Source organism: Bacteroides propionicigenes (genome assembly GCF_018390535.1).
GTDB classification, from domain to species: Bacteria; Bacteroidota; Bacteroidia; order Bacteroidales; family Bacteroidaceae; genus Bacteroides; species Bacteroides propionicigenes.
Genome location: NZ_JAHBBW010000001.1, coordinates 230687 through 346029 on the forward strand (window position 1 = coordinate 230687; position 115343 = coordinate 346029).

The following is a 115343-nucleotide window of genomic DNA, read 5'->3' on the forward strand; positions in this document are numbered from 1 at the left end:
CGGGACAGGTGGTTGTTCATATTCCCGATAAAGGCCATGTCGAACATTCTGTTATACAGACAATTCTTTTTCCATTCCCTTACATTTTGTCCGATGGACAATCGTTCGACGTTTTTTTTGCCCTTTATACCCCAGACACATACTGCCGTCGTTTCCTGTTGTAACGGCCGGAGATCTTTGCCTCCATTCCCTTTGTATGCTTGGGCGTATCATTTCATGGAATCTCCACTATCGCCACGGCCTGTTTTTACGCAGCAAAGGTACGGCGAACGAACAGCGTGTCAAGTACCGCTTCGCTACTCCGGATAAAATTTGACGCAAACTTTCCGCAATCGCAGATTGCGGCATTTCATAAAATTTTAACCTCCGTTCCTTGCCTGCTGTTCTTGCTTTCGCCGTTGGGAATTGCACGTAAAAATCAACCCTTTGGGCGAAGTCGGAAGGCTTCAAGAAAAGGGAAATAAAAAAACAGAACAATGACAGCAATAGAACAGATTATCGCCATAGCTGAACAATTAGGCTGGCAAGTTAAAACCGATACCGACAAACCGAACCTCGTGGTGTTCGATTTTCAGCAATACACACCTCACGGGCAGGATTTCAGTTTCTCGGTTGAGATGAAAGGCAATGACACCGACAGCTTGTTACAGGAAGTTGAAACATATTACGAAGACTTCGACCCCGACTATGAAGCCTACCTGTGGATTGGTACGGACGGGCATGGCAAGAACGGCGCACCTTACCGAATCAAAGACATCGTGAGCGATATGGAGCAGGCGGAAGCCATGATAGAAAAACTTTATGAAACATTAAAAACAACCATGCAATGAGAACGAAAACCCTCTACACACGAGACGCCGAAAAGGCAGGAATAAGCCGTTTCCCAAACTTTCACCGCACGGGGAACATAACCGGCATGAAGCAGCTTTACTACGGAAAAAACGCCCTATTGGTACGTTGCGGGAGTCAGATTTACAACGTATCGAGCGAACCCGAAATTTACTACAACATGGCTCATTAAATGGTATTCATTATGAAAAGAGCAAGTTACAAGAAAGATTTTCAGAGTTGGAAAGGCATAATGGCTCTAAAACTGCTCTGCTGCAATATAGTTGCAGGCCGTTTTGATTGGAAGAAATACTGTACGCCACAGTCTTATTGCGGTCAGGAAATTTGCGTTGTACCGCTGCATTGCTCCTACGGACAGATAGGCTATACCGTGCACTTCCCTTATTCCGATATACCGGAAGTGGAATACGATTGGGAAATGAACAAATTAACTATCGACAAAGAGAATTGGGAAAGCTATTTAACGTGAGTATAATTCAAAATATAGCCAGTTGCCCGTCTTTGAAAAACATACATCAATGGCGGGCTTCTTTCAAAAACAGTATGCTGTTATGGTAGAAAGGGAGTTGGAAATAAAGTTATATTAAAGGAAGTGGGGCATGGAATATTCAATATCTTTATCTTCAACCATATATTTTTCCTGAAATTGAGCAATTTCTTTGCAAAAATCATCTGTCATACAATAAATCTCCGTAATTTTGGTCTCTGAAAACATCATGGTAATTGCTTAAATGTTAATTGAATACTATAAATTCAATACTTTTATTGCTATGTGCCTAATTTATTTACAGAATTAGAATTGAAAGAATATGACACAGACTTTTTATACCCAATGGCAATCTTCTGTCCTTGCAGACGCAGAAACTTATGTTTCAAAGGAATACAGTAATTTCCAAACGGCATTGCTACGTGAAATATCCAAATATGCAGAAGCCGTGGATGCGGCGGTCGTATCCGAGAATAAGGGGCATTATTATACAAGTTGCTTTATTGAACGTAATGGTAAGTTTGTATATATAAACCATTCTGCGGATGTGCGGATGGATGATGGGATAAAGATAGAACTCGGTTCGTTCATGATACGGACTGCCCGGCACGCAAAGGATTATACCGGCGGAAACAATCAATATTGCGATATGCTGCAGTTACAGTCAATGATTGACAAACTGCTGTCGTAATGATAACATATAGTCTGTAGCGGAATGAAAACCGGTAGGGACTATAAGGATGTGGAGCGCCTTCAGTATGAAATCGCTCCACATTCTTCATATTACGCTGCCGTTACCGACGCAGACCGCCGCCATATTCCGCCTCTTGTAGCTCCTCCCTGTATTCTTCAAGCTCGTTCAGCTTCTCGTTCACGGCTTGCAGGTTGGCCTCCAGCGTCATGTTGTGGTCATAAGGGTAATGATGTTGTACGGCCATCCCTGCATTGGTGGCCGTACCCACGTCCAGCGTATCCTTGTCCCTGTTGTACCTTGCATACAGAATATCTCCGTTTGGCATTTCGAATACCGGCATTCTCTGATGTGTCAGTTCAGCAAACTGTTCCGCCGCCATATCTTTGGCCACCTCTTTCACATCATCGCTGGCACGGTCTGTGCCGTAACGTGTGATATGGTCCCGCACCTCCTGTTCCGTGTATTTCAGCATGATGTCGTATGTGCCTCCGACACTTCCGTTGTACACCACGGCAAAGTCCTTATCTTCAATCAGCAGGTCATCGCCCCGGTTCTGGAGGGGAGAAGCGTATGTATGCTGCTCGTCCATGCCGTTGCCGTCGTAATACTCCTTGGCGAGCGCAAGCAGACCCTTGTAGTCGCCTTTGTCCTTCAATTCGTCCAGTTGCTTCGTGTCGTCAGCGGTTTGGAGATAGGCCACCGAAGCATAAAAAATACGTTCCTTGGCAGAGCGTTTGTCCTCTTGCTCTTCGGTAACATTTTGTTCCAACTCCTGCGCAATCTTATCCACCTTTTGAGTAACGATTGACGAAGCTCTTTTCACGTCCAGAAGCGTTGTCTTGATAAACTGTGGGGATTCTTTCAACTCATCGAGCCACCCTTTGAGGTATGCGCAACTGTCTTCCTTTATATGCTTGGTCATGCCGTAGCGTTGTGCGACCAACGCGCTGCCCAGTTCGGCCACCAGTTCCTCGCGGGCATACTCTTTCGAACCGAAAGAGGTAGGTTGGAGTCGGTCAAGCACACCTTCGGCACCCGTGGAATGGACCATCTCATGGAACAGCGTTCCGTAGAAAGATTCCCCGTCTCTGAACTGCTCCTTTTCGGGTACGACAATCTCGTTCTTTGTGATTGAGTAGTATGCTTCGTTTTGGTGCGTCGGTTTGATGGGACAAATCCAAAGGTTGTCCTTTATCATCGCATCGACAGGCCCAAAACTGAAATGTTCGCCGTTTTCGACCCTTTTCCCGTTCTCTCTTTCCAACTGCTCCCATAACTCCGGTCGAGCCTCCTGCAGGTTGGTCTGGGCGACATTGAACACCCGGAACACCTGCATTTTCGGATAGACATTGTATTGCGCCTTCTCTTCGTCGGAGAGTTTCTTGTAGTCGTCGTACTTGATTTTCTCCTTTGTTTCCTTATGTATGCAGGTGAATGTGGTCAGCATGACGGGAAACGATTTCTCGCCGCGCAGTACAGATACACGGGGTAATTCCTGCCCGTCCTTGCCGGGCTTGTTGAGCCGCTGCACGCAGTCAAAGGTGCAGAAGCGCGGAATCTTGTACCCCTCATTCTCACAATGCAACAGTAACATAAGGGCGTTCATACCGTTGTACTCCCGCCCGGAAAGGTTACGCGGCCATTGCAGTGCCCCCTCGGTAAACCACGGCTTATGCCAGTCCTTGTGGATGCTTTCGATTTTCTCGATCATCATCTCGGCAAAGAGGTCCAGCGCCTTGTCCTCGCTGCTCGGCCCCTCCGTATTTCGCTTTCTATAACCGGCCATGACTGCTACTGATTGAAGTTATCCGATTCGGGAATATATTGCGCCAGTTCTTCCACCCGGCAGGAGATGTCCGGCTTCCCGTTATGTACCGAGACCGTCATTTCGCCCTTGGCTTCTACCTTGACGCCCGGTTGCAGCCACTCTTCACGTTGCCTGTCGAAGCAGAAGAAACGCACCCACTGGTACTCGAAATTCTCATCGACCTTTTCGGTGCTGAATGCAGAGAACATCGTGTAGGACTTATCCTTTTTGTCCTTCCGTTCCTCGATGTTCTTGCCCACCTTGCCCCGGAACGACAGTTCGCCCTTGATGGAATCCGCGATGTCCGCCGCCGGGCCGATACGGTCGGCAAAGAGGTTGAAATAGAGCTTTTCGCCCCGGCGTTTCAGGAACAGCGTCCCCGCAACCTCGACACGCAATCCGTTTCGATAGCCGGATACCTTCTTCTGACCGCCCTCCTTGCTGACACTGATCTCGACCGTTTCGTTCCGACCGTCCTTGCCTTGGAGCACGACGCGGAGCGGAAAGGTCAGGAATGTTTTCTCTTCTTTGGTCGTGCGCATCGAAGCGTCGCGGCCGATGGTGCCGCACGCCGTAATATTGCATTTAATCATTTTATTTTGTCTTTTAGTGATACATAGTCCACCGGACAAAGCGGGGTGTCTTGAAGTTGAACAGGTTGAAAGCGTTTCCTAATCGGGAGCACGTATTCTCATGTAGACAATCCAGCCGGCAATACCCAGTTGGACGCCCACGATAACGAGTGTTGCTACCCAACCGAATAGCCGGGAACAGAACAGGATATGCAGGGCGCAGACGGACACCCCGGACAAGTACCCGCAAAGTCGTATCATCACGCGTTTTATCATGACTTTTTGGGATTATCTTTTCAGGTTTTCCGATTGTGCCCGTTGTTCGGACATTCCCCGTTCAAAGTTCTGCGACGCCGCCTCCGAGAGGATGACCGTGTTCAGCACGCCGGTCACACGCAGCCGTTTGGCTTCCTCCGAAAGAGAACTGTCGTTCAGCGTCACCGACAGGCGGCTTAACTCGGCAGAGGCCAGTTCCCGTGATACCTGAACGCTGCCGTTGTCCGCCTGCAGGACAGCTCGCCCGTTTTCCCCGACTGTGAGGTCACAGTTTTTCATGCCCGGCAGCAACGCTTTGAGGTCGATACGCCGGCTGTCCATCGCCTCGGAAATGGCTGCCTTTTGTTCCTCCTTGTTCTTGCTGTCGATTTGCGTCGCCAGTAACATCAGGGAGGTAAAGGCGGTCATGGCCATTTCCACGACAGGATCACTGCACCCCGACAATCCCACGCCGCTATCCTCCGAGGAGAGCAGTTTTTTCATCCACGCATCGGGCGAAAGGCTTTTGCCGGTGGCATTCTCTTCTGTTCCCTTATATCGGGCGAGCAGGTCGTTGCCGTTATGTAGTACCTGCTGTTTGATGTGGCCCTTTTGTGCGATTTCAGCCAGATACGCTGCCGGATCGACGTCCCGCTGCGTGCCGTCCGCATAAATCTGCCGGACACCGAAGTGCAGGTGCTTCCCGGTCGTCCGTGTCCCCGTGTTACCGGAACGGCCGAGCTTCTGGCCTGCCTGTACCGTATCGCCTGCCTTTACGGAAACTTCGCCGAGGTGCATGTAGGTACACTGTACCTTGCTGCCGTCCGGACGGGTGTATTCCACGGTCAGCGATTTGTTACCGGGTGCATGGCCTTTGTCTTTGACAGCGACGACCTTGCCGTCTTTTTCCGTGGCCAGGACCGTATCGCCGTCGCACCGGATGTCGATACCCGTGTGCATACGTTCCTTGCCGTCTGCCGGATCTTGCCGCATACCGAATGGCGAGGTGACGAAAAGAAACTCTTTCCGCTCCACCGGAAACGAATAGTCCACTGTATTTCCGACCTCACGGAGCGGGTTCTCTTCCACGCCGAACCGCTTTCCCTGCGTCTCCATTTCCTGCATGACCTGCCGGTCGTACTTTTGCAGCCCGTTCTGTTCGATGATACGTTGCAGGCTGTCGGCATAATGCCCGCCCGTGGCATAGCCCGCCTTTTCGAGGCCCTGTGTCCAGCCCTTGTAGTCATCGGGCGAGAGCGAGAAACAGCGGGCATAGCGGCTGTTCTCTTTCAGGAAGCGTGAGTGGTGCTCATACGAATCGCCCACGCTGTCGTAGCTGCAAAACTTCTCGTTCGGCTTGTCATCGGAATACAGACCGTACCGGCCACCTTCGGCAATCCATTCGGGCGTGGCCTTGATGCCGAAATGGTTGTTCTCATTCACGGCCAAACGGCTCTGCCCGTTGGAACTTTCCAGTATGCCCTGTGCCAGCGTCACGGAGGCCGGAATGCCGTACCTCCGCATCTGTGCCATCGCATAATCTGCGTATTGTTCCGTATATTCTTGATTCTTGTTTGCCATATCTTTACCTCCTCATGGTTGGACGTTGTTCGTTCTCGTTCTGTTCGTCAGTTGCCTCTGCAGGCTCGTTTTGCTGCGCCTTGGACATACCGTCACAATCCATCACGTATGCCCGCAGCGCATGGATTTGCTGCCTTGTTTCCTCATTGCTGTGTTCAAATACCAATATGATTTTGTCCGCATCATACGGAATGCGTTCTTTGGCCGGAGGCATGTCCAGCTCGTTCGCTATGGTCTCCGCATCATACATGGAAGCGTAATACTTGTTCTCATGTTTGAAAAGGACGACCGCTTCCGGTTGTTCCTCTTTGATTTTCTTGTATTTGTCATACAGTTGTTCCGGTATATCTTTTATGGGCAACTCTTTCAAGGATGAAGCAGTTTTGGGGGATTCCTCATTGGCTTGCTTGGGGTGCTTGTCCTTATCCTGCTGTAGGGTATCCTCTTCTCCTTGTTTCTTTCCGGCAGTCTCTTCCTGCGTCTGTCCTTTACGCAGCACATCGGCAAAAAGCGTGGCCGCCAGATGGCGTTTATATTCTGCACGGTCCTCAGCCAGCCACATGCGCTGCCACTGTTGCCGCGTGACGCTCCGGGGCTGCAGTTTCTTCCCGTCGATGGTCGCCACGCACAGAGTTCCTTCTTGTTTGGTCTTGAATACGGACACACGCTGAATCCGGTTCAGGTCGATGTCCTGCGCCCCGCTGCTGAACAGGTCCACTTTCAGGTCTGGCTGTGTTTCCGCCAGTACATAATACTTGTGCGCCAGTTCCATGCGTACCTTGTCGATGTTGTCCATCGCCTGTTTGAGCGTGGAGAAAAAACGGTTCACGTCCTCCTTGTCTGGATAGATACTGTACCCGTTCTGATGTTCGGGCTTCAGATACAGCGCCCAGCGGTTCTTGTCGTCCTGGATCATCTGTATCTGGTCGAAACCGATTTCGTCCGCCCGTTTGACCGCAGGCGTCACGTCCAGTGTGGAAAGCATCTCCAGTGCCCAGTTCTTCAGTCGGGCCAGTGATACCTGTTTCTTGGCGAAATAGGCATCATCGGGCCTGTACCCCCATGCGCCGTCGGGATTGAAGAAACGCACGTTTTCAATACCTTCCCTTCGCAAAGCCCTGCCGATACGGGCCTTGTTCATGCCCGGCACTTCGTTGTCCACCTCCGGCGACGCACCGGCAGGGAGTATCACATCCGCCGATTTCGAGGACGGATCGATGACGATGACAATGGTCTTGTCCTCCTTGTTCGGGTGTTTCCGGATTTCATCGGCCACGTAGAAATGCTTGGGTAACTGCTCCTGCATATCCGAAGTCTGCCGGCGGTTACGCATCGTGGCATATTCGATTTTCTCGCCCCGTTCCGCCTTGTGGATTACTTCGAGGGCGTTGTTCACGTCGCTTTCGAGGGCATCCATCAGGTTGGGGTTCTCTTTAAGTTCCCGGTTCCAGTAGTCTACCAATTCAAGGCTTTTGTCGGACAGACGGGCAGGCAGTCCCAGTTCCAGCATTTTGATGCCCGAAGCCACCTCCACGATCAGCCGTTCCTGTTTGAGGGCATCTTCCGAAGGACCCATGCCGTTTTTCATCACCATGCCTTCACGGGCCAGCCGTTGTTGGTGCCCCGTGGCGCTCACGATTTGCCGCAAGGCTTCCTGAACGTAGTCGTTATAATGCTCGAAGTTCCGTTGGCGCGGCATATAGACCGCATCGCGGTCCGTCTCGTAATGGGGCATTCCGCTGCCGTCCGAACGCACGGGCACGAGATTGTCCCGCATTTTCAGCAGGAAGTCGTTGAAGCGGATATGCAGTCTCCGTTCATCGGTTTCGGAGTAGCCACGCTCCACGGCACTACCGTCTTTCTGCAATACCGCATCGTAAGTCTCCTTATCCACGTAGGGCAGTGTCGTCTGGTCGATGTTGAAAAGTGTGCGGATCTCCCTGTTATGTATGCCCTTGTACTGTTTCTGCACCTCCTCGTCCAGTTTCAGATAAGCGTCCCGGCTGATGATGTCCTCCGGATTGTTGCGGTGGACGTACTTGTTCCAGTTGTAGAACAGGAACGGAACGCCTTGCTCGTGCTCGCGTACCGATGTGCCGCGTGCCTTGGCATCGCTGTAAAGGGTGAACAGGTTGGTCTTGCACCCGTTCCGGTCCGAATGCAAGGCCATGAACAGGCCGTTGAACGGGCTGACGGCAACACCTTTCGGATAAAATTTCGGAAAGCCCTTGCCCGTAGCGTTGAGCCAGTGTCCCCCGGCATTCGACGCTTCGTTCAAAGCCGTGGAGAGCAGCTCTATCTGACGCTCCTCGGCATTCTTTTCTATTTGCGATTTTTCTTTCATATTCCCATATTTTTTCGGTTACAGGATTATTGAATGCCCCGTGTCCGCACGATGGTTTCCTGCTGTCCGTTGTCATAGTTCTGCGAAGCCATCTGGCGGAGCTTGTCGCTTTGGGCGAGCACGGCATTGGCCAGCGTGTTCAGCGGCAAGGCTCCTGCACGGTAAGCGTCGGCCATAGCGGGGGTGAGCTGCACCGTACAGGGCACACGGTCTATCGTGGCAACCAGCGTGCAGCCTTGTAGTGCCGGGTTCACGATACGCGGATTCAGCGGCTCGTCGGGATAGCGTCTGTACTGTACCTCTCTACCGGTCGTGGCTGCATTTCTGTTTCCCTCCGTCCGTTCTTTTCCCAGCACCTCGTGTCCCGCCTTGTTCAGCAGGTTCGCGCCACCCAAGCCGATAAGCAGCATCTTCAACATCGGATTCTTGACGAACATACCTGCCACTATACTCGCTATCGGCAGCAGGTTGTCTTTCAGGCCCAGCGATTGTGTCCTACCTGTAAACACGCCCAGCAGGATGTCGGGCAGCATGGCCAGTATATAGCCCAGATTACCCGCGACATCGCCTATGCCGTCCAGTCCGAGCGAGCGGACCAGCTCGTCCCAGCCGTTCTCGTTGGTCTGTATGGTCTGTGTTCCCTGACCTGCCTGTTCCTGCCGCATCCCTTCCCCCGCAGAGACGGCGGAAGTCGACACTTCCTTTTCCTCTTTTTCCCTTTGTTTGGGTTTCGATTCCGTCTGTTCCTCCGTTTCGGCTTTCCGTCTTTCCATATCTTGCAGGTAGGCTTCCTCTTGTCCGGGAGCGACAACCATCGGCACGTCTTTATACCGTTCCACCCGTTTCCGTTCCTCCTCGGCGGTTTCTTCCCGCCACGGCATATTTCTATTGTCTGTTTTCCACCAGTCCATAAAATCGAATGTTACAATCGGTATCTTCTTTTGCAACTTTCCGTTGGCTGCGGCAAGAGCCGTGTTTTCTTTGCCCGGTATGCTTGCCGCCTCTTTGCGGAAGCTGTCGAACACGTTGCTGTCGCTGCCGAACACGCCCTTGCTGATACACTCCTCTGCAGAGAGCGGCTGCGTTTCCTCCTTCCCGAAATGGTCGGCAACGGCTGAGATTGCCGTATCCGCACCGATGAACCGTGCAACGGCCGTCCACGAACCCGTACCGCCCAACATGACCGTATCGGCCGAAGCCCCCAACACCCAGCCCGCACCTTTCTCCAACTTGCTCGGCCGGTAGGCAACCTCTCCGCGTTTTTCTATCTCTTCGGCCAGCGGCGAGCGCCCCAAAGCCTGTGGCAATCCCAGCAGGCTCGATTCTGCCGCCTTACGGATGATGTAGTCCGCCGAGGATTTGGGCATACGTTCCTTGACCAGTTGGTCTATCATCAGTTGCTCTACACGATAGTCCACGAAGGCATAGGCGAGGTCGCAGCCCAATTCCTGCGACAGTTTATCGTAACGCTCGCGTCCGACTTCCTTCACAACGACATCGCGCCACTGTCCGGCCATGTAGGCGAGGTCGTGCTGCATCTCCTCCGACGAGAGAATCCTGTCCTTGCACATCCCGATGTAGTCCTCGGTCGTCTTGGAGTTCCACTCTCCCGTAACCTTGAGAGTCTGGTACGGGTCGGCGAGCGGTTGCCCCGCTGACGCCATCATGCCGAGTATGCCGCCCAGGGAGGTCGAATACGCTTTCATTTCCTCGCCCTGTTTTTCGGTCAGGTAGGATTGCGTCTGCGTCATGACGGGGACAAGATGATGGCGGAAATAACTGCCCATCAGGGCCTCCAACTCCGCAAACCTTCTGCTATGTTTGATTCCGTCCATATAATCAATGTCTTTCTATATCATGTTTATTTGTTTCAACAGTTGTTCCTTCGTCTGCTCGATAGCGTTATGGTACACCTCCATTTGCTTGGGGAAAAACTCTTCGAGCCACGTGTCCTTTTCGATATTGTCGTGAATGAAACGTATCGCCTGTTCCCGCTCGATTTCTACCGAGGCTTCCCCTTCCTCCCGGTTGTTGAACCATGCCTTCGTCCACCAGCGGACTCCGGCACGGTCGGGATAGACGGAGACGATTCTCGGTATGTCGAAGCTCTGGATGTCGATGTCCAGTTCCGCCAACAGATCAATGAGTCCGCTGCCCGCTACGGCTTCGTCATGAAGTTTTTTTTTACCTCGCCGCCTGTTGCGGAAAGGTACACATCATGCCGCAGGGCAAGGTAGTTCAGGAAATCCGCTATCAGCAGGTTCTGTACCTTGCAGGCCAGCGGCATGGCTTTGCGCCCCAGTCCCAGCGGGTTGTACATGCTCGGCATCTTCTCATAGAAATACTCCTTCGCAGCTCCCATTGTAAAGATGTGGCGCAGCGACTGCTCCGTATGTGCGGGCACCGTGTACGCTCCCCGCTGTAAATCCTCCATGTAAAGTGGCAGAAAGCGGAGCATCAGCTCTTCTATTTCCCTTTGATCCTTCTCGTAGTCGTTTTTTACTCTTGTTTCCGCATCGTAAAAAGACGCCGCACCATTGCCGTCGGCTTCCTGCAAAGCCTTGATGTTGCCGTACAACATGGTCAGGAACTCTATTGGGTTCAGTTCCTCGCCCTTGAATTTGACTTCTATATGCAGCAGTTCGCCGCTCAAAGCCACCGTTTGTCCGGCTTTCACCCGCTGTCCGAATTGGGCGAATACATTCGACAGATGACCGTATGTCACCTCGTACCCGCCGTAACGGACCGTCTGGCAAATGCCATGTACCGGGTCGTTGCCCACACCTGACACGATGCCGCTGGCCACGGCTGACAGCATGTAACACCTCACGTTGAAGTCTATTCCGTGATGAAAGAACTTTTCTCCCGTTGCCGGGTGTACCTGTTCGCCGTAGCCGAGCGACATCTCCACATCTTTCCCCTGCGGCTCCTCGAACGGCATACAATAGCCGCTGTCGGAGTGCAGAATCATTTCTTCCGTATATTTCATTGTGATATATATTTTCGTGTTTCTATCTTCTCATTCCTCCGCTTTGCGTTTGTTCCTCCGGAGAGAGTGTCGGCGTCTGTGTCCTCGATACCGTTTCCGAGGGAACCGTGCGGACAACGCCCGCATTGTTGCCGATAAGCATCATGCCCAGAAACAGACCGGCGATTTTACCCAGCCAGCCGAAACGTCCGAACACGAGGTACGCTGCTGCGATAAGTCCTGCAATGTTCAATCCCGACACATTGCCCCCTCCGAGGTTTCGCAAAAAGCCGCTGAGCATGTTGAACAACCCACCGCCGGAGGCTTCCCGCAGGAAGTTCGATACCCCGTTCAGTTTCGAGTCCGCGCCTCCCACAGCCTCACCTATGGCAGAGACCGTCTCTCCGGCTTTGTCTTTCAGTTCCTTCATGTCTTCGGTCGTACCTGCAAGGGCATCCGTGGCGGATTTGCCGACTACGGCCTCACTGACGATCCGTGCGACACTTTTGTCGGTGGTCAGTTTTTCCCAACCCACATAACCGACGGCAGCTCCGGCGGTAGCCGTTTTGACCGCCTGCCCGGCTCCCCGAAGGGTCTGCGAGGGATGCAGTACCGCATGACCGGCACTTTTCCCCGTCGCATTGGCGGCCTTGCCCATGCCTTTCATGGCCTTTCCGCCGTATTTCAATATCGTATCCCAAGCTCCCATATTTTTATTCTTTTTTTTAGGGTCTTACATTTCTTCCAATTTGCCGCCAGCGTCTTTGGGCGGCTTTCACGATGTCGTACTTGTCCGCGACAGGGCGTGCGCCCTCGTCGATTTCCCGCCAGATGTCGCCCATCGTGGTGTATTTCACTGCCTTGGTCAGTCGCTGCAGCGTCCGGTTCATCGACCGGAGTTTCGGACGTATGCCGAACACGATCTCCATACGTTCCCTTTCCGTCATCTTGTTGTCCGAGAGGCAGGCCGTGCGTATATCGTTCACGATTTCCACGCTGTTCAATATCATCTCCCGGTAAATCTGGTTGCGCCGCGTGGAGAGGGCGACGGCCAATGCACCCGTCGAATGTCTGCTCAATTGTTTGGTGAAGTCGCCCATGTTGTCTGTAAGCTGCGATATTTCATGGTAAAAACCGTAAATCTGAGCCGCATAGCAGACAATCGAGCGGAACGAGTTCAGGTAATTGTTGAACTCCCGTTGCAAGTCCGTCGTGCCTTCCACTTCTTCCTTCGTCCACACATGCCCTGTAGTTTGCATCAGCATGACCTTCTCTTGGTTTTTCAGTTCCTTCTCGGCCTTGTTGGTATAAACCAGAATCATTCCCGCAAGGGTCGCATCGTTCTGCGCCTGTACCTTCGAGATACCGGCGCACAGCAACAGAATCCATATCGAGATTATCCGCTTCATCGTTCTTCGTTTTTTATTATCCTTTTTTCAACGGGCGATGGCTGCCGCCCTGCGCCAGCGGGACATGGCCAGACGGGCCACCTCGCCGTTGCTGCGGTCTATCATACCCGCCGTTATGTTGTTCCACACGTCGTTCAGGGTATAATAGCGCAGGCTCAAATAGAGCAGATGCAGTTTCCGGCTGAATGCCGCGAGCTGGTCGTTCAAAGCCCACAGGGTTTTGCTCCGTTCCGCCCCCGTGAGCATGTTTTCCGTGCCGCCTTTGGCCACGGCGTCGTTCAGCAACGTGAACACGGAAACCAGCTCCGTCGCCGTCTCGATATAGAGGTTGTTCATGTTCATGCTGGCGACGATGCCCTGCGGGTTGTCCCCGATGGCTTTGCCCAGTTTTCCCAGCGTGAGGAAAATCCGCACGCCGTCGTTATAGAGGTGGGTACAGGCTTTCAGCGACGAAGCATAACCGTTCGCCGTCTTGAGGTAACTGTTGTACTGCTTTTCCCACTCATGTATGCGGTTGAACTCCGCTGCGATACTGTTCTGCATCAGGGCGGTCTGTGTCTGCCCTTTGATTTGTTTGTCTATCTGGCCGTTTATCAGTTCGTTTCCCTCGGCCAAGGCTGCCCATTCCAACGGGTTCGAAGCGGCAACCTGCGCCTTGGCCAATTGCGGAAGCAGACCGGCAAGCACAAAGACCACCCATATGCTAATGATTCGTAATCTCATAGATTCCCTTTTTTCGTTTATTGATTTCCACACGTTCACGGATAATCGCCACGATGTCGTTTCCGCGCCGGATACCGATAAGGTCGAGCTTCGGGCTGTTCCGGTCCGTCGAAAGGATAACGACCGTTTTCAGACCGCAAAGCTGTTGCAGGAGGCTCTGGTGTTCCTGAAAGTCCACGATACGGTACAGTTCCATGTAGTCCACCCTGCGGCAGAAAAGTCCCCGCTCGCAGACAAGCTGTTCGTTGCCGACCCGGTAACATATCCGGCGCAGGCAAATGAAACGATACAGCAGCACGAGGAACAGAAACAAGGCAATGACCGTCGCCATACCGCCAAGCGGCATACCTTCCATGCCGCCGTACACCAGTCCCGCCATGCACATGAATATCAATGGCAGTTCGTCGATGACGAATTGCCCGGCGTGCGGGCGCAGGATAATGTTCCGGACATCTTGTATGGTATATGGCATGGTCATCGGCGAAAGTGTATCTGTCGTTCCTGCCCGGCGTTTTCTTCTTTTTCCGACTCCTGCCCGACAGTCTCTTCACGTTTCTGTTCAGCCAAAAGCTGTTCGTTCCAGCTCGTATGGCGATAATCCGGACTTTCCCAGGTAATGGAGACATCATGCTCCCTGTCAATACCAAGGAACTCCCGTAGTTTCTCTCGATATTCCCGGTAGCACTTGTTCGTGGTATCTATCTGGTCCTGCACGTCTTCCGGGGCACACAACCCGCTCGAACGCATCGACTCCGCTTCTTCCGATTCGGCGTCGAACCGTATGCAGATTTCTTGCAAACCACCCTTGGGCAATAGGTAAAATTCTCCGTCTGTCAAATCCCCGCCGTCCGGTATGGAATCGAGATAGGGTTTCCTCTCCGGCGTTTCCTCTATGGCAAAACGTACTGAGCGGCATATCTCCTTTTGCAAATCCCATGTGAGATTCGACCCTTTCCGGGTATTATCGAAACAGATATGTTGCCGGGCAGGGATGGTAAGATCAAGTATCTCTCTCATCTGTTTCCCGATAGGCTTGCCGCCCGTTGAGATAAAGACCGCCTTTCTCAAATCCTTGTTCTTCGCCTGATGGAGTTGGTAATAGGCCATCGCGTCATAGGTACTCCCGAACCAGTAGATATGTTTGGCCTCGGCAAGAGGTGTTCCGGCAGGACTTGCAATCCACAACCCTTCGCTCTCATTGCTTTCCTCGCTCTTGCCTTTATAGCTATCGCATCCGTCCATTCTCATACGTTCCCGTTCCTCGAAACCCACGACCGTACCGCCCTCTTTGGGCAAGGTCAGTGGAAAAGCGAGACAGGTGTATGCCGCACCGTCTGCGCCGTGTTTTGTTGCCAGGCAGAAATGACGGTGGAAAGCATTCTGCGTGCTGAGGTCGATACCCCGGTTCTTGAAATAGGGATAGAATATCTCCTGCATCTCATGGTCTTGAGGGTTGAATCTGTGCAGGTCGTAGTCTGTTATATCGAATGGTCGTAGGTCTTGCTTGACCGGTACGGTTTGCACCTCGTATTCTTCGAAGGGGATGTTCAGCAGGCGGCTGCACACGAGGTTTACCAGCCGGTTCAGGTCTATTCCCTCATAATATTCCGCGAATAACGCCGGGTGCTCCTTGATGAACGAAACGACGTTGTATTCCTTCTGCCGGGGTGGTTGGCAACAGCATTTTCCCTGTTGCGTTATGACGAACTTGTCACCCCGGATACGCTTTTCCTCACTGTCCGTGCGGATAAACGAGGAGAGGCGTAGTCCGAAGCGTCGGTTCTGGCGATACCCGGCATCAAGCAGTACATCCCGGATATCGAGTCTTTGCAAAAAATCATTATGTGTCAATTTCTTGTCATTCATTGTCTTCTCTTTTCTTTTGTTGTTTCATGTAGGGGGTACTGCGTTGTCATCGGTGGAAACGTGCTTGCCGTTCCTGTTCGGGTTCTTCTCTTCTGGCCGGCTCTTCGTGAACTGATTCTTGCAGCCTGATCTTTGCCAAGAGCTGTTCGTTCCAGTCCTTATAGCCTTTTTCAGCGGGCTCGTACACAATAAGGTCGGTGCTGTCCTCGCCGGGAGCGGGAAGATTACGGATCGCATCCTCTATGGCCATGATATTTTGTCTCATGCCCTCCAGTGTTTCCTCACTGGCCGAACCCTCGGCAAGGGCTATCTCGTACTCGTCTTGGCACACCATGCTCATCTCCTGCAAATATCCGTCGCCGATTGTCCGATAGTCGAGCGTACCATCTTCCCGATAGATTTCTTTGGGACGTAAAAGCGTGCCGATTATCCTGTGAAAGTCGAAGGGTTCGAGTTTTATTTCGTAGTTCTGGTTCTCCTCGCCACTGATACGGACCAGCAGTTTGTCGTCTTTCGTCACGTTGCTGGTGAATGTCTTGCCCGCCTGGGTGAGCGCGAAGTTGATGGCGAAGATCTGTCCGGCACGGTCCTGGTCGAAGCAGAGATGGTGGTAAGCGCGTGGAGTGGCCTTTATCATGGCTTTGAACTGCTGTTGGCTCGGTGCCCCGCCGGTAGAAACGAACACTCCCTTTCGCAGTTCCTTGTCCCATTTCTGGTTAAGCTGGTAATAAGCCATCGCGTCGTAGGCACTCTCGAACCAATAGATACGCTTAGCTTCCGCAAGTGGGGTTTGGGCAGGGCTGGCAATCCACAGCCCCTCGCTCGAATTGCTGCCCTCGGCCTTGCCTTTGTAGCTGCCGCTTCCGTCCATTCTTGCACGTCCCCGTTCCTCGAAGCCCACGACCGTGCCGTCGCCTTTGGGCAAGGTCAGCGGAAAAGCGAGATTGGTGTATGCCGCACCGTCCTCACGGTGTTTCGTCGCCAGACAGAAGTGGCGGTGGAAGGCGTACTGGGTGTAGAGGTCGATACCCCGGCTCTTGAAATAAGGATAGAACTTCTTCTGTGTCTCCCGGTCCTGCGGGTTGAACTTGTACAGGTCGTAGTTCGCGATGTCGAACGGGCGGATGTCCCGCTTGGGCTGTATAATCCGCGTTGTCCGGTCCTCGATGGGATGGTTCAGCAGCCGGTTGCACACGAGGTTCACCAGTCGGTCGGGAGACATGCCCGCACGGTATTCAGCGAAAAACTGCGGGTGCGCCTTGATGAACGAGATGATGTTATAGACTTTCTGCTGCTGTGCTTGGAAGCAGCACTTTCCCTGTTGCGTCACGATGAACTTGTCGCCACGGATACGCCGTCCCTCGCTGTCCAGACGGACATACGAGGGATAGCGCAGGCCGTCGCGCCGGTTCAGGTGGTAGCCCGCGTCAATCAGCACGTCCTGAATGTTCAGCCTTTGCAGGAAGTCGTCGTAGGTAAGGTCTCCTTCTCTCATAATTGTCTTTATCTCCCTCTTCTCATATCGTTAATATCCTGATTCATCTGTGCCTCGAAATTGCGTATAGCCACGTCCCTCGGCGTATCGACACCGGGCTTGAAATACGGACGCGGCTCGCCTCCGAAACGCTCACCGTAGAACTCCGGACCGTGATGATGATGCCGCAGGCCGTGGACGACACCCGCCGTGACGACCGTTCCTGCCGCAAGGGCGGCGAAAATCTTCACGCCGAGACCGCGCTGTGCTTCCGGCCGCATCTTCATGTCCACCTCGCTGAATATTTTCGAAAAGATTTTCATGCGGTGGTAGTCATCGACCGCAAGGAATTTGTCGTAATCCTTCTGGCTGATCTCGTGGCTGATGACCTGCCCGTCGATGACGGCCGTCATCTTGTACTTGCCCTCTATGGGGGACGGGTGTACGGCTATCTCGCCGACCTCGACCTCCCTGCCGTGCCGTTCTTCTCGGTACCAGCCCTTGCGCTCGTCAAGGACGGAAATATCCCGTCCATCGACGGAAGCAGCCGCACCATACGGCATCTCCTGCCGGAGCTGGTTTTCCAGTGGGGAGAGGATTTCCTGCTCCTGTTGCTGACGCTGCGTCAGTTCCTCCTGTACTTCGGGGTGCAGACCAAGGGCGATACGTTGTTTGCTGTCGAGGTCCGCCATCGTTACCTTGTCGGCAAAATCCGCCCCGATAACCCCGTTCAGGACTTCCAGCCGCTTCTCGACCGGTTGTTCCTCGATGGAGTTGGAGGTCAGGACGGCCGTTTCTTCTTCCGTCAGGTCATAGACCAGATCGGCGGTCACCTTTTCGGACTGTACGGTCAGTGTCCGTGCCTCCTTATCGACGATAAGGCCGTGGGAGGCAAGACATTCCTGCCATTTCTCGTTGGAAAAATAGACAGGAGAGCTTATCAGTTCCTTGTAGGTACGGGCCGGTTCCGTGCTGCGCGGACGGCTGACCAGCGGCGTGATGACCGTCTGCAGGTTTTGCAGGACGTCGGCCTGTTGTGCCGGTTGCACCGGTTGTCCGGCCTTGTATTTGTAATAGAAGCCGTAGCCGCCCGACTGCAATTCGCCCGGCTTCATGCGTCCGTCCCACCGTTCAGGGACAACGGGCGGTCCCGGATAGAACAGTTGGCCGCCGACCCGCCGCAGATGGAAGCCCCACTGGTGGCGTGGCGTCCAGCCGAGAAACGGGGGCGGCATACCCAACCGTCCCACATGCCCGTATTCGCCGATACCGATACGGTAGCCGTGCAGCCCCATAGCGACACGACCGTTGGCATTGCGGGCATGGACGAAGTTCTTGGGCATATAAAAGTCTTTCCCTACAATGCTCGTGAACACGTTGTAGGCTTTCTTGTTGGCCGAGTTTGTTCCCCAGTCCGTCAGGGCCAACATCTGACGCTCGGTAAGGTCGTAGGTCAGCAGCGGCGAATCGTGGCCCTGCACCACGAGCCGGTAGCCCGTGCCGTCGCTGACCACGTGGGCCTGCATACCGTTACGCCTCAATATGTCCTGCATTTCGGGTTGCAGGTCCATCATTCGGGGGTTGGTATTCTTTCGTATCGCCATAATCCGTTGTTAAAAAGGGTTTCCGTTATGCATCTCCGTTCTCCATCGCCGCCTCCAGTTGCTCGTCCTTGTAGTGGACGAACTCGGCGGCGGATTCGTTGCCCGCCATAAGGCTGTGCTCCTTGCAATAGCGGGCATATTCCTCCTGCCATTCGGGCGAGAAATGATTCACATAGTCGAGCCAGCCGTATTCGCCGCGCTCCATCTTCTCGATAAGTACCTCTTCGGAATAATATTGGTGTTCTGCCATATTCGCTGGATGTTAAGATATTATTTGTGAACTCCCGCCGCACGGTTACGCTCGGCGCTTTTCTTCTGTTCGTTCCACAGTTCTTCGGTATATTCCTCTTCGGGAACATAGTCGAGGTTGCCGTCATCGTCCATCACCCAGCAGCCGTACACGCCGAAAGTGTACTTGTCCCACTCGCGTTTGGGCTGTTCTTTCCATTTCTGGCTGTCGCCCGAACAGAAGCGGATGCCGGTCTTGTCATGCAGGTCGATGCCCACCGTGACGGGTTCATCGTCCACGACCAGTGTCAGCGGTTCGCCGTTCTGCATACTGTTTACCTCCATTGTACCGAGGTGCATTATGTCGGCCAGCACTTGCAGGTTGCGCCCGATAATCGGCGTGGGGATATACATCACCTGCTTCGTTTCCTCGTCTATCTGCACGAATGCCTTGCTGTGCCGTCCGTCTGCCGTCTCCACATCGGCAAGAATCGCCTTGCCTGCGAGCAGTTGTTTCTGTTGCGCCTCGTCGTAGCGTTCCAGTGGCGAGGATTCCAGGACGGGATAAAATACCACGTCCGACAGACCGTCATCTCTACGGACAAGGGCGAAGCGGCTGCGGCTTTCGATTAGTTCTCCCTTCTCGTCACGGACACGGACCGGAAGCACGGGAGAGTGTCTGCCGTCGCAAATCTCATCGAGGACACGCATCGGCAAGTCCTCGATCATCTCCTGTGTAAGCCCGAATCGGGCCAGTGTCGGATAGGGCAATTCAATTAGTTCAAATCGTACTACATTCATATTTAATTTTGTATTTTGAATTACACTTTGCAAAGATAGATTCTTTTCATTCCCTTGTATATAATAGAATAATATTAGTGTATTAAGAGAGTTTATTTTTATGTTCAGAGTATGATTTTGCGCATAAATTCATACTCTGAATGCTTTTTTTGTTGTACTTTGGTCGAAAAAGGCCGTGGAAACGGGACATCTTGGGCAGGGCTGGTTATATTTGCCGCATGAGAAAGAAACTACTGGTTTTGATGGCGGGTGCTGCAAGTATCGCAGGCCCCGTTCAAGCACAATTCAATACGGTCTCGACCGTGCCGTCCCGATACAGGGTTGAAGTCGTTTCTGCCGGTAGGGATAATGTGGCGACCTTGCCCGGAAACATGCTTTCCGTCCAAGACTCCTTACCGTCGGCAGGAGACGCCGCCCCGGCATTGCCCGCCGACACCTGCAAACACGTATGGATAGAGCGTTACCTTAGCGTAAGCTATCCGCTGCACCGGATGAAAATCAACTCGCTTTATGGGTATCGGAAAGATCCTTTTACCGGAAAAAAGAAGTTTCACAACGGAATCGACCTCCACGCACGGGGCGACGAGGTGATGGCCATGATGGCGGGAGTGGTAGTGAAAGTCGGGCAGGACAAATCCTCCGGCAAGTATGTGACCTTACGGCATGGAGACTACACGGTCAGCTATTGCCACCTGTCGCGTATCCTTACCCGGAAAGGGGCTGCTATCGGGCCGAGGGATGTCGTCGGTATTACCGGTTCTACAGGACGCAGCACCAGCGAACACCTGCATATTTCCTGCAAGCTCGATGGAAAAAGTGTCGATCCGTTAATGGTACTGGATTACATCAAGTCCATACGCGAAGAGTGCGTGGCGGCACTGGCCGAATCCAGAGAGGCCCCCGCATTAAGTCCTGCGGGTGGAAAACACAGATGATTCCGTTTATTTTTGTTAATCATTTCACGGGAATGGTAAAAAAATGCCTTTATGCTTACCTTTGCAAGGCAAAATTAAGGTATGAAAGGATTCGTTGCTGTTCTATCGTTGGTGCTGCTGGCCTTGGTATGCAATTCCGGGGCGCTGCATGTTCCGGCGGCCGGTGTGGCGGCTGCGCAGGAATGTTGTGTCCGAAATACGGACAACGCCTCTTTTCAGCAATTCCATGACAGAGACTCTATCCGGCAAAAAAAGGACAGCGACATAACAGGCATAATCGGGGAAATCCCCGATGTGGCTTGCCGTGCCGGCGCATCGGTAAAGGGGATGCATCTTCGGTACATATCTGTGGAAACGGCCCATTTTCTCCGAATTTTACAGCGGTATCTCATTTGCCGCATGAACAACCTGACCTATTGTTGTACCCTCGTGCATGACTCTTCCCGTAGCCCGAACTGGGATAATGCCTGCGAGCATTATATCTTCGGGATGAGACGGATTCTGATTTAGCGGTTTGTTTTTTTATCGTTTATACTGACGGTTACACTTGGCTGAAAAGCGGGGTGTGGCTGTTCGTCGTGAGTATATCTTATTATTGAACAATCAGCAAAAATAAAATTTTCAATCCGTATGAATCAAAACATTTCTGCTGCCGAAACCCTGTTTTCCGCAGCGCATCCCGATATAAAGAAGATTACCAATATTTCGGCTCTTATTCTTTCCCTCCTTTTTTGTGCGGTGGGACTGTGCCTTCTGTTTTTCTCGTCGAAAGTGGAAGATTCCTCTTCCGCGTCAGGTCCTGTCCTGCTGGTCGGCGGAATCGCCTTTCTGGTGGCCGGAGGTATTCGCCTGATGATAAGAAAAAGGAGTCTGATATACGTTCCGACCGGCAGTTTGGTGAAAAAAGGTTCTTGTTTCTTCGATGCGGGCGACCTCTCTGTATTGGGGCGGTTGCTGGAGGAGAAGACTTTTGACGGCAAGGCAGAGGTACTGCCGAAGAAGGACGGCGGTGTGCGGATGGACTACATGGTTTCGCAGGACGGTAACTTCGCTGCCGTCCAGTTGCTGAAGTATGTTCCTTACGCTTACGAACCGGCATCTTCCGTACTCCATTATACGGGAGAAGAGGCCAGCGCTTTCGTGAATGCTTTGCGGGTCGGCCGATTCTGATTCTGGAAGGGAAACGGTAACAGTTTCCGCAATTTGGCTCGTCCGGCAGCCGGTTCTATAAAAGAACGGTTGCCGGATTTGTTTTTATTGTGGACTGGGGTTTGTTTCTTTGGAAGGCTTTCATTTGCACGACAAATGTCCGGTTCATACATGACGCCATGCTCTGGAAAAGACCCGGTTGTACGGCAGGTTTTCTTGTACTCTGTATCGTTCCGACCATTTTTTATATGTTGAAGGTTAAAGTAATGAGTTATTATATATACCGATTGTTTGGTATTGGCACGGCTGGTAAAAGCTTGTAATTTTGTACCCGTTTTTCATTTCTTTTAAAAACTATAAAAAAATAACGGGTAATTGTGCGTATATCTGTTCTCGGACTGATACTTATGTTCCTGTTTCCGATAACTCTATTTGCCCAACAGAGGGTGGATGTGACCGGAAAGACCCTTGTCGTTTCCAACAATGGAGAAGGACAAGAGGTGTTGCCCTATACCAATATCTTGGTACTCGAAGCCGGGGATTCCACCCTTGTAAAAGGGGTGATGAGTGATGCCGGCGGGAATTTCCGTCTTAGCTTCCATGCAAAGAAAGAATCGCCTTACCTGCTGAAAGTTTCTTATATAGGTATGAAGCCGGAGTTTCGTGCATTAAATACAGGCAAGACGAAAATCCATGTCGGAAACATTGTCTTGACAGAAGGTCTTGAACTGTCCGAAGTGGTGGTCACGGCTCCCATAAAGGAGGTGGAACTGGTGGGCGACACTACCGTCATCAATGCCGATGCCTACCGGATTCCCGAAGGCTCGAACTTGGAAGAGCTGGTAAAAAAGATACCGGGCTTGGAATATGACAGGCAAAACAAAACCTTGGTTTATAATGGGCTTCCCATTGCGGAAATCAATGTTAACGGGGAAGCGTTCTTTGCAGGAAACCATGCGCTGGCTTTGGAAAATCTGCCCGCCGATTTGGTAAGCAGGATAAAAGTGTATGACAAGCGTAGCGAAATGGAGAAATTCATGGGGATAAAAACAGGGGAAGAAAACTATGTGCTCGACCTGCAAACCAAGAAGGAGTTCAACGGTACACTGATGACTTCCGTAGCCGCAGGCAAGGGTAACAACAAGAAAAAAGAAGCGGAACTAATCAGCAATTTCTTCAAAACCGGCGGGGAAAACCTGTCGGTAATCGCCAAAAGCGGCAACCGCAACATGACATCCGCAAACAAAGACAACCGCCAAGACAATGTAGCGGTGAACTTCCTGAAAAAGTTCGGAAAGAAGATACACCTTAACGGGAATGTCATGTACAGCAATGCTATCAATGGGAACGAGGGGACATCTTACTACGAGCAATACCTGAAAACGGGGAACCGCTACCGCTATGCGACCAGCGACCGCCACAACACCAACCGCATGGCAAGCACCATGCTAAGCATGAAATGGAATATCGATAAGATGACCTTGCTGAACCTTTCAGGCAGCTTTAGTGCGATGAAAGGGACAAACGGGAGTGACAGCCGGCAGGCGACCTACAATGAAAATCCAGAATTGGATATCACAGCACCGTTCAATGGGGAAGAAAACGGCCAAACGGAAAACGATATCCGGGTGAATGGCATCCGCATGAACTCCCGTTCAACAAGCGCCAACCGGCAGTATTTCCTGAACGCCGACCTCACCCGACGGCTGAACGAGAAAGGCAGCAGTTTGGGGCTAACCATGCAATACTCGGAGGGGAGAGGAAAGAACGAGGCGTTTTCCGTGTCCTCCACCACCTATTACCAATTGCAGGATGAGTGGGGTAACGATTCCGTCCTCTACCGTAATCAATATTATGACAGCCCAAACAGAAACCGCAAATTCAGCTTGGGACTGATACTGACACAGCCACTACACAAGAGCCTGCGGGCACAACTTTCGTATAAATTCAGACGGGAAAACCAAAACAACGACCGCAATACCTACGACCTGTCCCGCTTTTTCGACGGTACGGACGATGAACCCTTGTACACCCTGCCGGAAGGCTACGAGGCAGCCTATACCGACAGCCTGAGCAACAGAAGCCGAAGCCACACGACAGCGCATGAAGTGGCCCTCCACCTTAACTATACGGACAGAACTTGGGAAATCAACGCTGGCCTGTCCGTCGTTCCCGAACGGCAGAGTCTCGACCAGAAGACCGGGCGGATGCAAGCCGACACGCTGAGAACCTCCGTGAACTACTACCCGGCTGTTACCGTCTTGTGGCACAAAAAGAAAACACGGGTGCAACTAAGTTACGAGGGAGACACGAAACAGCCGGGACTGACCGAACTGCTGACACTGACCGACAACAGCGATCCGCTGAACATTACACGGGGAAATCCCAGCCTGCGCCCTTCGTACAACCAAAGGGTGCGCTTAGAAGCACGAGACACGAAGATAGGTTTGAACGGAGACATGACTTGGGCGAACACGGTGAACAGTGTGACACGGGCTGTGACGTACAATACCCAAACAGGCGGTATAGAAAGCTATCCCGTGAATGTGAACGGGAATTGGAACGCAAGAGCCACCGTGCGATACCAGAAGCGCATCAAACGCCGATTTTCCGTTACCGCACGTACCGGCGCTTCGTTCAGCCAGAACGTAAGCCTTATCAACGAGGGACAGCAGGAGATGCCGGAGCGCAGTACGACCCACAACACGACACTGAATGCCAACCTGCGTTTTGGCTACCAGCCCCAATGGGGAGGTTTCGACCTGACGGGTGACTGGCGTTTCCGCCACTCCACCAACCTTTTGCGCGAAACCGGCGATTACACCCGCGACTACCGCTTGGGGGTGAACGCCTACGCCGACCTGCCCGGCGGCATTCAGTTGCGGAGCGATGTCGATTATTCTTTCCGCAACGGGACGAACATCACCCCCGGCGAAGATGACCAGGTAGTGTGGAACGCCTCCCTTTCTTGGCGTTTCCTCAAACAGAAGAAGGCGGAACTGTCATTCTACTGGGCGGACATCCTTAGCCAGAAAAAGAACTTTACCCGCAGCGTCTCTTCCTCCGGATTGTCGGAGAGACACACGCAGCAGATAGGTAGTTGGTTCATGCTCTCCTTCAAGTACCGTTTTAACAAACAATTATAAAGCAGGAGCGAAGTTTATATTTTTTTAGTTAATGAGTGGTGATTTGCTTCTAATTATATACCAATTTTTAGGTATTGTGCTCTGAGTAAACTCGTTATAATTTTGCACCCCGAAATAATAATAACGAAATAATAAAATCACAGAAAGATGAAAAGAAACAATTTGCATGTCGGTTTGATGGCATTCGCAATGCTGCTGATAGGGGCATCGTGCAGCGATGACGACAACACCCTCTCATACAGCACGGGTGCCGTGCAGAATACCGAATTGAAAACCATTCTTGTTCAAAGAGGCTACACATTCAACGAGGACGGCAATCTGTTGCTTGATGATTTGGCTAACAATACGACGACGCTTGACCTCTCCGGAACGCAGATTTCCACAGACGCACTGGCAGAACTTTCCATGTTCCCTAACTTGACTGATGTGGATCTGTCGGACAATGGTTACGGCCCGGCGTTCGACTTTGCCAAATTGCCGGAACAAATCACCGGAATAGACCTGACGGGTAATGAAATCTACGACTATGATAATCTTGTGAGTGTCGTAGTGGAAGAAAACGGTGATGAAACTGTGACTAACCTGCACGAAATTACCAAACTTTACCTTCCGGAAACCGCTAAAGAGAATATCGAAGATCTCGTGCGTTTCTACCGCCAAAACAAGGAAGCCATCACCGCCGGCACCATTGATATGAAGATGACTGATGTCGACGGCAATCTGCAAACTTATACCACCCTGCGCGACGTGCCCGACGCAAACCTGCTCACTTATTTGCAGACAAATTTTGCCGATCTGTTTAACGGCGACCAAATAGACCTTAGCAAACATTTGGGACTCGACCAGAAAACAAAGGAACTGCTTGTTGCTCCTGCTGATAATGTTACCAACTTTGAGGGTATTCAGTTTCTGGTGGAGAATCCTTATTGGGAAGGTGCTAAAATCAGCCTTTATTCTGCCGGAGAAGAAAGTATAGCTTCTATGCCCAATATAAAAGTAGGGAAATTCATAACCCAAGTCATCCTGCAAAATATAGAAGTGGAAGATATCGACTTATCCAATGCTACAGATTTGCGAAGTGCTTGGGTCCAAAATAACCCGGCATTGCAGAAGTTAGATTTGAGTTATTCCACTATTTGGGGTCAAGGAGATAAAGAAACGGAAGGCAATGGTACGTATGGCAGTAGTCTGATGGTTCTGGGATGTCCTATACTGAAAGAAATCAAATTGCCCGAAAAAAATGAATTGAAAGCCTACAGAATTGATATTGAATGCTTGGACGCATTGGAAACATTTGACATGTCGAATGTCAAGATGGTAGCAGAACTCAGTATAGGTGATTTGAATAAAGACTTTAATCTGGTTTATCCGGAACTGACCATTTTCTATAGTGAAGATGGATATGCCGGTACTTATTTCGCTTGTTCAGAGAACACTTTCTATAGAGAATCAACCCAAGCATTCCTGAAAGCAAATTATACAGACATTGACCCAGACGATACGGTCAGAAGGTTAGGTTATACTTCTTCTTTATCGTATGATAAAAACAAAGGATGCCGTTGGAGGACTTTATTGAACAAACAAAAATAAAGTGTAATTATTTTTTTATTAAACTTTAATTATAAAAACGATGCGAAAATTTTTCTTAGGAGCTGCCCTTGTTGCAGCAAGTTTCGGAATGGCACAGTCTGCTGACGCTGCCACAGTGATGGATGTAGATGGTGTAAGTACCGTATTGGCAATCAGCGATTACGAAGGTACTTATAACGGTACAATGGATCAAATCAAAATGAGAGGAGAAGATTATGAGCCACGTGCTGCATCTTATACTCTTGAAAATGGTATTTTGAGTTGCGATTTTCCGCAGATCGGAAGTATGCCGGGGAATATCACTATCGAGTTGGAAGTAGAAGTAGATGAAGAAACCGGTGAAATTACAGCTTTCAAAGGTGATAAAGCAGGAACTTTGACCATTTTAGGCATGGATTTAGTAACATTGAAGTTAGATTCTTTGACTGATGCCAAAGTTACAGGCAACACTATCGAGTTTACTCTGGCAGTATCCGGTAAGTTCTTAGGTGCAGATTTCCCTGCATCCGTACACTTTGTTGGAACAAAATAATTCGTCATTATTTTGTCAAGCAACGAAATTAAATTCAGAAAGAGTAAGGAGAAAGCTGTCAAACGGCTTTCTCTTAGCTCTTTTTTTGTGTGTTACTAAGAAAAAATTATCACAATATATTCACCTCACCCAATGGGGAAGACACCATTATCCTGTCAGCAAGGCTGCTATGCCGCTAAAAACACTTCCGGTATGCAACCGACGGCGAGGAAACAAAATTATCCAAACCGCCTGAACCGCTTCTGAAGCCTACATGCGGTACACATCAAAGACAGACTTTGCCATCGGAAAAAGCCTGCCTTTAATCATGTAAAAACCATGACTTTACATACCCTTTGCGGAATACACGCAGGCAAGGGTAATGAACAGGAAACAATTATGGATTACAAAACAAGTAAATTATATAAGCAAAATGAAAAAGTTATACTTTTTATTCAGCCTTCTTATGGCAACAGTAATCGGATTAAGTTCGTGTGAAAGTGACGATTCACTTACCAATGAGCCACCTGCACAGGAATATATTGATAAGGCGAAGGAAATCCTTGTAGGAGACCTCGTGCTCTCAACCCGTGCTACAATGAGCGGTGTGGACAAGACGCTGTTGGAAAGCGGTTGCCCCACCAAATTCAACTTTTCTTGGCGGGAAGACGGCACGATGGTGCTCGACCTGAGCGACTTCACCGTGGGCGCCATGCCCTTCGCCATCACCTTCCGCTGTGCAACGAAGTTTATGCAACTCAACAGTTGGGAAAAGGATGAATACCCCGGCAGCGGTTGGGTGAAGTTCGTGGGAACGGACGGAAATGTCACCACGAGCGGCGATGACGCTGCGGACAACCAGGAAGGGAGCGGCGCCCGTGTAGATGGTTTCCTGAACGTGGACACCAAGCAAGTGGAGTTCATCGTGGACTACAACATGATGAACGTGCGCACCGAAACCTTCCTGCAAGAAATCGACAAGAGCCGTATCGACCGCTTTGAAGAAGAATTTGCCCAGTACGAAAAAGACTTGGAAGAAGCCAAGAAAGAACAGGGCAAGGCTTGACCTTTCGATTGCAGGAAAGAAGGAAAGACCGTAAGACACACGGCTTTCCCTCTTTTTTGTGTAGAATAACATGTTTTGATGATAGACAGATGAAAAGAATAACAGCCATCTTATTTTGTGTCTTACTGGCATGTATGAATGCCCAGGCACAACGTAAAGTAAAGCTCAAAGTTCTGGAGAAAGGGACGGAACAGCCGGTCATCGCGGCCACTGTGGTCTATGCCGATAACGAAGCGTTGCAAAACCTGCAGGGGAGCGTCACGAATGTGGACGGGCTGGCGGAACTGAAAATCCCCTCCAAGAAAACGTATTATTACAAAATATCCTATGTCGGTTTTGTTCCGGCAACAGGAAAGATAGAAGCGACCGAAACCGAGAAGACCGTCTATCTGGAAGAGGATCATTTGGGACTGAACGAGGTAGTCGTCACCGGTTCGCGTACAGCGCGACCCATCAAGATGTCGCCCGTTACGACGCAAGTCTTGGGCGGCAAGCAGTTGGTCGAAGCCGGATACAGCAACCTGCAACAGGCATTGCAGCAGGAAACTCCCGGTCTGAATATCCAGAAGGTGGGCTTCGGAAACGAAATCTCCATGCAGGGGCTCGACGCCCGCCACGTGCTGTTCCTGATGGACGGCGAGCGCATGACGGGCGACATGGCCGGGAATCTCGACTACGAGCGTTTCAACCTGCACGCCATCGACCGTATCGAGATTGTAAAAGGAGCCAGCAGTACGCTGTACGGCTCGCGTGCCGCCGGTGCGGTAATCAACCTTATCACGAAGAAAACGACCAAACCGCTTTCCATCGACGCAGGTGTGCGCTACGGACAGATGAACGAGCGCAATTACAAGAATCCGCAACCGAAGGATTTTTTGTATATGTTCGAGAAGAATGCCGACCGCCCCAACCTGCAAGGCTGGGTATCTGCCGGATTCAAGGCGGGGAAAGTAACCTCGCAGACCGACGCATGGTACAGTTCCTCGGATGCGTTCTACATGTATCAGGCGGAGAATGACAAGAAGGTCTACACGCAGGAGGCCAATCCCTTCCTTCCGCACGACATCACCGTGGTCAACTCGTCCTCACGTCCGCCGATGGGCATCGAGGGCAAGGAGCATATCACGGTTTCCCAAAAACTGTATTACGACCCGACCGATGACCTCTCGGTCTTGGTTTACGGGAGCACCTTCTTCATGAACACGTATGACCTGATACAGGACATGACTTTCAGCCAGGCGCGTGACTGGACGGCGGGAGCCAAGCTGACCTACCACGTGAAGGACTGGTTCAGCGTTACGGGTAGCCTTCATGCCGACTTTTACGACCGCTTCAAGCGGCACGAGCGCATCGACACGCGCAACAAGGACTACGAGAGTAGCATCTGGCAGCCGCGCCTGACCATCACGAGCAACTACTTCGACGGGCACAGCCTGATCTTCGGTGTGGAACATACGTCGGACGAACTGACCTCCGACCGTTTCTCCGGCAATGCCAACCACGATCTGAAAACCCGCGCCTTGAAAGAAACGGAGTATTTCTTGCAGGACGAGTGGACCATCAACCCCAAGTGGATGGTATCTGCCGGACTGCGTACCAACTTCTCGAAGGCGTTCGGTTTCATGGGGATGCCCAAGATTGCCGCCAAGTATTCGCCCAACGAACGGTGGAGCATCCGCGCCAACTATTCGATGGGATACCGTTCTCCGAGTATCAAGGAACTCTTCTTCAACTGGGACCATTTGGGCATGTTCATGATCCGCGGAAACGAGAACATGCAACCGGAAAAGAACAATTATTTCTCGCTGGGAGCCGAGTACAGCAACGACCGCCTGTTCCTGTCCGGTACGGCCTACGGCAACTATTTCCGTGATAAAATCGAGGGCGTATGGCGCATCTACGACATGCAGTACAACTTCGAGTACACCAATTTGAGCAAGCAACGCCTTCTGGGGCTGGAAGCCTTGCTGCGCTGGCACGTGCTGGACTGCCTGACGCTGAACGGGACGTACAGCTTCGTGAACGTGAGCAAGAACGAGGGCATACAGGTGAACACCACCTCTCCCCATGCCGCCACGGCCAGTCTGGACTACAAGTTCACGAAGAAGAACTACCGGTTGAACGCCGTGTTCAGCGCCTCGTACATGGGACGCAAGAAGTTCGACGTGCAGGACCGCGTGTTCGTGGAAGAGGACAACAAGAGCTATGACGCCTACTTCCGTTGCGACCTGCCGCAATACGTGCTGTGCAACCTGTCGGTGTCGCAGACCTTCTACAATAAGGTAAAACTGACGCTCGGTGTGGACAACATCTTCAACTACGTGCCGAAAACCCTCGGTTCGGGCATCACGATGTTCAACGTGCCCGCCACGCCGGGAACACGCGGATGGGTGCAGTTGGAATTTATGCTGGACGATGTGATTAACTCTTTAAGGAAAAAGAAATGATTAAATATACGACAATGAAACGTATGGGATTATTCAAAACGGTAAGCCTCCTGCTGGGCTGTCTCACGATGTTCTCCTGCGTGGACTATGACGACATACAGCCCTTTACGGGCAAGACGCTGCCCCGCAAGTCGGGCTATTCCACAGGGGTGACGAACGACTGGATATACTTCAACCTCCGCACGGGAGAGTCATTCAACACTTACACCGTGAACAAGGACATCAAGGAAGGCGAACAAATCAACCGCACGGACTGGGATCTGGCTTTCTGCGGCTATACCATGCGTACCAATTCGGGTACGAGCGGCATCGGTCAGGGCGGTGCCGCCGACTTGGGCTATGGCGGTTACGATGACTGGACGAGCGTTTCACAACTGCCTTCCGACTTGGAATGGGTCGTTGACACGGACGACGTGCGCGTCACCATGTCGCAGAACGACTGGAACCATTACCTTGTGGAAAACAATCTGGACTTCGATGCCAACCCGTGGTTCGACCCCAACAACGGTCCTGCCACGACCGAGACCAATGCCAACCCGCTGCTGTCGCAGGCCATGAGCTTCTCCGGGCCTCCCCCCACATACACCCCTTCGTTCCACACGTATGTGGTGCGTACCGCCGACGGAGAGAGGTACTTCAAGATACAGATTATCAGTTGGTACGATGCCAACGTGGAAATCGGTGATGAAGGCGGGAGAATCAGTTACTATTGCGACGAATTGAAATGACGGAAAGTATGATGGGACAATTCGTGCGCTTTATGCGCTTCTGCAACCGGCGGTGGGTGAAATGGCCGACAGTTATCGTCTTCCTGACGGCGATAACGGTCGCCCACTTCGTCATGGCAGACAAGTACGGGGACAGCCCCAATGCTCCCACTTGGGAGTTTACAATTACGCTGCACGCCGCCATGCTGGTTGCTGCGGCAATTATTATAGTATTCTACAAGAAACGTATCAAACGTAAATTAATGGAATATGGAAAAGACTAACGTAACGACCACTGAAACAACAAATGTAACACCTCCTGCCGCCAAACGGCGCTATTGGTGGAAAGCCATCGCTTCTTTCCTCATGGTATTGTTTACCATGCCTTTGGGGCACGGGCTGATGATTATCATGGAGCATCTGATGAGCGAGACCGTTCTGCACTATTCGGCCTTTGTCATGGGCGCGGTAGGTATGGCGATGGTGATTGTCGGCGTATTCGCCAAAGGAGATACGCGCCAAACACTCTGGGGATTCTTCGGCGGTCTGCTCTTCTGGACAGGCTGGGTGGAATTTCTCTTCATGTATTTTGCCAACCGTTTCGGCACGCAGCCGGAACTCGACCCTGTGACGGGTGAAATCGTAACCCGTCCCGAATATCTCATACTGCCCGCCTCGTTCGGTTTTTGGATGATGATTATGGTAATGTACCTGTTCAGTACAAAGAACGGATGCAACTTCATCAACTGGTGGCAACGGTTGCTCTTCCGTGGTAAGAAGAACGACATCGCCGCCCGCCCCATGACGCGCCACACGAGTATCGTCACATTCATGGAACTGATGATGTTGCTGTGGACTTCCTACCTGTTGCTGATGTTCTGCTACGATGATGTATTCCTGGGCGAGAATCATCCGGTGACACTGTTGGTGGGGGTCGGATGCTTTATCGGCTCGTTCTTTATCTTCGCCAAACAGTTGCGCCTTTCTGCGTGGGGGGCCAACATCCGTATGGCAATCGCTACCGTTATCGTGTTCTGGACACCGATTGAGATCCTTGGCCGTATGGATTTGTTGAGCGAGATATGGGTAGACCCTATGGGGCATAAGACGGAAATGATTATCATACTGGCAGCGTTCCTTGTACTGGCTGTTTACCTGTGGTATATGGGTGCGAAGAAAAAGAATGCCGTTTCCCAATAAAGAAAACCGGATATGGCAGCAACAAAAGAGAGAAAAAGGCACTGGCTTAAAGCGTTTGTCTCCATCGCTGTGACATTGGTTGCCATGCCGCTGACACACATCCTGGCACGTGCGCTGAAAGACGGTACGGCGGGGGTGGAACAGTTCTATGCCGGTATGGGAATGGGGCTGTTCGGTTTGCTGATGGTCATTATCGGTGTATTCATAAAAGGCGACGTCAAACAAACGCTGTTGGGTTTGTTCGGCGGTATGTTTTACTGGATGGGCGCCATCGACTTCCTGTTTATGTACTATGCCAACCGTTTCGGCACGCAGGCGCAGCTCGACCCGGTAACGGGCGAGATTGTCAGCCGGCCGGAATACCTGATACTTCCGTCCACATTCGGGTTCTGGGCCATGACGATGATGCTGTACCTGTTCTGCACTGCCAACGGCTGCAATTTCCTGAACTGGTGGCAGCGCTTGTTCTTCGGCAAGCACAAGAAGGAAATCGCCGCACGCCCCATGACACGCCATACCAGCATTGTCGCTTTTATGGAAGTCATTACCATGCTGTGGACGTGCTACTTGGTGCTGATGTTCTGCTACGATGAGCGTTTTTTTGGTGACCATCATCCGGTGACATTGCTTGTCGGGATGCTGGGCTTCATCGGTTCGCTGTTCATGTTCGCCAAGCTGTTGCGTTATGCTTCGTGGGGCATGAGCCTGCGTTTCGGTTTCGCCACCGTAATTATCTTCTGGATCGCGGTAGAGGTCTTCGACCGGATTCACCTGCTGAACGGGCTATGGGCAAATCCACAAGGACATGTGCAGGAAATCGCGTTGATTCTGGTTTCGTTTGCAGTAACCGGGCTTTATCTCGCTTGTGACAGACGAAAGAAAACTGCGGATGTAAAACGACAATAAAAGATAAATCATGAAACGGATAACTTGGAGGAAACATCATAAATGGTTCGGGTTGCTGTTCTGCTTCTTCATGCTCATGTTCTGTTGGAGCGGTATTGTGCTGAATCATCGTGAAGCGGTGGCCGACATCAACGTCAGCCGGAAGTGGCTGCCTGCGGGTTATCGTTTCGAAGCATGGAACGGCGGGCTGCTGAGGGGAACGCTGCGCTATACGGACAAGGATTCCGTGGCTCATATACTGGCCTATGGTGCAGCCGGGGTATGGCGCACGGACACTGCCGCCTCGGCTTTTGCGGACTTCAACGAAGGACTTTCCCAAGGGGCGGACTACCGTAGCATGAAAGGCATAGTGCAAACACCCGACGGTACGCTGTATGCCGCCGGCCAGTTCGGCCTGTACCGCCACGACGGAACGGCTTGGATAGAAATCCCCCTGCCTTTGGACGAGGGAGAACGTCTTTCGGACATCACCGTCCGGGGCGACACGCTGGTAGTTGCCGGACGTTCGTACCTCTATCTCTCCACGTCTTCTCACGCCGGATTTCGGAAAATACAGGTGAAAGTTCCCGACGGTTACGAGCCGAAGGTGACGCTTTTCCGCACGGTGTGGATGTTGCATAGCGGGGAGTTGTTCGGCACGGCAGGCAAGCTGGTTGTGGATGCGGTGGCTGTTGTGCTGGTTCTCCTGTGCCTCACGGGGCTTGCCTACTGGCTGCTGCCCAAGGACATGCGCCGCCGCCACCGCCACGGGCGGCACACGGAAGGCGAAGCCCGATGGACACGCCTCTCCCTGCTGTGGCACGACAAGCTGGGACGCACCACTATCATACTGACCCTCTTGGTGGCCGTTACGGGCTGGTGTCTCCGTCCACCCGTCATGATACCGTTGGCTCTGACTAAGACACCCGCTCTGCCCGGCACTTCCTTAGACAGCCCTAATCCTTGGCACGACAAGCTGCGCATGGTGCGCTATGACGATATGTGCGGTGACTGGCTGCTCTCCACTTCCGAAGGTTTTTATTCGCTGGCTTCACCGGATGCCGTTCCCGTGAAGGTGGAGGAAGCTCCCCCGGTCAGTGTCATGGGGCTGAATGTCTGGCAAAAGGATAAGCAGGGGAACTGGCTGGCCGGTTCGTTCAGCGGCCTGTTCGTTTGGGACAGACAGCAGGGCTGGGTAACGGACTACTTCACGGGAGAAGAAGCCGAAGATACAGCCGGTCCTCCTTTCGGCAAGTTTGCCGTTTCGGGTTACAGTGCGGATTTCAAGGGAAAGGAATGCGTGGTGGAATATTACGAGGGAACGGATGCACTTGTCCAGCCCGGCGAACTCTCCACACAACCCATGTCGCTTTGGAACTTCGCTTTGGAAGTACACAGCGGACGGGTGTTCATAGGCAGCGTGGCTACTTACGTGTTTGTCTTCCTCGTGGGAGGAGGATGCGTATGGTGTCTGTGGACAGGATATAGGGTGAGAAAAGGAAACAAGTAATAAAACTTGTTTTTAAGAAAGTCTCTTGGAGATTGAGCACACCCGATTCTACACAAAATGCGATGGCATACGGCAGAACGCCCTGTTTATTTTCATGCAGGACCGGAGAGATAAAACGGCATTTGAAAGAAACGGATTGCCAGTTGAAAATTTGGGAGGCTTTGTTCAAGATTCCATTGGTTGGAATGACCGCATACGGAGACATCGCCTCTTTGCGCATAAAAAGTGAGGTTGTGCCGGTTTGAAGTGAACAACCTCACTTTTTATAATTTGGGGCAGCGATTGTTTAACATCCTCCGCAACATCCGCCTCTTCTGTGTTTCTTGTGATGACGATGATAATCGCAGCAACGACCTTCATGATCACAATCTACGCAACTTCTGCATTCTTCATTCTTGCGACAACCTCTGCATTCCGAGCAGTCCGTATCGCATTTACACTTGCGGCAGGTACAGTCCTCGCAACAACATTCTATTTTCACTGTTTCCTTTTCTTTTTTGTCCTTTTGTGCAAACAGGGTCACACAGCAGGCTGAAAAAACGAGGACACAAGTCAATACGATTTTCTTCATAAATTATAATGTTTTAATGTAATGACTAAAAATACTTGTCCCTATTATTCTTGGTTTTTCGGGAAAATTAAAATTACGTTTCCAAAAATAGAGATATAATTCAATAATCACAAATCACTTATAATAAATGATGTGAAAAATGAGATTCCATTCAAAATATGAATTAAGAGAAATCTTTCCGCAAGTACACCATGTCGGTAAGCAGCTTTCCATCCTCATAAATCGGATGATCGTAATTATCCGTGAAGAAATTTTTCAGTCGGTGTGAGATACGAAAGCCGCAATGTTCGTAGAAAGAGAGTGTAGATGGCGTATCTCCCGTACCGACAAGCATGACGGAACATCTGCCCTGATAGTATCCAAAGAGATAATCAACCAGCCGTTTTCCGTATCCTTTGCGTTGGGAGGAGGGACAAACGGCTATGTTTTTTATTTCGTAAATACCCTCTCCTTCACACGTCACTACAGAGATAGCCTTCAGACCGTCATCATAGAGGGCAAACATCTCACCTCGTTCCAGATATTTGTCTATCATGCTTTCTTGTTCATCTGCCAACAACAGCAAATCCAAGAATTGTTTCTTGTTAGAAGTAATAAGTTTTATTTCCATGTCATATATTCTTTTTCCAATGTTCCAAAACCGTTTCCAAGTGTTCAAGTCCCCTTTCTACCACCCCTTGATAAAAAGGATAAGGCTTTTTCCCGATGATGTTCAAACGAATTTCAACAATAGTCATTCTTTCATTTCGTCAGTTCCTTGATTTTGTTCACGATGCAGCCACCCCACACGTGCGCCTTTATCAGAAGCAGAGGCGGCCGGGTAACGGTTTTTCCATAGAAGATGGCCGCCACCACCTTGCCGCCGCACCTTTCTATCTCCTCCTTGTAGTCGGCCATACTCTGTCCGCTTGTCAGCACGTCGTCCACGATGATAATCTGTTTCCCTTCGATATTCCCCGTGATACGGTAGTTCCTTTCGAGGATACGGTTTTCGCCGCCTTTCGCCTCGTGCAAGCTGTCGCGTGACTCGAACACATCGACATCATATAAGCCCGAACTTAGGTCCGGCCGGTGGGTTGTGATGTACCAGTCGAGCCGTTTGAATCGCCGGGCATACTTGAACTCGTCGCTGCACGGCATAAACAGGATGTGGTAAGGGGCATCGGCCAAATTCAAGACGGACATGCACGCCTTAAAAAACTCGATACCGTGATTTTCGCCCTCTTTGAACTGGTAGAGGGAACAGCAGAACGCCCGCTGTTCATCGTCGATCAGGTCGGCGTACCGTGAAGGATAGTAATACCCATAGAAAGCGACTTTTATTCCGTGCGATTTGAACGGCTTGAGCGGCTGATGGTCCTCGAAAAAGTCCGAACGGGCGAAACAGAACATGAGGCAGGCTTCCCGATGGCCCGCCAGTACCGCCAGACGGCAATAACGGTCGCGCTCTTTGGCGGTAGCGGCGTGCTGCTGCGAACGCAGCAGCTGCAGTCTTCCGTCGCCAGAAACCGGCAAGATACGACAGCAGGACTGCAAGGCCGCACAAAACCATGAACCAGAGCTTTGCTTCCATATTCATTGGGATAAGGTTATTCCGACATACCTGTACAACCGGCAGTTTTCTCTGCCACGGGAGCTTTGCACCTGCCGTTCACCTGTTTCAATGTCTTCTCGAAATATCTTGTTTTCATGTATTTATGCAATTTATTACTGTGTAATATATAAGCAAAGGAATGAATTACATTTTGTCTGCTGACATTCCTAATATTTTTTCCATATTGGGACGAAAGAAATTGCCCCACTCTTCCAGTTTCTCAATGATAGGCAAAAGGGTTTCACCTATCGGAGTAATCGAGTATTCGGAATGTGGGGGAAGTTCCGCAAATATTTTCTTCTCTATGATTCCATACATTTCCAATTTCTTTAATTGCTGATTTATAACACGAGCATTGGCTTCAGGAAACAATTTGTGTAATTTGCTCGGACATTTAGCCCCATCGCTTAGCTCAAAAATGATACAACTTTTCCATGTCCCACTAATAACTTCCATTGCAATTCTGATTCCGTAATCAATGTCAAAAGGTATTTTCGATACCCGATTCTAATTTATATTCCACCTCCCAGTGCATGATAAAGTTTGATAATACTCTGTATGCGGTCAAAGCTGGTTTGCAACCGGTTTGTCTCTGCTTCAAGGAGTGACTGTTGGGTAGTTAATATTTCCAGATAGGTGGTACCGGAATGGCGCATCAACAGTTCCGTCTTTCGCACAGCTTCACGCAAGGTTTCAACCTGATGGGTGTTTATTTCAAATTGCGATTTTGCCGTCTGCCATGCGGTTAAGGCATCATTCACCTCTTTCCCCGCGTTCAGTAATGACTGTTGGTATAACAATCTGGCTTCTTCCTGACGGGTTTGAGCAATTTTCAAATTAGCGATATTTGTTCCACGGTTGAATAACGGCTGTGTCAGCGAAGCGATTGCATTGAACAGCCACTGTCCGGGATTGGTGATTACCCCGCCTCCATTGTTGGTCCAGCCCAATGTACCCGAAAGAGTGATATTGGGGTAGAAGGCCGAGCGGGCTACATTGGTGGCGTAGAACGCTTGAGCCAGTTCCATTTCAGCCCGACGAACATCAGGACGATTGGATAATAACAGCAAAGGAACTCCGACAGAGATTGTATCGGGGAAAGACGCTTCTGCCAAATCGCTCCGCTCAATCGAGTGCGACGGCATGGCAAGTATCGCCGACAAGGCGTTTTCTGTCTCAGAGATACTTTTGCATATAGCCAGTTGCGATGATTCCAGCTGCATCACGTTTGCCCTTGCCTGCAACACACCGGCATCATTCGCCTTGCCCACCTTTTTCAACGCTTCAAGTGTGCGCACGGTAGCCTGCCAGTTTTCCAAAGTCCGATGATTTATCACCTTTTGCGCATCAAGCAGGGCGAGGGTATAGTAACTGTCCGCTATCGTAGCGACAAGCTGTGTCTGTACGGCCTGCCGGTAGTCACGACTTCCTTGCAATGCGGCAACCGCACCACGCTTTGCTGCCGTAAGTTTGCCGAATAATTCAAGCTCCCAACTTGCGGACGCTCCCACATTGTACGCCTTTGCCGTAGCTCCGTCATATTTGTTTCCGCTGCCTTCCGCACTGATTCCCAATGAAGGGAGGTACGACAGTCTGGCTGTCATCAGGGCGGCTTCTGCCGCTTCCACTCGCAGGCGTGCCACATTGAGGTCGGTATTCTGCCGGAGTCCTGTCTCAATCAAAAACTGAAGTTTACGGTCGGTAAACATCTCCCGCCATGACATGGATGCAAGCGTTGTTGTATCAATGCCAGCCGGGATATTCCGGTACAGCTTCTCTGTCGGAATGTCAGCCCGATGATACCGGCTGTATGTGCCACAGCCGGTAAGCATCAAGGTTGATATGGTAAATAAGATGATCTTCTTCATTTAATTACGTTTAATCCGTTCTTGAATATATTGAAATGTGATGAACAGTGACGGTACGAGGAACAGCAGTGCCAGCGTACCTACTATCATACCTCCGATTACGCCCGTGGCGAGCGAGCGGCTGCCGTTGGCACCCACACCATGAGCCATCATCAGCGGAACGAGTCCGAACACCATAGACAATACGGTCATCAGGATGGGGCGCAGGCGAACCTTTGCCGCACTGTATGCCGCCTGCGCGAGGGTCATGCCTTCCGACCGCCGCTTGCCGGCATATTCGGTCAGCAGAATGGCTGTCTTGGCAAGCAGCCCGATAATCATAATCAGTCCGGTCTGCATGTAGATGTTGTTCTCCAGCCCGAACAGTCCCGCGAACAGGAAGCTGCCCATCAAACCGCAAGGCACGGACAGCAACACGGCAAACGGGATGAACACGCTTTCATAGAGGGCACACAGTATGAGGTATATCAAGACCATGCACAGCACGAATATCCACACGGCATTGTTCGTCGTATTGCTTTCTTCGCGCGACAACCCTCCCAACTCGTAGGTGTAACCTGACGGGAGAACGTGGTCGGCAGTTTCCCTTATGGCCTTCAATACCTGTCCCGAACTGTATCCTGTTGCCGGCGACCCGCTGATGGAAATGGCATTGAACATATTGAAGCGGGTCAGGTCCGACGGACCGTTGGTCTTGGTAAGACGGACAAAATGGCTCAACGGCGACATGGAGCCGTCGGAAGTACGGACATACATGCCGTCCAACGATTCGGTGTCCATGCGATATTCGGCAGGAGCCTGCATGGTGACATGGTACAGTTTTGAGAAGCGGTTGAAATTCGATACATATTCTCCCGAAAAATATCCCGAGAGTGTTGACAGGACATCGGAAGGAGACACACCGGACTGTTCGCATTTGGCAGCATCTATATCCACCCAGTATTGCGGATAATCAGCCGCGAACGATGAATAGACCTCACCGATCTCCGGTCTGCCCGACAACGCTTCCACAAACCGGTCGGTCACTTGGCTGAAGGCGGTTATGTCTCCGGCGTTTTTGTCCTGCAAGTACAGTTCAAAACCGTTGCCCATCCCATATCCGGCAATCATCGGGGGCGACATGGCGAATACGGTGGCATCGGGAATATCGGCGGTGGCGGCATAAATACGGCCTATTACATCGTTCACCGACTGCCCTTCCCCTTTGCGCTCGTCCCAATCCGTGAGAGTGAGAAAAGACATGGCCTGCGAAGGTCCCGAGCCACTGAAAGAAAAGCCTGCCACAGTACCGTTGTATTCAATCTCTGCGATACTGTCAAGACGGCTGTTTATACGTTTTAGGGTTTTGCCGGTCTGCGCCATGGATGTACCGGGTTTCGTGTTCATGCTGACCATGACCGTGCCTGTATCTTCTTCAGGAATAAGTCCGGTCTTGGTCGTATTGACAAAAAGCACCAACAGCCCGAACGATACCGCGATAGTGCCCCACAGCAGCCACCTGCGATGAATGACATATAGCACACCGCGCACATAACGACGGCTCAAACGGTCAAAAACCGCATTGAATGCCTTGCGGAAGCGTGCCGCGAAGTTGTTCTTCGTGTTCCCGTGCTCGTCAATGTAAGGCTTCAGCAGCAGGGCGCACAATGCCGGAGAAAGGGTGAAGGCATTGATGGCCGAAATGCCCACGGCAACCGCCATCGTGATACCGAACTGCGTATAGAACGCCCCTGAAGTACCGCCCATCATGCCCACAGGGAAGAACACCGCCATGAAAATAAGGGTGGAGGTCAGAATGGCCGACGACACGCCCTTCATGGCATCATCGGCGGCAAGCACCGGAGACTGATACCCCTCGTCGAACTTCGCCTGCACGGCTTCCACCACCACGATGGCATCGTCCACCACCGTGCCTATGGCAAGCACAAGGGCGAAAAGCGTAAGCAGGTTGATGGAAAAGCCTATCAGTGACATTACGGCAAACGTTCCGATGATGGACACGAAGATAGAAATCGTGGGAATCAGCGTGGACTTGATGTCCTGTAAGAACACATACACCACCACGATGACTAAAAGTATCGCCTCGATAAGCGTCCTGATGACAGAATGGATGGAGGCATTCAGGAACTTGTTGGTGTCGGTAAGCACCACAAACTCTGCCCCTTCGGGCAAATCGCGGCTGAGGTCATCGAGTACCTCGTGTATCTCATTGATGGTGCTTGATGCGTTCGAACCGGATTTCTGGTTTATCATCATCATGGCTGCCGGATGTCCGTTCACTTCGGATGAATAATTGTAATACTCATCGCCCAGCTCTATATCCGCGACCTCTTTCAATCGCAATACATCGCCGCCGGGCAGGGACTTGACCACCAGTTCGCCGAACTCTTCCGCAGTCGAGAGCCTGCCCCGGTATTTCATCGTGTACTCGTTTGCCCCGTCGGAGTTCTGTCCGAAAGAACCGGTGGCGGCCTCAATGTTCTGCCGTGCCAATACCGCCGAAATATCATCCGGGATAAGCCCGTACCCCGCCATCTTGTCCGGTTTGAGCCACAAACGCATACTGTAGTTCGAGCCGAACAGCTGTGCCTTTCCGACACCGCCTATACGTTTCACCCGTGGCTCGACATTGATTTTCATGTAATTGTTCAGGAAAGTCTGGTCGAAACGGTCGTCGGGTGAGTAAAGCGCGAAAGTCATCAGCTCGGCATTCTGCTGTTTCTCTGTCGTGACGCCGCTTTTGGTGGCTTCCGCCGGAAGCTGGCTTAACGCGCCATTCACACGGTTCTGCACGTTCACCGCCGCCATGTCCGCGTTGGCACCCTGCTTGAAATAGATGTTGATGGAAGCATCGCCCGTGTTGGATGCGGTAGAGGTCATGTAGATCATGTCCTCCACTCCGTTAATGGCTTCCTCAAGCGGGACGATTACCGCTTTCTGCACGGTTTCGGCATTCGCACCGGGATAGGTACAGAACACGTTGACAGTAGGCGGTGCAATGTCGGGATATTGCTCCACCGGGAGCACTTTGATGGCGATGAGTCCCATCAAGACAATCACCACGGAAATAACGCCCGAGAATACCGGGCGGTCTATGAAAAATCGTAGATTCATGGGGTTACGTTTTTAGGTGTAACAATCATTCCTTCCTTTACAAGTCCTACCCCTTCGGTGATGATGGTGTCGCCCACGGACACACCTTGCTTCACCACGAAGTGGTTACCATCGTTCAGACGGTCCACGGTCAGGTAGGCTGCTTCGGCCTTTCCGTTTCTGAGGCGGTAGGCGATAATCTTGTCCTGCAATTCCACGGTGGCGGTCTTGGGCAGCAGGATGGCATCCGCATCCACTCCTTGCAGGACGATATTGCCGATGGTGCCGCTCAGCAGCTCACGGTCGGGGTTGGGGAAGCGGGCTTTGATTTGCACCGCCCCGGTGGTGGCATTGACCACGCCACTGACAGTCTCTATGCGTCCCTTCCGTCCGTAGAACGTGCCGTCATTCAGTTGCAGGCCGACTTCCGGCATTTGGGAAATCATCTTGTCTATGGAACCGTATTGTGTCCTGAACTGACGCAGCTTGTTTTCGGAGACGGAGAAATAGGCGTACATTTCCGCATTGTCGGAAACTACCGTGAAGGGCTGCGTCATGCCGGGACTGACAAGTGCGCCGATGCGGAAAGGAAGCGTGCCTACCACTCCGTTGCTGGGACTTTTTATCTCGGTATAGGAGAGATTGTTGCGGGCATCCGTTTCCTGAGCCTTTGCCTGTTCGAGTTCGGCAAGTGCTACCGCCAGCCCGTTGCGGGCAAGAGAGAGTTCGTAATCGGATATGACTTTCTCATCAAACAAGGCTTGCTTGCCTTGCAGCTCGATCCGTGCCGTTTCCACTTTTGCCTGTGCTGCGCTGACGTTTGCCTGTGCGGTGCGCAAGGCTGCCTGATAGGGCACTTGGTCGATGACGGCAAGCACTTGTCCCGTCTTAACCTGCTCCCCTTCTTTCACACACAGGCGGGTGATACGGCCCGACACTTGGGGTACTATGTCCACATCCTGCCGCCCACGGATGGAGGCGGAATAACTTTCTTGAAATTCAACTGCCCGGGAAGAAACCACCATGACGGGCAATGTCTGTCTCATTTCCTGTTCCCTCTGTTCTTGTTTGCAGGCTGTCAATAATGCAGCCAGCAGGCTTGTTACCGTGATGCCGGCTATCCATGTTCTTCTATTCATCATCTGTTCTTATTGTTTTTCCATTCCTTATTCAATACCGCATAAATGCAGGTGTCCTCATACCGTGGTGTTCCATCGGGATGGCACACAAACGATATGAATTCCTTCATGCATCCTTCATATCTCATTCCGAGACGTTCGCACAATCTTTTCGACCGCAGGTTGTCATCCTCCACAAAGCCGTAGATGCGACGTGCGCCTGCTTCACGGAAAAGGTAATCCAGAAATTCCGTTGCCGCTTCATGCGCCAATCCCTTGCCCTCGAAGCGTTGGTTGAAATGCCAGCCCACGTTGAATGTGTCGGCTTCTTCACGCAATGCAAAAACATCACCGATTATGAAATCGTCTTCCTTCAGGCACACGGCATAGCGCAGCAACTCCTTTGGAGTATTGGATATATAAGCCAGTGCAGACTCTTCAGAGCACAAGCGTTCGCTCACGAAGCAGTTGACACGCGGATGGGAGAGGTATTCCAGCAAACCAACGGCATCCTTCTCCTGAAAATCTCTGATGATAAGGTGTTCTGTTTCAATAATCATAAGTCGCCAATTTTGGCTGCAAAGATATTCCATACCCAATTTGCCGACAACCGGCATGCAGTCGAAACGGAAAAAAACATTTATAAAACAGCTAAAATGGCTTCTGAAATGTCATTGTAAATGCTCTTTTCAAAGATGCACATCTTTGGGCAGTTAAGCCATGCTTCTTGATGCGTCACCTTCCTACAGATTACCAAAATCATACCCTGTTTTGGCAATCTACGTTCATTATGCAAGCATCGAATACAGTATAAATGATAGAACCATCTGTCTCGACACTCCTTTTATCTGTTTCAACTGCTGTTTTGTCTGTTTCATCCGGTTTCGACCTATCAAATGAAAAAGCAAAGTCGTACCTTTGCAACATGAAGTAACTTTGCAACCAAATATGATCAAAGAAAATGTAAAAATAATGAACTGGCGGAACGGCTTCCTGCTATCGCTCGTTTCCTATATCCTCTACCTTATTATATGGTTAATTCTTGATGACGAAACCGCCAACCAATTACCGGGAATGGCGACAGTCGATTATGTCGTCGATTTTTTGTTGTGTATGCTCTTTACCTACATATCCTTGGGGTTCTCTTACCTTGTTTTTAAGATTTTGCCGTTCAGAACATCTTATGTGTGGGTGATTGTCTATGCTTCCTGTCTTTTGACGCTGAATAACCTCGTTGCGTTCGGCATGACATCTCTGTTCAATCTTTTGTGGGATGAAACCGGCAACGGGCTTCTTGACGAACTGATCAACATGAAGGGGGCTTACACTTTTGCCATGATAGCCACTTTCATATCAAGCGTTTATGCCAACACATTCTTCCTCCAGTCATACATCAGGGCGCGCGATGAGAAGCAGGCTCTTGAAATGGCACTGATGAAGGAGAAGGAGATTGCCTTACAGTCGCAACTCAACTCGCTGAAGCTGCAAATTAATCCGCACTTCATGTTCAACAACTTCAACAACCTGCTGGAATTGATAGAGGAAGATACCAAACTTGCCGGCAAGTTCCTGAGTAACCTGTCGAAAGTGTACCGGTACATCATCACCAATCTGGACCGGAATCTGATTCCCGTCAGAGATGAGATAAAGTTCCTTGAATCATACTTGTATCTGATGCAGGTGCGCCACGTCGGAGGGGTCGTCACGAACATCAGCCTCGAACTGAAAGAATGCAAAGGATACCTTCCCCCGGCCGTGTTGCAACTTCTTGTGGAGAATGCAATAAAGCATAACGGTTTTTCGATGGAAAATCCGTTGTTTATTGACATCACGTTGTCTGACGACTATATCACAGTGCGCAACCTTAAATCTTCCTTGCTCTCAAAAATGGAATCGACCGGCTTGGGTCATAAAAACATAATAGAGCGTTATTCGTTGCTCTGCGATAAAAAAGTCAAGATAGAAAATGCCGAGAACTTCTATTCGGTGAGTTTGCCCATCATAAAAAAACAGTCCCTATGAAGATACTGATTCTTGAAGACGAACAGCGCAATGCCATGCGTCTCATTAGATTGCTGAACGACATTGATACGACGTTTATAATTGAAGGACCACTTACAAATATCAAAGAGGCGGTCGATTTTTTCCAATCAGGCAAAACAACAGACCTCATCCTTGCGGATATCCGCCTTACTGACGGCCTGAGTTTTGAAGCGCTTAAATATGCTCCGGCAACCGTTCCAATCATATTCACCACCGCATACGATGAATATGCGGTACAGGCTTTCAAGTTCAATAGCTTTGACTATCTTCTGAAGCCTTTGGATGCCGATGAACTTGAAGCTGCCATAGATAAAGCTACCAAAGCTGGCAAGAATTATGCTGACGAAAATCTCCGGCAGCTTTTCGATTCGTTGCAGAAGAACCAGTTCCGCTATCGGGAACGTTTCCTGTTGCCCTATCGTGACGGGTATAAGACCGTACGTGTTTCGGACATCAACCATATCGAAACCGAAAACAAGACGGTATACCTTCGTCTTAATAATGGAACTTCAGAAGTTGTCAATATGTCAATGGACGAACTCGAACAGCAACTCAATCCTGATTGCTTCTTCCGTGCCAACCGCCAATACATAATTAACATAGAATACGTATTGTTTCTTTCTAATTATTTCGGAGGGAAACTTATTGTCCGCTTAAAAGGGTATCCGAACACAAAAATAACCGTTAGTAAAGAGAAGGCTCAACGGCTAAAAGAGTGGATTGACAAATAGTCTCTGCCATGCTATGATAACATTTCTGTACTCACTTTCAGTTAGAAAAAACTGAATATCTCGCTACTCCATGAGGAACGCGCGGATATTCTTTATAATCGCTTGTTCCAGTTCGTATTCGGAATGTTCTTTCGAAAGGCCCACAAGGTCGAATGTATATTCGTCTTTCAGGGCAAGTATGGCCTGGTTCTTTATCTTCTCCGGCAAGGTCATGTCGAAGTTGCTCTGACCGAGCAGATAATTTTCGTAGGTCTTTGCTTCTATCTTGTTGATAAGTACATCTTTCGTCCAGCCGTATTTCTTGGTTGACAAGATGTAGAATTGCCGTTGTTGCATCTCTTTGCACTTGGTCAGAATGACGATGTGCTTCGACCAGCTAATTTCTCCAACTAACGGTTGGAGAATTTCATTCGACCGGTATTCGGTATAAAAACGGGCCATGTCCCACATGTTGGAAACACCGAATCCCTTTATACCCAGAAACTCCTTTTGTATGTACCGCGAAAGGTTCTCCATGACGGATTTTCCCCAGCCCAAGGCCGCTTGTTGTTCGGTAATCCGCCTGCCGATTTCCCAATACAGGGCGATCATCTCTTTGTTTACGGCCTTCAATGCCTCGTATTGGGGCGACCGGATGCGGGAGGTTATCTCGTTTCTGAAATCGAGATATTCGGGAGATAAGATGGGAGTATTCTTTTCAGTCATAGGTTATTCATTATAATCGGTTACAGGGGTAAGTTTTTCTTTTGATTATGCACAGGATTCCCTTGTCTTATCCCATCTTCTCCGGATTTCCGGTCTGTCGGCAGCATTCCCCGTTGTACGACGCTTTCTCCCTTTTCTATACCCGTTCCGTCCTTTCTCCCTTGTACGCATTTTCCTCCCTCTTTTAGCTGTCGGTTTCCGTGCCCAGCCTTGCAGCGACCTGCGGGGTATTATTTTTCCGCGAAGGTAACGGGCCGTTCCAATCTTGCCAATGCCGGCTGCGCCGCGAGTGAGGCGCAAAAATCTTCCTCTCCGTTGTCGAGCGTATTTTTTCGCTTCAGCCTTGTCCGATTGTCCCTGCCACCTTCAAGAGGCAGAAAAATAATCCCGGAGGCCGCAAACAGGCCGAATAAAGGGAAACAAACAAGGTTAAATTATGAGTTACAGCAAATTAAAATCACTGGTGGCAAACGTGGAAGCCATTGCAACGGCAATGAAAGTCCGTATCGACGACCGACAAGCCACTGACGAAGAGAAAGAGGTATTATCCCGATATTCCGGTTTCGGGGGGATTAAAGATGTATTGAATATAGGAACGGAGCATACCGTCAGCGATGATGTGGCCGAGCCTATCCGCAAGCTGCAGGACTTGATAGGCGCATATCCCTATTATGACGACGCCATGCGGCAAGCCGTCATCAACAGTATAAAATCCTCCGTCCTGACTGCTTTTTACACACCGAAATTCCTCGTGGACGCAGTAACCCGGCAGATACACGCTACATTCAAGGATAACTGCCTGCAAATGAGTACCTTTCTTGAACCCAGTGCGGGAATTGGCGGCTTTCTGCCCGTCTCCATGCCCGGCACTCGCAGCTACGCTTTTGAAAAAGATTGTCTTACGGGGCTTATCCTGTCGCTTCTGTATGACGAGGCGACCACGGTAACGGCAGGCTTCGAGACGATAGCCGACCAGCATCTGGAGCATGAGAGCTTCGATGTTATCGCCTCGAATATCCCGTTCGGCAATTTCCGGGTGTTCGATGCGGAAATGTGGAAGAAAGGCGGCATGTACGAACAGTCAGCCAAGACCATACACAACTACTTTTTTGTCAAGGCAATGGAACTGTTGAACGAGGGCGGACTGCTGGCGTTCGTTGCGCCGAGAGGAATTGCCGACACGCCGGGCAACAAGTTCGTGCGCGAGTACCTCGTCAATCATGCCGACCTCATAACGGCCTTACGGCTACCCGATACCCTTTTCATGCAGACGAGCGGCATAGAGGTAGGGAGCGACCTTTTGATATTCCAAAAGCACAGCCGCAAGGCGACGCTCTCGTTACGGGAGAAGATGTTTTTGCAGGTCTCCAAGGAAAAGGTCGACACGGCAGGAACGATGACCGACTATGCGAACAAAATCTTTACCCTCCCCAAGACCGCCCTTGCCACGGACAGTCGCATTGCGCTGAACCAGTTCGGTAAGTACGTCCGCAAATACCAGTGGTTAGGCGATGGAAACGCCATGTCCCAATACCTTTCCGCACTGCTCAAATACGATTTCGACCGCTATTTTCGCAAGGCTCTTTTTGCCAATCACGGCCAGGACAACACCCCCGTGCAGATGTCTCTTTTCGGCGAGCCGCAGACGGTCAAAGGCATACGTGCCTACACGGAGGACATGGAAACATGGATGAAGAACGGCGCAATGGTCGTTTTCGAGGGGCAGGTAGGTACGCTTCGGTTTCGTAAGTCGAGCCGTTACACGGAGACAGCCGTTGATTTCGTACCCGTGGACGAGGGCAAGGTAAATACGGACAGGGCCGCCGACTATTTCCCCATACGCAAGGTGTATTTCGAGCTGTCCGGCAGGGAACGGGAAGAACAAAAGGAGTGCTCGGAACTGCGTAAACAACTCAACACCCTATACGACGCTTTTATTGCCAAATGGGGATTTTTCCACGACAACGACAACAAGGAGTTTATCTTGCTCGACAGCCTCGGTACGGAGGTGTTCACGATAGAAATGCAGGTCGGCAGGGACATCTTCAAAGCCGACGTTATGCGTGAACCTGTAGCTTTCAAGAAGATAGACACCGCCGTAACGCTGTCCCCCGTGGAAGCCTTGGCAAGCAGCCTGAACTTTTACGGCAAGGTCGATATGGGCTACATGGCACAAGCCACGAACAAGGAGGAAGAAGAAATCATCGAAGCCCTGCAAGGGGAAATTTTCTACAATCCGGCCAATGGGGAATGGGAGCACAAAGGAAAGTTCCTCTCCGGAAACATCATCGCCAAGCAGGAAGAGACGCTTTCCTTTCTCCCGAATCTCGCAGGCAAGGAGAAAGAATGGGCCGAAGCGTCCGCAAAGGCACTGGAGAACACCATACCCGAACCGATACCCTATGAAGAACTCGACATCAACATGGGCGAGCGGTGGATAGATACGAAGCTGTACGCCGATTTCGCCTCCGACCTATTCGGAGTGGGTGCGGACGTGATGTATTTCGACGTGAACGATACCTACTTGATTCGGCTGCAGGGATATTCGCCCGTGGCATACAATACCTATTCCGTGCGCAATTACAACGGCGAGGACTTGTTTGTACACGCCCTGCACGATACCGTACCTGAGATAACGAAAGAGGAATACCGGAACGGCAGCAAAATACGTGTGCCGGACGAGGAAGCCATGCAGGAGGCCGCCGCCAAGATACAGGAAATTAGAGACCGTTTCAACCGGTGGCTTGACGATGAGCCTTTGGAAGTCCGGGACGAACTGGTAAGGACATACAACGAGCGCTTCAATTGTTACGTGCGTCCGCACTACGACGGCTCGGCGCAGACGTTCCCCGGCCTCTCTTTCGAGCTGTTCCCGTACAAAGAACTTTATCCCTCACAGAAAGACGCTATCTGGATGATTAAGCAGAACGGCGGCGGTATCTGCTGGCACGAGGTCGGCACGGGCAAGACGATGATTATGTGCGTGGCCGCATACGAAATGAAACGTCTCGGACTGGTGCAGAAACCCCTCATTATCGGGCTGAAAGCCAATGTACACGAGATTGCCGATACATTCCGAAAGGCATACCCCACGGCCAAGGTGCTCTATCCGGGCAAGGAAGATTTCACCCCCGCCAACCGCAAGGAAGTGTTTTCAAAAATCAAGAACAACAACTGGGATTGCATTATCCTGACACACGACCAGTTTAGCAAGATTCCGCAATCCGAAGAAACCATGTACGACATATTCTCGGAAGAACTGGCCGATGTGGAGCGCAGCCTCGAAGTGCTGGAGCAATCCACTATGCGTTACCGGAGCGGCAGGATGCAGAAAGGACTGGAAACCCGGAAACAGAACCTTGAAGCCAAGCTCGCCGAACTGCAGATGAAGATAGACCTCCGGAAAGACGATACCATCGATTTCCGTTCGATGGGCATAGACCACATTTTTGTAGACGAATGCCACTGCTATAAAAATTTGATGTTCCAGACACGCCACACGAGAGTAGCGGGCATCGGCAATGCGCAAGGCTCGCAAAGGGCGATGAACCTTTTGTTTGCCATTCGGGACATTCAACGCCGCACGGGAAAGGACTTGGGGGCTACGTTCCTGTCGGGTACGGTGGTCGTCAATGCGCTGACCGAACTGTACGTGATGTTCAAATATCTGCGTCCAAGGGAACTCAAACGGCAACAAGTAAGCTGTTTCGACGCTTGGGCGGCTATCTTCACGAAAAAGGCCGCCGACTACGAGCTGAACGTAACGGGTACGATAAAGCGCAAAGAGCGTTTCCGCACTTACATCAAAGTGCCGGAACTGGCGATGTTCCTGCGGGAGATTACCGACTATCGTACAGCCGATATGATAAACCTCGATGTGCCGGACAAAAACGTGCGTTTCCTTTCCCATGCACCCACTATCCAACAGGAGGAAATGATCGGGCGGCTCGTCGCCTTTGCGCACAGCGGACAATGGGAAGATTTGGGGTTGGATATTCCGCAGCCGGACAATCTCGACAAGGCAAAAATGCTTGTTGCTACCAACGTGGCCCGTAAGATGTCTCTTGATATGCGTCTGTTGGGCGATAAGTTTACTGATGACCCGAACAACAAGGCTTCGATTTGCGCAAGAACTATTTATGATTATTATGTAAGTTCAAATGCCAATCGTGGTACACAGTTCGTCTTCAGCGACCTTGCCACTTACAAGCCGAACGAGTGGAACATCTATAGCGACATCAAGGACAAGCTGGTGGCAATGGGGATTCCTGCCGATGAAATCCAGTTTATCCAGTACGCCAAGACCGAACGGGCGAGAAAGAAACTTTTTGCGGACATGAACAGTGGCAGGGTACGGGTGTTGTTCGGCTCTACCTCGATGTTGGGAACGGGAGTAAACGCCCAAGAAAGGGCCGTTGCGGTGCATCATCTGGAGATACCTTGGCGCCCCGCCGACATGGAGCAGCGCAACGGTCGTGCGGTACGCAAAGGCAACACCGTTAAGCTCTGGGGAAACAATACCGTGGACGTGGTGATTTACGGAACGGAAAAGACGCTCGACGCTTACAAATTTAACCTGTTGAAAACCAAGCAAATGTTCATCAACCAAATTAACAACGGTACGATTGCTGTGCGCCGTATCGACGAGGACGCTATGGACGAGGATAACGGCATGAATTTCGCCGAGTTCGTGGCTCTCCTGTCGGGAAATACCGACCTGTTGGAGAAAACGAAGCTCGACAACAAGATTATGCAGCTCGAAAAGGAACAGGCCATTTTCAAGAAAGACCGTATCAGGGCCGAGCGTAAGATTGCGGCCAACCGGGAAGACATGACAAAGGCCGAGAGTGCGGCGGCACGCATGACGCAGGACTGGGAATATATCACCTCTTACACCGGAGACCGGACGACCCGGCTGTTGAACCTCGCACAAGCCACGGCGGAAGAGACCGGACGGGAGCTGCACCGCATTTCCAAGACCTACCGCAACGGGGCAATCGGTACGATAGGCACGTATGCCGGATTGAACCTGTCGGTGTACAGCGAGTATGACATGGGCGGTACATTCTACCGCAACACGTTCCTCGTCGAGGGCGTAAGCGGACTGAAATACCGTTGTGGCATATCGGGAGCATTGCCTCTGGGCTTCGTGGAATCCTCCCGATACCCGCAAGCCGCCCTCGCCAAGCTGCCCGGCATGATTGAGGAACAACGGCAGAAGATAGCCAAGCTGGAGAGCGAGATACCCGCTTTGCAGGGAATCATCGCCCGCAAGTGGAGCAAGGCGGACGAGTTGGCAAGGCTCAAACAGGAGTGCAACGCTTTACAGCATCGGATCGACGAAAGCATGAAAGAGGCGGAACGCACGCAGTCCGCCCTTTCCGAACACGAGGCCACCGACAAAGCGGCATGACCATAATTCATAGATTTAACCTTTTCCCTCTGTTCGGTTACAACACCGGACAGGGGATTTTTTCACCTTCCGGTCTGCCACGGCCATACCCGGTTGTAACGGAATCTTCCCCTTGTACCTCCAGCCACTCCTTTTATACCACACACCTTGTCTTTTATAGGCAGGCTTTCGCTTCCCCCCCCTTTGTAGATTGAGATGCTATCACGAACCGACGACCGTAAAGCCCGACACTTTTTTCCGCAAAGTTGATTGCATCTCAAAACTTTGCCTCAAGGCCCATCTTCGATTTTCCTGATGAAAAATCTTCCTTCTCATTCCATTCCAAGAGTATTTTTCATGGAATCCTTGCTGCAAACCCCGTGATGCAAAGACGAGGCAGAAAAAAGAATCGAACTTTCCGGTAATCGCTCGAACCGGAGGGAAATAAAAAAAACTTAAAAACAAATTGAAACATGAAAAAAAATTCGCTTTTTGACAACTGGTTCGTTTACAACTATCAGAGATTGCGTAACATATTCGGACGTTACCTGCACGAGGACGCCTTTCACGACGCCTATTTGGCGATGAAACGGGAAGTCGTGATTTCGGAAATACCTGTCGAGAGCTTCGAGCCTTATTTTTTCGGCGTGTACAAAAAGTGCAGACTGAAATGTATTCACAAGGATAGTTGTTACTGTTTCCCCGACAACGAACATTTCTTTTTGCTCATGCAGGAAGAAGAAACACCGTCCGTCGAGGTGCTGGCAGCTTCCGACAAGCTGGTGTATGACATACTGCTGTTTGTGAAGAAGAAATATCCCCAAACGGACTACGAGCTTTTCAGACTGAAAGAGTACGAGGCGAAATGTTCATACAGACACCTTTCCGCCTATGCAGGCATTTCCGCAAGTGCGATACACCGGAGAATAAGCGATATAACCGACACTATCCGCAATCACGAAGGATTTTCCAAAAGGTACGCCCACGTAAGCATGTAATTTGTATAACCCGTAAATAATTCAAGAAAATGAAATTTGTAATTTACAACGTCGAGAATTGCCGGACAAGAGAAAACCGTGTAGGTAAAAGAAGCATAAGGTTCAACAGCGTTACCGGCAACATGTATCTATCCACCAAATTGGCAAAAGAAATGAATATCACAATGAACGACCGACTGGAGTTTGGCTGTGATGAAAACAACCCGAAAGAGTGGTTTCTGCACAAAACCACTGACAAGCGAGGTTTTCCGCTGCAGTTCAACAGGGGAGGAACACGTTTGAGGAATAAGTACATCTGTAAGACCATTTTGGATATAGCGAAGGTCAAGGAGAGCGCAACATTCTTGGTATCGAAAGACCCGGTAAAGACCGAGCTGGGGCCATTTTACAGAATAATACTTTCTTGCCCCATTCTCCCGAAGAACAAGCCCAAACTATAAGCCGATAACCTCTGTGGTCTGTCCGATGGGCGAAAGCCCTCCGGACGGATTGCGGGGCAACCGATACCTTTTATAGTACGATTACTCCTTTTTTACCTTCAGGCTGTTTCCCTATTATACGCCGGCTTTCCCAACCCCGTGAACCAGTGGAAAGTCTGTGCCGTAACAAGTCGTCAGGGAAAGGTACGGGAGGCCGTTCAAAACCGGCGGCAGCCCGGATCGTGCCGTTCCATGCCGGAGCTTCGACCTGTCGAAACAACACGGTATTCCACAGCCCGACCGGTCTTTATGCCGCTGGTTTCGGACTTTCCGCCTCTGTTCCGTATCTTTCCCTTGTGACCTGCCACGTCAAGGGCAAACGGTGATACTTCTTATTCGCTCCGCGCTTTCATTCCGCCCGGTCGAAATTCAGGCGTGGAGCGGATAAGGAGAATCCCTTTCATGTTTGCCCCGGCAGACCCTTGCCTGACCCGCCCAAGCCGGACCCTTTTCTACTTCGCTTCCCCTGCATTTATACAGGCAAAGCCGTACTCCCTTTTTACCATCATATTTACCGGTCTGTTCCGGTCTCCTCTCTGCCGGTATCGTCCGGTTTGCCAGATGCAAAGGTCGGCTGCCATGCTTGATCCGGCGGCTTGAAGTGCATTCCCCGCAAATTCTTCCTTTCCATGAAAGCGTAATTGGCCGGGAAACCCACCGTATGAAGCCCTGTCGGCAGCCGTGTTCCGCATCTGTAAAATCCCGGAACGGTTCAGACAGAGAGAAGAATCGAAAAAAGGGTAAAAAAGCAGATGTTTCACGGCATAAAAGACAAGTGATGGACAAGAAAAATTGTAAAACAGGCAAACGCATGAAAAGGCAGGTTGAAAAAATCCTGATGGTTATCAATGTCAAATGGGAAATCATAGATATTCTTCAAATAACCAATCGGCGTTTTATGTACAATCCGCAAACGGGAACTTTAATTTTAGGAGACGAAATCTACGGTAAAACCATTTGCAGTTCCCATTCACAAGAGTTCCATGCGTCAAGAGCAGAAGGCTGTTTCGATGATTATTTGCGCGGGTGGATTGGCACATCGAAAAGCTACCCTCACGGGATTATCCATTTTGCCCCCGCCGTCATCATGGAACAGTTCGACAGAGGGTTTGACGCATTACAAATGTTCGCCGGACTTGAAGGCGTAAACGGAGATACTATCGTCAGAGGGTTTTGTACTTTGCCAGAACAAAGGATGGGCGATTTGCTGCATTCCTCCCTTTGAGATACCGGTTCTGACAAAATAAGCTATGATAAGGTATCGTGCCTATGACAACATCGTCGGTGAAGGGCACGATACCCGTTTGTAAATTACCGCAACTCCGTTGGCGGTTTCCTTTTATACCTCTCTCTTTTCCTCTGCTCTTATACTTGGGCGAAGCCCTCTTCCCTTTATATCAATTATATGTATAACCTCTACGGTCTCCTCTCTGCCGTCACCGTCCGATTTTTCAGATGCAAAGGTAGGCTGCCGCGCTTGATCCGGCGGCTTGAAGTGTATTTCTTGCAAATTCTTCCTTCTACGAAGAGTAATTGGCAAGAAAAGCCGTCGTATGAAGCTGTACCGGCAGCCGGGTACCGCATCTATAAAATCCCGGAACGGTTCAGGCAGAGAAAGGAACCGAAAAGAGGGAAAAAATAAACAGTTAGGTAACGGCAGGACCAACCACCTTGCCACAAACAATTTTCTATTATGTTACATGTTCACACTATCGGACGCATCGGCAAAGATTGCCAAGTAATTTCAGGAGCACACGGCTCATTCATGGCTATGGACATAGCCGTTGACGATTATTCAAAGGGGCAAAACATCACCACTTGGATAAGGGTACGCAGCAACAAGGACAACCATATCCGCTTGTCCGAATATCTGACGAAAGGGAGACTCATACTTGTTGACGGCACGCTGTCATCTTCCCTGTGGAAAGACAAGAACGGCGAGAGCCAGATACAGCTCTCCATCACGGCAGAGAGTATTGCCTTTATCAATACCGGAAGGCGGGAAGGCGCGGCAGCCGGAGAGGACAATGCAGTAAGCGGAGCAGACGGCGCACCCGTTCCTCCTGCAGATTTCCCGCAGGACGAAAAGGAGGATTTGCCTTTCTGATAAGAGAGTAAACCTTTGAAAATAAGCGAATACTAAATGTAGTATATCCTATATGTAGTAGATTAGTAAGCCACTCGTCTGCGAATGTAGGATATACTACTCTTAGTCAAACTTTATTTTAGTATAGTAGTAAATACTAAAATACTACACTGCTAAAACAATAGTTTTTAGTGAATTAGTATATACTAATTTTAGTATTTACGAAAAATAGTATTAACTTTGCAAGTGGAATAAAAGAGTGAAACGATGACAAAAATAATTGCGGTCTTGAACCATAAGGGAGGGGTCGGAAAGACGACCACCACCATCAATCTGGCTGCGGCCCTGCAGCAAAAGAAAAAGCGCGTGCTGGCTATCGACATGGACGGTCAGGCGAACCTTACGGAATCCTTCGGCCTCTCCATTGAGGAAGAACAGACGGTGTACGGGGCGATGAAAGGCAAATACCCCTTGCCATTAGTTGAAACGGCAGGAGGTGTAACCGTCGTACCGTCCTGCCTCGACCTCTCGGCTGCCGAGGCAGAACTCATCAACGAGCCGGGACGGGAACTGATATTGAACGGCCTGATTGGCAAGTTGCTCGAAAACCGGAAATTCGATTATATCCTTATCGACTGTCCGCCCTCGTTGGGGTTGCTGACGCTGAACGCCCTTACCGCCGCAGACTACCTGATTATCCCGGTACAGGCACAATTCCTCGCCATGCGCGGCATGGCCAAGATCATGAATGTGATTGCCACCGTCCAGGAACGCCTGAATCCGAAACTCGCTATTGGTGGCATTGTAATTACCCAGTTCGACAAACGCAAGACACTGAACAAAAGTGTGGCCGAACTCGTCAAGGATTCATTCTGCGAAAAGGTGTTCAAGACCGTTATACGGGATAACGTATCTTTGGCCGAAGCTCCCATAAAGGGCAAGAACATCTTCGAGTATAGCAGGAACAGCAACGGAGCCAAGGACTACATGGCACTGGCGCAAGAGGTACTGAAATTAAAATAATCCCGATATGAGCAAGAGCGATTTACTGAAAGACAGCATGAAAGGCGGACTGGACGGGTTGCTGTCACCTACGAAAAAGACTACCGGCGGAAAACAGCCGGTAGCAGCCCCCACGGAAAAAGAAACGGCGGTTCATTGCAACTTCGTCATCAACAAAAGCATTCATACCCGTATGAAATTCCTCGCCATCAAGAAGAACATGTCGCTGAAAGACATCGTGAACGAGGCAATGAAAGAGTATCTGGAGAAGAACGAACAATAAACACAGGCATGGCTACCGCGTCTGCCCACCCCGGAGACGGCAGCCATGCGTCCTTTTTTATCCGCCCGCTGTTTCCATAGGGCGCATTCCTCCTTTATAGTCTTACCATCTTTCTCTTTTTTACCTGCCCGCAAGTACAGGCACATGGCCCGTTTTATCCCTATTCTAACCCTGACGGGCATATCCCTTTTCTACCGATTCCCTTACCGCTTTCCCGGCTTCATTCTCTGCCGTCACCGTTGTGTTTTATCAGATGCAAAGGTCCGCTGTCGCGCTTGATACGGCGGCTTGAAGTGTATTTCCTGCAAATTCTTCCTTTCTGCGAAAGAGTAATTGGCAGGAAAAGCCGTCGTATGAAGCTGTACCGACAGCCGTGTACCGCATCCGTAAAACCTCAAAGCGGTTCAGGCAGAGAAAGGAACCGAAAGGAGGGAAAGAAAAAAACAACGTAAAATTGACAGCGATATGGATAAAATCAAATTGGTAGTTTACAACGAGTACGCACTGGGTTATATCATGCCCGAACAACCCGGCAAAGTTTGTACGTTGGTGGATAGGATAACGCTCGGCGCACCGTTTCGGACAATGAATGAACCCTATTTCATCGGGAAAAGAGATACCGTCAGACTGGCGGGCAGAAAGGACTTTGACACGTTTCGGATAGTGTTCGACGGGTACGACAATCCGGAAATATACGAGTATGACACCGCACAATAAAGACAATAGTAATCAAACAATCTAATGTAATAACAAATTAAAATTTATGAATTATGGAAACAGCGAACATTCAATCAGTAGTAGAGAACAACATCGTATCAGTTGCATTGATGAATATTCAACCGAGCAACTATAACCCACGCAAGCACTTTGACGAGGCGAGCCTTGCCGAACTGGCCGAGAGTATTCGTCAGCAGGGAGTATTGCAACCTATCGGCGTGCGCCCCATTGTGGACACCGACCGCTTCGAGATTATTTTCGGAGAGCGCAGGTATCGTGCCGCCCTTATGGCAGAACTGACCGAAATTCCGGCTGTCATCTTGCATGTTTCGGACGAGACCGCCGCCGAAATGGCCGTGACGGAGAACCTGCAGCGCAAGGACGTTACCCCCATAGAGGAAGCCAACGCCTACCAAAAGCTCATGGAAAGCGGTCGCTACGATGTGCAGTCATTGGCCGTGCAGTTCGGCAAAAACGAGAACTATATCCGTACCCGTCTGAAATTCGTATCATTGATACCCGAAATCGCCGAACTTCTGGAAAAGGACGAAATCACAATCAGTGTAGCGAGTGAGATTTGCCGATACGGTACGGATATTCAGAAAGAGGTGTACTATAAACACTTGAAAGACAGCGACAGCATGTTGTACGACTGTTGGCGAGGACTGAAAGCCGCCGAGGTGGCAAAGTTTATCGAACGGGATTTCACGACAGACCTTAGCCGTTACGCATTCGACAAGACCCTATGCGCCTCATGCCCCCACAATACCAACAACATGATGTTGTTCTGCGAGGGTGGTTGCGGAAATTGCGCCAATCGGAGTTGTCTGGCCGAAATGAACGCTTCCTATCTCGTGGAGAAAGCCTTGCAGTTTGTGGAACAATACCCCTCCGTATCATTGGGCTACCAAGATTTCAACAATAACATGCTTGCGGTGGAACGCCTTACCGCTATGGGGTACGAGGTCGAGCACCTCAATACCTATGCCACGGCATACCCCGAAACGCCGGTAGCACCCGAAAAGGAAGAATACGACACTACCGAGGAATACGAGGCGGCATACAAGGAGTACGAGCAGGATTTCAGCAACTATATGGAAAAATGCAAGTCAATTCATGAACGAATCGATACGGGCGAACTCACGTTTTATATCTGCATCGGGCAGAAAGAAATTACGCTGTGTTACATGGCAAGTGCTGCCGCCAATGCGGACATGGCTACCGAAAAACAACTTTCCCCGGTGGAAAAATTGGAACAGCAGGACAAACGTAACAAGGAAATAGCCGTCGAGAAAACCGTTGCAGACGCTAAGAAACAGATTTTGGACGTTGATACGTCTGAAAGCAAATTCACGCAGGACGAGGAAAAGATGATATATTTCTTCCTGCTGTCGTCTCTCCGCAGGGAACACTTCGGGGTATTCGGTATCGGGGAGAAAAAAGCCTACCAACACCTTGAGGACGAAGAAAAAATGAACATCATCGCCAACCTCACGGCCAAGCAGAAAGCCGTTATCCGCAGGGATTTCTTGATAGACAACTTCAAAGGCGCATACGGCAATAACGCTGCTGCGACCCTCTTGCTCGATTTTGCCCGTAAGCACATGCCCGACACGCTCGCCGAAATTGAAAGTGGATATAATGAGGTGTATGAGAAACGCCATAAACGTATCGAGGAACGCAAAGCCGCCTTGTTGGCAAAGGAACGGCAGACAAAGCCCGAAGAAGCCGCCGAGGCAGAAAATACACAACCCACGGCAGAGGTACAACCCGAAGAACATACGCAACCCGAAGAGGTCGCAGCTTGACCATAATTCAATAGTAGGACGGAGAAATCCGTCCTACTGTCTAACCAATCAAAAGAGGTAATGATGAAATGTAAGGACTGCAAACATTACAACGGTGCGACAATGCCCGGAGCGGGATTGTGCAATGCCACGCAGGCACGTACTTTTGCCACGACGGTCTGTTTCAATGGACTGTTCACCCCGAAAAAACGGCAAGACGAACCGGATAGCAAGACCGGGAAGAAATAGCGCAACGCTACAGAGAGAGAGCCGCAGGAGCGGCTGTCTTTTTTAGCACTGCCGTTGGCAGATCTCCCTTTTTATCCCTTCGTTTTCCTTTTGTACGGAAATCCCTTCGCCAACGGCTCTGCCCGTCGGGACATGCTTTTTCCGGTGCAAAGGTATTGCCTTGGAGGAACATTCAAGTACCGCTACGCTATTTGAACACAATTTTTCAGCAGCTTTCCCGATTTTCAATCGTCCATATTTCGCGGACGCTCAATACCGCAACTATAAAATTCTGCCCAAATTCCTTGCCTGTTTCTCCCTGAAAGGCAATCTTTAATGCACGTAAAAATCAAATCCCGACAGGAGAAGCCTGAAGGCTTCCGAAAGGAGGGAAAAAATAAACAGATTGTTCAACTGATTAATGTTAAGATTTTATGGAAATTCAATTTGCTATCGTGCGTTCCGAAAACAGAGAGTATTTGTGCTACAAAGCAGGTGAAGCGTATGTAGATGCCAGCAACCCTATGATTGCTTTTACCGCAGGTGAAGATGAATTTGAAATCGTAGAGCCGGACAGCTCTTTCAGACAGAAAGAATACGAGTTCAGAGGCGAACGGTATTACCTCGTACCACGGTTTTATCGCAATGGCTGGTTGGCTCTTATCTTGGTAATGGTGGAAGATGAAGACGAATATATCGTACTTTCCGTCAATTTGGAGGAAATGGATGCGCTCGGTTTGCCGGACCGTACCTTTATCGACGTGAACAATTACCCGGATGCGTTGGACTTTTTGGTAGAAAACAGATTGGCGACCGATTCCGGCTACAAACGCAGGAGCGGCTTCGTGGAATACCCTATGGCTATGTTGAACCTGCCGCTTCTTTATCAGCATAACCCGCAAATTTTCCAAAAAGCGAACATCGAGCCATTCGGAGAAGAATGCTTTTGAAAAGGATTGTTCCCAAAAATGAAAGTGTCGGGTTCCGAAGATTGAATGTACAAGATGGCGTACTGATAACACAGTCAGTGCGCTATCTCCTTTGTCTTTATCGCCCGCCTTCGTCCTTTTATAGTCAGCCTCCCGGATACCCCGCCACCGCCCGTTTCCTCTTATAATTGCATTCTTTCCCTTTTGTAGCGGCACGAGCCGCCTGTTTCTCCCGTCCGGCTTTCCCGTCCCTCACCGCACGGGTTTTATCCGATGCGAAAGTCGGTCGTCGCGCTTGATTCTCCGGCTTGAAGTGCACTTCTTGCAAATTCTTCCTTCCCAAGCGAAGCGTAATTGGCAAGAAGAGCCGTCGTATGAAGCTGTGCCGACGACCGTGTACTGCATCAGTAAAACCCCGAAGCGGTTCCAAAGGAAAGGGATCGAAAAAAGGGAAATAAATAATCAATAATTCACAAGACAATGGGAAAATACGATTTTATCAAGACAGGGAATCTGCTTTATTGGCATGACCCGGACAACGGTTTGTCCGATGGGGCTTACCGAGTGATTTCTGCACCGGAAAACATGGAAGACGACAGCATTATTCTGATTTCGTCCGGTACTTCGGAAGCGGAGGTTTTGCCTTCGGAATTATCGCCGATAAACACGGGCAGAAGTCATAAAGAGGATTTTTTGCGCTGGAAAGCGGAACGTGAAGCCGAAGGCATGGAGTTTTATAATCGCCTTTCCGAAGTCATGGAAACGGAGGACGATTTGGCCGTAGGCGACATGGTAGCATTTACAAACGATTATGGAGTAGTATTCGGCCCTCAAGAGGTATTAGCTTTCAGGAAGCCTTGGAATGGTGACAGATGCGTGTATCTTGACAGCGACGCCTATTGGTTTCCCGACCGTCCCGACCAGTTGACCCTCCTAAGCAAGAAAGGGGCGGAATGACAACGACAAACCCACCCGCCACAAAAACGGGTGGGTTCATTTCCCCTGCATGAAATCCCATGCTCTATTTTAATCGGCTCGCACGCACTCCACTCGTGCAGCGATTTCCTTTTCTATCGTTCCTATCCATTCCTCTCCGACACCGGCCTCCCGGCCGTATTCCGGGTAACGCGAAACGATGCCTATGGTCTTTTCTATGAACGGCTCTGCGGCCTTTATACCGTACCGGCGGGCTACTTCCAGCAGGTCTGCCGCAGTAATACCCTCTGTCCGGTTGTTGATAGTCATGCTGTGGCGGTTGACGTAATACGGTGCGTCCGGATCGACCGAGAACGTGTAGTCGTAGGCCGGAGCAACGTGCCAACGCCCGTCATCGCCCATCAGGAAGCTGAAATTCTTGTTATGGTCATCGACGTTCCCGCCCAGCACGTTCAGCACCATCAAGCGAAACAGTTGCCGGAGTTCCCCCGGCGGCACGCCGATACGGCAGGCCGCCTCGAATAGTGCTTCGTAAGAATCTGCCGGGGGGTTCATGGCAGCCAATGTCTGGATATGCACCTTCTTGCCGTTCCGGCGGTCGAAACGCTCGGTCAGGAAGTGCGCTGTCTGCTCACCTTCCAACAGGCGGCTCGGCATCATCTGAAGCCCGGCGTCTACGGCCATCAGGTAATAACTGTATTCTATCCGTGTCGTCGGCATCTTCTGGTGTTCGTCGAACTTGACGATCATCGGCGTGTAGCCCGGATAAGGGGTCGCCACCTGTCCGGAGTAACATTGTCCTTCCCCGAAATTGACGTTGACCACCGCTTTGGGCCGTCGTCCTCCTGCGGACGTTCCTACCTTGAACAGGCTTTCGACCATCAGGTTGCCCGATACCGGGACGTTGAACCGTCCGGCTTCCTCGAAAGCCTGCCGGGCCAGTTGGTAGAGGTCAGCGATCTCCACCTTGAACGGTGTCTCCAGTTCCTCGGCAGTGGGCGGGACGAACTCCAATGCCCCCATGCCGCGCCGTCCGATATAGGCGAGACGGTCGAGGGCGGACAAGTCCCTCATACGGATATGATGCACTTTGGCCCATTCGTTGAACACGGTGTTTCCCCAATGGTCGGGCAGCGAATCGGCTATGAACGAGGGCAGGCCGCCGAAAAGCCGCTCTTCATCGGGATAGACCGGCAGGCCGCGCTGTGCGGCAACCCCTTTTACCGGCGCACGGAGCGGGGCGATGTCGTAGCCGTCGCGGACATAATCGCTGTCGAAGTAGAAACAGGCTTTGCTGCGGTGTCCTTCCCGATTGGCGACAAGCGTGCCGACCTTTTTATCCCATAGGATTACATCGAGACTTTCTATCATTTCTTGCCCCTCCTAACTCGTTTAGGTATCAGTTTCTCGATTTCCCGAAGCGCCATCGGCGGCATGGGAAGTTCCGGCAGAATCTCCGCGAGCCGCTCTGCCTGACCGAGCGCACGCAGCAGGGAGATGAAATTGGCCAAGGTCAGGTTACGGCTGACCCCCTGCTCGAAATGGCTGATAGTCGTCTGGCTTACACCCGACTGTTCGGCCAGCTCCTTCTGGCTCATGCGGGCGGCCAGACGGTACTCCTTGACCCGCTTCGCCAAAAGCGTCAGCATATCGCTGTTTGTGGTATAGTTCGTTGTTTCCATAATGTCAATATATCACTATTTATATGCAAATATAACAACAATTATCCATATATAGATATATAAATTCTCTTTTTTAGCTTCCAGCCGTCCTTTTCTACCGCTTTCAGGTCTCCGTATTCTCTCCCGTCTGGCTTTCCCGTCCGTCACCGCACCGGTTTTTATCGGTGCAAATATGGGCTGTCGCGCCTGATTCCGTCGTTTTGAAGTGCATTTCTTGCAAATTCTTCCTTCTGCGAAGCGTAATTGGCAAGAAAAAACGTCGGAAAGGGCTTTTTCGCCAGCCCCGGAAAGCACCATAAAACCCGAAGCGGCTCCGGCAACAAGGAAGCCGAACAGAGGGAAAGAAAAACAATTATTAAAATTTAACAAATGAAGACATTAGAAGAATTATTGCAAGAACTGGGCTGCGAAGGTAGCGCATTCGACAGTACCGGAGAATTTACAAAAGCGGGAGAAAAGGCGTATGAACGCTTGGAGCACTTGCTGTATGACATAGAAAGTCTTACAGGCAAAAAGGTGACACCCATAATTGAGGAACTTGACAGAATATGCAACGAGAACTATTAAAATTCAAGAATATGGACATTAAAGAAAGCAAAGAATACCGCCTCGCCAAAGACTGGGAAATGGCGGTAAACAGTTTCAGTTTCAACCCCGAACGGTTCGCGGCGGCAATCCCGGACATGCACCCGACGCTTCAGCAAAGCCTGTACCGCCTGATTAAGGCGTGTATCAAGGTCATGGCGGACGAAACACGCCGTTACGATGACCGGAACCGGGCATCGCACGAGGAAGCGAAGCATATCATGGAATACCTCAATGAACACGGAAAAAATGTACCATTAATATAAAAACGACGATATGAAAACAACTAAGATTCAATTCAACGGCAGGTCTTATTACTCCCGCATCGTGGAATCTGTCGATGGCGAAGAATTGCTTATCGGTTCGACAATCCTGCTCGATGCCTTGCAGCCCGGCAGTTTCAATGACGAGAACGAAGGTTTTGCCAGTAAAGAAGCCGAAAGGATTTATGACGAGATTTTCTTCTTTACCGACGAGAGAACGCTTCAGCTTCCCGAAAACGAGTTGATAGCCGAACTCAAAAAGGATAACCCCGATTGGTTCGAGTAAATCATGGAATAATAATTTATAAACTTAGAATTATGGAAAAAGAATATGTAATGCAGGTCGCACAGACCATTAAGGAACAGTTAGTAGCGTTAACCCCCATGACCGTCCTCATGTCGTGGGGTATCAAAGAGTTTGCCGCCACCCTATACAGGGATTTGCCGGCACTCCGCATTAAGGTGAACGGACGGCTGCACGCAGGGTACGTCATCGTCGCACTCAACGGATCGGATTATTACGAGGTCTATCTTGTGAAAGGAATGGAGGTGGAATGTGTGAACGAAGAGGTTTGTTTCGACGAGTTGGGAGACGTTATCGACCGGGCTATCGAGAGCGGCACGGACAAAGCCGAGTACGATAAATTCTGCGAACAGGAGCGACAGAATTTATATGTAACTGTTGTCACTGTCTGATTCCTCTTTTTAGGGGATGAAAGCCGTGCCTTTCGGAAAACGAGCAGGGTACGGCTTTTCTATGTATAATGCAGAAACGAATAAAAACCTGCCGTTTATAAAACGGATTACCTACGTGTTACAGTACCTTACCTCTTATTGTAAAAAGGTTTGTTTTATCTTTTGGCCGGCAGATTGTTTTTCACTTCAAGATGTCGTTTCTTTATCTGTCTACTGCCTTTTTACTTGCAGCTCTATTTACGACCAGAATGCTCGCTTCATATAAAACCCACATCGGCAATGTGACCAATGACAACGTGAACACGTCCGAAGTCGGCGTGATGACAGCCGCAACGATAAGGATAATCACTATAGCGTGCTTCCGGTAACGTCGCATGAAATCGGCGGTGAGAAACCCCAATTTGGCAAACAGCCATGATAAAATCGGAATCTCGAACACGATACCCATTGTCAGGCACATCAGCACGAGGGTCGAAATGTAGGATTGCAAGACGATCATGTTCTCCACTTCACCGCTGACCTGATAGGTTCCAAGGAAACGGAATGTCAGCGGGAAAATAAGAAAGTAGCTGACCGCCACACCCATCAGGAACATTGCATAGCCGCCTCCGACTATCCGCACGGCATATTTCCGCTCGCAGGCATACAGGGCAGGCGACACGAACCGGAACAACTGGTAAAGGATATAGGGCGACGCGCACAGGACACCCGCGCATAATGCCGTCTTCATGTGGATGACGAACTGCCCGGCCAGTCCCGTGTTGATGAGCTGCACGGCAAAACTCCCGGTCTCGCCGCCGGCCCATGCTGCAATCCGGTTGAAAAGACGGTACGTGATGAAGCCGTCGTTTTTCGGGGCAAGGATAACGGCAAAAAGTTTTTCCTTAAAACAAAAGGCGGCGATACCGAACACGACGGCCACGGCGACGATTTTAACAATCGCCGTCCGCAGCACGTCCAAGTGCTCCCAAAAGCTCAAGCCGTCCGTTTTGTCTTCCTTTGCCATGTCACTCCTCTTTCTTGTCGGTATTTTCGGGACTGATTTCTTTCTCCATGCCGTTCATACCTTCCTTGAATGAACGGACACCTTTGCCGATGCCTTTCATCAGTTCGGGAATTTTGCGTCCTCCGAAGAACAGCAGGACGACTAATGCAATCAGCAGCACTTCCTGCATACCGATGCCTCCGATAAATAATGGTATCATATGAAAATTGTTAAAGGTTGTTCGATTAACTCAATAGTCGTTTTCAGTCATCGTTCCGCCGGCTATTCCCGCCATTTTCAGAAAGTTCCTTCGTCCATGACTCCGCCTTCTCAATCCAGTCCTTTCTCATGTAACCATCTCGACAGGTGATCGGCCACCTCCACGTTGTTCAAATCGGAGAAGGGAAAATGGGTGTTGCCCTTCAAACCTATCTCCGGCAGATGAATGACCGTGACATCGCCGCCGTGTTCGTTGAGCAAGGCAGCCCATTTGCGCATCAGATGCAGGCGTCGTGTCCATTCGTACAGTTCCGGCCGTTCGTCGGTTTCCGGCAGATTGTCGCCATAGTAGATGATGATAGGGATTTTCGTGAACTGCAGAAATTCTTCCATCGGCACTTCCACGCCTTCGGTCTTCTTCGACAGGGTTAGTACTTTCCCTTCCTCCGGCATCTGCCCTTCGGGAAAAGGCACGTTTGTTCCCGGCTCGTAGGCGACGATGGCACGGATGTTCCTTGTCTGCGGCAGTGTAAGCCATCCGACACCTCCGCCCTGCGAATGGGTGACGAAGACAGCCGGACCTATCCTGTCGAACAGTGCGGCATACGCCTTGGCGTAGACATCCAGATCGGGAGGGCCGAGAGTTGGCGTCATCTGACGGAAATACTGGTTCAGAGCCTCCTTGTCGCGGCTGAACTGCACGCCCTCGAAATAATCGGGCCAGATGCCCACGCGGAAACGGTTGAACCACGTCTCCTCGTCGAAGACGGGGGTAACGGTTGCGGGTGTCGTGCTCCGCCCCGCGTTTCCCCGGCGGGGCTGGTCGACGAGATAAGTCTGGAAACCGCGGCGCAGGAAAATATTCTGGAACCCCTCGCGGCCGTCCGGCGTAGTTTCCCATGTCTTGGAAAACTGCCCCACGCCGTGGGCGAAGACAAGCGGGTATTTCCGGGCATCGACGGGTTTCTGATAGAACACGTAGGCGTGGTCGCCGTGATAGGTGCGCCCCAGTGAATCGGTGAGCACCGTGCCGCCCACGGCGAAACTGCCCTGTTCCTCGATTTGCATGATATTCCCGTTGCGTGCGTTGCAACCCGACAGCAAGGCGGCGGCCATCATATAAAAGACAACCTTTCTCATACGCCCTTCCTATTTCTGGATTTTCGATTCCTGCAAAGCGTCATAGCGGCTTCCCACGACCGGAATTGCGGCCACGGCCTTTTCCAGCTCGGTCACTTCTTCCGACGTGAACACTATGTCGCAGGCCCGCAGGTTCTCTTCGAGGTGCGAGAGCTTGGTCGTGCCGGGAATAGGAACGATAAAAGGCCTCCTGTTCAGCAGCCATGCCAATGCCACCTGCGCCGTGGTAATGCCTCTCGTCCGTCCGAAAGCGTTCAGTACCTCCACGATACGCGTGTTGGCACGGATGGCTTCGGGCTGGAAACGCGGAAGCGTCTGGCGGTTGTCGTTGGCGGTGTCGAACCGGGTGTACTCGTTTATCATGCCGCCGAGGAAACCACGGTTCAGCGGGCTGTACGGCACGAAACCGATACCCAGTTCCTCGCAAAGCGCCAGCACGCCGTTTTCTTCCACCGCGCGGTGCATGAAGTGATACTCGCTCTGTATGGCCGTAACCGGACATACCTTGTGCGCCCGGCGGATGGTTTCAGCATTGACCTCGCACATGCCCCAGTGCAGTATCTTTCCCTCCCGGATAAGCTCGCCGCATGTTTCGGCTACGACCTCGATGGGCGTCGCAGGGTCGACGCGATGCTGGTAGAATATGCCGAGCGTCTCCACGCCGAGATTGCGCAGGGAGTTCTCGCATACGCGCCGGATGTTTGTCGGGGTGCTGTCCTCTTCGGTCTTCACCTGCACGCCGTTCACGAACTTGTGCCCGAATTTGGAAGAGACGAACACGCGGTCGGTATAGCCTTTCAGGGCTTCGCCTACCAGTTTTTCATTCTTGTGGTAGCCATAGCTTTCAGCCGTATCGAATAAGGTTACACCCCGTTCTATCGCTTCGTGAATCAACCGGATGCAGGTCTTTTCATCGGGAGACTGGCTGCGGTGATGGTTCAGCCCCATGCAGCCGAAGCCCATCGCCGAAATGGTAAAGGCTGCCTTGCCGCTGCTCAAGGTACGCTGTGCGCGGACTGCTGCCATTCCTGCTGGAATGGTTGCTGCCGATACTGACGATTTACCTGTAATGGCTTTTTCCGCGGCCGTTACTTTCTCCAATGCCGGCGCGATGCAGATGGCCGCGCCTGCCAATGCGGTTCGTTTCAGGAACCCGCGACGACTGATGCCGTTCTCTTGAATCTGTTCTTTTTTCATGTCGTTATCTGTTTGATTATCTTTCTGATTGCAAAATTAGATAGGGGAATTAAGAGCCTGTGTATCAATTTCACGGATAGAATTACCAATTTCAACGGGCCGGTAAGAACGATGCCGGTATACCAGTAAAATTGGTATCCAAAACGATGATTTCGGTATATGCCGTACCATCGGGAATCCGTATCTTTGCTTTTAATTAAAAGCAGAATGAAAAGCTATCACAGAAAAATAGCTATATTTGCAATGACTTAAAAAAGAGGAAATTATGAGTGAAATAATGAAGGTTGATACAGTCCAGCAGTACAACGACTATTTTGGCGTGGAGACCCTGCACCCGTTGGTCAGCGTTATTGAAGGCAGTAAAGGGAAGCCTCTCCGGTTCGGGAAAAAACTGTATAACATCTATGCTATTCTATTGAAAGATGCGAACTGTGGAAATCTTAAATATGGAAAAAGTATATACGATTATCAGCAGGGGACGATGCTTTTCCTCGCCCCCGGTCAGGTAATGGGATCTGAAGATGACGGGCAGCTGCACCAGCCCGAAGGATGGGTTGTTGCATTTCATCCCGAATTTCTGCGAGGTACACCATTGGCGCATATAATGAAAGATTATTCATATTTTTCTTACAATGCCAACGAAGCCCTGCACCTTTCCAAACAAGAAAGACGGACGGTTATAGAATGTATGGAAAAAATTCGCATTGAGCTGCAGTATCCTATCGACAAGCACAGCCGTTCGCTCATCGTGGATAACATCAAGCTGCTGCTTGATTATTGCATCCGCTTCTACGACCGTCAGTTCATCACCCGCGACAATGCCAATCACGACCTGTTAGCGCGTTTCGAGGACCTTCTGGATGAGTATTTCGCCTCTGATGCCCCTGCAAGGCATGGAGGGATGCCGACTGTGCAATATTGTGCATACAAACTTTGTCTTTCCCCGAATTATTTCAGTGACCTGATGAAAAAAGAAACGGGAATGCCTGCCCTGAAACACATCCAGCAGAAAATGCTCGATGTCGCTAAAGAGCGGGTATTCAATACGGCGAAGTCCATAAGTGAAATATCCTATGAACTTGGATTTCCATATCCGCAACACTTCAGCCGTTGGTTCAAGAAAATGGCCGGGTGTACGCCCAATGAATACAGAACCGCAAATTAGCTTTATTTTTTATTTTGTGAATGACTGACCAGTAAAACACCGGATATGACAAGTATGGCCGAAACCGGTTCATCCCAGCTAAAAATGTCCTGCCCGATTAAAATGGCAACGACAGAAGCTATAATAGGCTGTAGGTTGATGTAAATGCTGGCAGTGGTGGGCTGTATCCCCTTGAGAGCGACGGGATATAGCAGATTGTTGAGAACAGTTGCCAGCAACAATACGAATACAAGCTGGAGTAATGGTTGCCAACAGAACGCGGACTGATAAAGCGGTTGCACGTACAATTCATTTATACTGAACGGCAGCATGGACAATGCTGCAAATAGGAACATCCATTTTTGAAGTGTGACAGGAGAGTATTTTATCGCCACTCTTCGGATGATAATCAGATAAAATCCGAGCATAACTGTATTGACGATGGCGAAAACAATGCCAAGTATATGATTTTCAACGGATGCGGCAATATCCATTTGTGAAATCAAGACCCATGCTCCTGCAATTCCCAACAGAACACCTGTCAACTTCCGCCGGTTGATAGCTTCTTTTAAAAACAATACGGAAAAGAGCATAACTACGATTGGATTTAAGGCGACAATAAGTGCGAAGTGAACTGGTGTCGTATAATTAAGTCCCCACGCAAAGGAAAGATAAGTACAAGCAACACCGGAAATACCGCCCAAAGCAATCACCATCAAGTCTTTGGCATTGACCTTTTCTCTCCTGAAAACAAGCCCGATCGTCCAAAATATCAGCGTGGCGAATAAAACACGAGAGGAGGCAAGCCCAATCGGTGTCATCCACTCTGCCAGGAGCGATTTACCGACAGGTACATTCAAACCACAAATAATTTGTGTCGAAAGCATGGCGATATGTCCGTTCAACCCTTTGTTCACATGGATTTATCTGTTTGATAGAGAGTGCAAAGATACGACTTTATTTTCATAAACTCCCGTCGAAACTGCGGTAAAAGACTGAAAGGATTTTATTGTTGTTTCCGTAAAAATGGTTGTATCAACCGGGCTGTCCTCAAGGAAATATTCGCAGATATACTGTCCGAAAAACAGGTTCGGGAGTTTATCTCCAAAACGGAAGATGCAGGTATTATACAAAAAAAGGGGGACTGGTAAATGTACCCGTTATATAAAAAACACCTGATTTCCCTTCTTTTATGTAGGGCCGCAAGAAGCTGATTTTGAACTATAAGATTTTCACAATAGATAGGAAACGCCGAAACGTCCGCAATAATCACGGAATCATTGCAGGCGTTTTTTAGTTCCCTCATATCGGAATCTGGCTTTCTATTTAGTTTCCCGTTTGTTCAGCACGTCCTTTATCATTTCTTTTACCTCCATTCCCACATTCACGAAATTCCGATAAAGAATGCGTTCCTGTTCCTCCCTCGACTTGAACGTGTGGAACTTCAGTAACGGTACATACGCCGCTTCCCCCTTCTTGATTTCCTTCATGTCGAAATCCGTTTTGCAGAAGAACTTCGAGGTCTTAAACTCCTCCGCTTCCTGTACGTTCATTGAGCCGCCTATACCGGTTTTTGTTTGGATGAAGTCCTGAGCCGTCTGGCCATATATCCAACCTATCTGCCTTTGTATTGAAAAGTACCCATATCAGCAGGATTTTGCTCTCTATTACTTAATGATGTTGTTCTATTTTTGCAGCCTGTAAATCAACGATATGTAATAAATGGATTATATCGACAAAATATTTAAGACAGTATCAATTAAGGATAGCCGACGGATTATTGAACTTTATTTTCAGGAGCTGTATTGTTTTGCGCCACTTTCCAACAAAGCCCTCTCTCAAAAATTACTCTTGCCGGTACCTATCGTGACCGCCATAAAGAACGAAGGTATCAGGCTGGGCATATTGGAACAATGCAGCGGAGGCGTAGGGCTTACTCATAACGGAAAGGAGTATGTGGAACAAGCTCTTGGATTCAAGGGGATTGACCTCTGCCTGTATCGCCGACTGGCGGAAAGCGAACAGGCAAGGGACGCATACGCTGACGCGCTGAGTAAAAAATACCGTGCGGCATTCGACGAACGCCCCGTAGCGGATGTAGCACTGGACCAAGCCCAATGTACCGTACAGACAGCATTCCGCAGGGCTTTGCTCTGCTTGGCAAACGGCACATTGACAGGCAGACAAATCGTATGCATGGGCGATGATGATTTTGTCAGCCTTGCCATCGGGTTTCTGCTGAAAGAACTTTATCCCGGTCCAAGCATCTGCCCGACACACATCCATGTACTTGAGATGGACGGTCGTTATATCGAGTGTCTGGAGCGGCTGGCCGGACGGTTCGCCCTGCCGATAAGTTGTGAACGGGTGGATTTGAGGATGCCTCTGCCTCCGCATTTGTGCGGGCGTTTCGACTGCCTGTTCACCGATCCGCCTTATACGCAAGAGGGAGCTTCCTTGTTCCTGTCACGTGCCATTAGCGTACTGAAAGAAGAGTCCGGATTGAGAATCTTTTTCTCGTTCGGGAACAAGTCGGCAACGGAGGTTTACTTTCTGCAAAAATGTTTCCAACTGCACGGACTGGCCATCAAAGAGATGTTCACCCGGTTCAATGAATACATGGGCGCATCTCTTTTGGGCAACAAAGGACAGCTCTTTGTCCTGGAAACGACAGAACGTACACGCGCCTTGTTTCCTCTCGAAAAACGAGGGCGCGATGACATCTACACCGCAGACCGCAATCTCCGGCAAAACCGTTACCGCTGCCGGCAATGCGGCAAAGTCTATGCCGTGGGGAAAGAGGCGGAATATCAGACCATCAGGGAGTTGAAAAAACAAGGCTGCAATGTATGCGGAGCTACGGTTTTCGACAGACTGCACAAAAACGGGAATACGGATAAAAAGCAATACCTTCCCTTAGGGCATCACATCCTTGCAGACTTCTACAACTGCGACCCGGAAAAACTGGACGATGTGGAACAGATTCGCACATTCATGCACGAAGCGGCAGTAAGTGCCGGAGCGACCATAGTACAGGAAAACTTTCACAAATACGCCCCAGTGGGTGTGAGCGGTGTGGTGGTCATCCAAGAATCCCACTTGACCATACACACGTGGCCGGAGTGTGGTTATGCCGCTGTCGATTTGTTCACATGCGGCACCAATGTCCGTCCGTGGACTGCTTTCGACTATTTGCAGGAGCGGCTCGGATGTGCGAAAGTGGAATACAGCGATTTGATACGGGGAGCCTATGAGCGGCTAAGCCTGTTGCGGTATTCGGAAACGGAACAGCCTGCCGTGCGGCGGAAAAAGCGGCAAAGGTACGACGCGTCTTCGAAATGGAACAGACGGGCCAGGTCTTTGACGGACTGTTCTGTGTTGTCCAAATAGCGTTTGAGTTCCGTTACGACAAACAGGTCAATGATTTCCTTCGGAGTCCGCTGTTCTATTTTGCAGGTTATCTTATAAAGGTAATCGGTCGTGATGCAAAGCCTGTCCGCATAATATCGTACATCTCTTTTTACATGGAAATTCTTAGCCAGCAGTGACATGAACTTGCCGAACAGCACCCTTGACTGATCCTTTTGATAACACTTGCCCAAGTCGGGAAACATCGGCTTGAACACAATATCTAAAGCCAGAAAAACATTGTAAATGCAATTTTGCAGGATGTTTTTCCGGCTTTCTTCATCACCGTTCTCCATCGCCCATATCATCTGCTTGAACACTCCGTCTGCCAATGAGTATTGTGCTTCCGAAAGTCGGCAGACCGGATATTCATACAGTCCGTCCCAAAATGCGGGGGAAGTCATTTTGTAGAAAATCTCCCCTGTCAGTTCCAATGACAAGGATATATATTCTGCCGTGAATGAAGGAGAAACACACAGCGGTGCAAATAAGGTGTCCGAAAACAACACAAGCAAATCACCTTTGCGGAATGTCCGTTTTCGTGTATTGGTGGTTACGACAGCCCGGCCTTCAACGCATAACAGCATGGTACACCCGTTTGCCACGAAAGGCAGTTTACCTGACAAGTCACGCAGGCTTGTTCTTCCGTGTTTGTATTGTTCGCCATGCGAGAGAGCAAAACTTTGTATGCCGGACGTTATCATAACAATTTCCTTTCCATCGTTACATGGGTTGGCTCGAAGCAATGCTTTTTATACAAAGAGCGCATCGGTACGTTCCCGGCATGAACCTTGCCGACAATATAAGCCGCCTTGCACTCTCTCGCATATTCTATGCTTTTTTCAAACAGGTCGTCTACAATTTGCATTCCTCGAATGCACTCATCCGCATAAATGGACTTGAAGTTGGCATAAACCTCTCCGGTCAGGCTGTTCTGCTTTTTCTCCATCCATACCCAGCCCACAATTTTACCGGATTCCGTGTCTTCTATCACGATCATTCCGCGTCGGTCTTTTGCTTTGGCTAATTTCTTGCAGTGGAACTCGAGGTCAGTAATAGCCTTTTCTCCGAATGAGATTTCAGAAATTTCAATTTCAAATTTTGCCACCGCTTCAAAGTCTTCCTCTTTTATTTCTCGCATATTGTACATGATTCCAAATATTGTTTTTCCGTTAACACCAATCTGTCCGGCATGATGCCCATAAAAACTTATCCCTTCTTCGGAAATAAGAAGGTCTGTAGCTTTTCCAATCCCGCCTTGTGCTTTTGAGGATTGCTCTTTTTCAGCTTGGCAATGTTCTGTAATTTCCATTTTACGGACGGATAGCGGCTTAAATCTCCGGCACAGCATTTTTCCCAATCGGGTTCGCCGTTTTCAAATGACAGAAGAAATTCCCGGTCTGTTTCGGTCAGGCTGTCGTTTACCTGCTGAATGAGGTTATGCCTTGCCTCTTCATAATCCGAATAAGTGAATGGAGTATCGGACATTCCCTCAAACTGCTTTTCCAGTGCTTCCGTCTGGTCGATGGCGTTCGGCTGCAAAGATTCGATGACAGGCTTGTCGCTCCCCAACAGGCAAAGCATGAAGCCGTTCTTGACATCATGAAACGACGCCATTTCCATATACTTGCAATCGAACAGGTCCCGTGGGTGTTGGCGGCTTAATGCCGCTGCAATTTTGCCCCCGTAAAGCTGCGAATAAGAAACTGTACGTGCTTTACAGGTCATATTGAACTCCGTTTCAGCCCGTTCGCACAGTTTCCTGTCCTCTGTCTCTCCGATGATACCCCGCTTTGTCCCGTTCACTTCGATTTTGACGGTCGCACCGTCCAAAGTACATTGTAATTTCCAGACATCATGCTTGTGGATCACTTTTATGCCCGGTATGGATTTTTCTATGTAGCTTTTCAAAGTTCGCAGATGGTTGTTGATTGCGTCCAGACTCTCGGCCCTTTCCTTTACGGGAATATAGGTGAGGTCTATATCGACTGAATAGCGAGGCATGTTTTTATGAAACAGGTTGATAGCCGTACCTCCATGCACAGCAAAATCTTTGATGCGGTACACGGACGGCATAATGCGTATCAACAATGCCACCTGTTTTTTATAGATGTCATTCATATTCGTTCAGTTCTTTAGGTACGGTTATTTTGTATTTGGAGATATAAATCCCGTTTTTTGACAGTTGCAATTTGGAGGTTCCCAGTCCTATTTTGGATGTATCAAGTGCCTCGAACCAATAGTGTCCCGCTTTTTCTGCCATATAAAGGAACATACGCTTTACTTTAAGGTTCTTGGTCGTTTCGAGCAGTTGCTGTAGCATTTCGGGACGCAGCGTTGTCAGTTGTTCCATCATATAGAACAAGTCCATATAGGAATATTGTTGCGGTGCAAGCAACAGACATTCCAAGAATGCCTGTTCAGGTGTAGAAACCAGCAGATCCACTTCGTATTTCACAATCGTTGCGGTCTGCGGTTCTGAAAAGGTATCGGTGGAAAACGGTTTTATCACCCTGTCGAAAACATCGTGGCGTATCCATTCCGGAACACGCTGTTTGCCGTGTGCCACCATCAGCAACGGTTTCCCCATAGGCACATAGTGGTTGAAGCCGAACAGTTCCAATGCAGAATGAGCTGCGACACGGAACGTCTTGCCCAATTGCCTGTTGTAGCAGGACAATGCGGCGTATGCCGACAGGCTGTCTCCCGTTCGGTACATGACTCCCTTTGACAGCATCTCAAGCCAGCCGGATTCCCGGTATCTTTTTATCAACTGGTCGGAATAACCGTTCCTTTTCAGCCATTCGGAGAATAACAATCCTTTGGGAGTGGCGGAAAGCAGCAGTTGGTTTATTTTGCTTTTTTGTTCTATATCCACAGTATATGATTTGTTTTCTTTTTCAACTGCAAAGGTAGCATTATTTTCCGTTCCAAAGGTCTTGAAAGTTGATTTTGTTTCGGTATAATATACTTTTTGTGTAGTATTGAATACCAAAACCAACTCCACAGGATTTTCCAAGATACCGGAAACGCCAAAACGCCTGCAATAATCGCGGAATCATTGCAGGCATTTTTTTTACTTTCCCTCATATCGGAAACAGGTTTCTTATTTCGCCCCTCGTTTGTTCTGCACGTCCTTTATCATTTCTTTCACCTCCATTCCCACATTCACAAAATTCCGGTAAAGAATGCGTTCCCGTTCCTCTCTCGACTTGAACGTGTAGAACTTCGGCAGCGGTACATACGCCGCTTCCTCCTTCTTGATTTCCTTCATGTCGAAATCCGTCTTGCAGAAGAACTTCGAGGTCTTGAACTCCTCCGCTTCCTGCACGTTCATCGAGCCGCCTATGCCGGTTTTTGTTTGGATGAAGTCCCGTGCCGTCTGGCCGCAGATCCAGCCCGTCGGCATATCCGAGATTTTCGAGGCGGGTACGAGGCTGTCCATATTTTCGTTCAGATTGATGGAAGTCTTGTCCCGGTCTATCGTGACACCCTTCTTGATTTGCACCACCTTGCCGAAGATGTCGCTCGACAACCATTCCAGCGTTTCCTTGGCACGGGCCGAACCGCTCACCACGTTACCCACCGTCGTGATGATTTTCTGCATACCCACTTTCCCGTAATCCGCTTCGAGCTGCGGCAGTTCTTGGAAGCCGAGCGTCACGCTCACCTTGTTGCTTCGTGCCGTGCCGATCAGGCGGTCTATCTTGTGGAAGTACAGCGTCGGCAGCTCGTCCACGATAATGCTCACGGGGACATTTTTGCCCTGTCCCGTATTCACACGGGTAACGAGGCGGTTCAGGATAAGGGCGTTCAACGCTCCGATAATGCTTTCCATTTCCGGATCGTTCGCTATCAGCAGGTAGCTCGGATTCTTCGGGTCGCTCACTTTCAGGTCGAAGTCATCACCGTCACGGTGGAATATCCAGTAACTCTCTTTGGTCGCCAGACGAGAGGTATAGACGCGCAATGTACCGATCATACCTTCCAACTGTTCCATCGCGCGATTTTTCAAAGCGGTCTGGAACGGACCGAGCAGCGGGGCAACCTCGTTGTCGGTCTCCAGTACCTCGAAGATGGTCTGGTAACTCTCGTTCAGGAACGACAGGATATGCGGCATATCCGAATACTTGCCTAACCAGTAGGCAGGTTCAACGATTTCCCCGCCCTCTTTGGCGCGTACCACACCCGTCGGTTTCCAGAATTTCGTCTCCGGGTCCTGCCGTTTTTCAGCGTACAATTTGTTTCCTTTGGCATCGTAAGGCTCGCGTTCATAGTTCACGAAAAAGTAGATGCAGGCGGCGAGGAAGTTCACAGCCGAAGTCTGGAAAAACTGGTCGCTGCCGCCGCCTCCCTCTTTCTTGCCTTTTTGCAGGGATTCCAGCAGCGTTTCCGCCGTTTCGCTCGCCGCAGCGAGGTTGTTGATGTATTTTGCCTGAATTGGATTTACCCGGCGGCTGTACTCCACGTCCACGAAGTTAATCATATTGAATTGGCAGCCTTGGGGCAACTTTCCGAGCTTCTGGTTTTTCTTGTAGTGGTAGTACAGTTTCGTGGCCAGCGTCGGGAACTTGTAGTCATAGACCACCATCGCGAACCCCTTGGCCGAGTGCTGTCGGATAAACGGCTCGATGATACTGAATGTCTTGCCCGACCCCGGTGTTCCGACTACCCATGTTCCACGAAAACAGTTGGTTATATTGGTCCAGCCTTTACGGAACTTGCCCTTGTAGTAATATCGCATGGGGATATTCACGCTGTACGGAGTCTCTATCAGTTCCTCGCATTGCTCGAAACTTTCATTCTCGAAATTGAAACGATCCTTCATCAGTCCCTCTTTGAGGAACTTGGAGATGTTATCCAGTGCGACATGCACGAGGATAACCCCCGTGAGCGATACCGCCATATAGAGAATAATGTTCAGCGGCAGCGTGTAGAACCGCGTCTCCATCGGATGACCGAACAGCCATACGGACAGCACTAACAGGGCAAAGCCGCTCACGAGCGGGTACAAGACCTGCCGCCGGGCGTTGAATTCCAAATGTTTCTTGGCTCTGGTGCCGATACAGGTAATGCAGATCAGCAGCACCGTGGCGACCTTGCTGTACACGAGGTTGCCGTCGTTATAGATGGCCCACCGTTTGATACGTCCGTGAATGTCGCAGAGTATGCCGCCCCAGTGGTCCAGCATGGCCGGGTCGATGGCATACTCGAAAAACTCCATCAGTACGGAGACATACACCACCGCACGGAATATCCGGTAAAATCCCTGTAATTCCTTGCTCTCTTCCATTGCTATGTCAATTCTTTTTAATACCCCAGAGGACGTGGATGTGAGGCCATTGCATACGGTTATCAGCGGAAAGCTGGCAGACATGGGAAACTGCATATAGAGGTTTAAGCCCGTCATATATTGCAGAAGCCCGTACTTCCGCTGTAAACTTCTCAAGGAAAATCCGGACGGCATTGTCAGAGCCATAAGTCATGAAATCAATGAAATCTTCAATCAATTCTTCATTGACATAGCAGAGCTGACCTTGGAAAATATCATGGTAACGGCTGATACGGCCGTTCCATTCTGCCCGGATTTCTTCCCTGCGATTCTTTACGGAGGGAAACCTCTTGTAGCAGTCTATTCCATCGTCGAGGAATATGAAATTACCGGAAACGTCCTCTTGTTTAGGACATTTGCATCTTAACAGATACCCGAAGAATCCTTTGTCCGGATGTACTATATCCACATACTGTGGTGCTTGAAAATCTTTAATTCCGTTCATAATCATAAATTCAGTTGTTGATGGTTATAATGGGACGCACTTTATGCGCCTGTGTCTTGGGCGTTTCCTGCATGGTTCCGCTGGCTGTCGAGTAGAGCCATGCTTTGACTGTCTGCTGTCCTTCCACCTCCGTCGATGTCCAATACCAGCACTCGTCGGCCTCGGTCGGCAGCGGGTCGCCGCCGCATTTCTCGATAATCGGATTGATGACGGTCTGTGCCGAATACAGCAGACGCATCTGTGCCACCGAGGGGATATAGGCGCTCTGTCCGTATTTCCACAAGGCAAAAACGGCTTCAGCCATCGGCGAGGCCGTTTCTTCCGTATCGTACAGGGCGAACGTGTTCTCATTCCCGTCGTATGCAGCAATGTCCGCCGACGTACCCTGCTCGACACCGAGGCTGTCGGCAAAAGCCTTCGGCGTCATGTCCCACAGATAGACGGCATAGCCGTTTCCTTCCGTTTCCCCGTCCGAATAGGTATGGAAGACGACGGCAATCGCCTGTTTCCCGGAATTTTCATACTCGCTGTACGGCACGGCCTTGCCGTCCACGCAGAGGACATGTCCGGGACGTACCGTCTTGTCGGGTTCTTCTATATGTGCGTCGCAGGCAGCCAATGCCCCGGTTATGAGGAGAACCGGCACTACCTGGCACGTTTTTCTGATAGTGTTCTGTTTCATCTTTCCCTTATTTTATAGGTAGTTTAATACCGAGGGCAACTCCTGTACGCAGCACATCGGCCCCCTTTATCATCACGTCTCCCTTGACTTGCCAGTATAGCGTCCAGCCCGCCCGCAACACATAGTTGTGCTCGTAGCCGAAATGCAGCCCGACAAGGAACTTCCTCGTATCGCTTCCGCCCGAAGCCCCGATACGGAGGCTTCCGTAATGGTTGCGTCCCCTCGTGACGCAGGGTTTGTAAGCCACGCCGAAGCCGTAGGTACGGTAATTCTGCCAGAAAGATTTCGGGCATACATGCTTGCAGGATTCGCACTCTGCCCATTGCAGGTAGCCGTTGGCAAAGAACTCCCACGCATGGCGGTAGTTCATCTCGTGTTCGTAGGCCAGCGTCACGTCCAGCCCGTTCTTGTACAGCAGCCCCGCTCCGAGCGAAAGGCGGCCGCTGCCCCGTTGTGCATTCGCGCCGACGGCGAGGCACATGCAGGCAATCGTCAGGATAATCGTCTTTCTCATTGTCATTCCTCCTCCAGCAATGCCGTGCTGAACGAATCGGCCGACAGCACGTCCTCATAGTCGATATTCAGGCTGATAGCACGCCCGCTGATTTGTTTCTCCGTCATCTCGATGGTCAGTACCTTGTCGTTCGGGAACGTCATTTTCCTGACCACGACCACATTCCGGTAGCCGTGCCGGAACGTCTTGCCCGTCTCCAGCACCAGTTCCGGGACCAGTTCGATGACTTGCGCATTAGTCGCTTTGGTCAGTTTCTTGTCCGCCAGCTTCACCCGTATCTCGTCAATGTCGAAACGTATGTTCGTCCGGTTCTCTATTGAGAAGTCGATGAAGAAATACTCTCCCACGGTGTAGATGTTGTTCAACCGCATGGTCATGCGGTGTGCCTTGGTGGCGACGTTGCGGATCTTCGCGGGCGAGTTCCAGATACGCCGGGCGAAGCGTGTCATCTCCACGGTGGACATCGAGACCGCCGGGTTGTGGTAGGCGTTTCGTTCCTGCAACTGGATTTCCTTGTCAGTTACCGCCTCCCGCACCCGTGTGGTGTAGAGCAGTGCATACTGCGTGCGGTAGCGTTCCGTTACGATGGTCACTATGGCCAGCACCTCGCCGTCCTCGTGTCCGCCCTCTTTCGGTTTCAGGCGGACGATGTTATCTATCGGCTGGTCACCGACAACCTTATCGGTGGAGATGTCCACGAAGCGTACCGGTTCCGAGGCCGTGATGACCGTCGTTACCTGTTCATTTACCGTAAGTTGTTCCATCTCCTCGTAGGTTCGTTGTGCCTGTACATTCGGCGTTCCCAGCAGTCCTGCCGCCAGAAGAAATGCCGTTACGATTCCTTTTTTGTCCATGTCATTGATTTATTGATTTTGTTTTTCTTCCCTTATCTCTTTTTCCTCTTGTGCTTTGTTCCTGCATTCCAGTTCCTCCTGAATCCGCCGTTCGGCAATCTCGCAGTACACCTGTTCGATTTCAAATCCGATGTAGTGTCGTCCCGTGCGGATAGCGGCCACGGCGGTTGTGCCTGACCCGATACAGTTGTCCAGTACAACATCGCCTTCGTCGGTGTAGGTCCGTATCAGGTACTCCATCAACGCCACGGGCTTTTGTGTCGGGTGGTAGAACGCGCCTTTCTTGTGTTCCTTCGGCATGAAGATGACCGAGGTCGGATATTTGTCATCGGCTATGCGTACCGGTGAGAGTTTCATCGTTCCGTAACAACGGTTGGTAAATCCCTCCGTTTTACGCCTCCCGTGATTTCTCCGTTCCGGAGGACACGGTGTCATCTGCGGATGATAGACCGGCTGTTTTTTATAGAATACCAGAATATCCTCGTGCTGCCGGAGCGGCATACGTTTGGCATTGAGATGTCCCGTCACCCGATCTTTCTGCCACACGAGGTTGTACCGCCATAGCCGGGGTTGCGACAGCATGAGCCATGCGGAGAAAAGCCCCTGTCCGAACAGGATAATGGGGCTGTCCGGCTTGGTAATCCGCCGGTATTGCTCCCACAAGGCTGCGAACGGTATCTGGCGGTCCCAGTTCACCGACGGATTGCTGCGATTTAACACCCCGTAAGGCAGGTCGGCGATTATGGCGTCCACGCTACTATCCGCTATCTGTTTCATGCCCTCCATGCAGTCCATAAGGTAAATGCGATCCGTCTCTATCATATTGCGTCTGTTTTCAGTTCTACAATTTGTCGGGCGCTCATCCAGGTACAGCGTTCCGTCCGGGTTTTCCGGATTTCACACTCCCAGAGGGTATTCTTCTCCACATGTTTGAAATTGACCGCACCGTCTCTCGGCCCGTAAAAACCGGTATGCTTCTGGAAGGCGAATAAGGCAATCCTCCGCCCGTCTTCTGCCTGAAAGTTGCATATCAGGGCGAATCGTACCCCTTTGTGCCACCATTCGGTACTTACGAGCTTCCCAACGAATGTTTCGGGCTTATCGGGAGCGATGTAGTCCTCGTAATAGAAGCCGTCCGTTCCCTTATGAAGTTTTGATATGTCTGATTCCATTGTCACTGCCCTTTTAGTTCCTGTTTTCCCGTCCGTTCACCAGATACACAAACGTCCCGTATTTCAGCTTCACCTTGTTTTTCTTGATAGCCTTGCTGATGGCGTTACTCGTTTTCTGGTAGGCATTGTTCACCGCCTGCATACCCCATTGGGCGAGGCTGTTACCGTATCCGCTGGTATTCATGTTCATGCTGCCCGACATGGCACTGCTCGCCACATCCTTGCTTGTCTCGCGGAACTGGCTGATGGGTACGTAAAGTCCTTCCAGCCCGTCCGTATCGTAGATTGACAAGCTGACCTTGACCAGTTCGTCCTCCACCAATATGCTGTTGATGCTTCCTTTTACACGTCCGGAAGAGAAACCGCTGACTGTGGCATACAGGTAAGTACCACGCCTGACCACGCTCTCGTTGATTTCGATGTCGTCCAGCAGGCGCAGCCGCACACGCGAGCCGTCCACGGCCTTGATGTTCTCGTCGATGATCGCCTTGATGAGTTTCGGTTCCCGAGCGTCTTTCGCCAGTGTGTTGAAGTAGTCCGAAGCCGTCTTTACCTTCTTCACCACCTCGCTTGCCTTGTCCGTCTCCGCAGGAGCTTTGACCGAACGGCTTTCCTCGTCGATGGTTCCCTTGGCCTGCGTCATCGTGTCCGGCGGAGCCGCCGTTGCGGTGCTGTCCGTTTCGGACGGCATGACCTCCCGTTGTCCTCTCAACCTCGCTTCGGCGAGTGCTTTTTCCAGTTCTGCGAGAGCCTCCTGTTCCCGCCTCTTGGCATCGGCCGCTTCCGCTGCCAGATCATTTTCCTTTTCCTGCCGGTCAAGCAGGGCGATGTCCTCTTCGGTGTACTGCGATTCATATTCCTCTTGGTTATTGTCCGGTTCGTCCCGCTCGATGTTGTCCACAGCGGAATAATCTTGTATCTTGCCCCATGATTTGGCCATGTTCTCATACTTGCTGCCGATACCGTCGCCACCCTTGATTTGGGCGTCCGGCAATTCGGGATTCAGGAACTCGGTCGTCTGGAGTGTCTTATCCTGTACCTCGACCTTCTCGGTATGGAACAGGTCGAAAAAGAAGTACGACGTGCCGAGAAGGGGAATATAGAGGATAGCCGGAAGCATATACTTTGGCTGCCTGAAATTAATTCTCTTGAAGATATTGTTCATTGTTTCCCTTTAATTGAGTTGCACATACTTGCTTATAGTTCTCTCAAACGGCATATTCATAAGCCTGCCGTTCTATTCCGGCCTTTCCGTACCACTTTCCTTCGTATCGAATCTTCGTACATGCGGTACGGAAAGCATCTTATGCCGTTCCCGGAGCACGGAATCCTGCATCTCCGTGGCCGTCCGGCGGGTCGGATGATGGCGGTACACCACCGTCAGGCGGTAAATATTCCATGTCAGCCCGCAGATGGCGAAGCCAAATACGATGACGAGAAACAGCGTCCGGTGCATGTTGGCGAAGCCCTGCACCTTGGCCGCAGCCTTGTCGATGCGTGTTGCCTTGGCGAAACGCCGTCCGGCATCTATGTCACGCTCGTAGCGTTCCTTGTATTTCGGGTCGTTCCTGTCCGGCATTTTTTCACCGAACAGCATACGTCTGAATCCTTTGATATTCATAGGGCTGATGGTGTTAATAGTTGCTTTTCGTCTTTTGCTCGATGTCCTTGTTCAGCAGTGTGCGCCAGTTCACGATGAGCAGCCCGTGCGGGTTGTTCTCCGTCCGGGGTACACGCTTGAGCTGTCCCGCCGTAACCAGTTCGCGCATCAGGATATTGCTGCGCCGTTCGATACGCTGCCGTCCGTAGTAGGTAAACTCCATCTTCTCCTTGTTGAAGGCGATACTGTCGCAGAAAATCGAAAAGACGGCGCTCGTTCCCAAGATGTTCGAGTAGAAACCTTTTTCCTTGAGCGTGTTGTACTGTGCCAAGCCCGTTTCGTCCACTAAGTACATCGCTTTCTCCATCGTGTAGCGGATGTACTTGTCGTCAGGGGCAAGCGTGAAAAAGTAGTGGTGGAACATCTCTACATGGCTCTTGGCTTCCACGTCGAGCGTTTCCTCCATCGTCGTGCGGCGTACCAGTATGGGCACGTTGCCGTCCAGCACATACACCTTCTTTTGAGCGTCCGTAACCATCATGCGGGCCGTCCAGATACTCGACATGCTGATGATGACGCACCCCACGAGAAAGGCGGTGCAGATAATTCCGACCAGTTTGATTTTGTTCTCTAAATTCTTGATGACCATTTTGTTTGAATATTTATCGTTACTTTGTTATCTCATTACCGTACCCATTGCGCCCGTCGCCGTCATTTTGGCCTGCTGCGCCACGCCCTCACCGAAGTTTCGGGTCGAGAACGCCGTATCGCCCTCCGGTATCATCCATGCCGCAAGGTCGGGAACGAGGTTCAGGCATTTCAGGGCCACGATGCTTGCCGCCATCAGGTAGCCGGCGGAGAAGAAGCTGTTTTGCAGGTAAGCCGCCATCGTCTGCTCGCTCGCCGTGATTGCCGTCAGGTTCTCCACCTGTATGCACAGCACGATGTCGAACAGCAGCAGCACGTAGAAGCCCACGAAGTAGAGCATCGCCCCGTAGAAATGCACCGTCAGATACCTCGTGAGCCACTTCGCCCACGCACCTTCCCATTTGGGCAGGAGCGAGAACGCCCACTGTATAGGGCCGAAGATGGTGAGCATTCCCAAAAGAATTTGCTGACAATAGATGGTAACCCACCAACCGATTCTGAATACTACAAGGGCTATCAGCATGATGATTTTGTCAATCCCCACGATTACCCCCGAAGTCAGCGAGGTGAACCACAGCTTCGCCGCATCCTTCTCCATGTTCGTTACCTCGTCCACACCTGTCTGTTCCATCGTTGCCTCGATAAGGTTTGGGTCCGACGTACCCGTATGGGCGACATCGGCCTGTGCCTGCAGGGCAGTGTACATCGTGTCGCGCACGTAAATCAACTCCTGCACTTCCTCGAACTTGTCCGAGATTTGCGAGGCTTCGGCCTCGTACAGGTCATGTGTGTACGAACCGACGCAGTTCGGGATATAGGAGAGGAAATCTAAAAAGCACCAGTTGCTCCCGCTGTTTGCCATGCCCGTGTCTGCCGGAGGATACCACCAGCAGAGGATAAGCGACACGGCCAGCGGTCTGAAGAGCTTCATCACGTCCAAAGGCTCGTGCTTGACCATCATTTTGTACGCCATGCCTGCCGCCATGATGATGGCGAATAGGGCGGCCAGTGCCATGCACATTTGAAGAATCCACCAGAAGGGACCTTGCGAGCCGGTAAAGGTCGCATCGGTCAGAAACTCGTTGGTCTGAAAAATCACGTCGTCGATTTCCTCTTCCAAGAGGTCGATACCGAAATCCGAAAGAATATTTCCGTCTGCCATACGTTGTGTGTTTTTAGTTCTTTCTGTTTACCGTCTCGTCTCCGTCTCCCGTATCAGTTTCGCCGCCCGATTGCGCCCCTCGCACGGCGGAACGCGATTCGTTCCACCGGCCCATCGCCTCGCGGACGATACCGCCCTTGTCCAGTCTCCGGTCGGCGGTTGCATTCAGCAGCCCGTTCGCAACCGTGGCGTTCTGTCTTCGGGCAAGGTAGCCGACCAGAATCTCGTTCTGCCGTACCACGTCCTCGTAGATTCGCAGGTACTCTTTCTTCCGTTGTGCGTTGGGCATGTAGGCGTCCTTCGTAGCGTCAATGGCGCACTGGTAGACGTGGTAGTATTCCGTCCACCGCTCCCTGTCGTCCGTTGTGCCCCCGGCAAGGGGGATGCGGTCGATGTTGCGCTGAAGCCGTTCCATTTGAGCGTTTATCTTATCGCCCTCGGCCAGCCACGCGAGGTCAATCTGCCGGTCGGCTACATTCAGTGCCTCGATTTCGGCCCGCTTGACCAGTGCCGAGTCGATGGCTTCCGCCTCGTCTGTCTGGTTGTACAGGTTCACACCCGCCAGCGTGCGGAACGACAGTTTGTTCTTGCTTGCCGCCGACTTCTTGTACTTGTTGTGCAGCAGCGTGTAATAAAGTTCGGGCGACAGAGCGCCCGTACCGGTTTCCATAACCGTAATCTGGTTCTGTTTCGGCGAGTCATGGTTGTAAGTAACCGACTGCGCCTTGACACCGCTCGTTGCAACTGCTGCAACCGCCATGAGTAAGAGAGTTCTGTTCATATTAATTTCCGGTTATTCATTATTTTACAGTTATTTATATCGTATAGTCATACTTTTTTTGAGCTTCCTTTACTGTCATAAATATTGGTATTCATTCCTGACTCGTTTCTCTCCTTGCGAGAAATATGTCTCGTCTTTTTCAATGCAAATACATTTTCTATTCGTATAGATACAGGCAATTGCGGTGCTCATGCTCCCCGAAGCAAAATCAAGGACAGTATCTCCTTCCTTTGTGTATGTTTTTATCAGATACTCCAATAATGCAATCGGCTTTTGGTTGACATGAATCGTTTTGCCTTCCGATTCCGCTGTTTTGAAGTATATCACACTTCGTGGATATCTTGTCCCTTTGTTTTCATGCCTGAATGTAGGATTGGGTACATTGTTTATCCCTGTCCAATTGCTTCCTCTCTTCGTGCGGTTCCCGTAAGGCTCGCCTTCCTCCATGATTGGATAATAAGGGGTTCTGCCTTTGCCAAAGACACTTATTAGCTCATGTGCTTTTAGAGGTTGTTTTTTAGCGAGAAGAAAATTGCTTGCTTTTGACTTTTCCCAAACCCAGTCATATTTAAATTCATCTAAATTGCCGCAGCGTAGAAAGCTGCTGAACGGTTCGCTGCCAAATAAGACCGTAGGTGCATTTTCTTTCCTGACTCTCCTGATCTCTTTCCACATTTCCGGGAATGGTATTATTTTATCCCACTGTGAAGCTGTAATTCCAAAAGGGGGATCGCATAAAACCAAATCAATGCTTGATTCCGGAAGAAAAGGCATCACTTCAAGACAATCGGCCTTATATAACGTAATGTCTTTTGCAAAAACAATCTTTTCCATTGCATCAATCTGAATGTCTTTTTATCCCTTGGTATAATCCCAATAGGCTTGTTTGTACTAAAAATTCTTTCTCTGTTTTTATTTCCCGATGTCGATGGCATGGAAGTCAAACTCTAACCTGTAGATAGTTTGCCTTCTTTCCCTTTTATCGTTCGTTAATAATCCAGCCGTCCCGCTTTGCGCCATCGTCCGAAAGCCCCGTCGATAATCTCCTTGACCTTGGGACGGTAAATCTTCGCTTTCCAGTAACCGATGCGCACCTGTATGTACCGCCACGTCTCGATATACGCCCGGTTCAGGTGCCGCTCGATGTCGTCCAGCGACGTGTTCACCGCTTCCAGCACCATCAGCAGGTCGGAGGTCGAACATTCTGCCGCCCCTGTGGCATACAGCACGAGGTCACTGACCGATTTGTAAAGCTGTTTCCCGTCATCGGCGATGTCCCGTATTGCCTTTTCGTTGATGGCCAGTATCACGGCATCGCCGGGGTCGATGCGCCCCCGTTTCACGATTCTATCGTTGAAGTCCTCCAGCAGTCTCTTGTAATCGCCGATACGGTCGCTGACCGCCGTATAGGTGCTTTTCACGTTCAGCACCGTCCGCAAGGACTGGTACATCACGTCGATGACGTCGAAGGCACGGGTGTAGCGGTCCAAGTCCACATTCAGTTCCTTGTACTCGCCGACCTCTTTGCGGCTGTACTCGTGCAGCAGCTTGTTGCTGTATTCCAGCGTACTGCGGGCCAGCAGCAGGCTGCGTTGCTTCTTGTGGTCGTTGATGTAGGCTTCTACCGACACGATGTCGAACGTCCATTGCGCCTTGGCAATGCCGGGCAGGAGAGCCAGCAGCACGACTGCCATCAGCAGGGCACGTTTCATGGCCGCACCTCCTTTCCGCTGCCTTTGCCGTTCCTGCCGTTTCCGCTCCGCAGGTTCCGCGCATTCTCCACCCAGCGTTCGTGGCATTCCTCCACGAGCGTCAGCCTGCGTCCCTCGTCCATATCCAATTCGGGCAGCACGTCCTTCAGCACGTCGATGATGCTCCGTTTGTAGTGCATCATCTTCTCCAGTGACACGAGGTCGGCATATATCATCGTAATCCGGGAATCCACTTCCCGTGCGATTTCGAGCCGGTCGCTTGACCACAGCAGATGGTACACCTCCCCGGTCGGAGTCTCTTCCAATGGTGGGGTACGGGCATATTCCGTCGTGATCTTGCACGAAGGATGCTCTCGTGCAATCTCCGCAATACGGTCGTTCACCAGTTTCGTTTTCTCCGCGTCCGACAGGTTAGGGTCGAGCGTCAGCACGTCGGCCACATACGTGTCGGTGTATTCCGTGGTCAGTTCCCAACTGATCTGCACGATGGCACGGTGTATCTTGATACCGAGGAAATATTTCGGTTTGCGGGCTATCGAGACCGTCGCCTTGAACGTGATGACCCCGTTGATGTTCGGCATGGTCGCCTTACGGACATAGGTGTAGCCGTTCCACGCCCCGCCGTCCTGCCACGACAGGCTGTAAGCCGTCTTGCAGTCCTGCATGATGGCCGGTATGCGGTAATAGTCGTCTGTTGCCACATCGTTATCGCCCGCCGCCTCGGTTTTCGCGTCGGTGTATTCCCGTTGTTTCTTCTGCCATTCGGACAGCTCGCTTTTCAGGCGGTCTATCTGTGTCTTGTTCGCGTTGTACTGCTGCCGGTACACCGCCGCATCTTCCACGCTTGCCTCGGCGATTTTTTTCAGCAGGTCGGCATTCTCGCTCTCCAACGCGTTGATTTGCGACTGGATGGCGGCTACCTGATTCTCTGCCTCCTGCAGCATGGCGTCCAGCTCGGACAAGTCCAGTTCGTTCTCCGTAACCGTGGTCTGCATGGCACACTCCTTTGAATGGGCGTTCAGGGATTTGCCGCACGTTCGGCACTTGTACTGCGTCGTGCCCTGACCGAGCGTAGCCCCGTCCGAACAGGTTACACTGATGGTCACGCTCTCGCAGCCTTGCAATTTCGCGGCGTCCGTCGCCTGATAATAGTTCCGCGCGTCAGAAGCTATATAATAGGTATAACCTTCCTCGTTGTCGTTGAACTCCGAGAGTCGGGCGTTAAGCCCGGCTTTGAACGTGTTCAGGTCCATCGAGTAGGAATCGAACACCTCTTCATAGACGACCTCTTCCCGGTTCCAGCTTTTCTTCACATGGATTTCGTAGGCGTATGCCTTCTTCGTCTGTTTGCCGCCCCGGCTGATGATATAGCCGTTCTGCCAGTAGTTGATACTATAGGTATAGCCGTCATTCTGGTTGTTGAGCTGCTGTACCCGGCTTCTCGACCAACCGGCGTACCGTTCCGAATTGGCGAGCGCCTGCTCCCGTTGCGAGGCATTGGGATAAAAGTCGGGATCGGTTGTCTCGAAACGCGTCCATTCGCCGCCGTTCAGTATGCTGTTATCGTCCGTCGGCGGGTAGTAGTCGCACAAGGCGATACTCCCTTGCTCACGCCGGGCGATATACCACCGTTGCGTGTAGTAGTTTCCCGCCGTCTCGTCCAGATAGTCCGTCATCCAGGAGGTAAGGTCGTAGTTGCTGAAATCGAACAGTCCCGCCACGTTGTCCTCACCGCCCACCATGTCAATCAGCAGGCCGCCGAGGTCATGCTCCGCCTGCTCGAAGAGCGCACCGTAATGGTCATACAGGTCGATGACCTTGCTGACCCTGCCGCCCATCAGCTCATGGAACGAACTGGTTTGCAACAGGGCGTCACCAATGTTCCCGATACCTGCCGAGGCGAGACCGACACCCATGTTGTAGAGGTTGTCGATGTCGTGTTGCAGGTTCTCCTTGGTGAAATTGCCCGGCACGCTGGCGATGTCGTCCAGCATGTGCTGCCAGTCGATGTCGCCTATCTCCGAGAGTTTCAACAGAGGGGCGATGTTCCGGTTGATTTCCAGAAACACGATGTCCGAAAAGCCCAACGTGCTGTTCGTCACTACACTCTCGAACTGCATACACAGGCTTTTCGTTTCGTCGCAGATTTTCATCAGGTAGCTGCCCCAGTAGATAGCCGTTTGCGGTGAGCGGAGCATCAGTTTCGCCACCACCCATATCTTGGGTATGATCTTCTCCGAGACCATGCGGTAAATGCGGCGGTAGTAGTAGTTCTCCGTACTGCTGTTCCAGATACCGAGGTCGGAAAAGGCTTTATGCTCCAAGAACTTGGAGGCAAAAATCCCCGCCGTGGCCACTTCCGCCGCATTGTAGTGCTTGAGTATGTCATCGACCTGCTCCCGGTAATAGCTTTCCGCCACGGCTTCCGTACCGAAAGCGGTAGCCATTGCCGCCACGGTACGCGCATCGTAGTTCACGCTGTAATACTGCGCGTGGATGTGCTGTACGACAACGAGCGACAGGAGCATAAGGATAAGTGACAGCCGTTTCATCATGGATTCCTCCCCGGTTAAAAACAGCCCCCGTCAACGGCGCGTCATGCCTCTTAGTGCACGTATCAGTTCGTCGGCCTCATATACGGCGGAATTTGCCACCAGACGGTGGTGTATGAATACCTCCTTGGCTATCTCGTACCTGCGTTGTTCCCACTTCGCCTCTTCTTCCTCGTCCTGCACGGAATTTCCGATACCGGCGTATTCGTCCAGTTCCTTACCGGGCATTCCCAACCGGAGATTGTACCTTTCCAGAACATCCTCTATTTCCTCGATGCTTTTTCTTCCCATGTCGCGTACCCTTACCAAGTCCTTTCCGGGCCATTGGCACAAATCCCGGATGGTTTTGATGTCGAACTCACGGAATATCCGTTGGATACGGGCTTCATATTTGCTCCCGAACTCAAGTGTCTTCACACTTTGGCTGATGTCTATCTTTTCCATTTTCTGTAATTGATGATTTGATTGTTATTGTTTTACATGAAGGTTCAATATCCGCCCGGCCTCGTTGACCTTTTGGGCGAACGGCAGGGATTTTCCGATACCGCTGGCGTTCCAATCCCGACAGTACGCCTCGATAGCTTCCTGATGGCTGCACCGCAATTCCCGCTTGTAGAGTTTCAGGGCTTCTTTCTCCGCCCGCTCGGTGGTGTAGGTCATGTAACACTCTCTTGGTTCTTCCACGCCGTACACGCCGCTGGTCGTCCCCCGGCGGATGAACACCTCTCGGAAGAAGCTGCGCCCTTCCTTGTTTTCCAGCCGGTTGATGGTGAATATCTTTTTGCAGTCCACGTCGGTAAGTCCGAGAATAGCCTTGATTTCATCGAACCGCTCGCGGAACTTGCTCTGGTCAAGCAGCATCACCACGTCGGAGTTGTTGATGATGGCTTCCTTGACGATAGGGCTGCCGATGATGTCCTGTATCTCCTGCGTCACCACGCCGACCGAGGCCCAGAACTTACGGGCCGTCTTGTACATAAACTTGATGTATTCGGCCATGAGCGGGCTGGCAATGGCCTTCCACGCTTCCTCTATGACCAGGACTTTGCGGTTCTTCTTGATACGCATCTTCTGTAAGAATACATCCATGATAATCAGTGTGACAAGAGGGAACAGGAGAGGATCATCCTTTATACTGTCAATTTCGAAGACGATGAACGTCTCATCGAACAATGAACTGTCCATGTTCTCGTTCAGCGTCTTTTCATGATTGCCGCCCCGATAGAAGTCCTTCATCATGTAACGGTACGTCGATATGTCGATGCCCGAAATATGGTTTTCGGCACAGATGTCGGGGATGCGCTGCACGGAAAATTCATAGAACGAGTTGAACGACAGCTCTTCCACTTTCAACTCCTTACGGCGGCGTTCCATCTCGTCGATCATGCGCTCGATACGCCCGGTCCGCTCTCCTTCGTCCTCGTCCTGCTTCTCGGCATGGTTACGGTCGTCGATGAGCAGCCCCTTACGCAAATCCTCCCGTTGCAGGGGTGTGAAGCCGTCGAACCCATTGAAATAAGTGTCGTAATACTCCGTGATGACCTGTTCTATCAGGCGGTCCTCTGTCTTTGTGACCGTACCCTGCGAGCCTTTCCAGATGAGCAGCACGAGGTTTTTCAGGAAGCCCGTCTTCTCCACATTCATTTCCGCCCGATTGATGCGGAATGGGTTCATCGTAATCGGTCTTTCCTCGGTATAGGAAATGTACTTGCCGCCGAGGTATTCGCAAAGTCCCTCGTAGCTGTTACCCGTATCGACCATCACCACGTCCGTTCCTTGCTCGTACAACTGGCGCACGACAGAGTTCATGTGGAAGCTCTTGCCGCTGCCCGAAGGACCGAGACAGAAAAAGTTCGAGTTGTCCGTCAGCTTGTTTTTCCCCTCCTTTCCCGTGATGTCGATAGCCACCGGCACGCCTTGGCGGTCTGTGTAGTAGATTTTCAGCGGTGTCTCCTCGCTGTGCTGTATGTGCTCCTTATACATCAGACACATCGCCGCGTCACCCAGCGTCAGGAAGCGGTCATAGTCCTCGTTCATGCCGTAACAGTTACCCGGAAACGAGTTCACGAACAGTTCCAGTTGGTTGTACGCCCTTTTGGAAATATGGATACCCATACGTCCGAAAGCATTCTCCAAGTGGTTCGTGCATTTTTGCAGGTCCGTATCGGCCGGTACGGCGACGATCAGGTTGAAATGGGTGTACACGAGCTGCTTGCTTTCCCGCGCGATGACCTCCTGCACCCGCTTGATGTCCTCCACGGCCATCTGGTTGCTCGGATTGGGAATACTGGCGTGCCGGTTCTTCTTTTTGTCCAGCAGGGCCAGTTCCCTTTTCTGGTTGGGCAGGAAGACAATCTGGTTATAGACGACCGTCTCCGCATTCGGAATGTTGTCGATGGCAGCCAGCAGGTCCACGGGCATATCCGTGTTATTGACCTCTATATTGGTGTAAGGCCGTATCAGTGAGGGCAGTGCGGCACAGTCCACATCGACAAGGCTATATACCTTGCAGCGTTTGTCGCCCATCGAGACCGTTTCGTCGTCCGCCTTGAAGTTGGTCATCGACACGATCCGCTCCTTGAAGTTCATGGCGAAATAGCGGTCCACGTATTCGCTCGCTTCGGCTTTGTTCAGGAACCTGGCCTGTACCCCGGCATCGTGCAGCTGGTCATGCACTTTGCGTATCTTGACCAGAAAGTCGCGCCACTTCTTGTTGTCGAACGAGAACAGGCGGCTCTTCTTCGCCTCCTGCGTGATGGTCAGGTAACACACGCTGTCCGTATAGTTACGCCCCTTGAAGTAACGGAAGTAGGCCGATGAGAGGAACTCGTGTTTGTCCCCCGTCTCGTTCTCGAACTGTTTCCGGATGAAGATGTCCTGTTTGTGCAGGGCATATCCTTCGCCGAGCGTCTGCGCGAGGGCGGTGAAAAGGTGCGTGAACTCGTAGTAGCTGTCGATGTTCGCACAGTATTTCTGCACGGGATTCTCTATTTTCAGGATGGCTGAATATTCGCCCGTCTTGGTGTACAGCACGCCCACGCCGTTCGTATCTTCCACAGAAAAATAGATGTCCTGAAAGATACGCTTACGCTTGCCTCCGGTACCGAACGCATAGACCGACAGGGCCATGCCGGCACACAAGGCGATAAAAAGTAGAATGATGTACAAGGTCATTTCAAAATACAATAAAAAAGGCCGGTCCACCCGGATTTCAGGCGGCCGGCCCGCGTTCAACATTCAACAAGACCACACGTTGCCCGTGATGGTTTTTCTTTTCTTCTCACAGTTTCTTCGAGTGGGCGTAGATATACACTCCGCGACCGTCTTTCTTGGTATGCAGCCCTTTCCGCTGTTTGAGCATGATAAGCGCAATACCCGTCGAGACGACCGCAACCAGCACGACCAGTCCGGCCACGAAACCCACGAGGCAGTAGGCGATGATAAATCCGACGATGGCTCCGCCGGCAACGCCCGCCGCCCAGTAGATGTAGCGTCCCTGAATACCCATGAACTCCAAAGGCCGTTGCAGGCCCTTGAACAGCGGGTAGTCGGGATAGCGTTCGTCCTTGCCTTTCATCGTGCGGGAGGGTTATGCGCCGATACCGAAGAACATCGGAAGTGCTTGTGCGGCAGCGATTAAGAAAATACATGCGCCAACGATCATCATAATCTTTTTCTTCACGTCCTGTTCCTCGTTGTTCATGGCGATGTACACCGAGATAGCGCCTACGATAGCCACTACACCGGCAATGGCGTAACACAGTTTGACCATGACGGGGACGTACTTGGCGATTTCCTCCGTCACGGTCGCCAGTGCGGTCGTACCGGCGGAGTAATCGCCTGCGGAGTTTTGGGCCATGACGGCCGTCGTGCCACACAGCAACATCAGTGTGAGCATCTGTACCTTTTTAGCAGAAAACATTCTTTTCATTTGTCTTTTTGTTTTTTGAAACATGATTATTTATTTTAGGGTAAGTATTGCAGTTCTTTCGAATCGTTATGGCGGCACCTCATTCCTGCATCCCGTTTCTATATGCGATAGCCGAAAAAGGCAGGAAAGACAAGGAAGGCACCGATCAGGAACAGGCACGCGCCCACAAGCGTTACGACGGACTTGGTAATACCGTCCTCGCCCGTGTTCATCTTTACGTAAATCTGGAATCCGGACACAATCACACAAATCCCGGCGATGGCACAACAGAGAGCTTGGACGTAGAACATCATCGTTACCACGTAGTCGTGCATCGTCGCCAGCGCATCCGCCCCCCAACTGTAATTCACGCTGCCACTTTTCGCCAGAGCCGAACAGGGGATGATGGAACAAAGCGCACATAGTATCTTCTTCGTTTTCGACATCTTACAGCTTATCTTTGACCGGTCTCCATTTCAGGCTGGGACGGTTGTCCAAGCGTCCTTTGGAAATCATTGCCTTATACATCTCTTCGTCGGTAAAGCCGTCGGACAGGTAGGGTGCGACCTTTTCCATCTGTGCCTCTGCCTTGGCTTTCAGCCGTTCGAGCCGATCCTTGGCTGTTCCATCTTTTTTCCCGGTGTCGCCGTTTTGGGCGGCAGGCGAAGCGGCAGGTACAGTCTCCGTGCCGTATGTTTCATTTCCGATTTTGAACCCGGTCTCGTTCTCCGAAACCTCGACACTCTCTTCCGTGGAATCCATCGGACCGAGGTCGAAAACTTCCTCGTCAGTCTTCTCCGTTCCCTTCTTTCCATACAGGTCACGGATGATATTGACCGCGAAATAGACGATGTACAGCACCGTCAGTACAAGGGCGAATATAAAGTATGAACCCATCTGTTTTTAAGTATGAAATTAAACTTTAATTGAACTTTGAAAGTACGGTTGCAAAGAAAAATATTATATTTGATGTAACAAAAACTCTTTATATCAAACAGTATTTTATTACATAGAAATAAGTTTGAAACACTAAAATTGAACTTTAATTTCATACTTTGAGGTATCGAAGCAGAAAAATCGGGCATAAAAAAAGCCCTCCGGGAGGAGAGCTTTCAAGGGAAAGGGTAACGATGATGCCTTACCGTTTCTTTCCGCGTAGGTAATCGTTCAGGTCCTTGTATTCGCGATAACGGGGTGCTTCGTTGCGTACACGCCCGCCATACATGCCGGCGATGGTCTCTTCCGTTTTCTGCCCTGCGAGATCATTGTCGAGATAACAGTGGATTTCCTCGTACACCTGCAAGTGTTCCAATGCTTTTTTCAGGTTGTTCACCGAGTTCATCACGAGGTAATCACAAGGTGCGTCGATGCAGACCGTATCATCACCCGCCTGTTTCAGCGTCAGGTAAGAGAGAAAATCCATGAAGCCCTCGAACACGCAAACACGGTTCTGTGTTTCACCATGAGATTGCCTGATGACAGAGATGTCCTTACACCGGATACAGCCCTTATAATAAGGATTGCGCACCTCGTACCCGCCCGCCGCGTTGCCGAAGGCAAGAGCGAAGTAGCGCCGTTTACGTAATTCATAATGGACCTCCCGGCAGAACATGCGGCCGATGTCCCCGTCGATTCCACGGGAATGAAGGTACGAGAGTAGCGCATGGTGCTGCAACGGCACGACGAGCACGTCCTTCATGTCAGCTTCGACGGGACGGGGTGTTGTCCCCGGAATCCGCACTCTTTGTATCGGGGCAGCATTTTCATGTCTCCCGATACAGGCAAGCACTTCGCTCACGCTGTTCGTCCGGTACAGGTATTTGCCCAGTTCCACAAGGTCGCCGCCCGTCGCTGCGCCAAAGTCATACCATTCGTTGAGCCGGTCGTTGACCTTGAACGACGGAGTGCGTTCATCGCGCAGCGGTGACAGATACCAGTATTGTTTTGATATCACACTCTGGGGATGGTAGCCGAGACTGGCGAGATAGTCCACGATACGCAGTTGTTTTGCTTCCGCTATGGTCATGTCATTTTCTTTTCACTTGTTTTCAAAAAACAGTTTACTTTGGTTTTTCTCCTATATATACCCGGACCAAAGTAAACTAAATTATTTTTCACCTTCCGCTTCCTCGCATTCTTCGTCGAAAAGCAGGGCTTCGGTCGGGGTCACATCGTAATAAAAGAGCTTGTCCCGTTTGACGATCAGCTTCAGGTTTTCCGTCAGGTATTGCAGCAGTTTTATCATGACGCTGCGTCCCCGTTTGAACCCGATAGCCTCATAGGAAGCCATGAGGGCCTGCAGCACGTTCTCGAAACCTTTGATGGGCCTGTCCCCGAAAGCGGCGGAAAGTGCCTCCCGGTGCTGTTCGATGGACAAATCCATGAAGCTGCTCCGGGCTTTCGGTCTTACACTGCCGTCAAACGAATAGTTATCCACCATGACCGGCAACCCTTCGTCATCAACGGAAAAGGCGAACGGTTTGAACTCCTTCTCGCGGATATGCAGCGCATGAACTTCACTGATAACGGGATTCTCCGCACTTTTGGTGATGACCAGCACCGTTTCCGCCTTATTGCTCATTTCCGTACCGATATGCCCGCGCACATTGTTGTCGCCCTTGTTCAGGTGTAGCACACAATGGATGTGCAGGTCGTATTTCGACGACCACTCCATCATCTTGTTGATGACCTCCACCGATTCGCTGGTGCTGTTGATGTCGAGCATCAGGTCGCGGATGCCGTCTATGATGACCAGCCCATACCCCTTGTTCTGACGCAGGGCATAGTCGATAACCCCGATACGGACGGCAGGAGTGTATTCCCGCAGGCAAATGAAATCGAGATTCTCGTTGTCCGTCGTGGTGGGCAGCCCCGCCAGGCGGAGAATGCGTTCCAACACGTTGTGGCAATGGAAACGGCTCTGTTCAGTGTCCACGTACAGAATCCTGCGTTTGCCTTCGGGCAGGTGCGCCCGATAGTTCAAGACCTGCCGGCCCGCCAGCGACGCGGCGACGATGGCCGAGACGTTGAACGTCTTTTTCGCCTTCGCCTTACCCGTCGAAGCGCTGAAATTACCGAGCGTCGCTATGGTGGAGTTGTCAATCCATATAATCTGGGGCGGAGTCTCGTAGGTGTCCGTGGCCTTTATTTGCGATGCCGTGAGGATATCCGACAGGCGGTTCTCGTCCAGCTCCGCCCACGAGTTACGGTCAGTTCTTTTTTCGTTTTCCATAGCGCTTCTGGTTAAAGAACGGTTGGGTTGCGGACACTTCCGTCGCCATACGCATGGCATCGTCCACCGTAGGTTCGTAGTTTTGCAAGAGCCACGCGTCCAGCTCTTCCTTCGCAAAGTAGAGCATCTTGCCGCGAGGCTTGTAGTGCGGGATTTCCTTGTTCGATGTGAGTTTGTACAACATACTTTCGGACACGCCGATATACATGCACGCCTCTTGAAAAGTGAAGACCTTCTTGGTCGTGTAAATGGTATTTTCCAGCAAAGCCACACGCTCCAACAGACCTTCCACCGGTTCCAACTTCTTGAGAACCGCTTCTATGGCGGTCAGCCGTTCGCTCAACCGCTCCATGAATGTTGTTCTGTTTTGCATAAAATACATGTTAAAATTAGACAATGGAGAGTTACCTCCGTTATGCAGCGCGCTAACGGAGGTCAAAGTTATGTGATGTGAACCGGACAGCCGGAAATACCGGCGTGATACTATGCACGTATCACGGCAATTGTCACTGTTTTATCTTTCACATACTTGGCTTTTTGGCACTTCGTGTTATATTTTCAGTCGGCTGACGGCTTTTCGTATGCCGAGGTTTGCCGATGTAATGTTGTTCCTCGCCGCAGACAGGGCGGACGAGAGGCTTGAAGCGGTAACGTATCTTGTGCCGTCTTTGGACAACAGGAACCGCCCCTTGTCGAGAACCGACTGCCAGTGAGGCAGGATGAAGGTGTTTTCGAGCAACGCGTCGAACAGGACCGCCACATGGCGGATATTGTTCACACGTATGCAGAAGCCCTTCTTGCAGGCAAAAAGCGCTTCCATGTCCTCGATGCGGAGTGTGGAAACGCAAAACAGATGATAAGCGTTGGCGCAAGCCACAATACCTGTCATCTGTTCACGGGAAAAATTACAACCGAAGGAGAGAGGTGGATCGTTTCTGGAATCTTCTATACGTGAAGAGCCGAACCATACTCCGGCAATGTCGTACTTTCGTTTCAAGGCCATGCACTCCTCGAAAGAAAATGTTTCTGCGGTAAAGAGGCTTTTGACGAGACTTGTGCAATCGATCAACAGCCCTCTGATGATATGGATGTTCATTTCATGGCAATTCCTGCAAACCGCACTGTTGCAGTCGATGTACCGGTGACTGTTTATAAAGTCATCCACATAGCGGCCATACCGTTTGCCGCCTGCCATGACGTCTTGAAGATAAAGCTCCCTCGCTTCGGAGAGCAATTCGTAAAATTCTTCCGCTACATCCTGTTCCGTAGCGAAGTGGTGCAGATGTGGTCTCCCTTCAAAAAAAGAGAGGACCTGTTGTTTTGTCCTTTCATGTCGAATTGTTTTTATGGGTTTATACTTATTATAATAGTGGCATTACTTCGACTATTTGAAAAGTCGGAGAAAAGCCGGAAATATTTACCTGTAAATTGAATTTGACATGTATAACTACATCAGTCGAATAGCCCGTTGACCAAATTGACTGCTTCGTCTTTTTTCTGGTTGATGATTTTGGCGTACACCTGTGTCATTCTCACGGAGGTATGACCAAGCAGCTTCGATACGGTATAGAGATCCGCACCGAGCGTCAGCATCATGGTCGCGAATGTGTGCCGGGCCGTGTGAAAAGTAAAACGCTTGGTGATTCCGGCCGCTTCGGCCCACGGCTTGAGATACTGGTTGATGTTTGAAGGCAAGCTGAACACATGGTCATCCGCCGCCTTGTCCTCACGCTCCGGCATCCACTTCAACGCCTCGTTGGAGAGTGGCAGGTAAATCGGTTCTTTGGTCTTCTGCATAGCCACCGCCAGACGGTATTGGCCGTTATCGACAAAGACATTCTTCCATTTCAGGCCGACAATATCGCTGATACGCAGTCCGCAGAAGCAGGAAAACAGATAGGCGTTTTTAACCCTCCCATCCTGTACCGGAGTGGCAATCAACGCCCGTACCTCTTCGATGGTCATATAGGACCGCACGCTCTCCGGCATTTTGGGCTTCTCCGATTTTTCCATTTCATTAAACGGATTTCTCAACAACCGTTTAGCCCGGACGGCAGCGTTCAGGGCACCGTTGAATATCTGATAATAGGTATTGCGTGTAGATGCTGCTATCGGCTTTCCTTTAGGGCGGAAGGTCGTCAGCATGTAGTCGATATAGCCTTGGCAAAAAGCGAGGTCAACCCGATCCAACAAAAACCTTTCCCCTGCATATTCTTTCAGGATATGGGTAACGGCCTTGATTTGACCGATGCCTTTCTTGTCGCGTTTCTCTTGGTACTCCAAATAGGTTTGCATCCAGTCCAGCAGATAAACCTTATCTGTATGGTTCACGATACCGGCTTCGCCGCTGGTCAGTTCGATAATGCGTTTCGACTTGATGGCATTCGCAGCGGCCATTGTTATTTCATTCTGCCGACGGGTATTGTTGTCCGTTCCCGGGATAAGATACAGCTTCAGGTACTCATATGTCCGCTTGCCATTGCGGTATATATCCAGATACAGACTTTTGCTGCCATCGGACAAATCCTTCATCCGAAGACGGATGGGCTCTTTTACTTTTTTAGGCTTCTTTATTCGTGGCATAATCGTATTCTTTCATTCGTTCTTTTTCGTATGCAAATGTACGAATTAAAACCGAAATCAAGAAACAAACAAGGAACAAAAATGTACCCAAAAAGAACTAATTAACAGAAAATAGCGAAAACAACTGAAAGAAACGATTTCTTTATAAATGTCTGATATAAAGCCTATTTACTTGTACTTATTTGGATTTTATTTTCATCTTTAATATGTCTGTTTGTTTATTGGTAATATTCCGCGATCATCTTGGCACAGTGGCTCGCCTTGTTGTCGGGATGGTCTTCATAATTCGGGTCTATCATGCGCATGTCGAGTGCCATTTTCCGGGCATAGTCCGTGGCGATAAGCATCTTCGCCTTTTCTTCCGTTTCCGAAAGCGGCAGCCTGCCCAACAGGGTGGCATCGCCCGTCTTGGCGAACTGCATCAGCTTCTGAATGAAGTCCTCCTGCTCCGGCGTGGGCGGTATGTGGTGCAGTATCTCGTTCTTGGCGGGGCGGTCAACGCCCACATCCTCCGCCGTTCGGTAGTCCGTAATCTCATTATAGAAGGCGGCAAGCTCCGGCACTTTGATGAAGTATCGGAAACGCTCCTTCTGCACCACGTTGTTCGTCACGTTGAACTCAAAATCCGTCGTCTTCTTGGCGAATATCGCCGCCCAAGCGTCGAAACACCGGATATCCTGCCGTTCCAGCTCCTTCGGGCGCAGGTACTTGAACAGCAGATACAATTCAGTCAGCGAGTTGCTGATGGTCGTGCCGGAGAGGAACGTAGCTCCCAAATCTTTGCCCGTGCGCTCCTGTATGGTGCGTATGGCAAAGAGCATGTTCAACGCCTTCTGGCTTCCCTCGCTGTTTCCCAGCCCCGCCACACGGTCGTGTCGTGTATTGAAAGTCAGATTTTTGAACTGGTGGCTCTCATCTATGAAGATGTGGTCGATGCCCATCTGCTTGAAATCCACCACGTCGTCCGTGCGTGACTTTATGGCGTGTTCCACCTTCTCCAGCTTCGCTTCAAGGTTGTGCTTGCGCTTCTCCAATCCTTTCAGCATCGCCCGCGACACGTTCTTTCCCTGCTGGCGCAGCACTTCGAGGTTTTCCTCCACCGTGTCAAGCTCCGCTTGCAGGATGCGCTGCTGCAACTCCGGCGACTGCGGTATCTTGCCGAACTGGTCGTGCGACATGATGACACAATCGTAGTCGTTGTTCTTGATATTGTTGAAGAAACGCACGCGGTTGGCGGTCGAAAAGTCCTTTTCCGAAGCGTACAGAATACGTGCGTTGGGATATGCCGCCTGATAGGTGGCGGCAATCTCCGCGACATTGGCTTTCAGCCCGATAATCATCGGCTTGTGCGCCAGATTCAGACGCTTCATTTCATGTGCGGCGATACACATAATCAGCGTCTTGCCGGTTCCCACCTCATGGTCACAAATTCCGCCGCCGTTCTGTTTCAGCATCCAGACACAATCCATCTGCGAGGGATAGACGCTCCTGATGCCCCGGCTTGCCAAGCCTTTCAGATTGAGGTCGGGGAAAGTCTGGTGCGAGCCGTCATACTTCGGGCGCACGAAACAGTTGAACTTGCGGTTATACATCGTCGTCAGCCGCTCCTTGAACTGTGGCGACTGCTCTTCGAGCCATTCGGAGAATCCGTTTCGTATCTCGTCAATCTTGGCGTTGGCGAGCTGTATTCCCTCGCTGTCGCGCACCTTGATGTCGTTGCCATGCTCGTCCTTGCCGATGGACTTCATCATGTCGGGGCAGGTGTTGTGCAGGGCGTGTTTCAGAAGGTGCATACCGTCATAGTTCCGGTAATACCCCTTCACCAGAAACTCGTCCGTGATTTTCATGGTGCGGTAGCCGCACGCCACCGAAAACTCGTCCATGCTGGCGGAGTAGGCGATTTTCACCTCTGTGTCAAACAGCCGGCTCATGTAGGCGGCATAGACACCCGTCGGAATCCAGCGTTCCCCGAAATTGAAGTCCAGATCCTCGAAGGCGATGCGCGGCGGTTCGGCTTCTTTCAGAGCCTCCAACGCCTGCTTCACCTCCGGCATACGTTCACTTTCGGGGTTTTCGCCCATCCAAGCCTCTATGCGTTCCGCCTTCTCTATCACGTTTCCGGCAATAAAGCGGTCCTTAATCTCGTAACCGGTTACGAGCGGATTGTAATAGATACGTTCTTGCAGGGCTGTGAGCAACTCCTCCGCCGTGCTGTCGGTTATCTCCCGCATATAGTCGAGATTGACCGTGCCATATTTGTTGAGCGACGCGGACAAGGCTTCTTCGGGAGAGCCTACGTTGGCATGGCTCTCCACGGAGAAGGAAACAGGACGATCGAAGATGTCCGCCTTGACAAACTTCCCGTTCTCCGCCCGTTCCAGCGAAAGGATGTCACGCCCTCCCGCGTCCATCATCACCAGCTTCACGTTCTGCTTGGCGTTGAGGTTGCCGTAACGCATGACGAACTCATCGTAACAGGTGTTCAGATGCTCACGCCACTGGACATTTGCTTCGTGTAGGTTCGATTCATAGCGGTACAGCCGCTCGTAGGCGTCACGGAGTAAAACATACTGTAACGCCTTCTCCTTCTGGTAGCCTTTCAGGTCGAGCGGCTGGAATGTGGCCCCGTAAGGCGTGATGTCCTTCAGATAGCCGATGTTGCGGCGCGCCCTGTCAGCCACCAGCGAGCCTTCGCGCAGGTGCATCTCCGGCGTGCGGTGGTAGGCACGCGGAGAAAGGTCCACGACTTCCTCCTTCGGCTTTTCCGCTTCGATGTCGGGGAAAAGTGAAGTCGCCACCGCTTCCACTTGAGCATCGGTAGCAGCAGGCGTGGCGGCAACTTTCGGCTGTGTTTCCTCCTGTCGTGGTTGCTCTCGGGAAGTTTCCGGCACAGCTTTCACTTCCGTCTTTTCCGCCGCCACTTGTTTCTCGTTATGCTGTCTTGCCAGCTCCCGAAGTTCCTTCCTGCGTTCCGGCGTCAAACCCATCATCATTTCATAGAAGCCGTTGATGGGAGGATTGGTATCCCAGTCCAACGTGGCATAGATGTCGTCAGGGTCGGCAGGCTTGGCGGCATTGTCCGTTTTCGCCTCCTTGTTTTCCGTAACATTCTGTGTGGTCTGCGGCTTGGACGGAATGCGCCTTGTCGGGCTTTCCTTTTTCGCCGCCTTTTTCTTTTTGGCGGTTTTCGGTTGTTGACTGACTTCTTCCGTCATCCCCCAGAGGTCGAGCAAGGATAGCTGCACACCGTCAGAATATTTCGGACGTGGCTCTATCTCCGGTTTTTCCTCAACGGGTTGCGGTTTTTCTGTCGGAGTTTCCACCGTCTGCGCCGAAGATACCGTTTCCAATTTTATAGCAGGACGCTCTACCTCCTTTTGAACGGTAACTTTTTCTTCCGTTCCCGACTGCCGGATTGTTCCCGAATACAGACGCATGGCGAGCCTGTAATGGAAATCCTCGTCAAGCATACGGCGCAAGTCCCCGGATATGCCTGCGGTCTTGCCCTCGTGCAGATAGACCATAGCGGGTTTCCCGTAGGGGTCGGTGTCAAGTTTCGCCGTCGTATGCACGATGCGTTCCGGGTGGTGGATGAAATAGGCGTTGTCCGTCAGGTCGGTTTTCGTATCCGTCTGTATCACGGTCATCAGCCGTTCGTCCTGCGACATTTCCTTCTTGTTCAGGTGCTTTTGCAGGACAATCAGGTCGCTGCCCACCTCCGTGCCCGCGTTGTCCGTGAACAGGTTGTTGGGCAGGCGTACCGCGGATACCAGATTAGCCTGCCGGAAAAGTTCGTTACGCACGGAGGTCTTGGTGCTGTTCAATACCCCCTGCGAGGTGATAAACGCCACGATACCGCCGTCACGCACGGTATCAAGCCCTTTGAGGAAAAAATAGTTGTGTATGGCGTTCTGGGCGGAGCGTCTGCCGAAGGAATCGCTACGCTGAAACTCCGCGTCGAACACGGCGATGTCACCGAACGGGATGTTAGATACCGCCAAGTCGAAATAATTGTTGAAAGGCTTTTCAATTTTCTCAAAACCGCAGGTGCGCATTTTATGGTCTGGATATAGATGCCGCAGGATTGTCCCCGTGAGCAGATCCTTCTCGAAAGCCATCACATCCGCATCGGGGCTGTGCCGCAGCACGGAATCCACGAACACGCCTACACCTGCCGACGGTTCGAGCATACGGGCGGGGCGGACGCTGTAATCCGCCAGCATGTCCGCGAGGGTGTCAGTTATCTCTTTTGGGGTGTAGAAAGCGGTCAGCACGGATGCTTTCAGCGAATCCACAAACCGCTTGTATTCCGTTTCGTCCTTGCTGTTCTCACGGATGAGCCTGTGCAACTCCACCGTCGGGGCGAACAGTTCGAGGTCGGATTTCGCCCACCGGACGGCATCCGTCAGTTCCTTGGCAGGGTTCAGGATACATTTCAGACCGCCGAAACCGCAGTACCTTTGAAGTATGGCACGCTCTTCGGTTGTCGCCGCTCTCTGTTCCCTGTCAAGGATGAATGCCGTCCGTATCGCCTCGATGTTGTCCCGTAGTTTCTGTTTGCGGTTAAACGCCATATTCCCCGATGTAAAGGACGGTTGCCCCCGTCAGCTCCGTATAGAGCAGGTCGTAATCGGAAGACAGGGCGAAGTTGTCGTCCGAAAGGTCATAGACGGAGAACACGTTGCCGACAAGCGGCAGGAGTTTATGGATAAAGGCTTCTTGTTTCTCTTCCGGCACTTCGTTGGCAAACTCGTTCTCCACGACTTCGTGGAGCATGGCGTACCGGGAATAGTGCAACCCGCGCAGCAGTGTTTCCATCGCCAGTTCCTGCGCACCGTCGGTGGGATAGCCTTCAATCCGCGCCTTTTCATACGTTTCGGCGGCACGATCGGCGCGTTCCCGTATGAAAGCGGTGTCGGTAGCCTGTTCAAACTTGTTCGTGCGGAGGTAGTCCATCAGGTACAGACCGTAATAGGAAAAGTCGGACTGCCCTTCGTTGTTCTTCTTGTTGTTCATTACTTTGGAGTTTAGTGGATTGATATTTAACGGGATAATCGGTTGGAAAAAAGGAAGAAAAAGGCACTCGGTATCCCTCCGAGTGCCGCCACTAAATCCAAAGTATGAGTGTAATCCGGTATCGAAGAACAATTCATTACTCTGAACAAGTGGCAAAGTTAATACTATTTCTTCCGTCCTGAAAATTTCTTGCCCTTTTTAGCCTCCGGGAACACGAACGTCGTGTTATATTCCCCGTCAAAGGCGACGACGGCATCGAAGCTCTTGCCCTGTTTGCTCTTGAAGCCTTTGAGCAGCTGGGTATGCCCTTCGGTGAGCAGGTCTTTGATTTCATCGTCGGACAGGGTGCGTCCCGCTTTCAGCCGGAACACGGGAAGCCCGCACTCCGTGTTGTCGCAGCGTACCACCTTGCCGTAGAACCGCATCCTGCCCGTGCCGCACTTGGGACACGCGCAACCGGAATCGCGGCTGCCGAAGAGTTTGTCGCATGAGAGCAGTTCGGAGGTAATCTCCCGCGTGTACGCCTCTATCTTTTTGCGGAAGGTATCGGCGGACAGCTCCCCACGCTCGATGCGTGCCAGTTCCTTCTCCCATTCGCCTGTCATGGCGACATCGGCGATGCGCATCGTCTTCACCACGGAATTGAGTGCAAGCCCCTTTTCGGTGGGGACAAGCAATTTCTTGCAGCGTTCCATGTAACCGCGCTTGAAGAGCGTTTCGATGATGGAGGCGCGTGTGGCGGGAGTACCGATGCCGCAGTCCTTCATCGCCTGCCGCAGTGCGTCATCCTCGATTTCCTTGCCCGCCGTTTCCATTGCGGACAGCAGGGTGGCTTCGGTATGTAGCGGCTTGGGCTTGGTCTTCCCTTCTGTGATGGAAGAGGCTTTCAGTGTCAGCGTGTCGCCTTCCTGCCAGCCGGGAATGGTGGTTTCCTCCTTGTTTTCCTCGCCATAGACAGCACGCCATCCGGCTTGCCTGATGACGCTGCCTTTCACGGTAAACTCCACTCCGGCACATTCCGCCATGACAGCGGTCACGTCCTTGACGCATTTTTCAGAGAATGCCTCGACCATGCGCCCGGCAATCATCTGATAGATGGTATTGTCCTCTTTGGAGAGGAAGAGCGGTTTCTCACCCGTGACGAGTAGGGCATGGTGGTCTGTCACCTTGCCGCCGTCTACGCTGCGGCGTGTCGGGATGGCTTTTGCCCGCACCTTGTCTTTCCATTCGTGCTGTGTGCCGATGAAAGCGAGCAGTTTGGGAATTTCGGCAAACACGTCTTCGGGGATGTAGCGGCTACCCGTTCTCGGATAGGTTATCAGCTTCTTCTCGTAGAGCTTCTGCGCGATTTCAAGCGTCTGCTCCGCCGTGAAGCCGTGCTTGGCGTTGGCTTCTTTCTGAAGCGTGGTCAGGTCGTACAGCAACGGGGTATCCTCCGTTTTCTCCTTGCGCTCGGCTTTCGTTACCGTTGCGAAGCCTGCCGCCTTTACCTTATTATATAGCTCCGTTGCCGGTTCTTTCGACTTCCATTTTTCAGAGGATGAGAATTTCACGACCTTGCCGTCGCAACCGTCCGTTGCGATATGGAGTTGCCAGAAGGCTTCGGGCGTGAAGCGGCGGTTCTCCCAGTAGCGTTCACATACCATAGCCAACGTTGGTGTCTGCACCCGCCCCACGGAGTATGTGCCGTGTCCGGCGGCGATGGAGAGAGCCTGCGTGCCGTTGATGCCCACGAGCCAGTCGGATTCGCTTCGCGCTTTGGCGGCGAGGTATAGGTTGTCATACTTGCCGCCGTCTTCGAGGTTGCGCAATCCCTCGCGGATAGCCTTGTCGGTGAGCGAGCTTATCCACAGGCGCACGAAAGGAGTGGTACTGCCCGTGTAGTGGTAGAGGTAGCGGAAGATAAGTTCACCCTCGCGTCCGGCATCGGTTGCCACGATGATTTGGTCGCTGGTGCCGAACAGCCTTTTGATTGTTTTTATCTGCGACACCACGCCGCTATCGGGCTTGTAGCCTTTCTCCGTCCTGACCTGACGGGGGACGAGCGTGAAGGTGTCGGGGATAATCGGGAGGTTGTCACGGACGAAACCGCGCACGCCGTAGCCATCGGGCATGGCGAGCTGGACAAGGTGTCCGAATGCCCATGTCACGGCATAGCCGCCTCCCTCGAAATATCCTTCCTCTCTCTTTGTCGCGCCCACGATGCGGGCGATTTCACGTGCCACGGAGGGCTTTTCTGCAATGATTGTCTTCATGTCTTCTTCTTTTTTGTTGATACTTTGGATTTTATTTTGGATTCAGTGGCGGACATCGGTCTATACTTTCATGCCCTTGCCCGTTTTCTTCTGCGGCTTGTCCTGCTGCTGTTGCTGGCGGGCGTCCTTCGGAGTGGTCTGACCTTTCTGCAAAGGCTCTTTCAGGTTCTTTGTCGCCTCGTTGGTCTTGCCCTCGTTGTTCACCGCCACCTGCGTGCGGCTCTCGTTGGACGGGGCGACCTGCTGCCCGATGTCGGGATTTGTTTCGTAGCGGTACGGGCGACCCTTCTCCGGGTTGAACTTGATATACATCGTGGCATGGAAGCCCTGCTTGTCGGTCACGTTCTCCAGTTTCACGGCTTTGCCCGCCACATAGTCGGCTTTCTGCTGTTCGGTGAAGTTCACGTCGCTCCATTTGCTGATGGGGCGGATGCTGCCGTCCTCGTTCGTCCACGTGTTGCGGCGTTGCTCCTTCTTGGTCTGTGTGGCATTTTCCCCGCCTTGCGCCTGACTTTTCGACGTGTCGCCTTTGGTTTCCTGCGTCTGTACGGTACGGGGCGACCTTCCGGTTCCCGGCACGAACTCCACGCCGCGCTGCTCCACGTTCACTTGCAGAGTGGTGACGAACTTCCTGCCGTCGTTGCGCTCGATGAGCTTGTCGCGCACGGGCAGTCCGGCGCGGAGCATATCCTGCTCCTGCTTGGTGATTTCCGTCTTGCCGATGCGCTCCGGGATGCGTACCTTGCTCGCCGGAATGTCCGTGATCTCATTCGTCTTGCGGTCGATGCTGATGTAGGAGGGGATAATCTCGCCCGTTTCCTTCTCCACGATGTCCACGACCCTGCCGAGGTTGCCCGTCTCGCGCAGGTTCTTCCGGTCGTCGTCGGAGAATTTGTGTTCCTTGTATTCATCCAGTTTCTGCTCCTTGCGGATGAAGTGCGGCACGAGGCTGATGTTTCCCTCGCCGTCCTTCTTGAAGGAAAGGCGGGCGTCCAGCTCGAATGCTTCGCCGCCGAAGGTGGGCTTGACCTTCACCAAGTCGGACTTGCCGTAGTGGAGCATCTTCGTAAGGTCGCCGGACTTTTCAAGGTCGTCACGCTTCACGCCCCATCTGTCCTCCAGCTCCTGCCAGTTGATTTTGCTCTCGTCGATGGGCTGGTAGCCCCGTTTGCCCTGCGTCTGTTCGGGATCTTCCTGTTGTTCTTTTTGTTGCTCCATGTTTTCCTGTTTTTGAGGTTCTTGTTTTTCGGTTGCCAGTTCTTCCTGCACCTTTTTCTCGTAGTCGGAGGTGTCCACCTTGTGAGGGGCAAGCAGCTCCTTGTTCGCTTCGGGGTCTTTCAGCAGTTGCTTCATCACCTCCAAGAGATTTTCGGCTTGGTCTGCCGCGATGCGGTAAAAACCGAAGCGGCTGGGTTCCTTGCACTGCCGGAAGAAGTTCTTGAAGAAGTTGTCCAGCACGTCGCCGTGTCGGTCGAATTGCAGGAAACTCTGCGCGTTTTCCGCTTTCGCGGGGGTGCGCTTGGGTGTGCCGTCCGCGTTCAGCCCGGCAACCACGCTGATCTCGCCCGTCTTCTCGTCACGGACCACCAGCACGTCCTTTTCGTCTTTTTTCTTTGCCATCTGAAAAATGTTTTAATGGGTTATTTATGAAAGAAATTATGGATACGAGCCTTGTAGAAGGCTATATCTTCCTTTTTGAAGTCCTTGATATGGTTGGAAAGGAATGTCAGCACGTCCTCCTCGCTGTAATAGGTTTTCTTGCCCAGTGTCTTGTAGGGCAATGCGCCGACACTGCGGTAGCGTTGCAGGGTGCGCTTGCTTATCTGAAGCAGCATGCACAAGTCCTGATTGTCGAAAAGGCGGATGCTTTCCGTGATAGTAGGCTGTTTCCCCTCAGCCTTCATCGCCAGCAGCAGTTCGTCCTGACGGTCGAGCCGTTCCATCAACTTCTGCATCCAGCCTTCGAAGTTGTTTCGTGTGAGCAGTTCCATGACCTATGTCCTCCTTCCTTTGGGGTTGCCGCCCGTGCGCAACGTGTGGTTGCGTTTCAGTTCCTGCGGTGTCGCCGCGTCCTCGTTGACGGTACTCTCATCAAGCAGGCGGTCGATTTCCGACTGCCGGTAGCGGCATTTGCCGCGAAGCACGACATAGCCGATGCGTTGCTCGCTGCGCATACGCTGGAGGGTGCGGGTACTCACGTTAAGCAGGTGCGCCGCCTCGCGTGTGGTGAGCAACCTGTCGGGCGATGCCGCTCTCTTGTCACCGGAGACGGCACGGACGTGTGCCGCAATCTCCGCTATCTGTTCCGTCAATGACCGGAAGACGGAACTTTCCATTGTTATCACTTTCATATTCAGTCCTTTCTTTTTGTATCTGCGGCAAAATTCGGCAATAAACAAAAGGGGCTTTAACAACTCACTACGTGACTCACGTAAGATTTTTACGGAAGATGGCTCCGTAACCCGGTCAAACGGCGCAACAGGCAGCCTTTCAGTGGAAAACGGCACGTGTCCGGGAGTGTATCGTTACCTTTGCGGGCAAACCGATAATTGCATGAATATGGAAATAGTATCAATTGAGAAAAAGACTTTCGAGATGATGGTGGCGACATTCGGCGCACTCTCGGAGAAGGTCGCCGCACTGAGGCGCAAAAGCGACACGGGGCGCATGGAAAGATGGCTCACGGGCGAGGAGGTCTGCGGGCAGTTGAGAATAAGCCCGCGTACGTTGCAGACGCTGCGTGACAGGCGGCTTATCGGCTACTCGCAGATAAACCGCAGGTTTTATTACAAGCCGGAGGAGGTAAAGCGGTTGATACCGCTTATCGGTACACTCTATCCGCACGGCAGATGATTTGATTTATTTACCCACTGAATCCGAAGTTATGATAAACGAGAACAACGATGTTTTTACGATGGAAGACGAGCCGATAGCCTCTGTGATGCAGGATATGCGCAAAGGCTCAAAATGGCTGTCCGCATTTCTGGAGAATTACCGTCCTCCGCTGGACGGGGAGCGTTACCTGACGGACGGCGAGGTGGCGGAACTGCTCCGTGTAAGCCGACGCACCTTGCAGGAATACCGCAACAACCGCGTGTTGCCCTTCATACTTTTGGGAGGGAAGGTGCTTTACCCGGAAACGGGGTTGCGCGAGGTACTGGAAGCGAACTACCGCAAGCCGCTGGAGTGACGCTGGCATGAAAAAGGAAACGGGCGACACCTTTTGTGGTGCTGCCCGTTTCTTGTCTTATGGGGTATGCGCAATCAGCAATACCCAGTTTTTCCGTTCTGTATGAACATCACGTATGCCTGCCGTTTCTCTTGTGAGAGTGCCTTTCCCACCAGCCATGTGCGAAACAGGTGGGTGTTGTAGGTGTTCAGCCGGAAGGCGACGGGTATGATGATTTCAAGCGCGTACACGTCCGCGTACAGCCCGTTTTCAAGTTGCATGTAACGGCATACCTTGTAGTCGTTCAGCACGTCCGACTTGCGGACAGCTTTGATGGCGGCGTTCACTGCCGGGACGGTCGTATGGAACAGTCCGGCGATTTCGGTGGCGGCCATCCATACGTCGTTACCGGTTACGCTGACCGCCTTGTTATCTATGATGATTATGTCACGTTTCATGGCTCCTCTTTTTTAGATGGTGCAACCTGCAAATTCCTCAATGCCGCTCAATCTTGCCACAAGGTTCTCCATGTCCTGATTGAGTTTCTCTTTCGTTATCTTAGCGTAAATCTGCGTCGTCTTTATGCTCTTGTGTCCGAGCATGGAACTGACGGTTTCGATGGGTACGCCGTTGGAGAGGAATACCGTCGTGGCTGCCGTGTGGCGGCTCTGATGCCACGTGATATGCTTGGTGATGCCGCAACGCTTGGCGACGGCACGGATACCGGCAAGGCACGTGTTATAATGCGGTACGGGGAATATCCTGCCGTCCTCGCACAGCCCCCGGTATTTGCCGATTATGCGGTTGGCGATGTCGAGCAGGCGGATGTTGGACACCACGCCCGTTTTCTGGCGGTTGATGTTTATCCACTCGTGTTCGTCGAAGTAGGTGCGGATATTCTCTTCTGTGAGGCTGCGCATATCCGAAAACGATAACCCGGTGAAGGCGCAGAACAGGTAGAGGTCACGGTACAGTTCTTGTTTGGCGTTTTTCAGTTTCCCGTCCATCAGCAGGCGTATTTCCTCTTTGGTCAGGAAACTGCGTGTCGTTTCCTCCTTCTTGATTTCATACTCGCGGAACGGGTCGCGTGTCAGCCACTCGTTGTTGATGGCGATGAAAACCATCGTCCGTAGCGGGCAGACATACAGCCACACGGTATTGGTGCAGCAGTGCTTGTCCGTGCGCAGGAACATCTCGAAATCGGAGATGAAAGCCGGGGTAAGCTCTTTCAGGGCGATGTCCTTCACATGGTAGCGGATGTCGAGGAACTCTTGCAGGTGCTTGTAAACGGTGCGGTACTTCAACAGCGTGCCTTTGGCTTTCATGCCTGCCTCCACCTGTTTCTCGTAGTCCTCGTTGTGCTGGCGGAACACCTGCATAAGTGTATGATGGCGGTGTTCCAGTCCAAGAAATGCGTTCTTGACTTTCTCCGCTGTGACGAAATTATCACGCTCCATGATTTCCTGATAGTGCCTGTTGATGCGTACCCGCATCTTGTCAAGCATACGGTTCGTTTCGAGTGCCGCCGTGCTTCTGCCCGTGACACGTCCACCTTTGGTGTCCCACAATTTCGGATCGACAGTCAGCTTGCAGCTGAACTGCGTTTGGCTGCCGTCAACTGTGATGCGTCCCATGACGGGAACTGTCCCGTCCTTTTTCACTACCTGACGCTTGAGGTAGTAGATTACTGAAAATGTACTCTTCATTGTCCTTAATTTTTTGGTTTCAAAATTAGTTGGTGAAGAGTCCGGTGTCGGTACGCAAAACGGAGAGGAACGGCGCAATCTTTTTCCGTAACCGGATTTTTCGCGTGAGTTGTCGGTAACTCACTATTCCTTAGTGTCTTGTTTCGCCCTCCGTGCCCGTTTGTCGCATTTTCGGGCATGGTTACGAACAAGTAACGTTGCGGCGTCAGGATTTGGCTTCGGCAGGGATTGTAATGGCTTCACGAATTATCGCCACTTCAACTAAAACCCTTGTAACTCAATTCTATCACTATATCTTTCCGCATTTCACTTTTTTGTAGTAACTTTGTAGATCCAAATAATATACTATGAAACAGAAATCAGCAATTACTCTTTTGTATCTCCTTTTGTCCATTTTATGTTATGGTCAAAAGGGCAAACTGTTTACTGTAGACAGTGAACTGTCAAGCAGCATGATTAATAGTATTTATCAGGATAAAGAAGGAATAATATGGATAGCTACCGAAGACGGTCTGAATAGATATGACGGAGCCAAGTTCAGTGTATACAAACACAACGCATACGATGAACATTCACTTTTAAACAACTATGTCCGTATTCTTTTTGAAGACACAAAGGGAGCTTTTCTGATAGGTACACTAAACGGTTTACAGGCTTATGACCGTGCAACAGGTATCTTTTCCACCATTCCCATGACCTTTGAAGACGGGGGTACATTAGGTGCGAATATATCTACCATCATTGAACGTAGTAATGGAGAAGTATTAATAGGAACATCCGGGCATGGCATATTCTCTTTAAGCATGAAGGAAGGGCATATAAAAGCCCAGCAATTACCCACATTGGTTCCAAGCTACCTCATCAACCAGCTTTACGAGGACCGAAAAGGTACACTATGGGTCATCACTAATGACAAAGGAATATACAGCATAGACAAAAATAAGAAACTGAAACATTACCCAAATGAAAAAGAAATGATATGGCCTTCTTCCATTTGTGAGGATAAGGCCGGAAACATTTATATAGGATGTTTGAAGAACGGACTATTCAAATACAATCCACAGACCGACTGTTTCACTCATATAAAATGCCCTTCCTATCCGCAATTACCGATTAAAGCTTTATATTCCATGAATCAAGATGAAATATATATTGGAACTGACGGAAATGGAATGAAAGTATATCAGGTACAGAAAGAACAGATAATGGAGAGTCCTATCAACGTTACCAGTTTCAATTTTAATAAGTCCAAAGTACATTCTATCCTCAAAGACAAACAAGGTAATCTTTGGTTGGGATTTTTCCAGAAAGGAGTTATGATTGTCCCTCCCATTACCAATAACTTCAAATATATGGGGTATAAATCTTCTACTCATAACACAATCGGTTCTTGCTGCATTATGTCTGTATACAAAGACCACAACGACTCTTACTGGATAGGTACAGATAATGACGGAATTTATTGTATCGCCCCGGACGGTAAACAGAAGGCGCATTTTGAACAAAGCCCCGATATCGGGCATTCGGTATCATCTACCATTATGAGTATTTGCGAAGACTCGGACAGAAACATATGGATAGGTTCGTACCGAGACGGTCTTGCAAAACTAAATCCTCAAACCGGACATTGCGAATACGTAACTTTGCCGTATAAAAACGAAGAGCAAGTACAAAGTATCTACAGTATTATAGAGGACAACCACAGACAGCTTTGGGTAAGCGCCATGGGGGCCGGGCTTTATCGTATCAATCTGGACACAAAAGATGTGTTTCGTTGCCCGACTCCTAAAAGCGGTCTTGAATATCGTCTCAAAGGTAACATGTTACATAATTCATGGATTAACTGCCTGTTGTACAGCTGCAATGACAAGCTTTATATCGGTACTTATGACGGTTTAGGCTGTTTGGATATACCAACAATGAGTTTTGTATCTACCTACAAAGTAAACCGCCTGCTGCAAGGAGATGTTATTTATGCACTGTATGAAGATCTGCATCAGAACATCTGGATAGGAACTTCACAGGGCTTAAAACAGTTGAATCACCAAACACAGGAAGTCAAACAATATACCATATCCGATGGGCTTCCCAGCAATTCCATTTCCGCCATTGAGGGAGACTTGGATGGTAACTTGTGGATAAGTACCAATTTCGGTATATCCCGATTCAATCCCGAAGCACAAACATTTGTCAACTTCTATGCCAGCGATGGTCTACAAGGAAACGAATTCAGCAAAGGAGTATCATTTGCGGGGAAAAAAGGAGAAATCATATTTGGTGGTACTAACGGTATCACTTATTTTAACCCAAAGGAAATAACAAGCCCCAATAAAAAGCCCGAAATACGTATTACAGACTTCTACATTCATGATAAAGCTGTAAAATTAGGCATGAAATCCGGACATTATGACATTATTAAGACTTCTGTAATGAATGCCGACAAATTTCACTTGTCGTACAAAGACAATTCATTCAGTATTGAATTCTCTGCAATGGAGTTTTACAGCCCTGAACGTATCAGCTACTCTTATATATTCAATAATAATACATGGGTGAATTTGCAACCCGGAGTCAACAGAGTATCATTCAGTGATTTGACACCGGGTACCTATCACTTCCAAGTAAGAGCCAGAGATTATAACTCCTATTCTGAAATCAAACAACTGACCATTATTGTTTCTCCACCTTGGTATGTATCACTGTGGGCCAAAACCATATATTGCCTGACAGCAATCATCATTGTCGCTTTCATCATTGTACAAATACGGCAACGCTACCATGCACGCCAAAGAATGTTAGAGCATATACACGCCGAGCAACTGAATGAAGCCAAACTGCAATTTTTCATCAATATTTCTCACGAAATACGAACACCGATGTCGCTTATTATCAGTCCGCTTCAGAAACTAATGGCGAACGATTCCGATACAGAGCGTCAACAGAGTTATAATATTATCTATCGCAATGCTGAACGCCTTTTGAGACTTGTCAACCAACTTATGGATATTCGGAAAATAGACAAAGGTCAGATGCAACTTAAGTTTCAGGAAACAGATATGGTAAGTTTCATACAAGATTTGTATGATACATTTACATATCAAGCTAATACCAAACATATCCTATTGACTTTCCACTCCGAAGTGAAAGAGTTAAAAGCATGGATAGACCCCAAAAACTTTGATAAAGTAGTCTTGAATATACTCTCCAATGCTTTTAAATTCACACCGGAAAATGGAAAAATAAAAGTTCATTTGTGTACCGGTAATAATCCCAATACCGCCCAGAAAGCACTGAGCCATTATTTTGAAATCAGCATAGAGGATGACGGAAT

Annotated in this window: 109 protein-coding genes and 6 pseudogenes (1 of these 115 cut by a window edge); 40 read left to right on the forward strand and 75 right to left on the reverse strand. The window is 50.8% G+C overall.

The annotated features are described in order from the left end of the window. The first annotated feature begins 476 nt into the window (after positions 1–476). Genes KG118_RS01055 through KG118_RS01065 form a run of 3 tightly spaced genes read left to right on the forward strand, consistent with a single transcriptional unit; the run spans position 477 to position 1318 of the window. The gene (locus KG118_RS01055) at positions 477–830 is read left to right on the forward strand and encodes a hypothetical protein (protein ID WP_008655002.1); all 354 of its coding nucleotides are present in this window, start codon (positions 477–479) and stop codon (positions 828–830) included. Then, on the forward strand, positions 827–1021 hold the full coding sequence (locus tag KG118_RS01060) for a hypothetical protein (RefSeq protein WP_008655004.1): 195 nt from the start codon (positions 827–829) through the stop codon (positions 1019–1021). Before KG118_RS01055 ends, KG118_RS01060 begins: the two co-directional genes overlap by 4 nt. Before the next feature lie 12 nt (positions 1022–1033). Beyond that, positions 1034–1318 (forward strand): hypothetical protein, encoded by a 285-nt coding sequence (locus KG118_RS01065; protein ID WP_008655007.1) that lies wholly within the window; start codon positions 1034–1036, stop codon positions 1316–1318. A 147-nt stretch (positions 1319–1465) separates the two neighbouring features. Here KG118_RS01065 and KG118_RS17640 read toward each other — a convergent pair. Continuing rightward, a pseudogene (locus tag KG118_RS17640) lies at positions 1466–1564 on the reverse strand (IS982 family transposase); the annotation flags it as partial. Positions 1565–1658: 94 nt separating this feature from the next. Between KG118_RS17640 and KG118_RS01070 the strand changes: the two are divergent. After that, positions 1659–2027, forward strand: coding sequence for a hypothetical protein (locus tag KG118_RS01070; protein WP_008655022.1), 369 nt, complete (start codon positions 1659–1661; stop codon positions 2025–2027). 103 nt (positions 2028–2130) lie between these two features. Here KG118_RS01070 and KG118_RS01075 read toward each other — a convergent pair whose 3' ends face one another. From KG118_RS01075 to KG118_RS01155, 17 genes are all read right to left on the reverse strand, one after another. Further along, the gene (locus KG118_RS01075) at positions 2131–3816 is read right to left on the reverse strand and encodes a zincin-like metallopeptidase domain-containing protein (RefSeq protein ID WP_008655024.1); all 1686 of its coding nucleotides are present in this window, start codon (positions 3814–3816) and stop codon (positions 2131–2133) included. Positions 3817–3821: 5 nt separating this feature from the next. Further along, positions 3822–4430, reverse strand: coding sequence for a hypothetical protein (locus tag KG118_RS01080; protein ID WP_008655026.1), 609 nt, complete (start codon positions 4428–4430; stop codon positions 3822–3824). Positions 4431–4508: 78 nt separating this feature from the next. Beyond that, positions 4509–4685: a hypothetical protein gene (locus KG118_RS01085; protein WP_008655028.1), complete on the reverse strand. Its 177-nt coding sequence runs from the start codon at positions 4683–4685 to the stop codon at positions 4509–4511. 12 nt (positions 4686–4697) lie between these two features. Continuing rightward, a complete protein-coding gene (locus tag KG118_RS01090; protein ID WP_008655029.1) occupies positions 4698–6245 on the reverse strand; it encodes a glucosaminidase domain-containing protein in 1548 nt (515 codons plus the stop codon). 4 nt (positions 6246–6249) lie between these two features. Further along, positions 6250–8589 carry a zincin-like metallopeptidase domain-containing protein gene (locus KG118_RS01095; RefSeq protein WP_008655030.1) on the reverse strand — a complete coding sequence of 780 codons (2340 nt, stop codon included), beginning with the start codon at positions 8587–8589 and terminating at the stop codon, positions 6250–6252. Between the two features lie 26 nt (positions 8590–8615). After that, complete coding sequence (locus tag KG118_RS01100; RefSeq protein ID WP_008655031.1) at positions 8616–10424, reverse strand: hypothetical protein; 1809 nt, start codon at positions 10422–10424, stop codon at positions 8616–8618. Between the two features lie 15 nt (positions 10425–10439). Next, positions 10440–10724 carry a hypothetical protein gene (locus KG118_RS01105; RefSeq protein ID WP_008655032.1) on the reverse strand — a complete coding sequence of 95 codons (285 nt, stop codon included), beginning with the start codon at positions 10722–10724 and terminating at the stop codon, positions 10440–10442. A gap of 23 nt (positions 10725–10747) precedes the next feature. Beyond that, the gene (locus KG118_RS01110) at positions 10748–11578 is read right to left on the reverse strand and encodes a M23 family metallopeptidase (protein WP_008655033.1); all 831 of its coding nucleotides are present in this window, start codon (positions 11576–11578) and stop codon (positions 10748–10750) included. A 22-nt stretch (positions 11579–11600) separates the two neighbouring features. Continuing rightward, on the reverse strand, positions 11601–12266 hold the full coding sequence (locus KG118_RS01115) for a hypothetical protein (RefSeq protein WP_008655034.1): 666 nt from the start codon (positions 12264–12266) through the stop codon (positions 11601–11603). Between the two features lie 16 nt (positions 12267–12282). Further along, positions 12283–12966: a hypothetical protein gene (locus tag KG118_RS01120; RefSeq protein WP_008655035.1), complete on the reverse strand. Its 684-nt coding sequence runs from the start codon at positions 12964–12966 to the stop codon at positions 12283–12285. A gap of 27 nt (positions 12967–12993) precedes the next feature. Beyond that, the gene (locus KG118_RS01125) at positions 12994–13689 is read right to left on the reverse strand and encodes a hypothetical protein (protein WP_007567566.1); all 696 of its coding nucleotides are present in this window, start codon (positions 13687–13689) and stop codon (positions 12994–12996) included. Then, positions 13670–14167: a PH domain-containing protein gene (locus KG118_RS01130; RefSeq protein ID WP_007567564.1), complete on the reverse strand. Its 498-nt coding sequence runs from the start codon at positions 14165–14167 to the stop codon at positions 13670–13672. The genes KG118_RS01125 and KG118_RS01130 overlap by 20 nt, the downstream gene beginning before the upstream one ends. Then, on the reverse strand, positions 14164–15555 hold the full coding sequence (locus KG118_RS01135) for a toprim domain-containing protein (protein WP_007567560.1): 1392 nt from the start codon (positions 15553–15555) through the stop codon (positions 14164–14166). The genes KG118_RS01130 and KG118_RS01135 overlap by 4 nt, the downstream gene beginning before the upstream one ends. Positions 15556–15601: 46 nt before the next feature. Then, positions 15602–17050, reverse strand: coding sequence for a toprim domain-containing protein (locus KG118_RS01140; RefSeq protein ID WP_007567554.1), 1449 nt, complete (start codon positions 17048–17050; stop codon positions 15602–15604). A gap of 8 nt (positions 17051–17058) precedes the next feature. Continuing rightward, positions 17059–18633, reverse strand: a complete 1575-nt coding sequence (locus tag KG118_RS01145; RefSeq protein ID WP_007567553.1) for a hypothetical protein — start codon at positions 18631–18633, stop codon at positions 17059–17061. A 25-nt stretch (positions 18634–18658) separates the two neighbouring features. Continuing rightward, the gene (locus KG118_RS01150) at positions 18659–18883 is read right to left on the reverse strand and encodes a hypothetical protein (RefSeq protein ID WP_007567552.1); all 225 of its coding nucleotides are present in this window, start codon (positions 18881–18883) and stop codon (positions 18659–18661) included. A gap of 20 nt (positions 18884–18903) precedes the next feature. Beyond that, positions 18904–19662, reverse strand: a complete 759-nt coding sequence (locus KG118_RS01155; protein ID WP_007567550.1) for a DUF4099 domain-containing protein — start codon at positions 19660–19662, stop codon at positions 18904–18906. Positions 19663–19802: 140 nt separating this feature from the next. On the opposite strand from KG118_RS01155, the gene KG118_RS01160 reads away from it, so the two are divergent. The 13 genes from KG118_RS01160 to KG118_RS01220 all read left to right on the forward strand — a co-directional run bounded on the left by KG118_RS01160 (position 19803) and on the right by KG118_RS01220 (position 34808). Next, entirely contained in the window at positions 19803–20597 is a 795-nt protein-coding gene (locus tag KG118_RS01160) for a M23 family metallopeptidase (protein ID WP_007567541.1), read from the forward strand. An 81-nt stretch (positions 20598–20678) separates the two neighbouring features. Then, positions 20679–21107, forward strand: coding sequence for a hypothetical protein (locus KG118_RS01165; RefSeq protein ID WP_007567540.1), 429 nt, complete (start codon positions 20679–20681; stop codon positions 21105–21107). Positions 21108–21227: 120 nt separating this feature from the next. Next, positions 21228–21767 carry a hypothetical protein gene (locus tag KG118_RS01170; protein ID WP_007567538.1) on the forward strand — a complete coding sequence of 180 codons (540 nt, stop codon included), beginning with the start codon at positions 21228–21230 and terminating at the stop codon, positions 21765–21767. A 386-nt stretch (positions 21768–22153) separates the two neighbouring features. Continuing rightward, on the forward strand, positions 22154–24892 hold the full coding sequence (locus KG118_RS01175) for an outer membrane beta-barrel protein (RefSeq protein ID WP_007567535.1): 2739 nt from the start codon (positions 22154–22156) through the stop codon (positions 24890–24892). Between the two features lie 147 nt (positions 24893–25039). Then, positions 25040–26482 (forward strand): hypothetical protein, encoded by a 1443-nt coding sequence (locus tag KG118_RS01180; RefSeq protein WP_007569382.1) that lies wholly within the window; start codon positions 25040–25042, stop codon positions 26480–26482. A gap of 40 nt (positions 26483–26522) precedes the next feature. Next, positions 26523–27014 (forward strand): hypothetical protein, encoded by a 492-nt coding sequence (locus tag KG118_RS01185; RefSeq protein WP_007569380.1) that lies wholly within the window; start codon positions 26523–26525, stop codon positions 27012–27014. Positions 27015–27426: 412 nt separating this feature from the next. After that, complete coding sequence (locus KG118_RS01190) at positions 27427–28059, forward strand: DUF4903 family protein (protein WP_044301994.1); 633 nt, start codon at positions 27427–27429, stop codon at positions 28057–28059. 89 nt (positions 28060–28148) lie between these two features. Further along, positions 28149–30506 carry a TonB-dependent receptor gene (locus KG118_RS01195; RefSeq protein WP_008655042.1) on the forward strand — a complete coding sequence of 786 codons (2358 nt, stop codon included), beginning with the start codon at positions 28149–28151 and terminating at the stop codon, positions 30504–30506. A gap of 14 nt (positions 30507–30520) precedes the next feature. Beyond that, positions 30521–31234: an HmuY family protein gene (locus tag KG118_RS01200; protein WP_008655044.1), complete on the forward strand. Its 714-nt coding sequence runs from the start codon at positions 30521–30523 to the stop codon at positions 31232–31234. A gap of 8 nt (positions 31235–31242) precedes the next feature. Beyond that, positions 31243–31497, forward strand: coding sequence for a hypothetical protein (locus KG118_RS01205; RefSeq protein WP_225719307.1), 255 nt, complete (start codon positions 31243–31245; stop codon positions 31495–31497). Continuing rightward, positions 31484–32413, forward strand: a complete 930-nt coding sequence (locus KG118_RS01210) for a hypothetical protein (RefSeq protein ID WP_007569373.1) — start codon at positions 31484–31486, stop codon at positions 32411–32413. Before KG118_RS01205 ends, KG118_RS01210 begins: the two co-directional genes overlap by 14 nt. A gap of 12 nt (positions 32414–32425) precedes the next feature. Further along, positions 32426–33319: a hypothetical protein gene (locus KG118_RS01215; protein ID WP_007569372.1), complete on the forward strand. Its 894-nt coding sequence runs from the start codon at positions 32426–32428 to the stop codon at positions 33317–33319. A gap of 10 nt (positions 33320–33329) precedes the next feature. Then, on the forward strand, positions 33330–34808 hold the full coding sequence (locus tag KG118_RS01220) for a PepSY domain-containing protein (protein ID WP_007569370.1): 1479 nt from the start codon (positions 33330–33332) through the stop codon (positions 34806–34808). 734 nt (positions 34809–35542) lie between these two features. On the opposite strand, the gene KG118_RS01225 is transcribed toward KG118_RS01220, so the two are convergent. The 7 genes and pseudogenes from KG118_RS01225 to KG118_RS01255 all read right to left on the reverse strand — a co-directional run bounded on the left by KG118_RS01225 (position 35543) and on the right by KG118_RS01255 (position 43612). Beyond that, on the reverse strand, positions 35543–35989 hold the full coding sequence (locus KG118_RS01225; RefSeq protein ID WP_007569366.1) for a GNAT family N-acetyltransferase: 447 nt from the start codon (positions 35987–35989) through the stop codon (positions 35543–35545). Between the two features lie 131 nt (positions 35990–36120). Next, positions 36121–36952, reverse strand: a pseudogene (locus tag KG118_RS01230) (phosphoribosyltransferase family protein). Positions 36953–37117: 165 nt separating this feature from the next. Beyond that, positions 37118–37429: a winged helix-turn-helix transcriptional regulator gene (locus KG118_RS01235; RefSeq protein ID WP_007569362.1), complete on the reverse strand. Its 312-nt coding sequence runs from the start codon at positions 37427–37429 to the stop codon at positions 37118–37120. Positions 37430–37485: 56 nt separating this feature from the next. Further along, positions 37486–38841: an efflux transporter outer membrane subunit gene (locus KG118_RS01240; protein WP_007569361.1), complete on the reverse strand. Its 1356-nt coding sequence runs from the start codon at positions 38839–38841 to the stop codon at positions 37486–37488. Then, positions 38842–41955, reverse strand: coding sequence for an efflux RND transporter permease subunit (locus KG118_RS01245; protein WP_007569360.1), 3114 nt, complete (start codon positions 41953–41955; stop codon positions 38842–38844). Further along, positions 41952–43076, reverse strand: coding sequence for an efflux RND transporter periplasmic adaptor subunit (locus KG118_RS01250; RefSeq protein ID WP_007569358.1), 1125 nt, complete (start codon positions 43074–43076; stop codon positions 41952–41954). Before KG118_RS01250 ends, KG118_RS01245 begins: the two co-directional genes overlap by 4 nt. Further along, positions 43073–43612 (reverse strand): GNAT family N-acetyltransferase, encoded by a 540-nt coding sequence (locus tag KG118_RS01255; protein WP_171059046.1) that lies wholly within the window; start codon positions 43610–43612, stop codon positions 43073–43075. The genes KG118_RS01250 and KG118_RS01255 overlap by 4 nt, the downstream gene beginning before the upstream one ends. Positions 43613–44024: 412 nt before the next feature. On the opposite strand from KG118_RS01255, the gene KG118_RS01260 reads away from it, so the two are divergent. Together KG118_RS01260 and KG118_RS01265 are read left to right on the forward strand one after the other, a co-directional pair. Then, on the forward strand, positions 44025–45074 hold the full coding sequence (locus KG118_RS01260; RefSeq protein WP_226794729.1) for a sensor histidine kinase: 1050 nt from the start codon (positions 44025–44027) through the stop codon (positions 45072–45074). Beyond that, positions 45071–45826 carry a LytR/AlgR family response regulator transcription factor gene (locus KG118_RS01265; protein ID WP_007569354.1) on the forward strand — a complete coding sequence of 252 codons (756 nt, stop codon included), beginning with the start codon at positions 45071–45073 and terminating at the stop codon, positions 45824–45826. Before KG118_RS01260 ends, KG118_RS01265 begins: the two co-directional genes overlap by 4 nt. A gap of 66 nt (positions 45827–45892) precedes the next feature. Here KG118_RS01265 and KG118_RS01270 read toward each other — a convergent pair. Further along, a pseudogene (locus tag KG118_RS01270) lies at positions 45893–46531 on the reverse strand (DUF1016 N-terminal domain-containing protein); the annotation flags it as partial. Positions 46532–46967: 436 nt separating this feature from the next. Here KG118_RS01270 and KG118_RS01275 point away from each other — a divergent pair. The 3 genes from KG118_RS01275 (at position 46968) to KG118_RS01285 (ending at position 53361) form a co-directional block, all read left to right on the forward strand. Further along, entirely contained in the window at positions 46968–51944 is a 4977-nt protein-coding gene (locus KG118_RS01275) for an N-6 DNA methylase (protein ID WP_007569351.1), read from the forward strand. A gap of 452 nt (positions 51945–52396) precedes the next feature. Beyond that, positions 52397–52921 carry a hypothetical protein gene (locus tag KG118_RS01280; protein ID WP_007569350.1) on the forward strand — a complete coding sequence of 175 codons (525 nt, stop codon included), beginning with the start codon at positions 52397–52399 and terminating at the stop codon, positions 52919–52921. A gap of 29 nt (positions 52922–52950) precedes the next feature. Beyond that, positions 52951–53361 carry a hypothetical protein gene (locus tag KG118_RS01285; protein ID WP_007569349.1) on the forward strand — a complete coding sequence of 137 codons (411 nt, stop codon included), beginning with the start codon at positions 52951–52953 and terminating at the stop codon, positions 53359–53361. Positions 53362–53852: 491 nt separating this feature from the next. Here the strand turns inward: KG118_RS01285 and KG118_RS01290 are convergent, their stop codons facing one another. Beyond that, positions 53853–54161, reverse strand: coding sequence for a hypothetical protein (locus KG118_RS01290; RefSeq protein WP_171059048.1), 309 nt, complete (start codon positions 54159–54161; stop codon positions 53853–53855). A 17-nt stretch (positions 54162–54178) separates the two neighbouring features. On the opposite strand from KG118_RS01290, the gene KG118_RS01295 reads away from it, so the two are divergent. From KG118_RS01295 to KG118_RS01330, 8 genes are all read left to right on the forward strand, one after another. Next, positions 54179–54625, forward strand: coding sequence for a hypothetical protein (locus tag KG118_RS01295; protein ID WP_007569346.1), 447 nt, complete (start codon positions 54179–54181; stop codon positions 54623–54625). Positions 54626–55093: 468 nt separating this feature from the next. Beyond that, positions 55094–55507 (forward strand): single-stranded DNA-binding protein, encoded by a 414-nt coding sequence (locus tag KG118_RS01300; RefSeq protein WP_007569341.1) that lies wholly within the window; start codon positions 55094–55096, stop codon positions 55505–55507. 246 nt (positions 55508–55753) lie between these two features. Beyond that, complete coding sequence (locus KG118_RS01305; protein WP_007569340.1) at positions 55754–56509, forward strand: ParA family protein; 756 nt, start codon at positions 55754–55756, stop codon at positions 56507–56509. Positions 56510–56516: 7 nt separating this feature from the next. Then, the gene (locus KG118_RS01310) at positions 56517–56771 is read left to right on the forward strand and encodes a plasmid partition protein ParG (RefSeq protein ID WP_007569339.1); all 255 of its coding nucleotides are present in this window, start codon (positions 56517–56519) and stop codon (positions 56769–56771) included. A 465-nt stretch (positions 56772–57236) separates the two neighbouring features. Further along, positions 57237–57488: a hypothetical protein gene (locus KG118_RS01315; protein WP_007569334.1), complete on the forward strand. Its 252-nt coding sequence runs from the start codon at positions 57237–57239 to the stop codon at positions 57486–57488. Positions 57489–57541: 53 nt separating this feature from the next. Then, positions 57542–59296, forward strand: coding sequence for a ParB/RepB/Spo0J family partition protein (locus tag KG118_RS01320; protein WP_007569332.1), 1755 nt, complete (start codon positions 57542–57544; stop codon positions 59294–59296). 60 nt (positions 59297–59356) lie between these two features. Continuing rightward, complete coding sequence (locus KG118_RS01325) at positions 59357–59524, forward strand: hypothetical protein (protein WP_007569330.1); 168 nt, start codon at positions 59357–59359, stop codon at positions 59522–59524. Positions 59525–59937: 413 nt separating this feature from the next. Continuing rightward, positions 59938–60453, forward strand: a complete 516-nt coding sequence (locus KG118_RS01330) for a DUF4313 domain-containing protein (protein ID WP_007569328.1) — start codon at positions 59938–59940, stop codon at positions 60451–60453. 124 nt (positions 60454–60577) lie between these two features. On the opposite strand, the gene KG118_RS01335 is transcribed toward KG118_RS01330, so the two are convergent. After that, positions 60578–60775 (reverse strand): hypothetical protein, encoded by a 198-nt coding sequence (locus KG118_RS01335; protein WP_154396197.1) that lies wholly within the window; start codon positions 60773–60775, stop codon positions 60578–60580. 137 nt (positions 60776–60912) lie between these two features. Here KG118_RS01335 and KG118_RS01340 point away from each other — a divergent pair, with 137 nt between their 5' ends. Next, the gene (locus KG118_RS01340; protein WP_007569325.1) at positions 60913–61389 is read left to right on the forward strand and encodes a hypothetical protein; all 477 of its coding nucleotides are present in this window, start codon (positions 60913–60915) and stop codon (positions 61387–61389) included. A 69-nt stretch (positions 61390–61458) separates the two neighbouring features. Here the strand turns inward: KG118_RS01340 and KG118_RS01345 are convergent, their stop codons facing one another. Then, a complete protein-coding gene (locus tag KG118_RS01345; RefSeq protein ID WP_007569324.1) occupies positions 61459–62739 on the reverse strand; it encodes a type II toxin-antitoxin system HipA family toxin in 1281 nt (426 codons plus the stop codon). Next, the gene (locus KG118_RS01350; RefSeq protein ID WP_007569322.1) at positions 62736–63050 is read right to left on the reverse strand and encodes a helix-turn-helix domain-containing protein; all 315 of its coding nucleotides are present in this window, start codon (positions 63048–63050) and stop codon (positions 62736–62738) included. Before KG118_RS01350 ends, KG118_RS01345 begins: the two co-directional genes overlap by 4 nt. A 369-nt stretch (positions 63051–63419) precedes the next feature. On the opposite strand from KG118_RS01350, the gene KG118_RS01355 reads away from it, so the two are divergent. Genes KG118_RS01355 through KG118_RS01370 form a run of 4 tightly spaced genes read left to right on the forward strand, consistent with a single transcriptional unit; the run spans position 63420 to position 64594 of the window. After that, positions 63420–63617: a hypothetical protein gene (locus KG118_RS01355; protein WP_007569317.1), complete on the forward strand. Its 198-nt coding sequence runs from the start codon at positions 63420–63422 to the stop codon at positions 63615–63617. A gap of 11 nt (positions 63618–63628) precedes the next feature. Continuing rightward, positions 63629–63901, forward strand: coding sequence for a hypothetical protein (locus tag KG118_RS01360; protein ID WP_171059051.1), 273 nt, complete (start codon positions 63629–63631; stop codon positions 63899–63901). Between the two features lie 10 nt (positions 63902–63911). Further along, positions 63912–64184 carry a hypothetical protein gene (locus KG118_RS01365; RefSeq protein ID WP_007569311.1) on the forward strand — a complete coding sequence of 91 codons (273 nt, stop codon included), beginning with the start codon at positions 63912–63914 and terminating at the stop codon, positions 64182–64184. Positions 64185–64216: 32 nt separating this feature from the next. Further along, entirely contained in the window at positions 64217–64594 is a 378-nt protein-coding gene (locus KG118_RS01370; RefSeq protein WP_007569310.1) for a hypothetical protein, read from the forward strand. 202 nt (positions 64595–64796) lie between these two features. Here KG118_RS01370 and tatC read toward each other — a convergent pair whose 3' ends face one another. From tatC to KG118_RS01395, 5 genes are read right to left on the reverse strand one after another with little or no spacing between them, the layout of a single operon-like run. Further along, positions 64797–65600 (reverse strand): twin-arginine translocase subunit TatC, encoded by an 804-nt coding sequence (gene tatC, locus KG118_RS01375; protein WP_007569307.1) that lies wholly within the window; start codon positions 65598–65600, stop codon positions 64797–64799. Between the two features lies 1 nt (position 65601). Further along, positions 65602–65799, reverse strand: a complete 198-nt coding sequence (gene tatA / locus KG118_RS01380; RefSeq protein WP_007569305.1) for a twin-arginine translocase TatA/TatE family subunit — start codon at positions 65797–65799, stop codon at positions 65602–65604. Positions 65800–65829: 30 nt separating this feature from the next. After that, positions 65830–65913 (reverse strand): twin-arginine translocation signal domain-containing protein, encoded by an 84-nt coding sequence (locus KG118_RS17645; RefSeq protein WP_080783879.1) that lies wholly within the window; start codon positions 65911–65913, stop codon positions 65830–65832. After that, positions 65910–66938, reverse strand: coding sequence for an alpha/beta hydrolase (locus KG118_RS01390; protein ID WP_007569304.1), 1029 nt, complete (start codon positions 66936–66938; stop codon positions 65910–65912). Before KG118_RS01390 ends, KG118_RS17645 begins: the two co-directional genes overlap by 4 nt. 9 nt (positions 66939–66947) lie before the next feature. Next, complete coding sequence (locus KG118_RS01395) at positions 66948–68135, reverse strand: aldo/keto reductase (protein WP_007569302.1); 1188 nt, start codon at positions 68133–68135, stop codon at positions 66948–66950. 265 nt (positions 68136–68400) lie between these two features. Between KG118_RS01395 and KG118_RS01400 the strand changes: the two genes are divergently transcribed. Next, positions 68401–69300, forward strand: coding sequence for a helix-turn-helix domain-containing protein (locus KG118_RS01400; RefSeq protein WP_007569301.1), 900 nt, complete (start codon positions 68401–68403; stop codon positions 69298–69300). A gap of 2 nt (positions 69301–69302) precedes the next feature. On the opposite strand, the gene KG118_RS01405 is transcribed toward KG118_RS01400, so the two are convergent. Both KG118_RS01405 and KG118_RS01410 read right to left on the reverse strand, forming a co-directional pair. Beyond that, positions 69303–70196, reverse strand: a complete 894-nt coding sequence (locus KG118_RS01405) for a DMT family transporter (RefSeq protein ID WP_007569300.1) — start codon at positions 70194–70196, stop codon at positions 69303–69305. Between the two features lie 405 nt (positions 70197–70601). Next, positions 70602–70895 (reverse strand): annotated as a pseudogene (locus tag KG118_RS01410) (type IV secretory system conjugative DNA transfer family protein); the annotation flags it as partial. 106 nt (positions 70896–71001) lie between these two features. On the opposite strand from KG118_RS01410, the gene speD reads away from it, so the two are divergent. Then, the gene (gene speD / locus KG118_RS01415; RefSeq protein WP_007569294.1) at positions 71002–72669 is read left to right on the forward strand and encodes an adenosylmethionine decarboxylase; all 1668 of its coding nucleotides are present in this window, start codon (positions 71002–71004) and stop codon (positions 72667–72669) included. Here the strand turns inward: speD and KG118_RS17390 are convergent. From KG118_RS17390 to KG118_RS01590, 36 genes and pseudogenes are all read right to left on the reverse strand, one after another. Continuing rightward, a pseudogene (locus KG118_RS17390) lies at positions 72597–73391 on the reverse strand (helix-turn-helix domain-containing protein); the annotation flags it as partial. The gene speD and the pseudogene KG118_RS17390 overlap by 73 nt on opposite strands. Then, positions 73388–73999 carry a GNAT family N-acetyltransferase gene (locus KG118_RS01420; protein WP_225719309.1) on the reverse strand — a complete coding sequence of 204 codons (612 nt, stop codon included), beginning with the start codon at positions 73997–73999 and terminating at the stop codon, positions 73388–73390. The gene KG118_RS01420 and the pseudogene KG118_RS17390, both read right to left, overlap by 4 nt. Next, the gene (locus tag KG118_RS01425) at positions 73897–74808 is read right to left on the reverse strand and encodes a nucleotidyl transferase AbiEii/AbiGii toxin family protein (protein WP_007569286.1); all 912 of its coding nucleotides are present in this window, start codon (positions 74806–74808) and stop codon (positions 73897–73899) included. Before KG118_RS01425 ends, KG118_RS01420 begins: the two co-directional genes overlap by 103 nt. Further along, on the reverse strand, positions 74801–75565 hold the full coding sequence (locus KG118_RS01430; RefSeq protein ID WP_032571833.1) for a type IV toxin-antitoxin system AbiEi family antitoxin: 765 nt from the start codon (positions 75563–75565) through the stop codon (positions 74801–74803). The genes KG118_RS01425 and KG118_RS01430 overlap by 8 nt, the downstream gene beginning before the upstream one ends. A gap of 228 nt (positions 75566–75793) precedes the next feature. Continuing rightward, entirely contained in the window at positions 75794–77980 is a 2187-nt protein-coding gene (locus KG118_RS01435; protein WP_007569281.1) for a type IV secretory system conjugative DNA transfer family protein, read from the reverse strand. Between the two features lie 7 nt (positions 77981–77987). Further along, positions 77988–78470: a hypothetical protein gene (locus KG118_RS01440; protein ID WP_007569279.1), complete on the reverse strand. Its 483-nt coding sequence runs from the start codon at positions 78468–78470 to the stop codon at positions 77988–77990. A 4-nt stretch (positions 78471–78474) separates the two neighbouring features. Further along, the gene (locus tag KG118_RS01445; RefSeq protein WP_007569275.1) at positions 78475–79146 is read right to left on the reverse strand and encodes a hypothetical protein; all 672 of its coding nucleotides are present in this window, start codon (positions 79144–79146) and stop codon (positions 78475–78477) included. Between the two features lie 7 nt (positions 79147–79153). Then, complete coding sequence (locus KG118_RS01450) at positions 79154–79666, reverse strand: hypothetical protein (protein WP_007569273.1); 513 nt, start codon at positions 79664–79666, stop codon at positions 79154–79156. Beyond that, the gene (gene traN, locus KG118_RS01455) at positions 79663–80514 is read right to left on the reverse strand and encodes a conjugative transposon protein TraN (RefSeq protein WP_007569269.1); all 852 of its coding nucleotides are present in this window, start codon (positions 80512–80514) and stop codon (positions 79663–79665) included. The genes KG118_RS01450 and traN overlap by 4 nt, the downstream gene beginning before the upstream one ends. A 9-nt stretch (positions 80515–80523) precedes the next feature. Then, on the reverse strand, positions 80524–81336 hold the full coding sequence (locus KG118_RS01460; protein WP_007569267.1) for a DNA-methyltransferase: 813 nt from the start codon (positions 81334–81336) through the stop codon (positions 80524–80526). Next, entirely contained in the window at positions 81333–81686 is a 354-nt protein-coding gene (locus KG118_RS01465; protein WP_007569266.1) for a hypothetical protein, read from the reverse strand. The genes KG118_RS01460 and KG118_RS01465 overlap by 4 nt, the downstream gene beginning before the upstream one ends. A 13-nt stretch (positions 81687–81699) precedes the next feature. Beyond that, complete coding sequence (gene traM / locus KG118_RS01470) at positions 81700–82851, reverse strand: conjugative transposon protein TraM (RefSeq protein ID WP_007569265.1); 1152 nt, start codon at positions 82849–82851, stop codon at positions 81700–81702. Positions 82852–82923: 72 nt separating this feature from the next. Further along, complete coding sequence (locus KG118_RS01475) at positions 82924–83307, reverse strand: hypothetical protein (RefSeq protein WP_007569264.1); 384 nt, start codon at positions 83305–83307, stop codon at positions 82924–82926. 13 nt (positions 83308–83320) lie between these two features. Then, the gene (gene traK, locus KG118_RS01480; RefSeq protein WP_007569263.1) at positions 83321–83935 is read right to left on the reverse strand and encodes a conjugative transposon protein TraK; all 615 of its coding nucleotides are present in this window, start codon (positions 83933–83935) and stop codon (positions 83321–83323) included. A gap of 27 nt (positions 83936–83962) precedes the next feature. Next, positions 83963–85096 carry a hypothetical protein gene (locus KG118_RS01485; protein ID WP_007569262.1) on the reverse strand — a complete coding sequence of 378 codons (1134 nt, stop codon included), beginning with the start codon at positions 85094–85096 and terminating at the stop codon, positions 83963–83965. Between the two features lie 13 nt (positions 85097–85109). Then, positions 85110–85877, reverse strand: a complete 768-nt coding sequence (locus KG118_RS01490) for a DUF5045 domain-containing protein (protein ID WP_007569261.1) — start codon at positions 85875–85877, stop codon at positions 85110–85112. A gap of 75 nt (positions 85878–85952) precedes the next feature. Next, positions 85953–86711 carry a DNA-methyltransferase gene (locus KG118_RS01495; RefSeq protein WP_007569258.1) on the reverse strand — a complete coding sequence of 253 codons (759 nt, stop codon included), beginning with the start codon at positions 86709–86711 and terminating at the stop codon, positions 85953–85955. Positions 86712–86866: 155 nt separating this feature from the next. After that, positions 86867–87589: a hypothetical protein gene (locus KG118_RS01500; RefSeq protein WP_007569256.1), complete on the reverse strand. Its 723-nt coding sequence runs from the start codon at positions 87587–87589 to the stop codon at positions 86867–86869. After that, complete coding sequence (locus KG118_RS01505) at positions 87586–90141, reverse strand: hypothetical protein (RefSeq protein WP_032587840.1); 2556 nt, start codon at positions 90139–90141, stop codon at positions 87586–87588. The genes KG118_RS01500 and KG118_RS01505 overlap by 4 nt, the downstream gene beginning before the upstream one ends. 33 nt (positions 90142–90174) lie before the next feature. Beyond that, positions 90175–90585 (reverse strand): DNA-directed RNA polymerase subunit alpha C-terminal domain-containing protein, encoded by a 411-nt coding sequence (locus KG118_RS01510; RefSeq protein WP_007569251.1) that lies wholly within the window; start codon positions 90583–90585, stop codon positions 90175–90177. A 24-nt stretch (positions 90586–90609) separates the two neighbouring features. After that, positions 90610–93315 carry a TraG/VirB4 family ATPase gene (locus tag KG118_RS01515; protein ID WP_080783882.1) on the reverse strand — a complete coding sequence of 902 codons (2706 nt, stop codon included), beginning with the start codon at positions 93313–93315 and terminating at the stop codon, positions 90610–90612. 106 nt (positions 93316–93421) lie between these two features. After that, the gene (locus tag KG118_RS01520) at positions 93422–93718 is read right to left on the reverse strand and encodes a DUF4133 domain-containing protein (RefSeq protein ID WP_007569249.1); all 297 of its coding nucleotides are present in this window, start codon (positions 93716–93718) and stop codon (positions 93422–93424) included. 12 nt (positions 93719–93730) lie between these two features. Next, entirely contained in the window at positions 93731–94096 is a 366-nt protein-coding gene (locus KG118_RS01525) for a DUF4134 domain-containing protein (RefSeq protein WP_007569248.1), read from the reverse strand. A 74-nt stretch (positions 94097–94170) separates the two neighbouring features. Then, positions 94171–94497 (reverse strand): DUF4134 domain-containing protein, encoded by a 327-nt coding sequence (locus KG118_RS01530; protein WP_004289321.1) that lies wholly within the window; start codon positions 94495–94497, stop codon positions 94171–94173. Position 94498: 1 nt separating this feature from the next. Beyond that, positions 94499–94948, reverse strand: coding sequence for a hypothetical protein (locus tag KG118_RS01535; RefSeq protein WP_007569247.1), 450 nt, complete (start codon positions 94946–94948; stop codon positions 94499–94501). Positions 94949–95189: 241 nt separating this feature from the next. After that, a complete protein-coding gene (locus KG118_RS01540; protein ID WP_007569241.1) occupies positions 95190–96077 on the reverse strand; it encodes a toprim domain-containing protein in 888 nt (295 codons plus the stop codon). Between the two features lie 81 nt (positions 96078–96158). Beyond that, complete coding sequence (locus KG118_RS01545; protein ID WP_007569240.1) at positions 96159–97283, reverse strand: AAA family ATPase; 1125 nt, start codon at positions 97281–97283, stop codon at positions 96159–96161. Then, positions 97261–97635: a helix-turn-helix domain-containing protein gene (locus KG118_RS01550; protein ID WP_004294465.1), complete on the reverse strand. Its 375-nt coding sequence runs from the start codon at positions 97633–97635 to the stop codon at positions 97261–97263. The genes KG118_RS01545 and KG118_RS01550 overlap by 23 nt, the downstream gene beginning before the upstream one ends. A gap of 198 nt (positions 97636–97833) precedes the next feature. After that, the gene (locus KG118_RS01555) at positions 97834–98478 is read right to left on the reverse strand and encodes a hypothetical protein (RefSeq protein WP_044301893.1); all 645 of its coding nucleotides are present in this window, start codon (positions 98476–98478) and stop codon (positions 97834–97836) included. A 257-nt stretch (positions 98479–98735) separates the two neighbouring features. Further along, positions 98736–99866: a site-specific integrase gene (locus KG118_RS01560; protein ID WP_007569236.1), complete on the reverse strand. Its 1131-nt coding sequence runs from the start codon at positions 99864–99866 to the stop codon at positions 98736–98738. A 221-nt stretch (positions 99867–100087) separates the two neighbouring features. After that, a pseudogene (locus KG118_RS01565) lies at positions 100088–104440 on the reverse strand (N-6 DNA methylase); the annotation flags it as partial. Beyond that, positions 104430–104882 (reverse strand): DUF1896 domain-containing protein, encoded by a 453-nt coding sequence (locus KG118_RS01570; RefSeq protein WP_004371702.1) that lies wholly within the window; start codon positions 104880–104882, stop codon positions 104430–104432. The gene KG118_RS01570 and the pseudogene KG118_RS01565, both read right to left, overlap by 11 nt. 164 nt (positions 104883–105046) lie before the next feature. Then, a complete protein-coding gene (locus KG118_RS01575; protein WP_004371701.1) occupies positions 105047–107137 on the reverse strand; it encodes a type IA DNA topoisomerase in 2091 nt (696 codons plus the stop codon). A gap of 60 nt (positions 107138–107197) precedes the next feature. Next, complete coding sequence (locus KG118_RS01580; protein WP_004371700.1) at positions 107198–108757, reverse strand: DUF3945 domain-containing protein; 1560 nt, start codon at positions 108755–108757, stop codon at positions 107198–107200. A 20-nt stretch (positions 108758–108777) separates the two neighbouring features. Then, positions 108778–109128, reverse strand: coding sequence for a helix-turn-helix domain-containing protein (locus tag KG118_RS01585; protein WP_004291454.1), 351 nt, complete (start codon positions 109126–109128; stop codon positions 108778–108780). A gap of 3 nt (positions 109129–109131) precedes the next feature. Further along, the gene (locus tag KG118_RS01590; protein WP_025072716.1) at positions 109132–109488 is read right to left on the reverse strand and encodes a helix-turn-helix domain-containing protein; all 357 of its coding nucleotides are present in this window, start codon (positions 109486–109488) and stop codon (positions 109132–109134) included. A gap of 202 nt (positions 109489–109690) precedes the next feature. Here KG118_RS01590 and KG118_RS01595 point away from each other — a divergent pair, with 202 nt between their 5' ends. Both KG118_RS01595 and KG118_RS01600 read left to right on the forward strand, forming a co-directional pair. Further along, positions 109691–109990: a helix-turn-helix domain-containing protein gene (locus KG118_RS01595; RefSeq protein WP_004371698.1), complete on the forward strand. Its 300-nt coding sequence runs from the start codon at positions 109691–109693 to the stop codon at positions 109988–109990. Positions 109991–110021: 31 nt separating this feature from the next. Next, complete coding sequence (locus tag KG118_RS01600; protein WP_025072717.1) at positions 110022–110327, forward strand: helix-turn-helix domain-containing protein; 306 nt, start codon at positions 110022–110024, stop codon at positions 110325–110327. Between the two features lie 74 nt (positions 110328–110401). On the opposite strand, the gene KG118_RS01605 is transcribed toward KG118_RS01600, so the two are convergent. Both KG118_RS01605 and KG118_RS01610 read right to left on the reverse strand, forming a co-directional pair. Next, the gene (locus tag KG118_RS01605) at positions 110402–110764 is read right to left on the reverse strand and encodes a hypothetical protein (protein ID WP_004371696.1); all 363 of its coding nucleotides are present in this window, start codon (positions 110762–110764) and stop codon (positions 110402–110404) included. A gap of 12 nt (positions 110765–110776) precedes the next feature. Next, positions 110777–112012, reverse strand: coding sequence for a site-specific integrase (locus KG118_RS01610; RefSeq protein WP_004371695.1), 1236 nt, complete (start codon positions 112010–112012; stop codon positions 110777–110779). Positions 112013–112359: 347 nt separating this feature from the next. On the opposite strand from KG118_RS01610, the gene KG118_RS01615 reads away from it, so the two are divergent. After that, positions 112360–115343 carry the 5' portion of a hybrid sensor histidine kinase/response regulator transcription factor gene (locus KG118_RS01615; protein ID WP_117711229.1) on the forward strand. It continues 1108 nt past the right edge of the window, so 2984 of the gene's 4092 nt are visible here — the first part of the coding sequence; the start codon lies at positions 112360–112362; the stop codon falls past the right edge of the window.

Coding starts and splice junctions, on each gene's coding strand:
- KG118_RS01070 (WP_008655022.1), top strand. CDS start 1,659: ATGACACAGACTTTTTATACCCAATGGCAATCTTCTGTCCTTGCAGAC.
- KG118_RS01325 (WP_007569330.1), top strand. CDS start 59,357: ATGATGAAATGTAAGGACTGCAAACATTACAACGGTGCGACAATGCCC.
- KG118_RS01395 (WP_007569302.1), bottom strand. CDS start 68,135: ATGAAAAAAGAACAGATTCAAGAGAACGGCATCAGTCGTCGCGGGTTC.
- KG118_RS01555 (WP_044301893.1), bottom strand. CDS start 98,478: ATGGCAGGCGGCAAACGGTATGGCCGCTATGTGGATGACTTTATAAAC.
- KG118_RS01310 (WP_007569339.1), top strand. CDS start 56,517: ATGAGCAAGAGCGATTTACTGAAAGACAGCATGAAAGGCGGACTGGAC.
- KG118_RS01465 (WP_007569266.1), bottom strand. CDS start 81,686: ATGGAATCAGACATATCAAAACTTCATAAGGGAACGGACGGCTTCTAT.
- KG118_RS01490 (WP_007569261.1), bottom strand. CDS start 85,877: ATGAACAGAACTCTCTTACTCATGGCGGTTGCAGCAGTTGCAACGAGC.
- KG118_RS01535 (WP_007569247.1), bottom strand. CDS start 94,948: ATGGGTTCATACTTTATATTCGCCCTTGTACTGACGGTGCTGTACATC.
- KG118_RS01200 (WP_008655044.1), top strand. CDS start 30,521: ATGAAACGTATGGGATTATTCAAAACGGTAAGCCTCCTGCTGGGCTGT.
- KG118_RS01330 (WP_007569328.1), top strand. CDS start 59,938: ATGGAAATTCAATTTGCTATCGTGCGTTCCGAAAACAGAGAGTATTTG.
- KG118_RS01135 (WP_007567560.1), bottom strand. CDS start 15,555: ATGAATGACAAGAAATTGACACATAATGATTTTTTGCAAAGACTCGAT.
- KG118_RS01210 (WP_007569373.1), top strand. CDS start 31,484: ATGGAAAAGACTAACGTAACGACCACTGAAACAACAAATGTAACACCT.
- KG118_RS01055 (WP_008655002.1), top strand. CDS start 477: ATGACAGCAATAGAACAGATTATCGCCATAGCTGAACAATTAGGCTGG.
- KG118_RS01520 (WP_007569249.1), bottom strand. CDS start 93,718: ATGAAAGGCAAGGACGAACGCTATCCCGACTACCCGCTGTTCAAGGGC.
- KG118_RS01450 (WP_007569273.1), bottom strand. CDS start 79,666: ATGACAATGAGAAAGACGATTATCCTGACGATTGCCTGCATGTGCCTC.
- KG118_RS01605 (WP_004371696.1), bottom strand. CDS start 110,764: ATGAAACGTGACATAATCATCATAGATAACAAGGCGGTCAGCGTAACC.
- KG118_RS01255 (WP_171059046.1), bottom strand. CDS start 43,612: ATGATTATTGAAACAGAACACCTTATCATCAGAGATTTTCAGGAGAAG.
- KG118_RS01145 (WP_007567553.1), bottom strand. CDS start 18,633: ATGGCGATACGAAAGAATACCAACCCCCGAATGATGGACCTGCAACCC.
- KG118_RS01340 (WP_007569325.1), top strand. CDS start 60,913: ATGGGAAAATACGATTTTATCAAGACAGGGAATCTGCTTTATTGGCAT.
- KG118_RS01115 (WP_008655034.1), bottom strand. CDS start 12,266: ATGGGAGCTTGGGATACGATATTGAAATACGGCGGAAAGGCCATGAAA.
- KG118_RS01435 (WP_007569281.1), bottom strand. CDS start 77,980: ATGGAAGAGAGCAAGGAATTACAGGGATTTTACCGGATATTCCGTGCG.
- KG118_RS01075 (WP_008655024.1), bottom strand. CDS start 3,816: ATGGCCGGTTATAGAAAGCGAAATACGGAGGGGCCGAGCAGCGAGGAC.
- KG118_RS01085 (WP_008655028.1), bottom strand. CDS start 4,685: ATGATAAAACGCGTGATGATACGACTTTGCGGGTACTTGTCCGGGGTG.
- KG118_RS01130 (WP_007567564.1), bottom strand. CDS start 14,167: ATGACCATGCCATATACCATACAAGATGTCCGGAACATTATCCTGCGC.
- KG118_RS01390 (WP_007569304.1), bottom strand. CDS start 66,938: ATGAGAAAGGTTGTCTTTTATATGATGGCCGCCGCCTTGCTGTCGGGT.
- KG118_RS01300 (WP_007569341.1), top strand. CDS start 55,094: ATGTTACATGTTCACACTATCGGACGCATCGGCAAAGATTGCCAAGTA.
- KG118_RS01080 (WP_008655026.1), bottom strand. CDS start 4,430: ATGATTAAATGCAATATTACGGCGTGCGGCACCATCGGCCGCGACGCT.
- KG118_RS01515 (WP_080783882.1), bottom strand. CDS start 93,315: ATGACCTTGTACATCATTCTACTTTTTATCGCCTTGTGTGCCGGCATG.
- KG118_RS01400 (WP_007569301.1), top strand. CDS start 68,401: ATGAGTGAAATAATGAAGGTTGATACAGTCCAGCAGTACAACGACTAT.
- KG118_RS01315 (WP_007569334.1), top strand. CDS start 57,237: ATGGATAAAATCAAATTGGTAGTTTACAACGAGTACGCACTGGGTTAT.
- tatC (WP_007569307.1), bottom strand. CDS start 65,600: ATGGCAAAGGAAGACAAAACGGACGGCTTGAGCTTTTGGGAGCACTTG.
- speD (WP_007569294.1), top strand. CDS start 71,002: ATGGATTATATCGACAAAATATTTAAGACAGTATCAATTAAGGATAGC.
- KG118_RS01190 (WP_044301994.1), top strand. CDS start 27,427: ATGAAAAAGTTATACTTTTTATTCAGCCTTCTTATGGCAACAGTAATC.
- KG118_RS01570 (WP_004371702.1), bottom strand. CDS start 104,882: ATGAACAACAAGAAGAACAACGAAGGGCAGTCCGACTTTTCCTATTAC.
- KG118_RS01305 (WP_007569340.1), top strand. CDS start 55,754: ATGACAAAAATAATTGCGGTCTTGAACCATAAGGGAGGGGTCGGAAAG.
- KG118_RS01120 (WP_008655035.1), bottom strand. CDS start 12,966: ATGAAGCGGATAATCTCGATATGGATTCTGTTGCTGTGCGCCGGTATC.
- KG118_RS01180 (WP_007569382.1), top strand. CDS start 25,040: ATGAAAAGAAACAATTTGCATGTCGGTTTGATGGCATTCGCAATGCTG.
- KG118_RS01160 (WP_007567541.1), top strand. CDS start 19,803: ATGCTTTTTTTGTTGTACTTTGGTCGAAAAAGGCCGTGGAAACGGGAC.
- KG118_RS01235 (WP_007569362.1), bottom strand. CDS start 37,429: ATGGAAGTTATTAGTGGGACATGGAAAAGTTGTATCATTTTTGAGCTA.
- KG118_RS01560 (WP_007569236.1), bottom strand. CDS start 99,866: ATGCCACGAATAAAGAAGCCTAAAAAAGTAAAAGAGCCCATCCGTCTT.
- KG118_RS01175 (WP_007567535.1), top strand. CDS start 22,154: ATGTTCCTGTTTCCGATAACTCTATTTGCCCAACAGAGGGTGGATGTG.
- KG118_RS01220 (WP_007569370.1), top strand. CDS start 33,330: ATGAAACGGATAACTTGGAGGAAACATCATAAATGGTTCGGGTTGCTG.
- KG118_RS01420 (WP_225719309.1), bottom strand. CDS start 73,999: ATGGAAATTACAGAACATTGCCAAGCTGAAAAAGAGCAATCCTCAAAA.
- KG118_RS01460 (WP_007569267.1), bottom strand. CDS start 81,336: ATGATAGAGACGGATCGCATTTACCTTATGGACTGCATGGAGGGCATG.
- KG118_RS01095 (WP_008655030.1), bottom strand. CDS start 8,589: ATGAAAGAAAAATCGCAAATAGAAAAGAATGCCGAGGAGCGTCAGATA.
- KG118_RS01345 (WP_007569324.1), bottom strand. CDS start 62,739: ATGATAGAAAGTCTCGATGTAATCCTATGGGATAAAAAGGTCGGCACG.
- KG118_RS01195 (WP_008655042.1), top strand. CDS start 28,149: ATGAAAAGAATAACAGCCATCTTATTTTGTGTCTTACTGGCATGTATG.
- KG118_RS01155 (WP_007567550.1), bottom strand. CDS start 19,662: ATGAATGTAGTACGATTTGAACTAATTGAATTGCCCTATCCGACACTG.
- KG118_RS01140 (WP_007567554.1), bottom strand. CDS start 17,050: ATGAGAGAAGGAGACCTTACCTACGACGACTTCCTGCAAAGGCTGAAC.
- KG118_RS01295 (WP_007569346.1), top strand. CDS start 54,179: ATGGACAAGAAAAATTGTAAAACAGGCAAACGCATGAAAAGGCAGGTT.
- KG118_RS01500 (WP_007569256.1), bottom strand. CDS start 87,589: ATGAAACGTGCCCTGCTGATGGCAGTCGTGCTGCTGGCTCTCCTGCCC.
- KG118_RS01060 (WP_008655004.1), top strand. CDS start 827: ATGAGAACGAAAACCCTCTACACACGAGACGCCGAAAAGGCAGGAATA.
- KG118_RS01225 (WP_007569366.1), bottom strand. CDS start 35,989: ATGGAAATAAAACTTATTACTTCTAACAAGAAACAATTCTTGGATTTG.
- KG118_RS01530 (WP_004289321.1), bottom strand. CDS start 94,497: ATGTCGAAAACGAAGAAGATACTATGTGCGCTTTGTTCCATCATCCCC.
- KG118_RS01540 (WP_007569241.1), bottom strand. CDS start 96,077: ATGACCATAGCGGAAGCAAAACAACTGCGTATCGTGGACTATCTCGCC.
- KG118_RS01185 (WP_007569380.1), top strand. CDS start 26,523: ATGCGAAAATTTTTCTTAGGAGCTGCCCTTGTTGCAGCAAGTTTCGGA.
- KG118_RS01355 (WP_007569317.1), top strand. CDS start 63,420: ATGAAGACATTAGAAGAATTATTGCAAGAACTGGGCTGCGAAGGTAGC.
- KG118_RS01610 (WP_004371695.1), bottom strand. CDS start 112,012: ATGAAGAGTACATTTTCAGTAATCTACTACCTCAAGCGTCAGGTAGTG.
- KG118_RS01285 (WP_007569349.1), top strand. CDS start 52,951: ATGAAATTTGTAATTTACAACGTCGAGAATTGCCGGACAAGAGAAAAC.
- KG118_RS01090 (WP_008655029.1), bottom strand. CDS start 6,245: ATGGCAAACAAGAATCAAGAATATACGGAACAATACGCAGATTATGCG.
- traK (WP_007569263.1), bottom strand. CDS start 83,935: ATGGTCATCAAGAATTTAGAGAACAAAATCAAACTGGTCGGAATTATC.
- KG118_RS01445 (WP_007569275.1), bottom strand. CDS start 79,146: ATGAAACAGAACACTATCAGAAAAACGTGCCAGGTAGTGCCGGTTCTC.
- KG118_RS01150 (WP_007567552.1), bottom strand. CDS start 18,883: ATGGCAGAACACCAATATTATTCCGAAGAGGTACTTATCGAGAAGATG.
- KG118_RS01170 (WP_007567538.1), top strand. CDS start 21,228: ATGAATCAAAACATTTCTGCTGCCGAAACCCTGTTTTCCGCAGCGCAT.
- KG118_RS01275 (WP_007569351.1), top strand. CDS start 46,968: ATGAGTTACAGCAAATTAAAATCACTGGTGGCAAACGTGGAAGCCATT.
- KG118_RS01365 (WP_007569311.1), top strand. CDS start 63,912: ATGAAAACAACTAAGATTCAATTCAACGGCAGGTCTTATTACTCCCGC.
- tatA (WP_007569305.1), bottom strand. CDS start 65,799: ATGATACCATTATTTATCGGAGGCATCGGTATGCAGGAAGTGCTGCTG.
- KG118_RS01475 (WP_007569264.1), bottom strand. CDS start 83,307: ATGAATATCAAAGGATTCAGACGTATGCTGTTCGGTGAAAAAATGCCG.
- KG118_RS01510 (WP_007569251.1), bottom strand. CDS start 90,585: ATGGAAAAGATAGACATCAGCCAAAGTGTGAAGACACTTGAGTTCGGG.
- KG118_RS01110 (WP_008655033.1), bottom strand. CDS start 11,578: ATGAAATATACGGAAGAAATGATTCTGCACTCCGACAGCGGCTATTGT.
- KG118_RS01250 (WP_007569358.1), bottom strand. CDS start 43,076: ATGATGAATAGAAGAACATGGATAGCCGGCATCACGGTAACAAGCCTG.
- KG118_RS01280 (WP_007569350.1), top strand. CDS start 52,397: ATGAAAAAAAATTCGCTTTTTGACAACTGGTTCGTTTACAACTATCAG.
- KG118_RS01425 (WP_007569286.1), bottom strand. CDS start 74,808: ATGAATGACATCTATAAAAAACAGGTGGCATTGTTGATACGCATTATG.
- KG118_RS01485 (WP_007569262.1), bottom strand. CDS start 85,096: ATGGCAGACGGAAATATTCTTTCGGATTTCGGTATCGACCTCTTGGAA.
- KG118_RS01240 (WP_007569361.1), bottom strand. CDS start 38,841: ATGAAGAAGATCATCTTATTTACCATATCAACCTTGATGCTTACCGGC.
- KG118_RS01585 (WP_004291454.1), bottom strand. CDS start 109,128: ATGGAACTGCTCACACGAAACAACTTCGAAGGCTGGATGCAGAAGTTG.
- KG118_RS01575 (WP_004371701.1), bottom strand. CDS start 107,137: ATGAAGACAATCATTGCAGAAAAGCCCTCCGTGGCACGTGAAATCGCC.
- KG118_RS01165 (WP_007567540.1), top strand. CDS start 20,679: ATGAAAGGATTCGTTGCTGTTCTATCGTTGGTGCTGCTGGCCTTGGTA.
- KG118_RS01505 (WP_032587840.1), bottom strand. CDS start 90,141: ATGAAACGGCTGTCACTTATCCTTATGCTCCTGTCGCTCGTTGTCGTA.
- KG118_RS01600 (WP_025072717.1), top strand. CDS start 110,022: ATGATAAACGAGAACAACGATGTTTTTACGATGGAAGACGAGCCGATA.
- KG118_RS01065 (WP_008655007.1), top strand. CDS start 1,034: ATGAAAAGAGCAAGTTACAAGAAAGATTTTCAGAGTTGGAAAGGCATA.
- KG118_RS01205 (WP_225719307.1), top strand. CDS start 31,243: ATGATGGGACAATTCGTGCGCTTTATGCGCTTCTGCAACCGGCGGTGG.
- KG118_RS01595 (WP_004371698.1), top strand. CDS start 109,691: ATGAATATGGAAATAGTATCAATTGAGAAAAAGACTTTCGAGATGATG.
- KG118_RS01580 (WP_004371700.1), bottom strand. CDS start 108,757: ATGGCAAAGAAAAAAGACGAAAAGGACGTGCTGGTGGTCCGTGACGAG.
- KG118_RS01215 (WP_007569372.1), top strand. CDS start 32,426: ATGGCAGCAACAAAAGAGAGAAAAAGGCACTGGCTTAAAGCGTTTGTC.
- KG118_RS01360 (WP_171059051.1), top strand. CDS start 63,629: ATGGACATTAAAGAAAGCAAAGAATACCGCCTCGCCAAAGACTGGGAA.
- KG118_RS01550 (WP_004294465.1), bottom strand. CDS start 97,635: ATGGAGCGGTTGAGCGAACGGCTGACCGCCATAGAAGCGGTTCTCAAG.
- KG118_RS01440 (WP_007569279.1), bottom strand. CDS start 78,470: ATGATTATGAACGGAATTAAAGATTTTCAAGCACCACAGTATGTGGAT.
- KG118_RS01125 (WP_007567566.1), bottom strand. CDS start 13,689: ATGAGATTACGAATCATTAGCATATGGGTGGTCTTTGTGCTTGCCGGT.
- KG118_RS01495 (WP_007569258.1), bottom strand. CDS start 86,711: ATGGAAAAGATTGTTTTTGCAAAAGACATTACGTTATATAAGGCCGAT.
- KG118_RS01320 (WP_007569332.1), top strand. CDS start 57,542: ATGGAAACAGCGAACATTCAATCAGTAGTAGAGAACAACATCGTATCA.
- KG118_RS01350 (WP_007569322.1), bottom strand. CDS start 63,050: ATGGAAACAACGAACTATACCACAAACAGCGATATGCTGACGCTTTTG.
- traN (WP_007569269.1), bottom strand. CDS start 80,514: ATGGACAAAAAAGGAATCGTAACGGCATTTCTTCTGGCGGCAGGACTG.
- KG118_RS01265 (WP_007569354.1), top strand. CDS start 45,071: ATGAAGATACTGATTCTTGAAGACGAACAGCGCAATGCCATGCGTCTC.
- KG118_RS01545 (WP_007569240.1), bottom strand. CDS start 97,283: ATGGAAAACGAAAAAAGAACTGACCGTAACTCGTGGGCGGAGCTGGAC.
- KG118_RS01245 (WP_007569360.1), bottom strand. CDS start 41,955: ATGAATCTACGATTTTTCATAGACCGCCCGGTATTCTCGGGCGTTATT.
- KG118_RS01590 (WP_025072716.1), bottom strand. CDS start 109,488: ATGAAAGTGATAACAATGGAAAGTTCCGTCTTCCGGTCATTGACGGAA.
- KG118_RS01525 (WP_007569248.1), bottom strand. CDS start 94,096: ATGTTTCAAAAAACAAAAAGACAAATGAAAAGAATGTTTTCTGCTAAA.
- KG118_RS01370 (WP_007569310.1), top strand. CDS start 64,217: ATGGAAAAAGAATATGTAATGCAGGTCGCACAGACCATTAAGGAACAG.
- KG118_RS01260 (WP_226794729.1), top strand. CDS start 44,025: ATGAACTGGCGGAACGGCTTCCTGCTATCGCTCGTTTCCTATATCCTC.
- KG118_RS01100 (WP_008655031.1), bottom strand. CDS start 10,424: ATGGACGGAATCAAACATAGCAGAAGGTTTGCGGAGTTGGAGGCCCTG.
- traM (WP_007569265.1), bottom strand. CDS start 82,851: ATGAACAATATCTTCAAGAGAATTAATTTCAGGCAGCCAAAGTATATG.